The sequence below is a fragment of the Streptomyces sp. NPDC001137 genome, from assembly GCF_040298885.1.
GTDB lineage: Bacteria > Actinomycetota > Actinomycetes > Streptomycetales > Streptomycetaceae > Streptomyces.
In genome coordinates this window covers 1-115343 of sequence record NZ_JBEPBA010000018.1, presented here as the reverse complement: position 1 = coordinate 115343, position 115343 = coordinate 1, and the positions used below count along the sequence as shown (strand labels likewise).

Annotated in this window: 96 protein-coding genes, 2 pseudogenes and 1 riboswitch (1 of these 99 running past the window's edge); of the genes and pseudogenes, 40 read left to right on the top strand and 58 right to left on the bottom strand. The window is 71.8% G+C overall.

What is annotated here, in order from left to right; all coding sequences use genetic code 11:
- A protein-coding gene (locus ABT254_RS30765) for a TetR/AcrR family transcriptional regulator (protein WP_351477046.1) crosses the window boundary here: on the bottom strand, nt 1-482 show its 5' portion. 70 nt of this gene lie to the left of the window's left edge; 482 of the gene's 552 nt are visible here — the first part of the coding sequence; the start codon lies at nt 480-482; its stop codon lies off the left edge, out of view.
- A gap of 128 nt (nt 483-610) precedes the next feature.
- On the opposite strand from ABT254_RS30765, the gene ABT254_RS30760 reads away from it, so the two are divergent.
- Both ABT254_RS30760 and ABT254_RS30755 read left to right on the top strand, forming a co-directional pair.
- Nucleotides 611-1072, top strand: coding sequence for a nuclear transport factor 2 family protein (locus ABT254_RS30760; protein ID WP_351477043.1), 462 nt, complete (start codon nt 611-613; stop codon nt 1070-1072).
- A 26-nt stretch (nt 1073-1098) separates the two neighbouring features.
- A complete protein-coding gene (locus tag ABT254_RS30755) occupies nt 1099-1632 on the top strand; it encodes a flavoprotein (protein WP_351477040.1) in 534 nt (177 codons plus the stop codon).
- A gap of 4 nt (nt 1633-1636) precedes the next feature.
- On the opposite strand, the gene ABT254_RS30750 is transcribed toward ABT254_RS30755, so the two are convergent.
- Entirely contained in the window at nt 1637-2500 is an 864-nt protein-coding gene (locus ABT254_RS30750) for a hypothetical protein (RefSeq protein WP_351477038.1), read from the bottom strand.
- Nucleotides 2501-2711: 211 nt separating this feature from the next.
- Here ABT254_RS30750 and ABT254_RS30745 point away from each other — a divergent pair, with 211 nt between their 5' ends.
- Entirely contained in the window at nt 2712-3683 is a 972-nt protein-coding gene (locus tag ABT254_RS30745) for an aldo/keto reductase (protein WP_351477035.1), read from the top strand.
- A gap of 17 nt (nt 3684-3700) precedes the next feature.
- Here the strand turns inward: ABT254_RS30745 and ABT254_RS30740 are convergent, their stop codons facing one another.
- The gene (locus ABT254_RS30740) at nt 3701-4519 is read right to left on the bottom strand and encodes a phytanoyl-CoA dioxygenase family protein (RefSeq protein WP_351477033.1); all 819 of its coding nucleotides are present in this window, start codon (nt 4517-4519) and stop codon (nt 3701-3703) included.
- 64 nt (nt 4520-4583) lie between these two features.
- Between ABT254_RS30740 and ABT254_RS30735 the strand changes: the two genes are divergently transcribed.
- Nucleotides 4584-5501 (top strand): helix-turn-helix domain-containing protein, encoded by a 918-nt coding sequence (locus ABT254_RS30735; RefSeq protein ID WP_351477030.1) that lies wholly within the window; start codon nt 4584-4586, stop codon nt 5499-5501.
- Between the two features lie 371 nt (nt 5502-5872).
- The gene (locus tag ABT254_RS30730) at nt 5873-7717 is read left to right on the top strand and encodes a ricin-type beta-trefoil lectin domain protein (RefSeq protein ID WP_351477027.1); all 1845 of its coding nucleotides are present in this window, start codon (nt 5873-5875) and stop codon (nt 7715-7717) included.
- Nucleotides 7718-7726: 9 nt separating this feature from the next.
- Here ABT254_RS30730 and ABT254_RS30725 read toward each other — a convergent pair whose 3' ends face one another.
- The 3 genes from ABT254_RS30725 to ABT254_RS30715 form a co-directional block, all read right to left on the bottom strand.
- Nucleotides 7727-8980, bottom strand: coding sequence for an SLC13 family permease (locus ABT254_RS30725; RefSeq protein ID WP_351477292.1), 1254 nt, complete (start codon nt 8978-8980; stop codon nt 7727-7729).
- A gap of 227 nt (nt 8981-9207) precedes the next feature.
- Nucleotides 9208-9888 (bottom strand): DUF4232 domain-containing protein, encoded by a 681-nt coding sequence (locus ABT254_RS30720; protein WP_351477025.1) that lies wholly within the window; start codon nt 9886-9888, stop codon nt 9208-9210.
- Between the two features lie 126 nt (nt 9889-10014).
- Nucleotides 10015-11379 (bottom strand): serine/threonine-protein kinase, encoded by a 1365-nt coding sequence (locus tag ABT254_RS30715; RefSeq protein WP_351477022.1) that lies wholly within the window; start codon nt 11377-11379, stop codon nt 10015-10017.
- Between the two features lie 19 nt (nt 11380-11398).
- Between ABT254_RS30715 and ABT254_RS30710 the strand changes: the two genes are divergently transcribed.
- Nucleotides 11399-11968, top strand: a complete 570-nt coding sequence (locus ABT254_RS30710) for an RNA polymerase sigma factor (RefSeq protein WP_351477019.1) — start codon at nt 11399-11401, stop codon at nt 11966-11968.
- Nucleotides 11969-12063: 95 nt separating this feature from the next.
- Here ABT254_RS30710 and ABT254_RS30705 read toward each other — a convergent pair whose 3' ends face one another.
- Nucleotides 12064-14436 carry a SpoIIE family protein phosphatase gene (locus tag ABT254_RS30705; RefSeq protein ID WP_351477016.1) on the bottom strand — a complete coding sequence of 791 codons (2373 nt, stop codon included), beginning with the start codon at nt 14434-14436 and terminating at the stop codon, nt 12064-12066.
- Nucleotides 14437-14692: 256 nt separating this feature from the next.
- Here ABT254_RS30705 and ABT254_RS30700 point away from each other — a divergent pair, with 256 nt between their 5' ends.
- Nucleotides 14693-17788, top strand: coding sequence for a glycoside hydrolase family 2 TIM barrel-domain containing protein (locus ABT254_RS30700; protein ID WP_351477013.1), 3096 nt, complete (start codon nt 14693-14695; stop codon nt 17786-17788).
- A 155-nt stretch (nt 17789-17943) separates the two neighbouring features.
- Nucleotides 17944-20187: a glycoside hydrolase family 9 protein gene (locus tag ABT254_RS30695; RefSeq protein WP_351477010.1), complete on the top strand. Its 2244-nt coding sequence runs from the start codon at nt 17944-17946 to the stop codon at nt 20185-20187.
- Between the two features lie 6 nt (nt 20188-20193).
- Here the strand turns inward: ABT254_RS30695 and qcrB are convergent, their stop codons facing one another.
- Together qcrB and sigJ are read right to left on the bottom strand one after the other, a co-directional pair.
- Entirely contained in the window at nt 20194-21693 is a 1500-nt protein-coding gene (gene qcrB, locus ABT254_RS30690) for a cytochrome bc1 complex cytochrome b subunit (RefSeq protein WP_351477008.1), read from the bottom strand.
- The gene (sigJ, locus tag ABT254_RS30685; RefSeq protein WP_351477005.1) at nt 21690-22613 is read right to left on the bottom strand and encodes an RNA polymerase sigma factor SigJ; all 924 of its coding nucleotides are present in this window, start codon (nt 22611-22613) and stop codon (nt 21690-21692) included. Before sigJ ends, qcrB begins: the two co-directional genes overlap by 4 nt.
- 237 nt (nt 22614-22850) lie before the next feature.
- On the opposite strand from sigJ, the gene ABT254_RS30680 reads away from it, so the two are divergent.
- Entirely contained in the window at nt 22851-23480 is a 630-nt protein-coding gene (locus ABT254_RS30680; protein WP_351477002.1) for a hemerythrin domain-containing protein, read from the top strand.
- A 25-nt stretch (nt 23481-23505) separates the two neighbouring features.
- Here ABT254_RS30680 and ABT254_RS30675 read toward each other — a convergent pair whose 3' ends face one another.
- Both ABT254_RS30675 and ABT254_RS30670 read right to left on the bottom strand, forming a co-directional pair.
- Nucleotides 23506-24225, bottom strand: a complete 720-nt coding sequence (locus tag ABT254_RS30675) for a 2OG-Fe(II) oxygenase (RefSeq protein WP_351476999.1) — start codon at nt 24223-24225, stop codon at nt 23506-23508.
- A gap of 14 nt (nt 24226-24239) precedes the next feature.
- A complete protein-coding gene (locus ABT254_RS30670) occupies nt 24240-24731 on the bottom strand; it encodes a methylated-DNA--[protein]-cysteine S-methyltransferase (protein WP_351476995.1) in 492 nt (163 codons plus the stop codon).
- 146 nt (nt 24732-24877) lie between these two features.
- Between ABT254_RS30670 and ABT254_RS30665 the strand changes: the two genes are divergently transcribed.
- The 3 genes from ABT254_RS30665 (at nt 24878) to ABT254_RS30655 (ending at nt 27548) form a co-directional block, all read left to right on the top strand.
- Complete coding sequence (locus ABT254_RS30665; protein ID WP_030937710.1) at nt 24878-25123, top strand: hypothetical protein; 246 nt, start codon at nt 24878-24880, stop codon at nt 25121-25123.
- A 3-nt stretch (nt 25124-25126) separates the two neighbouring features.
- Nucleotides 25127-25504, top strand: coding sequence for a toxin Doc (locus tag ABT254_RS30660; RefSeq protein WP_351476992.1), 378 nt, complete (start codon nt 25127-25129; stop codon nt 25502-25504).
- A gap of 445 nt (nt 25505-25949) precedes the next feature.
- Entirely contained in the window at nt 25950-27548 is a 1599-nt protein-coding gene (locus ABT254_RS30655) for an RICIN domain-containing protein (protein ID WP_351476989.1), read from the top strand.
- A gap of 109 nt (nt 27549-27657) precedes the next feature.
- Here the strand turns inward: ABT254_RS30655 and ABT254_RS30650 are convergent, their stop codons facing one another.
- The 4 genes from ABT254_RS30650 to abmR all read right to left on the bottom strand — a co-directional run bounded on the left by ABT254_RS30650 (nt 27658) and on the right by abmR (nt 32270).
- The gene (locus ABT254_RS30650) at nt 27658-28635 is read right to left on the bottom strand and encodes a 2-hydroxyacid dehydrogenase (RefSeq protein ID WP_351476986.1); all 978 of its coding nucleotides are present in this window, start codon (nt 28633-28635) and stop codon (nt 27658-27660) included.
- Nucleotides 28632-29801, bottom strand: a complete 1170-nt coding sequence (locus tag ABT254_RS30645) for a lactate 2-monooxygenase (protein ID WP_351477289.1) — start codon at nt 29799-29801, stop codon at nt 28632-28634. The genes ABT254_RS30650 and ABT254_RS30645 overlap by 4 nt, the downstream gene beginning before the upstream one ends.
- A gap of 103 nt (nt 29802-29904) precedes the next feature.
- Nucleotides 29905-31500 (bottom strand): purine-cytosine permease family protein, encoded by a 1596-nt coding sequence (locus tag ABT254_RS30640; protein ID WP_351477286.1) that lies wholly within the window; start codon nt 31498-31500, stop codon nt 29905-29907.
- Between the two features lie 194 nt (nt 31501-31694).
- On the bottom strand, nt 31695-32270 hold the full coding sequence (gene abmR, locus ABT254_RS30635; RefSeq protein WP_351476983.1) for an ATP-binding transcription factor AbmR: 576 nt from the start codon (nt 32268-32270) through the stop codon (nt 31695-31697).
- Between the two features lie 324 nt (nt 32271-32594).
- Here abmR and ABT254_RS30630 point away from each other — a divergent pair, with 324 nt between their 5' ends.
- The gene (locus ABT254_RS30630) at nt 32595-33029 is read left to right on the top strand and encodes a protease inhibitor (protein WP_351476980.1); all 435 of its coding nucleotides are present in this window, start codon (nt 32595-32597) and stop codon (nt 33027-33029) included.
- Between the two features lie 139 nt (nt 33030-33168).
- Here the strand turns inward: ABT254_RS30630 and ABT254_RS30625 are convergent, their stop codons facing one another.
- From ABT254_RS30625 to ABT254_RS30610, 4 genes are all read right to left on the bottom strand, one after another.
- Complete coding sequence (locus ABT254_RS30625; RefSeq protein ID WP_351476977.1) at nt 33169-33546, bottom strand: STAS domain-containing protein; 378 nt, start codon at nt 33544-33546, stop codon at nt 33169-33171.
- A 163-nt stretch (nt 33547-33709) separates the two neighbouring features.
- The gene (locus tag ABT254_RS30620; RefSeq protein ID WP_351476974.1) at nt 33710-34717 is read right to left on the bottom strand and encodes a Ppx/GppA family phosphatase; all 1008 of its coding nucleotides are present in this window, start codon (nt 34715-34717) and stop codon (nt 33710-33712) included.
- A 39-nt stretch (nt 34718-34756) separates the two neighbouring features.
- Nucleotides 34757-35251 carry a methyltransferase family protein gene (locus tag ABT254_RS30615; RefSeq protein WP_351476971.1) on the bottom strand — a complete coding sequence of 165 codons (495 nt, stop codon included), beginning with the start codon at nt 35249-35251 and terminating at the stop codon, nt 34757-34759.
- Nucleotides 35252-35349: 98 nt separating this feature from the next.
- Nucleotides 35350-36852 carry an MFS transporter gene (locus tag ABT254_RS30610; protein ID WP_351476968.1) on the bottom strand — a complete coding sequence of 501 codons (1503 nt, stop codon included), beginning with the start codon at nt 36850-36852 and terminating at the stop codon, nt 35350-35352.
- Between the two features lie 149 nt (nt 36853-37001).
- On the opposite strand from ABT254_RS30610, the gene ABT254_RS30605 reads away from it, so the two are divergent.
- Complete coding sequence (locus ABT254_RS30605; RefSeq protein WP_351476965.1) at nt 37002-37529, top strand: SRPBCC family protein; 528 nt, start codon at nt 37002-37004, stop codon at nt 37527-37529.
- A gap of 4 nt (nt 37530-37533) precedes the next feature.
- Here ABT254_RS30605 and ABT254_RS30600 read toward each other — a convergent pair whose 3' ends face one another.
- The 5 genes from ABT254_RS30600 to ABT254_RS30580 form a co-directional block, all read right to left on the bottom strand.
- Nucleotides 37534-40356 carry an NHLP bacteriocin export ABC transporter permease/ATPase subunit gene (locus tag ABT254_RS30600; RefSeq protein WP_351476962.1) on the bottom strand — a complete coding sequence of 941 codons (2823 nt, stop codon included), beginning with the start codon at nt 40354-40356 and terminating at the stop codon, nt 37534-37536.
- A 1-nt stretch (nt 40357) separates the two neighbouring features.
- A complete protein-coding gene (locus ABT254_RS30595) occupies nt 40358-42580 on the bottom strand; it encodes an NHLP family bacteriocin export ABC transporter peptidase/permease/ATPase subunit (RefSeq protein WP_351476959.1) in 2223 nt (740 codons plus the stop codon).
- A complete protein-coding gene (locus tag ABT254_RS30590) occupies nt 42577-43383 on the bottom strand; it encodes an HlyD family efflux transporter periplasmic adaptor subunit (RefSeq protein WP_351476956.1) in 807 nt (268 codons plus the stop codon). The genes ABT254_RS30595 and ABT254_RS30590 overlap by 4 nt, the downstream gene beginning before the upstream one ends.
- A gap of 141 nt (nt 43384-43524) precedes the next feature.
- Nucleotides 43525-43740: a type A2 lantipeptide gene (locus tag ABT254_RS30585; RefSeq protein ID WP_351476953.1), complete on the bottom strand. Its 216-nt coding sequence runs from the start codon at nt 43738-43740 to the stop codon at nt 43525-43527.
- A 483-nt stretch (nt 43741-44223) separates the two neighbouring features.
- Nucleotides 44224-44637: a PaaI family thioesterase gene (locus ABT254_RS30580; RefSeq protein WP_351476951.1), complete on the bottom strand. Its 414-nt coding sequence runs from the start codon at nt 44635-44637 to the stop codon at nt 44224-44226.
- Nucleotides 44638-44827: 190 nt separating this feature from the next.
- Here ABT254_RS30580 and ABT254_RS30575 point away from each other — a divergent pair, with 190 nt between their 5' ends.
- Nucleotides 44828-46231, top strand: a complete 1404-nt coding sequence (locus ABT254_RS30575) for a S1 family peptidase (protein ID WP_351476949.1) — start codon at nt 44828-44830, stop codon at nt 46229-46231.
- Between the two features lie 156 nt (nt 46232-46387).
- On the opposite strand, the gene ABT254_RS30570 is transcribed toward ABT254_RS30575, so the two are convergent.
- Nucleotides 46388-48532, bottom strand: coding sequence for a SpoIIE family protein phosphatase (locus ABT254_RS30570; protein ID WP_351476947.1), 2145 nt, complete (start codon nt 48530-48532; stop codon nt 46388-46390).
- A 333-nt stretch (nt 48533-48865) separates the two neighbouring features.
- On the opposite strand from ABT254_RS30570, the pseudogene ABT254_RS30565 reads away from it, so the two are divergent.
- Nucleotides 48866-49390: pseudogene (locus ABT254_RS30565) on the top strand (LuxR C-terminal-related transcriptional regulator); the annotation flags it as partial.
- Here ABT254_RS30565 and ABT254_RS30560 read toward each other — a convergent pair.
- From ABT254_RS30560 to lanKC, 4 genes are all read right to left on the bottom strand, one after another.
- Nucleotides 49313-51463, bottom strand: a complete 2151-nt coding sequence (locus ABT254_RS30560) for an ATP-binding cassette domain-containing protein (RefSeq protein WP_351476944.1) — start codon at nt 51461-51463, stop codon at nt 49313-49315. The pseudogene ABT254_RS30565 and the gene ABT254_RS30560 overlap by 78 nt on opposite strands.
- 640 nt (nt 51464-52103) lie before the next feature.
- Nucleotides 52104-53807 (bottom strand): ABC transporter ATP-binding protein, encoded by a 1704-nt coding sequence (locus tag ABT254_RS30555; RefSeq protein WP_351476942.1) that lies wholly within the window; start codon nt 53805-53807, stop codon nt 52104-52106.
- A gap of 99 nt (nt 53808-53906) precedes the next feature.
- Nucleotides 53907-54023, bottom strand: a complete 117-nt coding sequence (locus ABT254_RS30550) for a SapB/AmfS family lanthipeptide (protein WP_030937754.1) — start codon at nt 54021-54023, stop codon at nt 53907-53909.
- A gap of 75 nt (nt 54024-54098) precedes the next feature.
- Nucleotides 54099-56666, bottom strand: a complete 2568-nt coding sequence (gene lanKC / locus ABT254_RS30545) for a class III lanthionine synthetase LanKC (RefSeq protein WP_351476938.1) — start codon at nt 56664-56666, stop codon at nt 54099-54101.
- A gap of 196 nt (nt 56667-56862) precedes the next feature.
- On the opposite strand from lanKC, the gene ABT254_RS30540 reads away from it, so the two are divergent.
- The gene (locus ABT254_RS30540; protein WP_351476935.1) at nt 56863-59307 is read left to right on the top strand and encodes a SpoIIE family protein phosphatase; all 2445 of its coding nucleotides are present in this window, start codon (nt 56863-56865) and stop codon (nt 59305-59307) included.
- Here ABT254_RS30540 and ABT254_RS30535 read toward each other — a convergent pair.
- On the bottom strand, nt 59297-59749 hold the full coding sequence (locus ABT254_RS30535; RefSeq protein WP_351477283.1) for a MarR family winged helix-turn-helix transcriptional regulator: 453 nt from the start codon (nt 59747-59749) through the stop codon (nt 59297-59299). The two genes, ABT254_RS30540 and ABT254_RS30535, sit on opposite strands and share 11 nt — an antisense overlap.
- A gap of 175 nt (nt 59750-59924) precedes the next feature.
- On the opposite strand from ABT254_RS30535, the gene ABT254_RS30530 reads away from it, so the two are divergent.
- The 5 genes from ABT254_RS30530 to ABT254_RS30510 all read left to right on the top strand — a co-directional run bounded on the left by ABT254_RS30530 (nt 59925) and on the right by ABT254_RS30510 (nt 63777).
- Nucleotides 59925-60893, top strand: coding sequence for an alpha/beta hydrolase (locus ABT254_RS30530; protein WP_351476932.1), 969 nt, complete (start codon nt 59925-59927; stop codon nt 60891-60893).
- Nucleotides 60894-61054: 161 nt separating this feature from the next.
- Nucleotides 61055-61207 carry a hypothetical protein gene (locus ABT254_RS30525; protein ID WP_450751819.1) on the top strand — a complete coding sequence of 51 codons (153 nt, stop codon included), beginning with the start codon at nt 61055-61057 and terminating at the stop codon, nt 61205-61207.
- Nucleotides 61208-61278: 71 nt separating this feature from the next.
- A complete protein-coding gene (locus ABT254_RS30520) occupies nt 61279-62346 on the top strand; it encodes a glucose-1-phosphate thymidylyltransferase (RefSeq protein ID WP_351476926.1) in 1068 nt (355 codons plus the stop codon).
- Nucleotides 62285-62977, top strand: a complete 693-nt coding sequence (locus ABT254_RS30515) for a sugar nucleotide-binding protein (protein ID WP_351476923.1) — start codon at nt 62285-62287, stop codon at nt 62975-62977. Before ABT254_RS30520 ends, ABT254_RS30515 begins: the two co-directional genes overlap by 62 nt.
- Entirely contained in the window at nt 62974-63777 is an 804-nt protein-coding gene (locus ABT254_RS30510; protein ID WP_351476920.1) for a class I SAM-dependent methyltransferase, read from the top strand. The genes ABT254_RS30515 and ABT254_RS30510 overlap by 4 nt, the downstream gene beginning before the upstream one ends.
- Here the strand turns inward: ABT254_RS30510 and rfbC are convergent.
- Together rfbC and ABT254_RS30500 are read right to left on the bottom strand one after the other, a co-directional pair.
- A complete protein-coding gene (gene rfbC, locus ABT254_RS30505; RefSeq protein WP_351476918.1) occupies nt 63767-64375 on the bottom strand; it encodes a dTDP-4-dehydrorhamnose 3,5-epimerase in 609 nt (202 codons plus the stop codon). The two genes, ABT254_RS30510 and rfbC, sit on opposite strands and share 11 nt — an antisense overlap.
- Before the next feature lie 4 nt (nt 64376-64379).
- Complete coding sequence (locus ABT254_RS30500; RefSeq protein WP_351476915.1) at nt 64380-66338, bottom strand: glycosyltransferase family 2 protein; 1959 nt, start codon at nt 66336-66338, stop codon at nt 64380-64382.
- 600 nt (nt 66339-66938) lie between these two features.
- Between ABT254_RS30500 and ABT254_RS30495 the strand changes: the two genes are divergently transcribed.
- The 3 genes from ABT254_RS30495 (at nt 66939) to ABT254_RS30485 (ending at nt 70088) form a co-directional block, all read left to right on the top strand.
- Complete coding sequence (locus tag ABT254_RS30495) at nt 66939-67439, top strand: metallophosphoesterase family protein (RefSeq protein WP_351476912.1); 501 nt, start codon at nt 66939-66941, stop codon at nt 67437-67439.
- Between the two features lie 99 nt (nt 67440-67538).
- The gene (locus ABT254_RS30490) at nt 67539-68966 is read left to right on the top strand and encodes an MFS transporter (protein WP_351476909.1); all 1428 of its coding nucleotides are present in this window, start codon (nt 67539-67541) and stop codon (nt 68964-68966) included.
- A gap of 198 nt (nt 68967-69164) precedes the next feature.
- A complete protein-coding gene (locus ABT254_RS30485) occupies nt 69165-70088 on the top strand; it encodes an aminoglycoside phosphotransferase family protein (RefSeq protein ID WP_351476906.1) in 924 nt (307 codons plus the stop codon).
- A gap of 11 nt (nt 70089-70099) precedes the next feature.
- On the opposite strand, the gene ABT254_RS30480 is transcribed toward ABT254_RS30485, so the two are convergent.
- From ABT254_RS30480 to ABT254_RS30450, 7 genes and pseudogenes are all read right to left on the bottom strand, one after another.
- Nucleotides 70100-70705, bottom strand: a complete 606-nt coding sequence (locus ABT254_RS30480; protein ID WP_351476904.1) for an SRPBCC family protein — start codon at nt 70703-70705, stop codon at nt 70100-70102.
- A gap of 18 nt (nt 70706-70723) precedes the next feature.
- Nucleotides 70724-71824, bottom strand: coding sequence for an XdhC family protein (locus ABT254_RS30475; protein ID WP_351476901.1), 1101 nt, complete (start codon nt 71822-71824; stop codon nt 70724-70726).
- Nucleotides 71817-73001 carry a vWA domain-containing protein gene (locus ABT254_RS30470; RefSeq protein ID WP_351476899.1) on the bottom strand — a complete coding sequence of 395 codons (1185 nt, stop codon included), beginning with the start codon at nt 72999-73001 and terminating at the stop codon, nt 71817-71819. Before ABT254_RS30470 ends, ABT254_RS30475 begins: the two co-directional genes overlap by 8 nt.
- Before the next feature lie 164 nt (nt 73002-73165).
- Nucleotides 73166-74092: an AAA family ATPase gene (locus ABT254_RS30465; RefSeq protein ID WP_450751851.1), complete on the bottom strand. Its 927-nt coding sequence runs from the start codon at nt 74090-74092 to the stop codon at nt 73166-73168.
- Between the two features lie 6 nt (nt 74093-74098).
- Nucleotides 74099-74953 (bottom strand): annotated as a pseudogene (locus ABT254_RS30460) (FAD binding domain-containing protein).
- Complete coding sequence (locus ABT254_RS30455; protein WP_351476896.1) at nt 74950-77322, bottom strand: xanthine dehydrogenase family protein molybdopterin-binding subunit; 2373 nt, start codon at nt 77320-77322, stop codon at nt 74950-74952. The pseudogene ABT254_RS30460 and the gene ABT254_RS30455 overlap by 4 nt, the downstream one beginning before the upstream one ends.
- Nucleotides 77319-77789, bottom strand: coding sequence for a (2Fe-2S)-binding protein (locus tag ABT254_RS30450; protein ID WP_351476893.1), 471 nt, complete (start codon nt 77787-77789; stop codon nt 77319-77321). The genes ABT254_RS30455 and ABT254_RS30450 overlap by 4 nt, the downstream gene beginning before the upstream one ends.
- Nucleotides 77790-78016: 227 nt before the next feature.
- Here ABT254_RS30450 and ABT254_RS30445 point away from each other — a divergent pair, with 227 nt between their 5' ends.
- Together ABT254_RS30445 and ABT254_RS30440 are read left to right on the top strand one after the other, a co-directional pair.
- Nucleotides 78017-79990, top strand: coding sequence for a GTP-binding protein (locus tag ABT254_RS30445; protein WP_351476891.1), 1974 nt, complete (start codon nt 78017-78019; stop codon nt 79988-79990).
- 93 nt (nt 79991-80083) lie between these two features.
- Nucleotides 80084-81940 carry a cellulase family glycosylhydrolase gene (locus ABT254_RS30440; protein WP_351476889.1) on the top strand — a complete coding sequence of 619 codons (1857 nt, stop codon included), beginning with the start codon at nt 80084-80086 and terminating at the stop codon, nt 81938-81940.
- A 72-nt stretch (nt 81941-82012) separates the two neighbouring features.
- On the opposite strand, the gene ABT254_RS30435 is transcribed toward ABT254_RS30440, so the two are convergent.
- Nucleotides 82013-83260, bottom strand: a complete 1248-nt coding sequence (locus tag ABT254_RS30435) for a YncE family protein (RefSeq protein WP_351476887.1) — start codon at nt 83258-83260, stop codon at nt 82013-82015.
- Between the two features lie 176 nt (nt 83261-83436).
- Between ABT254_RS30435 and ABT254_RS30430 the strand changes: the two genes are divergently transcribed.
- From ABT254_RS30430 to hypA, 9 genes are all read left to right on the top strand, one after another.
- Nucleotides 83437-84099 (top strand): TetR/AcrR family transcriptional regulator, encoded by a 663-nt coding sequence (locus ABT254_RS30430; protein WP_351476884.1) that lies wholly within the window; start codon nt 83437-83439, stop codon nt 84097-84099.
- 205 nt (nt 84100-84304) lie between these two features.
- On the top strand, nt 84305-85798 hold the full coding sequence (locus tag ABT254_RS30425) for a hypothetical protein (RefSeq protein ID WP_351476881.1): 1494 nt from the start codon (nt 84305-84307) through the stop codon (nt 85796-85798).
- A gap of 1 nt (nt 85799) precedes the next feature.
- Nucleotides 85800-86888, top strand: coding sequence for an NADH-quinone oxidoreductase subunit B family protein (locus ABT254_RS30420; protein ID WP_351476879.1), 1089 nt, complete (start codon nt 85800-85802; stop codon nt 86886-86888).
- A 68-nt stretch (nt 86889-86956) separates the two neighbouring features.
- Nucleotides 86957-88750, top strand: coding sequence for a nickel-dependent hydrogenase large subunit (locus tag ABT254_RS30415; RefSeq protein ID WP_351476876.1), 1794 nt, complete (start codon nt 86957-86959; stop codon nt 88748-88750).
- The gene (locus ABT254_RS30410) at nt 88743-89285 is read left to right on the top strand and encodes a NifU-related iron-sulfur-binding protein (protein WP_351476873.1); all 543 of its coding nucleotides are present in this window, start codon (nt 88743-88745) and stop codon (nt 89283-89285) included. The genes ABT254_RS30415 and ABT254_RS30410 overlap by 8 nt, the downstream gene beginning before the upstream one ends.
- Nucleotides 89282-89878, top strand: a complete 597-nt coding sequence (locus ABT254_RS30405) for a DUF5947 family protein (protein ID WP_351476870.1) — start codon at nt 89282-89284, stop codon at nt 89876-89878. Before ABT254_RS30410 ends, ABT254_RS30405 begins: the two co-directional genes overlap by 4 nt.
- A gap of 41 nt (nt 89879-89919) precedes the next feature.
- Nucleotides 89920-90126 (top strand): hypothetical protein, encoded by a 207-nt coding sequence (locus ABT254_RS30400; protein WP_344401374.1) that lies wholly within the window; start codon nt 89920-89922, stop codon nt 90124-90126.
- 19 nt (nt 90127-90145) lie between these two features.
- A complete protein-coding gene (locus tag ABT254_RS30395) occupies nt 90146-90331 on the top strand; it encodes a hypothetical protein (protein WP_351476867.1) in 186 nt (61 codons plus the stop codon).
- Nucleotides 90332-90338: 7 nt separating this feature from the next.
- Complete coding sequence (gene hypA / locus ABT254_RS30390; RefSeq protein ID WP_351476865.1) at nt 90339-90677, top strand: hydrogenase maturation nickel metallochaperone HypA; 339 nt, start codon at nt 90339-90341, stop codon at nt 90675-90677.
- A gap of 54 nt (nt 90678-90731) precedes the next feature.
- Here hypA and hypE read toward each other — a convergent pair whose 3' ends face one another.
- From hypE to ABT254_RS30345, 9 genes are all read right to left on the bottom strand, one after another.
- On the bottom strand, nt 90732-91799 hold the full coding sequence (gene hypE, locus ABT254_RS30385; RefSeq protein WP_351476862.1) for a hydrogenase expression/formation protein HypE: 1068 nt from the start codon (nt 91797-91799) through the stop codon (nt 90732-90734).
- Nucleotides 91792-92925 (bottom strand): hydrogenase formation protein HypD, encoded by a 1134-nt coding sequence (gene hypD, locus ABT254_RS30380; RefSeq protein WP_351476860.1) that lies wholly within the window; start codon nt 92923-92925, stop codon nt 91792-91794. The genes hypE and hypD overlap by 8 nt, the downstream gene beginning before the upstream one ends.
- On the bottom strand, nt 92922-93239 hold the full coding sequence (locus ABT254_RS30375) for a HypC/HybG/HupF family hydrogenase formation chaperone (RefSeq protein WP_351476857.1): 318 nt from the start codon (nt 93237-93239) through the stop codon (nt 92922-92924). Before ABT254_RS30375 ends, hypD begins: the two co-directional genes overlap by 4 nt.
- A gap of 3 nt (nt 93240-93242) precedes the next feature.
- Nucleotides 93243-95582 carry a carbamoyltransferase HypF gene (hypF, locus tag ABT254_RS30370; RefSeq protein ID WP_351476854.1) on the bottom strand — a complete coding sequence of 780 codons (2340 nt, stop codon included), beginning with the start codon at nt 95580-95582 and terminating at the stop codon, nt 93243-93245.
- The gene (gene hypB, locus ABT254_RS30365; protein ID WP_351476851.1) at nt 95579-96328 is read right to left on the bottom strand and encodes a hydrogenase nickel incorporation protein HypB; all 750 of its coding nucleotides are present in this window, start codon (nt 96326-96328) and stop codon (nt 95579-95581) included. The genes hypF and hypB overlap by 4 nt, the downstream gene beginning before the upstream one ends.
- Nucleotides 96329-96373: 45 nt before the next feature.
- Nucleotides 96374-96970: a hydrogenase maturation protease gene (locus tag ABT254_RS30360; RefSeq protein WP_351476848.1), complete on the bottom strand. Its 597-nt coding sequence runs from the start codon at nt 96968-96970 to the stop codon at nt 96374-96376.
- Nucleotides 96967-98685: a hydrogenase maturation protein gene (locus tag ABT254_RS30355; RefSeq protein ID WP_351476845.1), complete on the bottom strand. Its 1719-nt coding sequence runs from the start codon at nt 98683-98685 to the stop codon at nt 96967-96969. The genes ABT254_RS30360 and ABT254_RS30355 overlap by 4 nt, the downstream gene beginning before the upstream one ends.
- A 65-nt stretch (nt 98686-98750) precedes the next feature.
- The gene (locus ABT254_RS30350) at nt 98751-99119 is read right to left on the bottom strand and encodes a low affinity iron permease family protein (RefSeq protein WP_351476842.1); all 369 of its coding nucleotides are present in this window, start codon (nt 99117-99119) and stop codon (nt 98751-98753) included.
- Nucleotides 99120-99165: 46 nt separating this feature from the next.
- The gene (locus ABT254_RS30345; protein ID WP_351477278.1) at nt 99166-100395 is read right to left on the bottom strand and encodes a glycosyltransferase; all 1230 of its coding nucleotides are present in this window, start codon (nt 100393-100395) and stop codon (nt 99166-99168) included.
- 184 nt (nt 100396-100579) lie between these two features.
- On the opposite strand from ABT254_RS30345, the gene ABT254_RS30340 reads away from it, so the two are divergent.
- Nucleotides 100580-102547 carry an RICIN domain-containing protein gene (locus tag ABT254_RS30340; protein ID WP_351476839.1) on the top strand — a complete coding sequence of 656 codons (1968 nt, stop codon included), beginning with the start codon at nt 100580-100582 and terminating at the stop codon, nt 102545-102547.
- Nucleotides 102548-102554: 7 nt separating this feature from the next.
- Here the strand turns inward: ABT254_RS30340 and ABT254_RS30335 are convergent, their stop codons facing one another.
- Both ABT254_RS30335 and ctaD read right to left on the bottom strand, forming a co-directional pair.
- Complete coding sequence (locus tag ABT254_RS30335; protein ID WP_351476836.1) at nt 102555-102890, bottom strand: hypothetical protein; 336 nt, start codon at nt 102888-102890, stop codon at nt 102555-102557.
- Nucleotides 102887-104494 carry an aa3-type cytochrome oxidase subunit I gene (gene ctaD / locus ABT254_RS30330; protein ID WP_351476833.1) on the bottom strand — a complete coding sequence of 536 codons (1608 nt, stop codon included), beginning with the start codon at nt 104492-104494 and terminating at the stop codon, nt 102887-102889. The genes ABT254_RS30335 and ctaD overlap by 4 nt, the downstream gene beginning before the upstream one ends.
- Before the next feature lie 105 nt (nt 104495-104599).
- Here ctaD and ABT254_RS30325 point away from each other — a divergent pair, with 105 nt between their 5' ends.
- Together ABT254_RS30325 and ABT254_RS30320 are read left to right on the top strand one after the other, a co-directional pair.
- On the top strand, nt 104600-105160 hold the full coding sequence (locus tag ABT254_RS30325) for an RNA polymerase sigma factor (RefSeq protein WP_351476830.1): 561 nt from the start codon (nt 104600-104602) through the stop codon (nt 105158-105160).
- Nucleotides 105153-106127 (top strand): CU044_5270 family protein, encoded by a 975-nt coding sequence (locus ABT254_RS30320; RefSeq protein ID WP_351476827.1) that lies wholly within the window; start codon nt 105153-105155, stop codon nt 106125-106127. The genes ABT254_RS30325 and ABT254_RS30320 overlap by 8 nt, the downstream gene beginning before the upstream one ends.
- Here ABT254_RS30320 and ABT254_RS30315 read toward each other — a convergent pair whose 3' ends face one another.
- Both ABT254_RS30315 and ABT254_RS30310 read right to left on the bottom strand, forming a co-directional pair.
- Nucleotides 106128-106976, bottom strand: coding sequence for a bifunctional 5,10-methylenetetrahydrofolate dehydrogenase/5,10-methenyltetrahydrofolate cyclohydrolase (locus tag ABT254_RS30315; RefSeq protein WP_351476824.1), 849 nt, complete (start codon nt 106974-106976; stop codon nt 106128-106130).
- A 22-nt stretch (nt 106977-106998) separates the two neighbouring features.
- A riboswitch (ZMP/ZTP riboswitch) is annotated at nt 106999-107081 on the bottom strand.
- A 104-nt stretch (nt 107082-107185) separates the two neighbouring features.
- Nucleotides 107186-107551, bottom strand: a complete 366-nt coding sequence (locus ABT254_RS30310; protein ID WP_351476821.1) for a nuclear transport factor 2 family protein — start codon at nt 107549-107551, stop codon at nt 107186-107188.
- A 172-nt stretch (nt 107552-107723) separates the two neighbouring features.
- Between ABT254_RS30310 and ABT254_RS30305 the strand changes: the two genes are divergently transcribed.
- Entirely contained in the window at nt 107724-108017 is a 294-nt protein-coding gene (locus ABT254_RS30305; RefSeq protein ID WP_351476818.1) for a hypothetical protein, read from the top strand.
- 84 nt (nt 108018-108101) lie between these two features.
- Here the strand turns inward: ABT254_RS30305 and ABT254_RS30300 are convergent, their stop codons facing one another.
- The 5 genes from ABT254_RS30300 to ABT254_RS30280 are packed head-to-tail and all read right to left on the bottom strand — an operon-like array spanning nt 108102 to nt 115186.
- Nucleotides 108102-109349, bottom strand: a complete 1248-nt coding sequence (locus ABT254_RS30300; RefSeq protein ID WP_351476815.1) for a type III PLP-dependent enzyme — start codon at nt 109347-109349, stop codon at nt 108102-108104.
- Nucleotides 109346-111112, bottom strand: a complete 1767-nt coding sequence (locus ABT254_RS30295; protein ID WP_351476812.1) for an IucA/IucC family protein — start codon at nt 111110-111112, stop codon at nt 109346-109348. The genes ABT254_RS30300 and ABT254_RS30295 overlap by 4 nt, the downstream gene beginning before the upstream one ends.
- Complete coding sequence (locus tag ABT254_RS30290) at nt 111112-112314, bottom strand: MFS transporter (RefSeq protein WP_351476810.1); 1203 nt, start codon at nt 112312-112314, stop codon at nt 111112-111114. Before ABT254_RS30290 ends, ABT254_RS30295 begins: the two co-directional genes overlap by 1 nt.
- Nucleotides 112311-114014: an IucA/IucC family protein gene (locus ABT254_RS30285; RefSeq protein WP_351476807.1), complete on the bottom strand. Its 1704-nt coding sequence runs from the start codon at nt 114012-114014 to the stop codon at nt 112311-112313. Before ABT254_RS30285 ends, ABT254_RS30290 begins: the two co-directional genes overlap by 4 nt.
- A complete protein-coding gene (locus tag ABT254_RS30280; RefSeq protein WP_351476805.1) occupies nt 114011-115186 on the bottom strand; it encodes an ATP-grasp domain-containing protein in 1176 nt (391 codons plus the stop codon). The genes ABT254_RS30285 and ABT254_RS30280 overlap by 4 nt, the downstream gene beginning before the upstream one ends.
- Between the last annotated feature and the right edge of the window lie 157 nt (nt 115187-115343).

Below are 115343 nucleotides of genomic sequence, written 5' to 3'. Positions count from 1 at the left end.
CCGGCGGTGACCATGGCGCCCTCGGCCAGCAGGAACAGCTGCCCGGCCAGGGCGCCGGGCAGCCCCGCGTCCGCCACGAGCCCGGCGAGATACTCCCGGAACGCCCTCTTGTGCGCCCGCACCTGGGCCGCCACCCGGGCCGACGAGGCGCCCAGCTCACCGTAGGAATTGATCCACGCACACCCCCGGAAGCCGTCTTCGCCGAACCACAGCTCCAGCCAGTCGAAGACCGCCAGGATCCGCTCCTCGGGGCCCTCCCGCCGCTGGACGAACTCGGCGAGCCGGCCCCGCCAGCGCATGTCGCGCCGCTCCAGATACGCCTCCACCAGCTGCTCCTTCGCCGGGAACAGCTGGTAGAGCCGCTTGAGCGAGACGCCCGATGCGCCGCGGATGTCGTCCATGCCGACGGACTGGATGCCCCGTCCGTAGAACAGCTCCTCGGCGGCGTCCAGCGCCTGCTCCCGGGCGACTGCACTGTCCATGACGGCCATGCGGCGTACGACCTCCCCTTGACGTGCTCGCTTGACGCGAGAACGAGCGTTCTCCTACGGTAGCAGCCCGGCGGAGAACGCTCGTTCTCCGCTGCTGTCCGCCCGTCGAGGAGGAACTCATGGCCGCCGACCGCCCACCCCTGCCCCCCTTCACCCGCGAAACGGCCGCGCAGAAGGTCCAGGCCGCCGAGGACGCCTGGAACACCCGCGACCCGCACAAGGTGGCGCTCGCCTACTCGGAGGACTCGGTGTGGCGCAACCGCGACACCTTCGTCACCGGACGGGCCGAGATCGTCGAACTCCTGACCGCGAAGTGGGAGCGCGAGCTGGACTACGCGCTGCGCAAGGACCTGTGGGCCTTCGACGGCAACCGCATCGCGGTCCGCTTCCAGTACGAGTCCCGCGACGCCGACGGACAGTGGTGGCGCTCCTACGGCAACGAACTGTGGGAGTTCGACGAGCACGGCCTGATGGCCCGGCGTGAGGCCTCCATCAACGACGTGCCCATCGAGGAGAAGCAGCGCCGCATCCACGGCCCGCGACCCGAGGCCGAACGGGGACGGTCCTTCCCGCTCGCCTAGCGTGCCCGGTGAGTAGGGTTGCGCGGATGACCGAACAGGCCGAGAAGCCCTTCCTCTACGTCGTCGTGTGCGCCGCCGGGATCGCCGCGGACGTCAGCAAGCTGATCACCGCAGCCCAGGAGCGGGACTGGGAGGTCGGCGTGATCGCCACACCGGTCGCCATGAACGGCTTCTTCGACACCGCCGCCGTCGAGGCGCAGACCGGCCGCCCCATACGCTCCGCCTGGCGCACTCCCGGCGACCCGCGCCCCTTCCCGCCGCCGGACGCCGTCGTGGTCGCGCCCGCCACCTTCAACACCGTCAACAAGTGGGCGGCCGGGCTCGCCGACACCCTCGCGGTGGCCACGCTGTGCGAGGCCTACGGCCTGGGCGTCCCGGTCGCCGTACTCCCGTGCGTCGCCGACGCGCTGGCCGCCCACCCCGCCTACCGGGACAGCCTGGTACGGCTGCGCGGGATGGGCGTCCGGTTCGGCGAGCCGTACTCCGGCGAGCCGGAAGAGGACGGCTCGCGACCGGAGTTCGGCTGGGCGCGGGCGCTCGACCTGATCGAACGGCGGTGACGGGTCAGGCGCAGCGGACCGTCGGTCCCGCCAGCATGCCGCCGGTGTACAGCGCCTGGCCCTGCGGCATCCAGTAGCCCAGCTTGGAGACGACCGTCGAGCAGGCGGACCCGACCGAGGCGCGGACCACGACCGTGGCCGGATGTCCCGGCTGCAGGTCCGTCAGGGCGCAGTCGAGGGCGTACGCGTTCCTGGTGGTCGCGGGATAGCGGCCGGTCAGCGGGTTGACGCAACGGGCGTCCGACGTGGACAGCCGCACCCCCGAACTCTCCTCCCCGATCAGCCCGAACCGCGCGCTGCCGTCCCCCTGTTCGCTGTCGCGGAAGATCCGGTACGTCAGCGTGGTCGCCGCGCCGCGCTGCAGCGTGGCCCGGTCGACCTCGATGCGGTGCGTGGCCGGCGGCTTGGGCGCGGTCAGGCTCAATGTGGCGTGGACGGTGCCGTGCAGGTTCAGTCCGGCGGGCGACGACTTCACGCGGACGTCGGCCGTCACGTCGTACGTCCCCGGGCCGGGATACTCGCCGCCTCCGGGGAGTTTCCCCGAGGCGGCCGTCACGCCGCCCTTGCGCGCGGTCCAGGTGCCCGAGGTCAGACAGGCGCGGTCGTCGTCGTCCTCTCCCGGACCGCTGCAGGTCGCCGGGGCCGACACCGCCATCGTCGGGGTGCCGCTGCCCGCGCACAGACTGACCACGGCACGCTGCCCGTTCGCGCCCCGCAGGACCCCCGCGGGTGCGCACAGCGTCGCGGGTTCCGGCGGCGGACTCGGACTGCTCCACGCGGGCGGGACCAGCATGAGGGGCAGGGCGAGGGTCTGCGCCGCCGTTCCGATCAGGAGCTTCGGCTTCTTCTTCGTGGGGCGTGTCGGCATCGGGTTCCTCCCGCAGGGCCAGGACCGGCCGGGCGCCGGTCACCTGCGCCGAGGATGCGTGAGCGCGCCGACCGCGAGGCGGCTCCCACGCCGGTCGGTCACCTGCGGGCAGCAATGGCCGGTGCCCCGGCCTCCAGGGGCGCGCTGTGTGGACTGCGGCCGAAGTCGTACGCTCCCCTTCGTACCCCTCCCGAAGGCAGGAGCAGCAACGATGCAGTACGTGAAGCTCGGTTCGACGGGCCTGGACGTGTCGCGGGTCTGTCTCGGCTGTATGACCTACGGCCTGCCCGACCGCGGTGTGCACGAGTGGACGCTCGACGAGGAGGCCTCGCGTCCGCTGATCCGGCAGGCGCTGGAGGCCGGGATCAACTTCTTCGACACGGCGAACGTCTACTCCGACGGCACCAGCGAGGAGATCGTCGGCAAGGCGCTGCGCGACTTCGCCGACCGCGACGAGATCGTGCTGGCGACGAAGGTGCACGGCCGGATGCGGCCCGGGCCCAACGGCGGTGGACTCTCCCGCAAGGCGATCATGACGGAGATCGACCACAGCCTGAGCCGGCTCGGCACCGACTATGTCGACCTGTACCAGATCCACCGCTTCGACCCGCACACCCCGGTCGAGGAGACGATGGAGGCCCTGCACGACCTGGTGAAGGCGGGCAAGGTGCGCTACATCGGGGCGAGTTCGATGTTCGCCTGGCAGTTCTCCAAGATGCAGTACACCGCCGAGCGGCACGGCTGGACCAAGTTCGTGTCCATGCAGAACCACTACAACCTCCTCTACCGCGAGGAGGAGCGCGAGATGCTGCCGCTCTGCGCCGACCAGGGCGTCGGCGTCCTGCCCTGGAGCCCGCTCGCCCGCGGCCGCCTCACCCGCGACTGGGGCACGGTGACCGAGCGCAGCGCGGGCGACAACTTCGGCAGCCGTCTCTACCAGGAGGGCGACCGCACCGTCGTCGAGGCCGTCACCCGCATCGCGAACGACCGCGCCGTCCCGCGCGCCCAGGTCGCCCTGGCCTGGCTGCTGCACCGGGACACGGTGGCGGCCCCGATCGTCGGTGCCGCCAAGCCGCACCACATCGAGGACGCCGTGGCCGCCGTCGAACTCGAACTCAGCGACAAGGAGATCGAGGAGCTGGAGGCGCCTTACTCCCCGCATCCCATCGTCGGGCACAGCTGATATCCGCCAGCAGGCGGCTAATGGGGTCCGTGCGGTGCGAACTCCGTGCCGCACGGGCCCGCGCCCTCGCTCTCCGCCAGGACCACGCGCTCGCCGTCCATCGTGAGGGTGCGGTAGTAGTGGCCGATGCGCTCCGCGGAGCGCCCCACGTAGTGGCCGATGAACGACCGGCGGAACCGGTCGGTGGTCCCGTTGGGCTGCGAGCCGTGCACCAGGCTGCCGTTGAAGAACAGGACGTCCCCCGGGGCCATGTCGACCGGCACGGTCGCGAGGCCCGGCGGCGGGGGGACGTACTCCCGTGCGAACGACACCTCGGCGTCCGCCTCCTCCGGACAGAACAGATCCATGCGGTGCGTGCCCGGGACGACCTCCAGGCCGCCGTTGTCCCGGCCGATGACGTCACAGGCCACCCAGGCCGCCACACAGGTGCCCGGCTCCACCCGCAGATAGAAGTTGTCCTGGTGCAGCGCCTGCCCCCGCGCGCCCGGCGGCTTGAAGTAGAACATGCTCTGGGCGGCCAGGACCTCCTCGCCGAGCAGCGCCTCCAGCGCCCCGCGCAACCGGGCGTCGAGCAGGACCCGCAGCGCCGTCTCGCTGATCTCGTGCGGGTGCATCACCCTCGGGTAGGCCGCCAGCGGATCCGCGGAGGCGCGCGGCTCGAAGTGCCCGGGCACCGGCCCGGCCGCGTGCAGCGCCGCGAACTCCGCACACAGCCGGTCGATCTCGTCGGGTCCGAAGAGTCCGCGTACGACGGTGAACCCGTCCTCCTGGAACTGCCTCAGCCCGTCCTGGGTCAGGATGGAAGCGCCGGTGGCGCCCATATCCATGGCTGTCATACGTCCGCTCCTCCGGTCGGGTGTCCTCGGCTCATCACGCTAGGTCGCCGTGCGCGTCAGGAGGATGCCCGTGAACGCTGACGGATTGCCCGAGACTGCTGCGCCCGGCGACCCCGCCCCGCCGCCTGGCCTCGTCGTGGTCGGCCGCTACGACCAGCCGGAGGGCTACGGCGTCAACCGGCCGCGCGGCGCGGACAGCTGGCTGTTCACCTGGACCACCGGCGGACAGGGCCGGCTGCGCCAGGGCGGGGCCGAGGCACGGGCCGGCGCGGGCGACCTGGTGGTGCTCGCCCCGGGCGTCGGGCACGAGTACGCGGTCGAACCGGCCGCCCGCAACTGGCAGTTCTGGTGGGTGCACTGCCAGGCACGCACGTCCTGGGCGCCGTGGCTGCGGCCGTACGACGCCGGTGACGGACTGTTCGTCGTCACCCCGACCCCGGCCGCCCTGCACGGGCGGGTCGACGCGGCCTTCCGCCGGATGCTCGCCGACGCCCGCTGGACCGGCACCGAGTCACCGCCCGCCGCCGCGCCGGACGACCGGGTCGCCGTGGCGCACGGCACCGCGGCGCGGGAGCTCGCCCTGTCCTCCCTGGAGGAGATCGTCCTGCTCACCGCCGCCACCGCGCGCACCCCGGCCCCGCCGCCCGGGGTCGACGGCCGGGTGCGCCGCGCCGAGGCCCTGATCGCCGCCGACCCGGGCGCCCCGCACACCGTGCGCTCGCTCGCCGAAAGCGTGTCCCTGTCGCCCTCCCGGTTCGCCCACCTGTTCACCCGGCAACTGGGCCAGTCCCCGATGCGGGCCCTGCGCGAGGCCCGGCTGCGGCATGCCGCCCGGCTCCTGGAGCGCACCGACCTGTCCGTGGACCGGGTGGCCGCGGCCTCGGGGTTCGCCAGCCCGTTCCACTTCAACCGGGTCTTCCGCGCACGCTACGGAGTGCCGCCCGGCGCCTACCGGAGAGGCGGCTCAATGGTTAAGACGTGAACCGCAGCACTCCGTCCGGCCCGTGGGATGTGCGGTGGAACGCCTGTTCAATGGTTGCGGAGCGACCCCCGCGCCGACCAACTGAATCCCGTTTCCCATTGCCGCGCCGACAGGCTTGACCATTCGTCAAATCCTGTCGGCGGGCCCGGCGGGCACAAAACCGCTGGATCTCTTGTTAGGGCTGCCTGACCTGTGCAAAGGTGGGCCTGACGGCGCACGGACAATATATTTTCCGGCTGTGTGCACGAGGCCGCTCCCGTTCGACCTACGCTCCAAAAGGGCTTCCCCAGGTGGGCGTTGGAGCTGCCGAATCCTGTACTTATACCAGTTGGTATGGACTTTATGACGCATGCCCCGAGAGGAATGCAGCCGTGAAAGACGCGGGCCTGTCGAATTCCCCCACGCCCGACCGCCGGTTCTTCGTGACGGACGAACAGCTGAGCGCAGAACTGAAGAAGTGGACGGGGACGACTCCCGCGCTGCAGCCCGTTGGCGAACTTCTCGACCGGCACTGGGAAGCGGCGTTCGCCTATGCCCGGCTGTGCACCGACGGTGCCGCTTCGGCGGGAATGCTCACGACCGCCGCATTCACGAGGCTCTTCGGCGAAACCCTGCGGCAGAACGGGCCGACCTCCGCGTGGCGGCCCCAACTCCTCGTCACCGTCCGCCGGATCGCCGCGGAGTGGGACAACGACCACCGGCGCGAACACCTCCACCCGGAGCTGTCCTCCGAGGGCGGGGACCGCGTCGCGGCCCGCCTGCTGCCGCCGTCCGACCGCCGACTGCTGTCCGGGGCCTTCCAGCGGCTGCCCCAGTCGGCCCGATGCCTGCTGTGGCATGTGGAGGTCGAGGCGGAAGCGCTGGGGATACCCGCCGGCCTGTTGGGCATCGAGGAGCAGGACGCCGCCGTCGAACTGGAGCGCGCCCGTGAACGGCTGCGTGAGGAGTGCCTCCAGGTCCACCGCGAACTCGCCCCCGAGCAGGAGTGCCGCCGCTATCTGCGGATGCTGGACGTGACCTACCGGCGCGGCGGGGTCGAGATCGATCCCGACCTGAACACCCACCTGGCCGGCTGCAGGCACTGCAGCCACACCGCCGATCAGCTGGCGCAGTTCAACCAGGGACTCGGCCTCGCGCTGGCCGAGGCGGTGCTCGGCTGGGGTGCGCGGGCGTATGTGGAGTCCCGGCTGGCCTCGCCGACCGAGGAGTCCGGCGCCCTGCCCCCCGAGGTCCCGATCCCACCGATCCCCGGCGAGCCCTTCGCCTCCACCCACCCCGCGCCGGGCACCGGCCCCCGTCCCGGGGGCCGCTCCGCCGCCCGTCGCGCCGCGCACAAGGCCGCCCGGCACGCCGCCGCCCGCCGCCGCAATCTCGCCGCGGCCGTCGTGACGGTGAGCGGGCTGGTCGTCCTCCCGCTGGTCCTGTGGTCCGTGCTCGGCTCCGGCGACGGCACCACCACGGCCGACGGCGACCACCCCTCCGAGACCCCCGGCAGCGGCACGGGCACCCCGTCCGCGGCCCCCTCCTGGGTCGGCACCAGCACGGGCTCCCAGGGCACCATGCGCGGCAAACTGCACAACGCCGACTCCGGGCTGTGCGTCGCCGTCGTGGGCAAGAAGGCCGTCAAGGGAGCCGAGACCGAACTCGCCGACTGCTCCTCGCCGTCCGTCCAGCAGTGGACGTACGAGACCGACGGCCGGCTGCGCAGTGCCGCGGACCCCGACCTCTGCCTCGACTCCCGCCTCGGCTACTCGGTGCAGCTGGCCCCGTGCACGGGCGCCTCCGAGCCGGGTGCCAAGAACATCCGCTACGACTTCACCCTGCAGGGCACCCTGGTGCCGCGCTGGGACCAGGACCTCGCCCTGACCCCCGCGGCCACCGACGGTTCGGGCGCGCTGGTCGTCAAGACCCGCGACGACGGCACCGTCCAGCGCTGGGCGTTCGACACGTCCAAGACGGACCTGCAGATGCAGGTGGTCAACTGGGACGCCGACGACAGCCCCTCGCCCACCCCGAAGGCCACCCCCAAGGCCGCGAGGACACCGAGCCCCACCCCCACGCCGTCCGCGGCTCCCTCGACCGCGTGGCCGACGCCGACGAGCCCCTACCCCTCGAACCCGTACTGCTACTACAACCCGTCCTACTGCGGATGGGGCGGCTACGGCTCGGGCCCCGGCTACGGCGGTGGTGGATACGGCGGTGGCGGCCACCACTGACCGCCGGGCTCAGCCCGCCACCTGGAGCGACAGCCACAGCGCCGCCACGGCCGCGACGAGCGCGGTCGGGGTGGCGAGCAGGCCGAGCCGGGTGAACTCCCCGAGCTGCACCTCCTGACCGTGCCGCTGCACGATGCGCCGCCACAGCAGCGTCGCGAGCGATCCCGCGTACGTCAGGTTCGGGCCGATGTTCACGCCGAGCAGCACCGCCAGCACCGCGCCGGGCCCACCGGCGGCGGTCAGCGGCAGCAGGACCAGCACCGCGGGCAGATTGTTGATCAGGTTCGCCAGTACGGCGGCCAGCGCGGCGATGCCCAGCAGCGCGAGCAGCCCCGAGCCGCCGGGCAGCACATGGCCCAGCGCATCCGCGAGCCCGTTGTCGACGACGGCCCGCACCACGATGCCGAGGGCGAGGACGAAGGCCAGGAACGCCGGGGACGAGGCCCGCACCACCGACAGTGGGGTGGCCCTGCGCCGTACGAGCGCGCGGCCCGCCAGCACCAGCGCGCCGGCCGCGGCCACCCAGGCCGGGTCGATGCCGACCGCGGAGGCCACGACGAATCCGCCCAGTGTGCACCCCACCGTGATCAGCGCGAACAGTGGCAGCGCGGGCGTCTGCCCGGGCTCGGGGGAGTGGACGGACGCGGCCAGGTCCTCGTCGAAGAACCGCCGGAAGACCAGGTACTCGGCACCGATCGCGACCAGCCACGGCAGCGCCATCAGCGCCGCGAACCGGGTGAAGCTCAGCCCGCTCGTCTCGAACGCCAGCAGGTTGGTGAGGTTGGAGACGGGCAGCAGCAGCGAGGCGGTGTTCGAGAGGTGGGCGCACGCGTAGAGGTGCGGTCTGGCCCGCACCCCGGCCCGGGCGGCGGTGGCGAGCACCACCGGCGTCAGCAGCACCACCGTGGCGTCCAGGCTGAGCACGGCCGTGATCGCCGACGCCAGCACGAAGACCGCCGCGAGCAGCCGTCCGGGAGAGCCCGCCGCCCGCCGGGCCATCCACGCCCCGCACGCCTGGAACAGCCCCTCCACGTCACAGAAGTGGGCCAGCACCAGCACGGCCGCGAGGAAGCCGACCACGGGCCCGAGGCTGGCGGCCTCCTCCCGGGCGTGGTCCAGGGAGATCGCGCCGGTGGCGATGACGATCCCCGCGGCCGGGACCGCCAGCACGGCCTCCGGCAGGCCCTTCGGGCGCAGCACCGCCCAGGCGAGGACCGCGACGAGCAGGGCGGCGGAGAGTATTTCAGCGAGCGCGGTGTTCAGGGCAGGGTCCTTCAGGGCGGATCAGGGCGGGGAGCCTTCAATGAAAACAGGTCACGGTAAGAGCTCCGCCGGGGGCCCGCCCGTTCAGGGCCCGGTGCCAGCGCTGAGCACGGTCGGGAACACCGAGGACGCGTTGCCGGACGGGGGGCCTGACCGCCTGGGTCAGGCCGGCCCTGGCACCCTCGTCCGGCGCGAAAGGCACGGTTTCGGGATTGCCGTGGAGCGGGTCAGGGTCCGGTGCCCGGGCTGAGTACGGTCAGGAACACCGAGGACGCGTTGCCGGACACGGGGACCTGGCCGCCCTTCCAGGTGACCGTGAGGTGGTCCCGCTCGTCGGGGGGCGTTACCAGCAGCGAGGCGGGGGTGGCCGGGTTCGCGCCGCTGACCTCCGGGTTGGAGAACGTCAGCCCCGCCCAGGCGCTCTTGCCCGGCGCCAGCGTCACCGTCGTGGGAGTGCCCGAGGAGCGCTTCGGGTCCGGGCCCAGCTGCCGGCCCGAGGCGTCCACGAAGGCGGCGCCCGGATAGCCGCGAACCGTGCAGCTGCGGGAGGACGCGTTGGTCAGGACGACCGGGAAGTTCTCCTGCCCGGCACCGGGGTCGTTCGGCCCGACGGTCGCCCGCAGGTCCGACGTGTGGCACCGGCCTCCCGTGCTGCCGCCCGGCGTGGACTGCGCCGCCGACGCGGTCAGCGTGGCGCCGCCGGGAGCGGTGTTCTCCGCGGAGGCGGACGCGCTCGCCGAATCGGTGCTCTGGTGGCCGCCGGTGGCGGGCGCGGCCGTACCGGGCAGCGTCGTCGGAGCGCTCGCCGTGCCGTCGCCGCCGCTGCCGCAGGCCGTCAGCAGACCGAGCACCGCGACCGCACTCGCGAGCAGGGCCGCCCGGTGGACGGAGGGGGACTTCTTCGCCATGTGCCTCAACACTCCCGGAGATTCCTCGCACACGTCGTGGCGTGTACGTACGGCGCTGATGTGCCCCGTCATGCAGGTCCGATGCGTGCCGGGACGAAAAAGTTCGCGCGCCCCGAGTCTTTCGCGTCAGCTTCCGATGCGTACGGAGGCGAGGATGCGGTCGGTCGCATGCGCTCGGCCATTCTGGCGGATCTGCACGTACACCCGAGTCTGCTGCCTGCCGTCCGCCGGGGCGAGCGCGGCCTCCGTGACTGACCCGCCGCCCGGGCAGCCGTCCCAGGTGCGGACCCGGCCGTGCCACACGGCGCCGGCGTAGGCGCGGGCGCCGTCGTAGTGGCAGCCGGGGTGAGTGAGGGCGTTCACCGCGGCCGTGAGGTCGCCGTGCCCGCTCAGGCCCACCAGCACGCCGTTCACCTCGGCCGTCAGGTCCTGCCACGCGGTCAGGCGGTCCGCGACGGCGAACCCCGGCTCATGACCGGAGGGCAGGCCGAGCGCCCGCGGATCCCACCCGGAGTCGCGCACCTGCCGGTCCCAGCCGCGGGGAACCTCGGCGACGACTCGGCCGGTGGTGTCCGAGACCCGCACATCCGTGGTGGCCGGGGCCTGCCGGTCGACCAGCGCCAGCGTCACTCCGACGGCCGCGACCACGGCCACGGCACCCGTAAGGGTGAGGGCCGTGCGGTGTCTTCGGGGCCGGTGACCGGAGGAGGCCAGCCGTTCCAGCTCCTGCGCGAAGGCCTCGGCATCGGGCCAGCGGCGTCCGCGGTCCGGCGCCAGCGCCCGCATCAAGGCCCGCCGGACGTCAGGAGCCAGATCCGGGCGCAGCCGGTCCGGCCGTACGACTCTGCCCGGCTCACCGGGAACCACGCCGGTGACCAGGTGGTAGGCGACCGCGCCCAGGCTGTACACATCGGCCCGGGCGTCGATGCCCGCGCCGGCCTCGGCCTGCTCGGGCGGCCGGTATCCCGCCGAACCGGCGGCCTGCGTGAGCCCCGAAGCCTGCGCCAGGCTCTTGGCAAGACCCAGGTCGGCGAGCAGCACCCGCGACCCGCCGTCGGGGGAGGAGCACAGCAGTACGTTGCTCGGCTTGATGTCCCGGTGCACGATCCCCGCCGCATGCAGCGCCGCCGCACCACGGGCGGCCAGCGCCGTCAGCCGCAGCGCCTCCGGGACCGGCAACGGACCGCCGGCCAGCAGATCCGCGAGGGTGCCGCCGTCGGCGTACTCCATCACGAAGTACGGTCTCCCGTCCGGGAGTTCACCGATGTCGTGGACCTGCACCACCCGGTCCGAACCCGCCCGCCGCAGCATCCGCGCCTCGGCCAGGAACCGCTCCCGCACATCGAGCCGGTGCGACCAGTTGTCGGCGAGGACCTTGACCGCCACCGGCCCGTCGAGCTCGTCGTCATGGGCCAGCCAGACCGTGCCGAACGCGCCCGTACCCAGGCGCCGTTCGAGGCGGTAGCGCCCGATCCGCTCGACGGAATGCATACGACTATCATGCCTGGACGTGGATCGTTCCCGAGGAGAGCCCCAGGTCGCGCCCACCGAGGACCTGGCCCGCAGTGCCGCGGCGGGCGACCCGGAGGCGCTGGAGGGACTGCTCCGGGCGATCGGGCCCGAGGTCGTCCGGCGCTGCGGCCGGTTCCTGCCCTGCCGCGAGGACGCGGAGGAGGCCGCGCAGGACGTCCTGCTCCAGGTCGCCCGGAAGATCTCCACCTTCCAGGGCCGCAGCCGCTTCAGCACCTGGCTCTACACGGTCGTCGCCAACTGCTGCCGTCAGAAGTACCGCGAACTCAAGCGGCGCTCGGCCGAACAGCCGGCCCCGATCGACGCGGGCCAGGTCACCGATCCGCGCACGACCAGCGTCATCGCCGGCTCCCGCCTCGACCTGCTGGAGGCCCTGGACCGCCTGGAGCGCGAACACCCCCAACTCGTCGAGCCCCTGGTCTACCGAGACATCTGCCAGCTCGACTACGCAGCGGCAGCCGAGCGCGCAGGCATCCCCCTCGGCACCTTCAAGTCCCGCCTCCACGAGGCCCGCAAACAGATAAGACCCTGGCTGCTGGAAGCACCCTGATCGATAGCGCCCCAAAGGGGCGCGGGGAACTGCGCGACCAGCCATGACGCAGCCGCAGAGACAAGACGACCCGAACCTGCACAACCCGCGGAGCGTCACTCGTCGAGCAGCCCGATCTCCGCCCAGATCGTCTTCCCGTCGGCGGTGTGCCGGCTCCCCCACCGCTGCGTGAGCTGAGCGACCAGCAGCAGCCCCCGCCCGCCCTCGTCCCACGTCTTCGCACGCCGCAGGTGCGGAGCCGTGTGGCTGGTGTCCGAGACCTCGCAGATCAGCGTGGCCTCGTCGTGGATCAGCCGCAGCCGGATGGGGTGGGCGCCGTACCGGATCGCGTTCGTGACGAGCTCGCTCACCACCAGCTCGGCGGTGAACCCCGCCTCCTGCAGTCCCCAGGTGTCCAGCTGCTCGACGACCTGCTTGCGGATCGGCGCCACCAGGGCCGGGTCGGCGGGGATGTGCCAGGTCGCCACCTGCGAGGACGGCAGCCCGCGGGTGCGGGCCAGCAGCAGGGCCACGTCGTCCAGGGCGCCGCCCGAGGGCAGCAGGGAGTGCAGCACCCGGTCGCAGGTCTCGTCCAGCGAGTCGGAGTACGTCTCCAGCGCGTCGCACAGCATCCGGTGACTGGTGTCGACGTCCCGCTCGCGCGTCTCGATCAGGCCGTCCGTGTAGAACGACAGCACGCTGCCCTCGCGCAGCTCCAGCTCGGCCGATTCGAACGGCAGCCCGCCCAGGCCCAGCGGCGGCCCGGCCGGCAGGTCCACCTGCTGCGGAACGCCGCCCGGCGGGACCACGACCGGCGGCGGATGCCCCGCCCGGGCCAGGGTGCACCGGCGCGACACCGGGTCGTAGACCGCGTAAAGGCAGGTGGCGCCGACCTCGCCGGGGCTGCCGTCGTTGCCGGCCTCCGCGGACAGCCGCACGACCAGATCGTCCAGGTGGGTGAGCAGCTCGTCGGGGGCGAGGTCGATGTCGGCGAGGGTGCGCACGGCGGTGCGCAGTCGGCCCATGGTGGCCGAGGCCTGGATGCCGTGCCCGACGACATCCCCGACGACCATGGCGACCCGCATCCCCGACAGCGGGATCACGTCGAACCAGTCACCGCCCACACCCGCCCGAGCCGCGGGCAGATAGCGCGAGGCCGCATCCACCGCGGCGGTGCGCGGCAGTGAGCGGGGCAGCAGGCTGCGCTGAAGGGCGAGGGCCGTCTCCCGTTCGCGGGAGAAGCGGCGGGCGTTGTCGATGCAGACGGCGGCCCGTGTGGTGATCTCCTCGGCCAGCAGGACGTCGTCGGCGGAGAAGGGGTCCGGTCGCCGGAACCGGGTGAGGACCGCGACACCGAGGGTCTGACCGCGGGCCTGGATCGGCACGGACATCGTGGAGTGGATGCCGTACTCCTTGACCCGGTCGGCGCGTGTCTTGTGCCAGCTGAGCCACTGGTCGAGGGCGCCCGAGGAGACGGACGCGACGATCGTACGGCCCGCGATCAGCGAGTCGGCCTGCGGCGAGCCGGCCGGGTAGTGCTCCAGCTGCCCGGGCTGGAGGACGGCCTCGGGCGTGCCGGGATTGACCGAGAGGTGTGCGGCGCGGCGCAGCCCGACGGGGGCGGTCAGCCTGAGCGGTGGCTCGCCGCCGTGCTCCTGGAGGTCCAGCAGGTCGACGCTTACCAGGTCGGCCAGGGCGGGCACGAGAACGTCCGCGAGCTCCTGCGTCGTACGGGTGATGTCGAGTGTGGATCCGATGCGCACACTCGCCTCGTTGACCAGCTGCAGCCGCTCCCGGGCGAGGTAGTTGTCGGTGAAGTCGTGCGCGGCCAGGCACACGCCCCGCACCCGCCCCTGGGCGTCGGTGACCGGCGCCATCCGGGCCAGCCAGGCGTGCGCGCGGTCCTCGCCGCCGGTGCGCATGTACGTCTGGACGTCCAGCGGGCGCCCGGTGGTGAGCACGTGCACCATGTGCGCCTCGAGCTCCTCGCTCTGCGGTTTGCCGCCGATCTCGGCCAGGCGCAGCCCCCGCATGCGCTCCTCCGGCAGGCCGATCACGTCAACCATGGCGTCGTTGACCCTTCTCAGCCGCAGCCGCTCGTCGTACACGGCGACCGCGCAGGGCGACTGGGTGAGCGCCGCCTGGGCCAGCGGGTCGTCGGGGGAGTCGGGGGCGGCGCCGTCCAATGGGCTGAAGACGAGCCACCGGCCGGGCGTGTCGTCGCGCGAGGGACGATGGTGGGCGAGCAGCCAGACGGACACCTCGTGGCCGTCGCGGTGGCGCAGTGCGACGGTGCCGTCCCAGCGGGCCCCGGCGGGGGCGAGGACATCCCTGTCCGCCAGCAGGTTCCGGCCGGGACGGCCCACCACCTCGGTGACCGGCCAGCCCAGCAGCCGCTCGGCACCCGCGTTCCACTCGAGAAGCGTGCCGGATTCATCGATGACAGCCCGCGCCGTCGCGGCATCGTCGAACGGATACTCCGGGCTCATCGTCGCCACTCCATCGCGAACACTCACAGTGAACCGCCGGATCACTTGAGTTCCAGCCTAGTCCGTCGGCGATCCGCGCGGACGGGAACCCCCGGGGGCCGCGCGGCGGCCGGTCAAGGGGCAATTCCGGCCGTTGTGACCCCTGGGGCAGAAGGGCACTACCGCACCCTTGACGGCCCTGTGTGGCGCCGCGTCAGAATCTGTTTGTTCACGATCAGTTGTGAGTACTTCTGGGCCCTGATGAGGGGGAGCCGCCATGACAGTGACTCGGAGATCGGTTCTGCTCGCTTCCGCCGCCGCGCCGGCCGCCGGAGCGCTTCTTGCCACCCCGGTGGCCCGGGCCGCCGAGGCCGCCGCGGGCGGATCCGGCCGCCGTACCCTCGCCCTGCGCGACGGCTGGCGTTTCGCGCTGGTCAACCCGGACGGGATCACCGATCCGAGCGGTGCCTACGCACGGGCCGCCGACCCCGGTTACGACGACTCGGGCTGGCGCCAGGTGGCGGTGCCGCACGACTGGAGCATCGAGCAGACCCCGACCACCGAGCACGGCACCACCAGCGGCACCGGCTTCTTCCCCGGCGGCCTCGGCTGGTACCGCCTCGCCTTCACCCTGCCGGCCGCCTTCGCGGGCAAGCGGATCTCGGTGGAGTTCGACGGCGTCTACATGGACTCCTACGTCTACTGCAACGGCACCCAGGCCGGCCGGCACCCCTACGGCTACACCGGCTTCGCCTTCGACCTGACCGGCCTGCTGCACACCGACGGCACCACCGAGAACGTGATCGCCGTCAAGGTGCAGAACCAGCTCCCCAGCAGCCGCTGGTACTCGGGCAGCGGTATCTACCGCGAGGCCCGCCTGGTCGTCACCGAGCCGGTGCACGTCGAGCGCTGGGGCACCCGCGTGACCACGCCGGACGTCACCGCGGAGCGGGCCCTCGTACGCGTACGGACCTCGGTGGTGAACGAGTCCGGCGCCGCGAGCCAGGTCGAGATCCGCTCGACGGTCAAGGACCCCGAGGGCCGTACGGCGGCTCGCGCCGCCACCACGGTCCCGGTGACCGACAAGGCGGCCGAGACCCACGAACTCACCGTTCCCCGGCCCAAGTTGTGGGGCATCGAGGCCCCGCACCGCTACACCCTGGAGACCGAACTGCGCGTCGGGGGCCGGACCGTCGACACCTACCGCACCCCCTTCGGCATCCGCACCTACCGATTCGACCCCGACGAGGGCTTCTCCCTCAACGGCACCCACACCAAGATCAAGGGCGTCGACCTGCACCACGACCAGGGTGCCCTCGGAGCCGCGATCAGCATCGACGCCGTGCGCCGGCAGATGACCATCATGAAGTCGATGGGCGTCAACGCCTTCCGCACCTCGCACAACCCGCCCTCGCCGCAGATGATCAAGGTCTGCGAGGAACTGGGCATCGTGATGATGGTCGAGGCCTTCGACTGCTGGCGGACCGGCAAGACGAAGTACGACTACGGCCGCTTCTTCGACGAGTGGTGCGAGAAGGACGCCACCGAGATGGTCCTCGCGGCCCGCAACTCGCCCGCCGTGGTGCTGTGGTCCATAGGCAACGAGATACCCGACTCCACCTCCACCGCCGGACTCGCCATGGCGGACCGGATCATCGGTGCCATCAAGGCGGCGGACGACACCCGGCCGGTCGTCATCGGCTCGAACAAATACCACGGTGTGCCCGCCACCGGCTCCGCGGCCGACCTCATGCTCGCCAAGCTGGACGGCCTCGGCCTCAACTACAACACCGCCAAGTCGGTGGACGCCCTGCACGCCAAGTACCCCAAGCTGTTCCTCTTCGAGTCGGAGTCCTCCTCGGAGACCTCGACCCGCGGCTCCTACCAGGAGCCCGAGCACCTCAACACCGGCGAGAACCACACACCCGGCAGACGCGAGGTCTCCTCCTACGACAACAACCTCGCCTCCTGGACCATGAGCGGCGAGTACGGCCACAAGAAGGACCGGGACCGCAAGTGGTTCGCCGGGCAGTTCCTGTGGTCCGGGATCGACTACATCGGCGAGCCGACGCCGTACGACGTGTTCCCGGTCAAGGCGTCCTTCTTCGGCGCGGTCGACACGGCCGGCTTCCCCAAGGACATGTACTACCTGTTCCAGAGCCAGTGGACCAGCGAGCCCATGGTCCATCTGCTGCCCATGAGCTGGAACCACGAGCCGGGCGACACGGTCGAGGTGTGGGCCTACTCCAACGTCGACACCGTGGAGCTGTACCTCAACGGAAGGTCCCTCGGCACCCGCACCTTCGACACGAAGAGGACCACGGACGGCCGTACGTATCTGGAGACCACGGAGGCCACCGGCGACGACAAGACCTTCACCACCGGCCCCTACCCCGGCAGTTACACCAGCCCGAACGGCAGCGCCGGCAAGCTGCACCTGACCTGGAAAGTTCCGTTCCAGCCGGGCGAGTTGAAGGCGGTGGCCCGCAGGGGCGGGAAGGTGGTCGCCACCGACGTGCTGCGCACGGCGGGCGAACCGCATGCCGTGCGGCTCACGGTGGACCGCAAGTCCCTTGCCGCGGACGGGCGTTCGCTGGCGTTCGTGACCGCGGACGTCGTCGACGCCCGCGGGGTCGTGGTCCCCGACGCCGAGCATCTGATCACCTTCGACGCGACGGGCGGATCCCTCGCCGGGCTCGACAACGGCCGGGAGGAGAGCGCCGAGCGCTACCAGGCCACCACCCGTACCGCCTTCCACGGCAAGGCCCTTGCCATCGTGCGCGCCGGTACCAAGGCCGGCACCCTGAAGGTGACCGCGCGGGCGGAGGGACTGCGGGCGGGAACGGCGACCGCGCGCACCACGCCCGCCCGGTCGGCCGCGACCACCCCGGCGGCCGCCTTCGGCCCTGAGCACCCGGCGCCCCCGAACTACCCGTATGCGGACGCCAGTTACTCCGGCCGCCCCGACACGCTCCCCGCCGCGATGCTCGACGGCGACGCGGCCACCGGCTGGTCCAACGCCTTCACCAAGTCGGCGACGGCCCTGCTGCCCGCCTTCAACGGCGCGCGGGAAGCGGACTGGGTCTCGGTGGACTACGGGCGGACCCGGACCTTCGACCGGGTGGAGGTCTCCTTCACCGTTGACGCGAGGCACAGCCTGCCCGCGTCGGTGGAGGCGGCCGTGTGGGACGGGCGCCGGTATGTGCCCGTCACCGGGGCGGCGGTCGACTGGGCCACCACCTCGGACGCGCCCACCGTCCTCAGCTTCGACGCGCTGCGTGGCTCCCGCCTGCGGCTCTCGCTGACCAGCGCGCACCCGGGCGAAGTCCTCGGGGCCGTGCGGATCAGCAAGTTGGAGGCACCGGGCGGCTGAGCGGCCATGGCGGTCCGGGCGGGAAACCAGTCCTGTCCGGACCGTTGACGGAGTGTCATGGCGCGAACAAGCATGAGCTGCGTCCGCATCTGGGAGCGCTCCCACCCCGTTGGGTCGGCGAGCGTCACCCGTACCTCCGCCAGAGGAGCCCAGACGTGAAACGACGCAGAACCGTTCTGCTGACCCTGACGGCCCTGTTGGGGACGGCGCTGACCGGGGTGCCGGCCCCTCCGGCCGCCGCCGACGAGGTCGAGCAGCTCAAGAACGGCACCTTCGACACCACCACCGACCCCTGGTGGGCCACCACCAATGTCACCGCCGGCCTGTCCGGCGGACAGCTGTGCGCGGATGTGCCGGGCGGCACCGCCAACCGCTGGGACGCCGCCGTCGGCCAGAGCGACGTCACCCTGAAGAAGGGAGAGTCGTACAAGTTCAGCTTCAAAGCGACCGGTTCGCCCGAAGGGCACGTGGTGCGGGCGGTCGTGGGGCTCCAAGTGGCGCCGTATGACACCTACTTCGAGGTCAGCCCGCAGCTGAGCGTGTCCGGCAACACCTACTCGTACACCTTCACCTCACCCGTCGACACCACCCAGGGCCAGGTCGCCTTCCAGGCCGGCGGCAGCACGGACGCCTGGCGATTCTGCATGGACGACATATCGCTGCTCGGTGGCGTCCCGCCCGAGGTGTACCAGCCGGACACCGGGCCGCGGGTCCGCGTCAACCAGGTCGCCTATCTGCCCTCCGGCCCCAAGAACGCCACCCTGGTCACCGACGCCACCACGAGACTGCCCTGGCAGCTGAAGGATGCCGACGGCGCGACGGTCGACCACGGATGGACCGTGCCCCGCGGGGTCGACGTCTCCTCCGGGCAGAACGTCCACTCGATCGACTTCGGTGACTACCGCAGACAGGGCAAGGGCTTCACGCTGGTCGCCGACGGGGAGACCAGCCGCCCGTTCGACATCGGCACCGGCGCCTACGAGCAACTGCGCCTGGACTCGGTGAAGTACTACTACACGCAGCGCAGCGGCATCGCGATCCGCGACGACCTGCGTCCCGGCTACGGCCGGGCCGCCGGGCACCTCGACGTTGCGCCGAACCAGGGCGACGGCCACGTTCCCTGCCAGCCGGGCGTGTGCGACTACACCCTCGACGTCACCGGCGGCTGGTACGACGCCGGGGACCACGGCAAGTACGTCGTCAACGGCGGCATCGCCACCTGGGAGCTGCTGAGCACGTACGAACGCGAACTGCTGGCCCGCACGGGGGAGTCGGAGAAGCTGCGGGACGGCACCCTCGCCATCCCGGAGAGCGCGAACAAGGTGCCCGACATCCTCGACGAGGCCCGCTGGGAGCTGGAGTTCCTGCTGAAGATGCAGGTGCCCGACGGGCAGCCGCTGGCCGGCATGGCCCATCACAAGATCCACGACGCGCAGTGGACCGGCCTGCCCCTGCTGCCCAGTGACGATCCGCAGAAGCGCGAACTGCACCCGCCGTCCACCCAGGCGACCCTCAACCTGGCGGCGACGGCCGCCCAGGCGGCCCGCCTCTACCGCCCCTACGACCGCGCCTTCGCGGCGAAGGCCCTCACGGCGGCCCGCAAGGCCTGGACGGCGGCCCTCGCCCACCCGGCCATGTACGCCTCCGCCAGTGACGCCACCGGAGGCGGCGCCTACGACGACACCAACGCGAGCGACGAGTTCTACTGGGCGGCCGCGGAGCTGTATCTCACCACCGGCGAGAAACAGTTCGCGGACCATGTGCGCAACTCCCCGGTGAACACCGCCGACATCTTCGGCCCGCTCGGCTTCGACTGGGGAAGGACCGCGGGGGCGGGCCGCCTCGACCTCGCGACCGTGCCCAGCAAACTGCCCGGCCGGGACAGGATCCGCCAGTCCGTCGTCAAGGGCGCCGAGCGCTACCTGGCCACCCTGAAGTCACAGCCGTACGGCATGCCGTACGCGCCCGACGACAACGTCTACGACTGGGGCTCCAGCCACCAGATCCTCAACAACGCGGTCGTCCTGGCGACGGCGTACGACATCTCCGGTGCCGCCAAGTACCGGGACGGCGCGGTCCAGAGCATGGACTACATCCTCGGCCGCAACGCCCTGAACATGTCGTACGTCACCGGCTACGGCGAGGTCAACTCCCACAACCAGCACAGCCGTTGGTACGCCCACGAGCTCGACCCGAAGCTGCCGAACCCGCCGCACGGAACGCTGGCGGGCGGGCCGAACTCGTCCATCCAGGATCCCTACGCACAGAGCAAACTCCAGGGCTGTGTCGGTCAGTTCTGCTACATCGACGACATCCAGTCCTGGTCGACCAACGAGACGGCCATCAACTGGAACGCGGCCCTGGCCCGGATGGCGTCCTTCGTGGCGGACCAGGGCTGACACCCGTCAGGGCTGCGGCTCGCGCTCCACGAGCTCGGGTCGTGGCTCGTGTTCCACGAGTTCCCCCTGCCGCCGGTGGGCGGTGAGGGTGTGCAGCTCGGCCTGATCGAGCGGCTGGTGCACCTCGACGTACTCGCCGTGCGGCAGCCGCTTGATCAGACCCGTCTCCCGGCCGTGCAGCACCAGCTCCGCATCCCGCAGTTGCAGACCGAGGCAGATGCGGCGGGTGACGACGAAGACGACCGTGGGCAGGACGAACACCGCCACGCGGACCATCCAGGTGACCGTGTTGATCGACAGGTGCAGACGGGTGGCCACGATGTCGTTGCCGCCGCCCGCCAGCAGGATCAGATAGAGGCTGATCCAGGCCGCGCCGATCGCGGTGCGGACCGGGCGGTTGCGCGGGCGGTCCAGGAGGTGGTGCTCGCGTTTGTCGCCGGTCGCCCGCGCCTCCAGGAACGGGTAGATCCCGATGAAGACGAGGAGCAACGGGAAGACCACGACCGGGATCAGCACGCCGAGGACGAGCGTGTGACCCCACAGGGTGATCTCCCAGCCCGGCATCACCCGCACCAGGCCCTCCGCGAAGCCCAGATACCAGTCGGGCTGCGCGCCCGTGGAGACCTGGTCGGGGCGGAAGGGGCCGTACACCCAGACCGGGTTGATCGTCGCCACCGCCGCGACCACCGTCAGCGCGCCGAAGACCAGGAAGAAGAAGCCGCCCGCCTTCGCCAGGTACACCGGCATGAACGGCGTTCCGACGACGTTGCGTTCGGTGCGTCCCGGGCCCGCGAACTGCGTGTGCTTGTGGTACACGACCAGGATGAGGTGCGCCACGACCAGCGCCGCCATGATGCCGGGGATCAGCAGGATGTGCAGCGAGTAGAAGCGGGCCACGATTTCGTGGCCGGGGAACTCGCCGCCGAACAGGAACATCGACAGATACGTCCCGACGACCGGCACCGACAGCAGGGCGCCGTTGACGAAGCGCAGGCCCGTGCCCGACAGCAGGTCGTCCGGCAGCGAGTAGCCGAACAGGCCCTCGAACAGGCCGAGGAACAGCAGCAGCCAGCCGAACAGCCAGTTGACCTCGCGGGGCTTGCGGAACGAACCGGTGAAGAAGTGCCGCATCATGTGCGTCAGCATCCCGGCGACGAAGACCAGCGCCGCCCAGTGGTGCAGCTGCCGGATCAGCAGCCCGCCGCGCACGTCGAAGCTGATGTGCAGCGTGGAGGCGTACGCCTCGGACATCCGCACGCCGTTGAGCGGGACATAGCTGCCGTGGTACGTCACCTCGTTCATCGAAGGATGGAAGAAGAGGGTGAGGTACACGCCGGTCAGGACCAGCACGACGAAGCTGTACAGGCAGATCTCGCCGAGCAGGAACGACCAGTGGTCGGGGAACACCTTGCGCAGGTACTTCCTGCCCAGTGAGTGGATGCCGAGGCGTCCGTCGAGCCAGTCGGCGACCCGCTCGCCCCGGCCCGCTGTCTGCGTGGCGGTCACTCGTCCTCCTCGTCGTCGTCCTTGTGCACGTGCGTGAGCTTGTCGGGGTTGCTGACGATGTAGACGCCGTTCACCCGGTCGCCCTCGGGCGTGAGGTCCATGACCATCACGGCGTACGGCGAGTCGCCCTCGAACAGCACCGCGGCCTCGTCGCCGTTGACCCGGCGGTAGCGCAGGTCGAGCTGCTGGGGGCCGCGCCGCGCCGCGTACGAGGTGATGAGGCGGACCGCCTTGTCCCGGCCGTGCACCGGGCGCAGCCCCGCCTGCCTGCGCTTGCCGCCGCCGTCCGTCCACACCGTGACGTCCGGCGCCAGGATCTCCATCAGCTCGCCGATGTCCCCGCCGAGCGCGGCCCGCACGAACCGCTGGGTCGCCTCCTGCCTGACGCGCGGATGCGCCCGGTAGCGCGGCCGGCGGGCCAGCACATGCTCCCGCGCGCGATGCGCCAGCTGCCGTACGGCCGCCGGGCTGCGGTCGATGATGTCCGCGATCTCGGTGTGGGCGTAGCCGAAGACCTCGCCCAGGACGAACACCGCGCGTTCCAGCGGGGTCAGCGCCTCCAGGACCACCAGCATCGCCAGGGACACGGACTCGCCCCGCAGCACCGGGTCGTCGGCGCTCGCCTCGTCGGCGACCAGTGGTTCGGGCAGCCACGGGCCGACATACGTCTCGCGGCGGCGGGCGATCACGGCCTGCCGCCGCAAGGCCTGGTTGACGGCGATCCGGACCAGGTAGGCGCGCGGGTTGGTGATCCCGCCGACACCCCGGCCCGACCACGCCAGCCAGGTTTCCTGCAGCACGTCCTCGGTGTCGGCGACGCTGCCCAGCATGTTGTAGACGAGGCTGAACAAGAGCTCCCGATGGTGCATGAAGACATCGGTCGCCTCGTCGGCGACCGGACTTCCGGTGTCGTGCGTCATGTGTGGGCCTCCCCGCTGCCGCGCTCACTACTTCGAGGGCCGGGAGGGGTCCGAATGTGACATGAAGCGGGCGCAATGTGACCTACGTCTCAGCACATTCGCCTCGTGTCACACCCGCCCGCTGTCCCGCCCTCTTGAACGCGAGTCCGACACGAGACCCCTCGGCGACCTGCGCGGTCCGTCCGCCGACCCGCACGCCCTGCCGATCCACGAGACCGAACCGGAGGAAGCGGCCCGATGAGCATCGACTTCACCGCCATGTACGCCTCCCACGACGCCTTCCGACGCGACCTGGAACGCCTCGCGCAGGCCGTCGCCGAGGGCCGTGCGCACGCCCCCGGCGTGCGCGCCGGCTGGGAGAACTTCACGCACCAGCTGCACATCCACCACACCGCCGAGGACAGCGACCTGTGGCCGCGCGTGCGGGAGCGCCTCGCGGGGCGCCCGCGGGAACTCGCCCTGCTGGACGACATGGAGGCGGAACACTCCCGTATCGACCCGCTGCTCGATGCCGTCGACACCGCTCTGGACGATCAGGCGCCCGAACTGCCGGATCTCGTACGGGCGTTGACGGCGACCCTCGACGACCATTTCAAGCACGAGGAGGACAGCGCCCTGCCGCTGATGCAGGACGTCCTGACGGCCGCGGACTGGGCCGCCTTCACCGGCCGGATCCGCCGGACCCAGGGCCTGCGCGGCGCCTCGGTGTTCGTACCGTGGATCGTCGACGGCGCCCCGCCGACGGACCGCGACCGCTTCCTCGGCGCGGTGCCGCCACCGGTACGGGTGCTCAACCGCCTTTTCTGGCAGGGGAGTTACCGCCGCAAGGGGCTGTGGGCCGAGGGCTCAGGCGCCGGCACCCGGTAGGGGCGCGGGGCTGCATCCATCTGCGCTACGCATCGTGGAAGACGATGCCCAGCGCGTGCCGGCGCCCGGAGCGCACAGTGCTCACACCGTGCCGCATCGCTCCGGCCGACCAGCCGCGCTTGGTGCGCACCGGCCGGTCCCGGGTGGTGAAGACCAGCCCGTGGCCCTGCCGGAGTGCGGTCGCGGTGCCCCGGGACTGGGCCCGTGGCCGCTGTTCGACCATCAGGAACTCGCCGCCGGTGTAGTCGCTGCCGTACTCGTCGAGGCCGACGACCACTTGGAGCGGGAAGAGCATGTCGCCGAACACATCACGGTGCAGGGCGTTCCAGTCACCCTCGGTGTAGCGCAGCAGGATCTGCGCCGAGCGGTCCTGTCCGGCCGTGTGACACGCCTCCAGCCACTCGTCGAGGGAGTCCGGCCACGGTGCGGGGCGGCCCAGCCGGGCCGCCCAGTCCCGCGCGATCGGCAGCAGCCGCGGGTACAGGGCGGCACGCAGGGCGGCCACCGGGGCCGGCAGGTCGTGGGTGAAGTAGCGGTACTCGCCGGAACCGAAGCGGTGCCGTGCCATGTCGACCGTGGTCCGGAACCGCTCCGGCTTCTCGTACAGCGCGGCCAGGTCACGGCACTCGGCGGGCGTCAGCAGCGGCCCCGTCGGCGCGCTGCCGTGGACGTCCAACTCGGCCGCGAGAGCTGCCCATTCGGTCTCGGCGACCCGCCTGCGGGCCTGAGCCTCGGTCAGCGTCACGACATCTCCTCCCCTCACCCCAGCATCGGCTGCAGCGCACCCTCATGGGTGAGCAGCCGCACCTTGCGCTCGACGCCGCCCGCGTACCCGCGCATCGAACCGTCGACGCCGATCACGCGGTGGCAGGGGCGGATGATCAGCAGCGGATTGGCGCCGATCGCGGCACCCACGGCGCGGATCTCGGCACGCGGCACGCCGAGCCGGGTGGCGAGTTCCCCGTAGGTCGTCGTGGTCCCGTACGGGATCTCGTCGAGCGCCCGCCACACCCGCTGCTGGAACTCGGTGCCCTCGGGGGCGAGGCTCAGCTCGAAGCGGGGGAGCCGGCCCGTGAAGTACGCGGAGAGCTGCCGGGCGGCCTCACCGAATGCCTCGTCGTCGCGCCGCCAGTCGGCACGGACCGCGGGTGCGCCGCGCTGCCCGGGCAGGGACAGCGAGGTGAGGGCCGTGCCCTCGCCCACCAGCAGCAGTTCGCCCACCGGACTGTCGATCTTCGTGTACGTCGTCATGGCTCCAGTCTGCTGCGCCGCGCCGCCCGCGACCGGCGGGAAACGGACATGGTCCTCAGCCGTCCCCGACGCCTCTAGGTACCGTAGAAAAGGTGCTGTGACCAGCGACTATTTACGCGTGAGTACCCCAGCGGTACCGTGAAGGCATGCCAGCCCTGAATGTCGAGTTCAGCGACCGCGAACTAGAGGACCTGCGGCAGATCGCCAAGGAGCGCGGTACGTCGATGAAGGCCCTTGTGCGCGAGGCGGCCGCGGCGGACATAGCCCGGCACCGCGCGCTGCAGGAGGGCGCGGAGGCGTTCCGCCGCTTCTTCGCCTCCCACGCCGACGAGTTCGCCGCCGCCTTCCCCGACGACGAACCCGCCCACGCCGGTGAGGGGCGGGTCGCCTGACCGATGGCACCCGTCATCCACATCGACGTGCCCTGGCTGCTCCAGCGACACGAAGAGGTCCTGCCGGACCAGCCCACCATCAATGACTTCTCGGCGCTGGTCGCCGCCGTCGCCCGCCACCGCGTGGACCCGCCGCGCCTCGGCGTGGACTCCGACCCGGCCTGGCGGGCCGCCGCCCTGCTGCACACCCTCGCCCTGCTCAAGCCGCTGCCCTCGGCCAACGCCCGCTTCGCCTGCGCGACAGCGGTGGCGTACATGTTCGTCAGCGACGTCGGCATCGACCCGCCCTACGGCGCCCTCGTCGACCTCGCCCGCGATCTGATCTCCGGCAAGGCCGACATCTACGGCGCGGCCGACCGGCTGCGCTCCTGGCAGATCTGAGAGCCGCCGGCCGAGGTCTGGACGACCCGCCCCCGGGGCCGCCGACCGAGGGCGGGAGGAACAAGGCCGGCGGCCCGTGCGGCGCAGGAGAGCCGCCATCCTGCGCAGGGCCTCCGAGAAGGGCCGCTACCCAGTGCACTACGGGGTGGTGCGCGCCGGGAGCGTGCGCGGTGCTCCGGCGCGTGCGCCTGTTTCACACGGGGCGCTTGGAATGACGAAAGCTCATGCCGGTGAGGTGAGTTGTCGCCGTTTCTGACCGACCTTCAGAGGGTCGGATGTTGCCCAAGTGCCTTGTTGGCCATGAGTGTGTTGTGCAAGGGTGAACTACCCGTGCGGGGGGTGTAATGGCCGGGTGTCGATCGGCCAATCGGAAAACCGGGCCGGACGGACATACCTGAATTCACGCCCTCCTGTGTGCCCATGCGTGTGGGAAGGAATCCGCTCAGTGCCCACCCCCCACCCACCTCGTCCCCCTTATCCGCCACCCGGCAGGGCTCCCGGAGAATCCGACGAGAACCTCGCCGCCCGGCTCAGGGGCCGCCCCGACGGCGAGGTCGCCCAATCCGTCGCGCTGCTGATGGCGCGGCACTGGCAGCCCGCCCGCGACTATGCGGCCATCTGCCTGGCCTCCCCGGCCGACCTCGCCTCCATGGTGACGGCGTCCGCCTTCCACCAGGTTCTGGACCGGCTGACACTGGGCGAGCCCGCGCTCGCCCTGCGCCCCCGGATTCTGCTGGCCGTACGCGATACGGCCCGCCTGTGGTCCGCCGATGACCGGATATCCAGTGTTCTGCCGGAGCTGCAGAAACCCTCCAGCGGCCGCGGTATACGTACGGCGAAGTCCATGACCCCCGAAAACCGCAGGCTCGCCGAGCGGTCATTCCAGGCCCTTCCCGGACTCTCCCGGTGCTTGCTCTGGCACACCGAGGTCGAAGCGGAGTCCATAACCGTTCCCGCCGCTCTGCTCGGCATGGATACCGACACCGCGTCGGTGGCACTCGAACAAGCGCGTGAAAAATTCCGGGAGGGTTGTGTACATGCCCATCGGGAACTCGCGCCGAGCAAGGATTGCCGGTTCTACAACCGTCTCCTCGATGTTCCGATTCGCCGGGGCGGGGCTCTGCTGCCGGATGTCCAGCAGCATCTGGCGCAGTGCCGTTACTGCCGTTTCGCCGCCGAACAACTGAGTCATTTCGAGGGCGGGTTGGGGGTGCTCCTGGCCGATGCGGTGCTGGGCTGGGGCGCCCGGCGCTATCTCGAGTCCCGTCCCGGCCGTGCGCGACAGGAAACCCGCACGAGCGGCTCCGCGCGGCACGGCGGCGGACGCCCGCGCATCCTGCCCCGCATCCCGCTGCCCGGACGCCGGCAGCCGGGCGCGCCGCGGAACTCGCGGGCGCTGCTGACGGGCGTGGGTGTCGTCTCCGCCGGGCTGATCGCCATTCTGTTCGCGGCCGGCCTGTGGTCGCACGACGACGGCGTCGACCCGGCCGCCTCCACCAGCGCGGGCGGCGGCACCGCGCCGGGCGTCGGCTCCCGGTCCTCGCCCGGCTCGGCCCAACTCCCCACGGTCCCGGGGCAGTCGAGACTGCGTAACGCGGGCGCCGACCTCTGCCTCGACATCACGGGCAAGGTGAAGGCAGGCGCCGGGACCGGCCTCGCCGCGTGCTCGGACGCCGGCACCCAGCAGTGGTCGTTCGACAAGGACGGTCTGCTGCGCAGCGCGGCCGACCCCGCCCTGTGCCTGGACTCGCACGTGGACGCCGGCGTGGCCGTCCTCGGCAAGTGCGCCGCCGAGAAGGACAAGCGGGGCGCGGACGTGCGCTACGACCTCACCGTGCAGGGCGAGTTGCTGCCCCGCTGGGACGAGCGGCTCGCCCTCGCCGCTACGGCTGAGGAGCCGGGCGCGGACATCGTCGCCAAGGCCCGCGACGGCTCCCCGGCACAACGCTGGCTGGCCGATCCGACGGCGACGGTGAGCCCGGGGGCGTTGTCGATCACGGGACCGGGGGTGCCTGCGGCTCGGCCGGCGGAGTTGAGCGCCTGATGGCTCGGGGGGCAGGAGATCTGGCGGCTCGGATGCGTCGTGGTTTGTCGCGCCCCTGCGGCGGAGCCGCATGTCGATACAGTCCCGCGCCCCTCAAGGGGCGTGTCGCCTAGCTCACGACGTCCCGCGGCTGTCCTCCCGCCAGGAAGTCGGCGACGTTCTGCACGGCGGCCAGGGCGATGCGGATCAGGGTTTCGCGGGTCACCCCGCCGACGTGCGGTGAGAGCACCACGTTCGGCGACTTGAGCAGGCGCAGGGCCGGGGTGGGCGGTTCGGGGTCGAAGACGTCGATGCCCGCCCCGGCCAGGGCGCCCTTCTCCAGCGCGTCCGCGAGGGCGTCCTGGTCGATCAGGGCGCCCCGCGCCGTGTTGATCACGAACGCCGTCGGCTTGAGGAGCGCGAGCCGCCCGGCGTCGAGCAGATGCCGGGTCTCCTCGGTGAGCGGCGCGTGCAGGGAGACGTAGTCCGCCGTGCGCAGCAGTTCGTCGAGCGGGACATGGCGGGCCCCGCCGAGCCGGGCCTCCGTCTCCTCGGGCAGCCTGCGACGGCCGGCGTAGACGATGTTCATGTCGAACGCGACCGCGCGGCGGGCGACTTCCTGCCCGATGCCGCCGAGTCCGACGATGCCGAGCGTCTTGCCGCACAGTTCGGTGAGGGAGCGCTGCAGTCGGGGCAGTGCCCAGTCCGCCTCGACGAGTGCCGTGTGTGCGGGGATCAGCTGCTTGGCCAGCGCCAGCATGAGGGCGAAGGTCTGCTCGGCCACGTTCTGCGACTCGGCGCCGCTGGAGCCGATGTTGCACACGAGTACGTCCCGGGCGCGGGCGGCGTCCACGTCGACGTAGTCGAAGCCATGGCTCGCGCACTGCACCAGCTTCAAGTCCGGTGCGGCGGCGAGGTGTTCGGCGGTCACGGGGGAGAGCGCCGTGATGATCACGTGCGCGGCGCGGAGGGCGGCCGGGTCCTCGTCGGTCGCCTCGACGACGGTGACGTGCGCCTCGCCGGGAAAGAGCGTGGCGAGTCCGGCGCCGGCGGCGCGGCCCCCGACGTGCGGTGCGACGACGGCGAGAATGTTCTTCGGGGCTGTCATACGGAGTCCTCGATGAGGTCGGCGGAGCCGATCGTGGCGGGCGTGGCGTGTCCGGACAGGGCGAGCGTGAGGTCGAACTCGGCGAGCAGACAGCGGATCACATGCTCGACGCCCGGCTGACCGTCGAGACCGAGCCCGTACACGTACGGCCGCCCCAGGAGCACCGCCCGCGCGCCGAGCGCGAGTGCCTTGAAGACGTCGTCTCCGGTGCGCACTCCGCTGTCGAACAGGACCGTCAGCCGGTCGCCGACCGCCTCGGCCACCCGGGGCAGCGCATCGGCGGCAGCGACGGAGCCGGCCACCTGGCGGCCGCCGTGGTTGGAGACGACCACGCCGTCCATCCCGGCGTCGGCGGCCAGTCGGGCGTCGTCCGGGTGCAGGATGCCCTTGAGGACGATCGGGCCGTCCCAGTTCTCCCGCAGGAACGCCAGGTCCGGCCAGGTCTTGCCGGGGTCCGCGAACATGCTGACGAAGTGCAGCACGGCCGCGTTCGGATCCTCGTGCACCGGCTTGGCGAGACCCGCCTGGAAGGCCGGGTCGGAGAAGTAGTTCGCGGTGCCGACGCCGTGCAGGAAGGGCAGATAGGCCTGGTCGAGGTCGCGGGGCCGCCAGGCCAGCAGCGGTGTGTCGAGGGTGACGAGCAGCGCGGTGAACCCGGACGCCTTGGCCCGGTTGAGGAAACTCCGCGTCACCTCACGGTCCTTGGCCCAGTACAGCTGGAACCAGCGCTCCGCGTCGCCCATCGCCTCCGCGACCTGCTCCATCGGCGTGCTGGACGCCGAGGACAGGGTGTACGGCACACCCTGCGCGGCGGCGGCCCGGGCGGCCGCGCACTCGGCGTCCGGGTGCATGATCGACAGCACGCCGACCGGTGCCAGGGCCAGCGGGGCGGGCAGCGCGCGGCCCAGCACCTCGACGGACAGATCCCGCTCGTGCACGTCCCGCAGCATCCGCGGCACGATCCGGCGCCGCTGGAGGGCCGCCCGGTTCGCGCGCGCCGTGCTGCCGTCGCCCGCGCTGCCGGCGACATAGCCGACGGGCCCGGGGCCGAGCCGCTGCTCGGTCAGCTCCTCCAGCCGGGTCAGATCGGTGGGCAGTCTCGGTACGGCGCCCGACATCCCGCCCAGATAGATCTCGTACTGGAAGTCCGCCCAGTGCTTGGCCATGGATACGTCCCGCCCCTCGTCGCTGAGAACGCGTTGCATCCCGACGATACTGGCGAGTAAGTGCAGGTCCGTCCACCGGGGTGGACCTGGGGTACGAACTGAGTCACGCCCGCAGCGTGGCGGAAGGGCCCGACGAGACCCCCTCCTCGACCCCCGCTCCCGGCCCGGTGACCGGCGGCACCGCGACCTCGACGGTGCGGGCCAGCCGTGCCCCCTCGGGGCCGTATACGGCGCGCGGCTCGGGGAAGATCCGCAGCAGCGACAGATACAGCACGGCGGCCACCACCAGCGACAGCGGCAGGCTGATGTCGATGCCGTTCGCGAGGTCGCCCAGCGGGCCCACGAACTGGCCCGGGATGTTCGTGAACAGCACGCCGATCAGCGCGGGCACCCACCACGCGGTCATGCCCCGCCAGTTCCAGCCGTGCGCGAACCAGTAACGGCCGCCGCGCTGACGGCGGTTGAAGACCTGGAGGGCCTCCGGGTCGTACCAGCCGCGCCGGGTGAAGAAGCCCAGCATCATGACGACCATCCACGGAGTGGTGCACGTGATGATCATCGTGGCGAAGGTGGAGATGGACTGGACGAGGTCGAGCCCGAACCGGCCGATGAAGATGAACGCGATCGACAGCACGCCGACCAGCACCGTCGCCTGCACCCGCGACAGCCGCGGGAACACGGAGGAGAAGTCGAGCCCGGTGCCGTAGAGCGAGGTCGTCCCCGTGGACATGCCGCCGATCAGGGCGAGCAGACACACCGGCAGGAAGTACCAGGCCGGCGAGATGGCGAGCAGCCCACCCACGAAGTCGGGGGCGGCCGGGTCGACATACTTCGGGGCCCTGGCGGCGATGATGCTCGCGGTCGCCAGACCGAAGACGAACGGCAGCAGGGTCGCGAGCTGCGAGAGGAACGCGGCACCGACCACCCGGCGGCGCGGGGTGCTCGCCGGGATGTAGCGCGACCAGTCGCCGAGAAACGCCCCGAACGACACCGGGTTGGACAGCACGATCAGCGCCGCGCCGATGAACGACGGCCAGAACAGGGACTTGGTCGCCGCGTCCGCCGAGGCGGTGAAGACACCCGCGTACGACGGGTCGAAGTCACCGGCGAAGGCGATCGCGCCGAGCAGGAACAGCACGGTCGCCGAGGCCACCGCGACCTTGTTCACGAACAGCATGAACCGGAAGCCGTACACGCACACCGCGAGGACCAGGCCGGCGAACAGCGCGTACGCGACGACGTACGAGAGGTTGCTGCGCTCCAGGCCGAAGAGCCGGTGCGCACCGCCGACCAGGGCGTCCCCGGAGCTCCACACCGAGATCGAGAAGAACGCGATCGCGGTCAGCAGGGACAGGAACGAGCCGACCACGCGGCCGTGCACGCCCAGGTGCGCGGAGGACGAGACGGCGTTGTTGGTGCCGTTGACCGGGCCGAACACCGCCATCGGGCACAGGATCAGCGCGCCCGCGAGGACGCCGAGAAGGGTGGCCGCGAGACCCTGCCAGAAGGAGAGGCCGAAAAGGATCGGGAAGGCGCCCAGGACGCAGGTGGAGAAGGTGTTGGCGCCGCCGAAGGCGAGCCGGAACAGGTCCAGCGGGGTCGCGGTGCGGTCCGCGTCGGGGATGCGCTCGACGCCATGGGCCTCGACCTCGGTGAGGGACGGCGGCGTGCTGGGGGAGTCGGACGACTGCGAGGACAAGGTGGCTCCAGCGGGGGCGGGACGGTGGAGCGCGTTGTGGCGCGGCGGGGCGGACGGCCGGTCGGCGCCGCTGGGGTGTGCGGCGGGCATGGCGGCCGTGCTCTCGACGGTGTGCCGACCGTAGGGCGGGACGCAAGCCCTTTACCAGCGGACGGTTCATCCATCTTTCGCGTGGTGAGTGTACGAAACCTCCATCAGTCGTCGTCGGTCGGTGTGTCCGTCGATTGGTCCGTGGTGGCGTCCTGCGGTTCCGTGTCCGGGCCCTGTGCCCGCACCCGCTGCACGTGTTCGAGGGACTCTCGCAGCTCGGCGAGCCAGTCGTCGGTGTGCCGCTGGACCAGGCGCACACACCAGGCGAGGGCGTCACTGCGGCTGCGGGCGACTCCGCCGGCGATCAGGGTGTCGAGGACCTGGCGCTCCGGCTGGCGCAGCCGGGTCATCACGGGCGCGGCGATGTGGGTGAACAGGGCGCGCTCGCCGCCGCACTCCACGCCCCAGGAGACCTTCCGGCGGAAGCGGTGCTCGGCCTCGCGGGCCACCTCCATGCGTGCCTCCCGGGTGCGCTCCCGGAACTCCTGGATCCTGCCCTGGACGGCGGCCTCCCGTTCGGCCTCCGAGGCGCCCTCGGCGAGCCGGGGCGCGGGGATGCGGCCGATCACGGTGATCTCCTCGCGGTCGACCGTGAGCTCGGCGAGCCCTTCGAAGAGGTCCTCGGGCAGACGGCCCGCGAACCAGCCGCGCAGCTTCTCTCGTTGCTCTGTCGTAATCATGTAATGACCATTACTCGACGTCGTCATGAACGCAAGGGGGCGCCGGGGAGTCCGCCGACAGCTCAACCGGAATGTTTCAGGCCTATTAACGAAGCGTGGGAAATCAGCCACTTGGCTGCTTCGGGCGATCAAGAACCGCTCAGTTTCGGGGTTCAGGAGATCGGATTCCGTGACTTCGCGCCACTGATTCAACACGCAAGGTTACTGAAACGCGTGGGGTCGAGGTGTGTTTCCGCGGCGGACTCGGCAGACTCGCGCTCGCCGGTCCGACACCAACCCGGAACGGGCCGGCCCACCCTCGAATCCTGCGGAAGGATGCACACAATGCGGAACACCGCGCGCTGGGCAGCCACCCTCGCCCTCACGGCCACCGCCGTCTGCGGACCCCTGACCGGGGCCGCGACCGCCACTCCGGCCGCCGCTCCCGCCTCGCTCTACGCCCCCTCGGCCCTGGTGCTCACCATGGGCCACGGCGACAGCGCGGCCGTCGCGACCCCGATGCGCGCCGTCACCCTGAGCTGCGCCCCCACGCCCTCCGGCACCCACCCCGCCCCGGCGCTCGCCTGCGCCGAACTGCGCGGTGCCGCGGGTGACTTCGACGCCCTGACGGCGCGAGGCGACGCGATGTGCACCAAGCAGTACGACCCGGTCGTCGTCACGGTCGACGGCGTCTGGCAGGGCAAGCGGGTCTCCTACGAACGGACCTTCGGCAACGAGTGCGTGAAGAACTCCTACGGGACCAGCGTCTTCGCGTTCTGAGAGACCGGGATCGCGGAGTCCTCGCGCACACCTGAAGAGGCCCGCCAGTGGGGAGTGCGAGTCCCTTGTCGCGGGGTACCCGTCGATCTCGCACCAGGGGTCGGCCGGGCGGAGTGGGGCCGCCCGCCGACTCCTGGCATCAGTTCCGCCCCTCCCCGGGGATCGCGGGGAGGGGCGGAAAACGTCCCAGCAGTCCCGCACCGCTCAGCAGCCGGTGGATGCCGGGTGCGTCGGAGACGATGCGCAGCCGGCCGCCGCGCTCCCGGGCCCGCGACTCGGCCCGGCACAGCACCCGCAGGCCCGAGCAGTCGAAGAACTCGACCTCCCGCAGGTCGACCAGTACATCCGGGACCGGTCGCGCGGTCGCCGCGTCCAGGTGTTCCCGGAGGTACTCCGCGGTCGCCAGATCGATCTCACCCGCGACCATGACCACGGTGAACCGGCTGCCCGCCCGGGTGCGGGCATGGGGGTTCGGCGCGGGCGGTTCGGAAGTGCGGTCGTCGGCATGCGGTGTCATGTCCGCTCCACCTGGGCAAAAGGCGCATTCGGTCTCGGTAGTTACCCCGACCGGCGGGGGAGCATCCCCGACACGCCGAGCGCAAGATCAGCCTCACTCGATCTGGTGAATTGCGGTGGGTGTGCTTGACATTTTGCGCACGCAACGACTGAAGGGTCTTGGTTCAGGGGGTCGGGGCCGCGATGCGCAGGGGCACCGGATCGGGGGACGGGGACGCCTCGTCGAGACTGTTGATCTTCGCCCACCAGGACGTGCCGTCCTCTATCTGCCGCAGCAGGACGCCTTCACGGATCGCCCAGGGGCAGATCGTGACCACTCTGAGTCCGGTCAGCTTCATCGAGGTGTGCGCGATCACCGCGCCGGCCAGGCTCTGCCCGGCGCGCGGTGCGGAGATGCCGGGGAGCTGGGCGCGTTCGGCGGCCGGCAGCGCGGCCAGCCGGCCGACGGCGAGACGTAGGTCCGAGCGCTTCAACTGCCGTTCCACGAACGGGCCGTGGCGCCCGGGCGGCGCCCCGCACAGCCGCCCCAGCTGCTGGAAGGTGCGCGAGGTGGCCACCGCCGTGCGCGGGCCCTCCCACCGGATGCGCGCGGCGACGTCCCGCAGCTGGTGCCGGACCTTCCGGCGCAGCGCCCTCAGCTGCTCCTGCGGCGGCGGATCCTGCCCCTGGAGGAACTCATGGGTCAGCCGTCCCGCGCCCAGCGGCAGCGAGGCCACGAAGTCGGGCAAACGGCCGCGCCCGAAGGCCACTTCGAGCGAACCGCCGCCGATGTCCAGCAACGCCAGGGGCCCCGACCGCCAGCCCATCCAGCGCCGCGCCCCGAGGAAGGTCAGCTCGGCCTCGACCTCGCCGGGCAGCGTGCACAACCCGACCCCGGTCCGGGACCGGACGGTGCGCAGCACCTCCCGGCGGTTGGGGGCGGCACGCACCACGGCGGTTGCGAAGGCAAGCGGTGCGGTGGCGCCCCACCGGGCCGCGGTCCGGCTCGCGTCGGCGACCGCTCCGGCGATCCGGTCGATGTCCTCCTCGGGAATGCCGCTCCCGGGCCTCACGTGTTCGGACAGCCTCAGGCGCCACTTGGCGGTGTGGACCGGCAGCGGCACCCCGCCCTCGGCGTCCGCCACGACCAGTCTGACCGTGTTCGATCCCACATCCACCACGCTGATTCGCATGAGCCGGTGGGTACCCAATTACGGTCGGCTCAACGCCCGTCACTCACCGCGCCAGGGTGTCGTCCGAGGCAACCAGCCCGGCACCGCGCGCCGGTAGCGGGTGTATTCGGCGCCGAACCGGCGGGTCAGCGCGGGCTGCTCGTACCACGTCGCGAACGCCCACATCGCCCCTCCCGCGCAAGCCCCGTAACCGAACAGCACCGGCCGGGCGAACAGCAGGCCCTGACCGCCGATCGCCCCGACCACCGCGACGTACATCGGATTGCGCACGTACCGGTACAGGCCGCCCACCACCAGGTGCCCGGGCGGCGCGACCGGTGCCGGCGTGCCCAACCCCTCGACCACGAAGCGGACGTAGGCCGACAGCAGGACGAGCGCCCCCGCGGCCAGCGGGAGCAGTCCGAGCACGCGCACAGGCGGCCACCAGGCACCCGCCCGCCAGCCGGTCAGCCACCACGGCAGCAGGACGACCACGGTGCCGGGCGCGAGGAAGAGGAAGAGCGTGGACCCGAGTGCCGCCGCCGTTTTGCGCATACGGCCACCATGGCAGCGAGGAGGGGCCACCGTCTCCCTGCGGACGGCGGCCCCTCGGACCCGTGCGGCTCGAGCCGGTGCGGCCCGGAGCGGATCGATCACATGTGGACGACCGGTGCGGCGTTCGCGTCCTGCTCCGGCACCCCGCGGCGGAAGAGCACGAAGGCGATCACGGCGCCGGCGGCGAACAGGCCCGCCGACCACCAGAACGCGGTGGTGTAGCTCTCGATCGTCGCCTGGGCCTGCACCAGCTTGCTGGTCGCGTCCTTGCCCGCCAGGTAGTCGGTCGCGGCGCTCGCGGCAAGGGTGTTCAGCAGGGCCGTACCGATCGAACCGCCCACCTGCTGCATGGCGTTGACCGTGGCCGAGGCGACACCCGCGTCCTCGGCGGCCACCCCGCCGGTGGCCAGCTGCATGGCCGCCGGCATCACCAGGCCGAGGCCCGCGCCGGTCACGATCAGCTGCGGCAGCACCGCGCTGACGTAGCTGGAGCCGACGCCGATCCCGGTCAGCCAGGCCATGCCGACCGCGGCGATCGCGAAGCCCAGCGGGACGACGACCTTCGGCCCGATCCGCGGCACCAGGACCGTGGTGCCCAGCTGCGCCGCCACCATCAGCGCACCGACCATCGGCAGGAACGCCACACCGGTCTTCGTCGGGCTGAAGCCCAGGTTCAGCTGCAGGTAGTACGTGAGGAAGAGGAAGACGCCGAACATGCCGCCGCCGGAGATCAGCACCGCGAGGAACGACGCGGCCCGGTTGCGGTCCAGCAGGATGCGCAGCGGCAGCAGCGGGTGTGCGGCCTTGGTCTGCCACCAGGCGAAGGCCGCCAGCAGCACACCGCCCGCGATCAGGAAGCCCCAGGTCAGCCCCGAACCCCAGTCGTGCGTCTCGGCGTTGGAGAAGCCGTAGACCAGGGAGAACAGGCCGGCGGCGACCAGCAGCGTGCCCGGCACGTCCAGCTTGGAGTTCTCCGCGTCCCGGTGGTTGGTCAGCAGCAGCCAGCCGCCGACGAAGGCGACGACGGCGATCGCGACGTTCACATACAGCGTCCAGCGCCAGTCGAACGCGTCGGTCAGGACACCGCCGAGCAGCAGGCCCACCGCGCCACCGGCACCGGCGATGGCGCCGTAGACGCTGAACGCCCTGGCGCGCTCCCGGGCGTCCGTGAAGGTCGTGTTGAGGAGGGAGAGCGCGGCCGGCGCGAGCAGTGCGCCGAAGGCTCCCTGGAGGGCGCGCGCGGTGACCAGCATGCCGAAGCCGTTCGCGGCACCGCCGAGCGCGGAGACGGCGGCGAAGCCGACGACACCTATGAGGAAGGCGGTCTTGCGGCCGAAGAGATCGGCGATACGGCCGCCGAGCAGCAGCAGGGAGGCGAACGACAGGGCGTACGCGGTGACGATCCACTGCCGGTTGCCGTCGGAGAAGCCGAGGTCGGCCTGGGCCGAGGGCAGGGCGATGTTCACGATGGTGGCGTCCAGCACCACCATCAGCTGCGCGACCGCGACGACCGCGAGGATCCACCATCGCTTCGACGAAGCGGCGGGCTCGGCCTCGACTGCCTTTCTTGGGGCGTTGTCCGTGAGGGTCTTCTGAGACATGGGGAACCACTCCAGGGAAGTCGTTCGGAGGTCTAGAACGAAACTGTTTCGTACACCGGGAGCCTAGACCACTCCTAGCGAAACGGCAACGTTTCGCTAGGAGTGGTCTCCGTCTCACGAGGAACCCCGCCCAGAAGGACTGATCCACCATGGCCGCTGAACTCACCGGCACCTATCTGACCCTGGACGACGGCCGCCCGGCCGTCCGCTTCAGCCGTACCTACGACCATCCCGTCGAGCGCGTCTGGCAGTTCGTGACCGACGCCGGGGAACTCGCCGACTGGTTCCCCTCGCGCGCCGAGATCGACCCGCGACCCGGCGGCACGATCAATTTCAGCGGCGATCCGAACATGCCCGAGTCCACGGGCCGGGTGCTCGCCCTCGACGAGCCGCGCCGCCTGTGGTTCGAGTGGGGCGGCGACGAACTGCGCTTCGACCTGGAGGCGCTGGACGACAAACGCACCCGCTTCACCCTCACCAACGTTCTGCGGTCCGCCGACACGGCCGCCCGCAACGGCGCCGGCTGGGAGGTGTGCCTGGCCGCCCTCGACGCGAAGGCACGAGGGGAGCGGTTCGAGGGGCCGCACTCCGGGGCGGGCGCCCCGTGGAAGGACTTCTACGAGGGGTACATCGAGGCCGGCGTGCCCTCCGGGGCGCCTGTGCCCGGCCTCGACTGACCCCTCACGCCATCTGCCGCCGCACCAGCTCGTGCAGCCGCCCGCCCGTGTCCGCGAGCAGCTGGGCGGGCGGTCCCTGCTGGGCGACCTTGCCGTCCTCCATCACGATCACACGGTCCGCGTCCAGGACCGTCGACAGTCGGTGCGCGATGACGACGCGGGTGGCGTTGAGCGCCTTGGTCGACTCGATCACCGTGCGCTGCGTCTCGTTGTCGAGGGCGCTGGTGGCCTCGTCGAAGAAGAGGATCCGCGGCCGGCGGATCAACGCCTGCGCGATCATCAGGCGCTGGCGTTGGCCGCCGGAGACGGCGCCGCTGCCCTGGACGATCGTGTGCAGTCCCATCGGCATCCGCTTGATGTCCTCGGCGAGCCCCGCCATCTCGGCCGCCGCCATCGCCTCCTCCGGCGTGTAGGGCTCGGTGCCGCAGATGACGTCCAGGATGGAACCGGTGAACGGCTGCGCGTGCTGCAGCACCACACCGCACTGCCGGCGCACCGCCGACTGGTCGAGCGCACCCAGGTCCTGGCCGTCGTACAGGACACTGCCGGAGACCGGCTTGTCGAAGCCGATCAGCAGCCTGAGCAGGGTCGACTTGCCGCAGCCGCTGGGGCCGACGATCGCCACGAACTCGCCGGGGCGTATCTCGAACGACACGTCGTCCAGGACCAGCGGACCGTCGTCCGAGTAACGGAAGGACAGCCGCCGGGCCTCGATCGCGCCGGACAGCGGGCCCGGCCGGGTGCTCGCCGTGCGCACCTCGGGCGTCGCCTCCAGCACCGGCTTGATCTCCTCGAACAGCGGCAGCGCGGCCACGGTCGAGACGAACGCGCTGGTCAGCTGGGTGACGGAGGTCAGCACCATCGTCACCGAGGTGTTGAAGGTCAAGAACGCGGCCGCCGACATCACCCCGCGTGCCGGGCCTGCCAGCAGCATGAACATCAGCAGGGTGCACAGCGGCAGATAGACCGCGCCCATCACGGTGGTGAGGTTCTTGATGCGGCCGACCTTCTGCTGCAGTTCACGGCTGTGCGCGAACTCCGAGGCCCAGGCCGCGTAGGCGTAGTTCTCGGCTGCCGCCACCCGCAGCTTCGGCAGACCGCGCAGGGTCTGGAAGGCCTGGTTGTTCAGCTTGTTGCTGAGCACCACCAGCTTGCGCTGCCAGCGCACCTGCCACAGGCCGAGGCCGAGGAACACGGCCGCGATGACGACGAGCATGCCGATCGCCGCCAGCGCCATCGATGGGCTGTACCAGAACAGCAGCCCCAGGTTCATCGCGCCGACGGTCACCGACTGGGCGATGACGGGCCCGAGCCCGGCCATCATGCGGCGGATGGAGCTGATGCCCATGGCCGCGCTGGCCAGCTCGCCGGTCGAGCGCTCGGTGAAGAACTTCGTCGGGAGCCTGAGCAGCCGGTCCCACACGGCCGGCTGGAGCGTGGCCTCGATGCGGCCCTCGAGGCGCAGGATGGTGAGGTTCTCCAGCAGCATGAAGGCCGCCGCGACGATGCTGGTGAGCATCACGGCCAGACAGACCTGCGCGATCAGTCCCGTCTGCGCCTTCGGGACGAACTCGCCCAGCACCTTGCCGGTCGCGACGGGCACCAGCGCGCCGATCGCCACCGTCACCAGACCGCTCAGCAGCAGGTTGGTCAGGTCGCCGCCGGTGCCGCGCATGCTGAACCGCAGCAGCCGCAGGGGGCTCAGCGTCCGTTCGGGCAGCGGGCGGTAGAACATCACCGCGCGGGGCTCGAACTCCTCCGCGTTGTCCTTCTCGATCGGCGTCTCACGCCCGGTAGACGGATGTACGGCCACGTAGCCGCCGCGCCGCCACAGCAGCGCGACCGGCGCCCCCGACAGGGCCCGGTGGCCCACCAGCGGGCCGATGTTGTCCCGCCACCAGCGGCCGTCCAGGCGCACGGCCCGGGTGCGCACGCGGGAGGCGATCGCGACCAGCTCCACCGGATCCAGGCGCTCGCTCTCGGTGCCGCTCTGCGCGGGTTCGGCAAGCGTGATCCCGGCCGCCTCCGCCACCAGCTTGCAGGCCGCGTACGAGGCGTCCGCGTCGGCGGCCGTGGTGCGCTTGCCGGACGACTTGCCGATGGAGGCCAGCAGGGTGCGGTCGGCCTGGGCGCGGACCGCCTCGCCCGCCTTGATGCCGGCCGCCGTACGCGTCTCGTGGGTGCGCTCCAGCTGCTCGATCCAGCGGTCCAGCGTGGTGAGCAGGCGGTACTGCTGGTCGACCATGCTCTGCCAGACCGCGGGGTCCATCAGCAGGTCGGCGGCGGCCTCGGCGCCGTAGAGCGAGCCGTACTGGACGCTGCCGGGCGGCACCTGCATCCAGAACACGTCGTCGTCGTTCACCTCGGCGGCCGAGCCCTCGGTCGCCATCGGGGCCTGGAAGAGGACGGACAGGCTGCGGCCGACGCCGAGGGCGAGGGCGTACTCGAGGGGGCTGGTCGTCGGCGGGACGTACTGGGCGTTGCCGTACTCGTCGTAGGACCAGGTCTGGGTGTCGGCCGTCTGGTACAGCTCGCGCAGGCCGATGCGGTGCACCACGCAGTCGCGCAAGGGGCGGGCGACCAGGGTGTGCTGGGGGCCGGGGACCGGGCCCAGGATCAGCGAGCCCGCCTCCAGCCGGCCGAGGTGGTGCCAGTGGCCCTGCTGCACGGCGTCCACCGCGAACAGGTCGAGGCTGCCGGCCGCGACCAGCCACAGCACCTGCGGACCCTCCAGGTCGAGCCGGGTCAGGCCCGAGCAGTCCACGTAGCTGCCCATGGAGCCGAGGGCGCCGAGAACCAGGTCGCCTTGGTGGTGTGCGGTCGTCATCTCATCGCTCCCTGACCAGCGCCGCGTACGCGCCGCCGCGCGTCACCAGGTCCTCGTGCCGACCGCGTTCCACGATCGTGCCGTGCTGCAGTACGACGATCTCGTCGCTGTCGCGCACCGTGCTGAGCCGGTGCGCGATCACCACGCAGGCGCAGCCGCGCCTGCGCAGGTTGTCCATCACGACCTGCTCGGTCTCCGCGTCCAGGGCGCTGGTGACCTCGTCGAGGACCAGGATGCTGGGGCGGCGCACCAGCGCCCGGGCGATCTCCAGGCGCTGACGCTGGCCGCCGGAGAAGTTGCGGCCGTCCTGCTCGACCTTGCTGTGGATGCCGCCGGGCCGTCGCGTCACGACGTCGTAGAGCGCCGCGTCGCGCAGCGCGTCGACGACCGCGTCGTCCGGGATCGACGGGTCCCACAGCGCCACGTTGTCGCGGACCGTGCCCTCGAAGAGGAAGACCTCCTGGTCGACGAAGGAGACCGAGGCGGCGAGCGCGCCGCGCGGGATGTCGTCCAGGCGCTGACCGTCGATGCGGATCACGCCCTCCCAGGGGGTGTACAGGCCCGAGATCAGCCGGGAGACCGTCGATTTGCCGCTTCCCGAGCCGCCGACCAGCGCCACCTGCTGACCGGGGCCGACGGTCAGGTCGAAGCCGGTGAGCAGGGGCTTGTCGAGCGGGTTGTAGCCGAAGCTGATGTTCTGCAGCTCTACGTGGCCGTGCAGGCGGCGCGTGGAGTCGCCGGCGCCGGGGCGGCCGTAGAGCGGGTCGGCCTGGAAGTTCTCGACGTCCTTCAGGCGGGCCACGTCGGCGGCGAAGTCCTGGATGCGGCCCGCGACGCCGTTCAGGCGGGTGATCGGCGCGGTGAAGCGGGTGACCAGGGCCTGGAAGGCGACCAGCAGACCGACCGAGATACCGCCCTCGACCGCCCGCATGCCGCCGATCCACAGGATCAGCGCGCTGTTCAGGGAGGCCAGCGTCGGCGCGACCACCCCGAGCCAGGCGCTCGGCACACCGAGGCGCTGCTGCTCCTCCAGGGTGGTGGCGTGCTGACCGGCCCACTTGCGGAAGTAGCCGTCCTCACCGCCGGTCGCCTTCATCGTCTCGATCAGTTGCAGCCCGGTGTAGGCGGTGTTGGTGAGCCGGGCGCTGTCGGCCCGCAGCTTCGCCGTCCGGGTGGCCCGCAGCCGGATCACGACCCGCATGGCGACGATGTTCAGCAGGGCCACACCGATGCCGAGGAACGTCAGCTGCGGGTCGTACGTGTAGAGCAGGACGGCGTAGAGCACCACGACCACCGCGTCCACGCCCGCCGCCGCGAGGTCGCGGGCCAGGGTCTCGGCCACCTGGTCGTTGGACTGCAGCCGCTGCACCAGGTCGGCCGGGCTGCGCTGCGCGAAGAAGGTCACCGGCAGCCGCAGCAGATGCCTGAGGAAGCGGGCGCTGGAGAGGGTGGAGGAGATGATACGGCCGCGCAGCAGATTCGCCTGCTGCAGCCACGTCAGCACCACCGTGAGCAGCACGGACGCGCCCATCGACGCGAACAGCACACCCAGCAGCGAGGTCTTGCCGCCGATCAGGAACTCGTCGATGTACGTCCGGCTGAGCGCGGGCACCGCCGCGCCGACCGCGACCAGCAGCAGGCTCGCCAGCACCGCGGCGGGCATGGTGCCCGCGGTGCCGCGCAGCCGGGCGGGCATCGCGCCCAGGATGCCGGGCTTGCGGCCGCCCTTGCTGAAGCCCTCGCCGGGCTCCATCACCAGCACGACGCCGGTGAAGCTGCCGTCGAAGTCCTCCATCGGCACGAAACGGCGGCCCTTGCCGGGGTCGTTGATGTAGACGCCGCGACGGCCGAAGCGGCGCCCCATGCCGTCGTAGACGACGTAGTGGTTGAACTCCCAGAACAGGACGGCCGGCGTTTTCACCTCGGCGAGGGCGGCCGTGTCCATCTGCATGCCCTTGGCCGTCAGGCCGTAGCTGCGGGCCGCCTTGAGCAGGTTGCTGGCGCGCGAGCCGTCACGGGAGACACCGCAGGCGATGCGCAGTTCTTCGAGCGGGACGTGCTTGCCGTAGTGGCCGAGCACCATCGCGAGGGAGGCGGCGCCGCACTCCACGGCCTCCATCTGGAGGACGGTCGGCGTACGGACGGTCTTCGCCTTCCCCTTGGGGACCGGGCGCTTGGGCGGAGCGGCACGGCGCCTGCTCCGCGTTTCCTGTGCGGTGCTCACGGCAGCAGCCAATCGACGGGACGCTGATCGGCCAGCCGGATCGAGGCCGAGGCCAGGGTCATGGAGGTGAGGGCGAAGGGCGGGCCGTCCGCGGACGACCACTTGTAGCCGCTCTTGGTGCTCGACGACTTGTCGAGCCTCACCAGTACGGCGACCGGGCGGCCCTTCTTGGTGAACTGCTCGCCCAGCTGGCTGTCCCCGAGGAACGCGGAGATCTGCTGGGCGGACTGCGCCGAGCGGTCCACCGACTTCACATGACCGCGCAGCACGCCGTACGTCTGGGTCGGCACCGACGAGACCGTCAGGTCCACGGCGGCGTCCACGGGGATGGAGGCCGCGTTCTCGGCGGGCACGTACACCGTGGCGTACAGCGGATCGGCGGCGTGCGCGACCTTCTCCACGGCGGCGACGTTCGCGCCGGTCTGGATGATCTGCCCGATGGTCGCGGCGAGCCCGGTGATCCGGCCCGCGGCGACGGTGCGCACGACGCTGTCGCCCTGGGCCGTACGCACCTTCAGGACCGGGGAGCCGGCCGGCAGCCGCTCGCCCTGCTTGGCGAGCACCGCCGTGACCTGGCCCGCGACCGGGCTCTGCAGGATGTAGCTGCCCTCACCATGCGTGAGGATGGCGGGCGCGCCGACCGTGGACGTGACCGTGCCGGTCACCGCCCACACGGAGGCGGCCGCCATCGCGACCACCGTCACCGACAGGACGAGCCAGCCCTGAGGGCGGGCGAAACGCACCGGAAGATCGAGCTCCTCCGGCGACTGGAGCTTGGCGAGGGCCTGCTGGCGGAACTGCACGGAATTTCCCTCACCTGAAAACGAGAGAGGACCGGCTCGCGGGAGCCGGCTGGTTCAAGAGCCCGTGTGAGGCTTTTACGGCAACCGAAGGCCCCGGAGCCGCAATACGACTCCGGGACTCGACGATCACAAAAGGCGCGATCAGAGACCGGCGACCAGGCTGGTGACCGGAGCGGTGTTCAGGCCGGTCACACCCTCGACGGTGCCGACGACCGTGTCGACCGTGCCGGAAACGGGAGCAATGCCGTCCAGCGCACCGGTGACGGAGTTGACAGCGTTGATCGACAGGCCGCCGGAAACAGCGTCGAGCTCGGCGTCCGAGATCTCAACGGTCTCAACACGGGGGGTGGAGTTCATGATGGAACTTCCCTTCGTATGGATATTTCACAAGGGGGGAGCGGCACCCCTCTGGGGGACAGAGCGACGGCCGCGACCGCAGGCGCCGGGCTTCCGTTTCCGGTGACCCTTCGCGGCCCCTGCGGTGCGATGGATCAAAGCACGCAGCGGGCACGCGCTTCCAATCAACCAATGGCCTCACCAGGCAACTTGAGCCGCAGGGGCACCCATCCGTGCAGGCTTGCGCACCGCTCGATGGCGAGTTCTTCACATGCGTCACGGCATCGGTTCGCCCGGGGCCTTGCCGACCCCACGACGAATCCGACACTCCCGTCCCAATGGCGTGGCGGACGCCGTCGGTGTGTGCAGATCCCCTGCACCCGGTGACTCGGTTGGGAATTGGATGTGCAGATTCCCTGAAGCTGTGATTCAGACCAATGTTCTGAACAGACCGTCGTCGATTGACTGCGGACCGTGTCAGTCAGGAACCGGCCCGAGAAATGCTCAGCCGAGAAGGGCGTAGACCGTGCTCGCGCGCGCCGCGAGTTCACCCGATGCCTCGGCGGTCATCGTGATGTCCGCGAATGCCATACGGCGTCCCAATTTGGTGAGCACCGCTTCGATCAGGACATCCGAACCCGTCACCGCGCGCTGGAACGACGTCGACTGCTGGACCGTCGTCATCGGTCCGAAGGCCCCGCGGGCAGCCGACACGGCGATCACGGTGGCCGTGTCGGCGGCCGCCATCAGCGCCTGCCCCGACAGCCCGCCCCCCTCCCGGGCCAGCCGCTCCGACCAGGGAAGTCGTAGCGTCGCCCGGTCGTCGGCCAGGGACTCGACCGTCAGGCCAAGGTCGAGGACCCAAGGGGCGAAGTTGGCGGAGAGGATCTTGTCGGCTTCGGCGGTGGTCATCGTCATATGGGTGATTGTTCCCCGTGTCGGTTCGTCAGACGCGAGTCATGGCCGATTCGCCATTGCGCAAACCGAGTTGGCAAACGGAATTGAACGCATCGTGCGACCCGTGCGTACCAACAGCCATCCAGGCGCCCGAACAGAACAGCTGCCGTACGGCGGCACAGACTCCGGTCCCCCCAGGAGGTCGAGAAGTTTGAGTCACAAGCGAATTCCGAAGCGCAAGGCCGCGATCGCGGCGGGCAGCGTCGCGGCGCTCGGCGCAGCCGCCATCCTGCTGCCGCACGCCAACGCCTCGCAGGACGGGTCGTCGACGGATGCCGCCCCCAGGGTCCTGAAGGCGACCGACGCATCGAATCTCGCCTCGCAGCTCCAGAACCTGCTCGGTGACGCCTTCGCCGGTTCCTACTACGACTCCGGCACACAGCAGCTCGTCGTCAACGTCATATCCGGCGAGAAGAACAACGTGGTCGTCCAGGCGGAGAAGGCGGGCGCGAAGGTCCGCGAGGTGAAGAACAGTCTCGCCGCGCTGAAGGCGGGCGCACAGACCCTGAAGGCCAAGGCGACCATTCCGGGCACTGCCTGGGCGATCGACCCGAAGACCAACAAGCTGGCGGTCACGGCGGACTCCACGGTCACCGGCGCCAAGTGGGACAGACTGACGTCGACGGTCAAGAGCCTCGGCGCCGACATGGCCACCGTGAAGAAGTCCCTCGGCGCCTTCAAGACGAAGGTGTCGGGCGGCGACGCCATCTTCGCCCAGGCGGAGGGCGGCACCGTGCGCTGCTCGCTCGGCTTCAACGTCAAGGCCAGCGACGGCTCTCCGGCCTTCCTGACCGCCGGTCACTGCGGTGTGGCCGCCAAGCAGTGGTCCGACTCCGAGACCGGGCAGCCCATCGCCACCGTCGACCAGGCCACCTTCCCCGGCGACGGCGACTTCTCGCTGGTGAAGTACGACGACCCCAACACCCAGGCGCCGAGCGAGGTCAACACCGGCGACGGGCAGACCGTGCAGATCACCCAGGCCGCGGAGGCCACCGTCGGCGAGCAGGTCTTCCGGATGGGCAGCACCACCGGCCTGCACGACGGCCAGGTCACCGGTCTCGACGCCACGGTCAACTTCCAGAGCGAGACGGACCCGAACGGCGTCGACACCGTCACCGGTCTCATCCAGACCAACGTGTGCGCCGAGGCCGGCGACAGCGGGGGCTCGCTGTTCACGCAGGACGGCAGCGCGGTCGGCATGACCTCCGGCGGCAGTGGCGACTGCACCAACGGCGGCGAGACGTTCTTCCAGCCGGTGACCACGGCCCTGCAGGCCACGGGCGCGACGCTGGGCGACGGCGGCGCGGGTGCGGGCGCGGGTGACCAGGCGGGCACCGCCGACCCGTCCGCCTCGGCCGGCGACCAGGCGGGCGGCGGCGACGCGGTCGGCGGCGACCAGGCGGGAACCGCCGATCCGTCCGCGACGGCCAGTGACGGAGCAGGGGTCGGCGACGAGTCCGGGAACGGCGTCGGCGACCAGTCCGGTGCCGGCGTCGGGGACCAGAGCGGCACCGGCGCGGACGACGGTTCGTCGTCGCTCACCGGGTCCCAGTGATCGGGTGCCGCTCACTGATCGAGCGCATTCACCCGGCGCGGACCCGCTGATGGAGACCCACTGATCGGCCTCCAGTGCGGTTCCGGTCGACGTGGACGGTCCGGCCCTCCGGCGGGAGGGCCGGACCGCGTCGTGTCCGCGCCCGTTCAGACTTTTTCAACGAGCCCGCAGCAGCAACAGCGCCACGTCGTCGAGCCGTTCGCGCGCTGCCGTGCTGTGCCGCACGAGATGGTCGGCGAGCTCGTCCAGGGGCAACTCGCCCGCCTCGGTGAGGCGTTCACCGAGGCCGGCGAGCGCGTCCTCGATGTCGACACCGGGCGATTCGATCAACCCATCGGTATAGAGGGCGAGTACGGAGCCGGGAGCGAGGTCGACCTCCGTCGTCGGATAGCCGGCGGAGCCGTCTATGCCGAGCAGCGGGCCACCGGCGAGGTCGAGCACCCGCACCCGCCCGTCGGGGCGGCGCAGCAGCGGCGGAGGATGACCCGCACGTGCCATCACGGCCCGCCCGCGCGAGGGATCGAGCCGTAGATACAGACAGCTGGCGAACAGATCCGCGCCGAGGTCGATCAGCAGCCGGTTGGTGCTGCCCATGACCTCCTCGGGCGCCTGGCCGACGGTCGTGTAGGCGCGCACGGCGGTGCGGATCTGGCCCATCAACCCGGCCGCCGTCACGTTGTGGCCCTGTACGTCCCCGATCACGGCCGCCGCCCCGCCCCGCGTCGGCACCAGGTCGTAGAAGTCACCGCCGATCTCCATGCCGTGTGTGGCGGGCAGATAGCGGGAGGCCGAGTCGATGCCGGCCAGCGGCGGCAGCGAGTGCGGCAGCAGGGCCGCCTGCAGACCGTGCGCCAGCTGGTGCTTGGCGTCGTAGAGCAGGGCCCGCTCCAGGGCCTGCGCGATCAGGCCGCCCAGGCTCGTCAGCACCGCCCGCTCGTCCGCGGGGAACGGATGCGGTTCGGCGTAGGCGAGCACACAGGTGCCCACCGGGCGCCCCGAGGCGATCAACGGCAGATAGGCCCAGGCCGCGAAGCCGTCCGGGGTGGCGTGCCGCGAGGGATACAGGCGCTCCAGCTCCTCCCGGGAGTCGAAGAACGCCGGCACCCCGGTGTTCAGTGCGTGCGTGCCCGGCGTGGGCTCGGCCAGCGGCAGCCCGTCGAACCGCTCCACCAGGTGCGGGTCGGGATATCCGCGGTGCCCCAGCACATGCAGCCGCCCCGCCCGGGAACCGAGGACCACCAGCGCCTGGCTGCCCACGGCCGGCGCGATCTCATCCGCGACCAGCTGCACCACGTCCTGCACCCCCACCGCCTCGGTCAGCGCGCCGGCGAGCGTCAGTACCTGGGAGATGGTGACCAGCCGGGAGGGGGTGTCACCGGGCTGGGGCCCCGCCCGGTTCATCTCCGCCACCGCCCGCGCCCGGGTGACACGGACGCTGAGCCCGGTCGTACTGGGATACATCCGGAAGGACAACCAGTCCCCGGGCGGGCGCAGCGCCACGAACGAGGTGGTCTGCTGGCTCATCAGCGCGGCCCGGTAGCGGTCCTCGTACACGGGGTCGTTCAGCCACGGCACCGATGCCCACAGCTGCGTGCCCAGCAGTCTGCTCACCGGGAGCCCGATCAGCTCGGCCGCCGCCGCGTTGGCGAAGGTGACCCGGCCGTGCAGATCCAGCGAGCACAGCCCGTACGGCAGCCGCGCCACCATGCGCGCCGCCTCCACCGTGCCGAGGGTGCCGGCCAGGCCGCCCACCGGCGCGCCACCGAGCAGATCGGGCTCGGGCAGCAGCTGCCGGCTCTCCTCCAGGGCCCGCTCCAGCCGCTTCGCGAGCCGGTCGCAGGCCGCGGTCAGATGCTCCCGCTCCCGGTCGGACAGGTCGGGCGGGTGTGAGCCGGGCCAGGTCACGAAGACCGCGCCGTACGCCGTGGAGCCGGTGGCCACCGGAACCGCGGCCAGTGCGAAGGGATAGGGCAGCACCACGGCGATGCGCGGATAGCGGGCGGCCATCTCCTCCTCGCCGCCCACCCACACCAGCCGCCGCTCCCGCACCGCGTCCGCGACCGGGATCGGCGCGCTCAGCCCCACCCGCTCCCAGGGCGCGGCGAAGGCCCGGGGCAGGCCCGCCACCACGGCCATCTCCAGCACGGGTTCGGCGGGCGACAGCAGATACACCGCGCCGGAGTGGGCGTTGACCTCGTCCATCATCGACGCGAGCGCCAGGGACAGCAGCGGTCGGCCCACCCGCGTCCTCGTGGTCGCCGGCGCCTGTGCGGACGTCTGCCCGTCGGACACGCCGACCACCTCCTCGCACGGCCGGGCGACGGGTCCCAGGGATCAATCTGCCCCCTGGCGGCCGGTCGCGCACGGCGAGCGGTGGCCGGGACGCCGCCGCCCGGCTCGAGTACGGGCACACGACGGCCCGCGGCTCGGTGAAGAAAGCCCGCGTACCCCCTCGCCGCCGGTGCATGCCCCCTCGGTTGATGCGCGGCACGGCGTGCGGGCGCTGCGCGTGCGCCCCCGCGCACCCTGTTGGCCGGTTCTTCGCGCCCATGATTGGTCGCGGGCGCCAACAATGGGCACGCGTTCAACACCAATGCGACCGCAGACGGAATGACGGAATGCTGAGGGGCGGCAGTGATCCGGGTACTTCTGGTACATGACGAGTGTCTGGTGCGATCGGTGCTGGCGGACTGGCTGCGCCGGGAACCCGACCTCCGAGTGGAGGACACACCGTGGCGCAGCGCACCCGGCCGGGTGAGATCCCTGCGGCCCGACGTCTGCGCGGCGGACCTGGAGTGCGCGGACGCGTACGGCATCCCGCCGCTCGGCGAGTTACGCCCGCGGGGCCCGGACGGAGCCCCGCCGAGACTTCTCGTGCTTGCCGGTGCGAACAGGCCTGGCCTGCTGAAACGGGCGATCGAGGCGGGGGCGCTCGGCTACGTCGACAAGGAGGCCTCGCCGGAACACCTCGTGCACGGGATCCGGCGGGTCGCCCAGGGGGAACGTTTCATCAGCGACTCGTTGGGCTTCGGGTTCCTCAAGGCCGCCGAGATGCCGCTGACCCGGCGGGAGCTGAGCGTGTTATCCCTGGCCGCCGAGGGTGCGTCCGTCGCGGAGATCGCCGGGAGCCTCCACCTGTCCCACGGGACGGTGCGCAACTACATGGCGGCCATCACCCGCAAGACCGGGGCCCGCAACCGCATCGACGCGATCCGTATCTCGCAGGGGGAGGGCTGGCTGTGACGGCACCGGCGCCCAGCTGCCGACGAGCTCCCGGTACAGCGGCGAGGTCTCCAGCAGTTCGTGGTGGGTTCCGCACGCGGTGCCCCGCCCGTCCATGACCAGCACGCGATCCGCCCGCCGCGCCGAGCTGATGCGGTGGGCGACCACGACGAGGGTGCCGCCCGGCCGCCGCGCGAAGGCACGCTCGGCGCGCTCCTCCGCCTGCGGGTCCAGATGACAGGTCGCCTCGTCGAGCAGGGCGAGCGGGGCGTCCGACAGATAGGCCCGGGCCAGCGCGATCAACTGCCGTTCGCCCGCCGAGAGCGCCGCGGGGTCGATGCGGGCACCGGGCCCGCCGAGCGTCTCGAGCAGCGGACCGAGCCCGACGGCGTCGGCCGCCGCGAGCAGTTCGGCCTCGGACAAGGGGCCCTCCCGGAAGTGGCCCAGGTTGTCGGCGAGGGTCCCGGTGAAGACGTAGGCCTCCTGCGGGATGAGCACCCGCCGCCGAGCGGCAGCCGCCGAGGGCACCGGCTCCCCACCCACCCGGATCGTCCCGCGACGCGGCTCCAGCAGCCCCGCGACCAGAGCGGTGAGCGTGGACTTCCCGATCCCGCTGGGTCCGACGACGGCCAGGTGGGAGCCGGGAGGAAGGGCGAGGTCGAGGTTTTCGACGACGGGGACGGCGGTGGGGCCGTAGGCGAAGGTGACGGAGGTGAGGGAGAGCGCGGGGGGCGCCGGGCAGCCCGGTGCGGTCGGTGCCGGGTGACGGTGGTCCTCGGACCTGGCCTGGGTGGTGGCTGTGCGGGTGGAAGCCGACCGCTGCGGGAGAGTGGCTGCATGCCCGTCTCGCCCGGTGCCGGAGGCCGCCGTCGTGCGGGGGTGGTCGTCGGGCGTGGCTGTGTCGTCGGGGGCCGGCGCACGGTGCGGGGGCGGATCTTCGCCGTGTGGGTCGAGCGCGTGCGGGTGCTTGCGGGATTGGTCGCCGGGAGCAGCTGAAGGACCGAGCTGGTCGGTGGGTGTCGGCCGGGGCAGGGGCGGTGCGGGGTGGCCGTCGGGGGTCTGTGTTGCGCTCCGTTGCGGGGGCGGTTCGTGGGTGTCGGCCCTGTGGGGCGGTGCCAGCCGCCGTAGGACCACCGTCAGGCGGGAACCGCTCGCACCCAGGCCGTGGACGAGGCTGCGCAGGGCCGGGAGGAGGGACTGGGTGATGAAGGCGAGGGCGCCGACCAGGGCACCCGTGGTGACACCCCGGGACAGGAGCCAGGGGGCGGCGGCGAGCAGCAGCACGATCGGGAGCTGGCCGCCGACGGTGAGCGACGCGATGCGCAGGACGCCCCAGCGGGCGAGGGAGCGGGCGGCCCGCAGCTCGGCGTCGACGAGTTCACCCGTGTCGGCGGCGATCCGCTCCTCGGCACCGGTGGCCGTGATGTCCCGAAGCCCCGGGCAGACGGCACCCAGGCGGTCGGCCAGCGCCTCGTCGGCGACCAGGAACACCTCCTGCCGGCGGGCCAACGGCCGCAGCGACGCCGCGAACAGGGCCACTCCGGCGACCAGCGGCGGCCCCACGACCAGCAGGAGCAGCGGGGCGAGCGAGAACAGCCCGACGAACGCCCCCACCGCGGTGAACACGAACGAGCGGGACACCATCACGAGCCCCGCGAAGGTGTCCCGCGCGATCTCCACCTGCTGGGTCAGCCCCGACAGCGCCCCGCCGTCGGCCTCCCGCACCCCGCGCCCGACCACCCCCTCGACGAGCCGGTCCCGCAGGGGTTCGACCAGGGCGGCGACGGCCGTGTAGACCCGCCCGGTCCCGTACGCCCCCACGACGACACCGAGCCCGGCCACCCCGAGCCAGGCCAGCCCGACCGAGGCGTGCCCGGCCAGGAACCCCGCGTCGAGGGCCCGCGCCGGGGCGTACCCGGTGACGAAGGTCTGCCCTGTCTCGAGCACGGACCACCCGCCGAGCCGCACCACGACCCGCCACCGGTCCCGCAGGAAACGAAGCCCCCGCACAAGGAGCCCCCCGCCTACGACCGCGCCACGCCTCCCACTGCCCGGGCCGTTCACGCGGGCGCTCCGTCTCGGACGACCCCACGGAAGCCGACACCCTGCCAACACCCGAGCCCCGCCCCCGTCGCTGGACCTGCGCCCTGCGGCAGACGGGGAGCGCCCGACCCGGCCCCCTCCTGCCAGGGACGTGCCTCCTCACCAAGGCCGGCCGGGGAGTTGGGGTTCCGTGGGGGTTCCTCTACTCGCGCCGTGCTCTGCCGATTGGTCCGGTGGCTGTTCCAGCCGGCGCCTTCCTGCCAGGGCCACGCCTCCTCACCGAGTCCTTCCGAGCAGTTCGCGGTCCGGGGGGCTCCCTCCACTCGCGCCGTGCTCTGCCGATTGGTCCGGGGACCGTTCCATCCGACCCGCTCCGGCCAGGGACGTGCCTGCTCACCGAGGCCGGCCGGGGAGTTGGCGTTCTGCGGAGGCCCCTCCACTTGCGCCGTGCTCTGCCGAATGGTCCGGGGATCGTTCCAGCCGGTGTCCTCCTGCCAGGGACGTGCCTCCTCACCAAGGCCGGCCGGGGAGTTGGGGTTCCGTGCGGGGCCCTCCGCTCGCCCCTCGCCCCGTCGGAGCGCCCGAGCACGCCTGTGGTCCCCGCCGTTCATGTCGGCCCCCCGTCCCCGAACACCGCCCGATACCCGGCCAGCTGCCACAGCTCCTCATGTGTCCCCACCGCCCGGACCCGGCCCCCGTCCAGCCACGCCACGGCATCCGAACGGGCCGCCGTGGCCGCACGGTGGGCGATGAGGAGTCGGGTGCCGGCCGTGCCCCGGGTCAGGGACTCGGCGATCTGTGCCTCCGTCACGGTGTCGAGGCTGGAGAGGGCGTCGTCGAGGATGAGCAGGCGGCCGTCGTGGGCGAAGGCCCGGGCCAGGCCCAGGCGTTGGGACTCGCCGCCGGAACGGGGTGCGTCGGCGCACGCGGTGGCGTAGCCCTTCGGCAGACGGCGCACGAAGTCCTCGGCGTGTGCCAGGCGGGTCGCCTCGCGGATGCGTGCGGGGGAGGGGGGCCGCAGGCCGAGCGTCAGCGCGTCCTCGATGGTGGTGCCCAGGAGGGCGGGGCGTTCGAAGGCGTAACCGACCGATCCACGAAGGTCTTTGTGGGTCAGCTCGCGCAGGGGCACGCCGTCGAGCAGGATCTCTCCCGCGTCCGGCTCCGCCAGCCGGCCGGCGAGTGCGGCGAGCAGCGACTTGCCCGTGCCGGAGCGGCCGACCAGGGCGAGTGTCGTGCCGCCGGGGACGACGAGGTCGACGCCGTCGAGAACGGTGCGATCGCCACGCCGCGCTGTCACACCGCGCAGTTCCAAGTGGCCGGGGCCGGGCGGCAGTTCGCGTTCGCCGTAGGCCATGGTCGGCTCCGCCAATACCTCGTCCAGGCGGCCGGCCGCCGCCCTGGCCCGGGCCAGACTCGCGAACTGGCCGACCAGCACGCCGACCCCGGTCGCGAGGACCGCGTACCGGGAGGCCGCGAGCACCTCGCCGACCGACAGCCGGTGCCGGGTGAGGAGCAGCCCGGCCACGGCGACGACGCCCAGCTGCAGCAATGGCGCCACGGCACTCGCCTGCGCCGCGGCCCGCCCCTGCACCCGCCACATGCGGTGGCCCGCGCGGGACAGTTCGGGCAGGGGCCGCAGGATCCGCGCCGTCTCCTTGTCCGCCGTACCCGCCGCCTCGATGGTGCGATGGCCGGCCACCGCCTCCGCCAGCGCGCCCGCGATCCGGCCCTGCACCTGCTGGTAGTCCGCCACGCAGCGGGTGGTGTCACGGGCGAAGGCGCGCAGCAGGAGCGTCAGGAGTGGTCCTCCGGCCAGGAACACGGCCGCCAGCCACGGGTCGATCAGGCCGAGCGCCACCACGCCGCCGACGGGGCCGGCCAGCGCGGCGAGGAGTGCGGCGCGGGCGGCCGGAGCCGTCCCCGCCTGGGCCGCGTTGCCGACGAGACGGGCAACCAGGTCGCCGGACCCGAAGCGGGCGGCGGCGCGCGGGCCGACGGCCAGCACATGCCCCGTCAGCCGTCGCCGCAGCCACGCCGTGGTCCGGGCGTCGACGGTGCCGCTCAGCACGGTCTCACCGGCGTCGAGCAGGGCCAGCAGCAACACGATCCCCGCGCAGCACAGCACCCAGCGGGTCGCCGGGGAGTGGGCGAGGAGGAGGTCGAGGGTGCGGCCGAGCGCGGCCGGCAGCAGCAGTCCGGCACCGGTGGACGCCGTACTCATCAGGCAGAGGGCGACGCAGCGCGCGCCGCTGTGCCGGGTGGCGGTGTTCAGCAACGCGGCGGGAGGTGCGGCGTCGGCACGAGTCGTCATACGGCTGCGGCCTCGCATCCGGGGTCGGGGGAGCGCAGGACCCCGGGCGGCCCCTCCCTCGCGGGAGCCGACCGCCCGGAGCCGTGGATCACGGAGGCGTCAGAGACAGAGCAGAACGCTCGCCGCGCTGATGCAGGAGAGCAGGCTCGCCGTGCTGGCGCCGCCACCGCCGGTGTGCTCGTCGGATTCCATCGTCTGCAGGTCGAGCAGTGCCATTTCGTGTCCTTCCATCTGTGTGTCCACCCGTGGGGACGGGGTTGGGTCACGACTCCGTCAGGTTGCGGAGCCGCGTCATAGGGGCCGCCGCAGCGGCGGGAGGAACGGCAGGTGGGCGCTGTCACCGGTGGCCGCCGCGAGCGCGAGCAGACACCCTGCCGTTCCGGTGGCGAGGTCCATGGAGAGCCGCATCATCTGGTGCCCGGGGAAGGCCAGTTGGCCCTCGTACGCCATCGCGTACCAGCCGAGCGAGGCGATCTGCTCGGCCAGGTGACGGTCCGTCGCGCCCGGCTGAGTGGTGCGGCCGAGGTGCAGGATCATCCCGGCGCGGCCCTGGAAGAGGCCGGGTTGTGCGTAGAAGCGGGAGGTGGCGGCGGTGAGGATGCCGGAGCGCGCCTTGTCGAACTCGGCGTCGGTGGCGTGCGCCAGATAGTCGTCCAGGACCATGCCGAGGCCCGCGCTCCCGTCACCGAGATAGGGCAGCGTCCGCCAGCCCTCGTCGACCTCCAGGCCGCCGCCGCTCTTCTGGACGACGCAGCAGTCCAGGTCCCGGCGCAGTGCCACTGCGGCCGCTTCCAGCAGCCCGGCGTCGCCGGTCCACTCGTACTGCCGCAGCAGGAACAGCGCCGGTCCGCTCGCACCCCGCAGCAGCCCGGCCCGCCGCCTCGGCTTGTCGGGCAGCGGCTCGGCAAGGCGTCGTACGACGATGTCCGCGGCCTCGGCGGCCCGCTCGCGCAGCTCCGACTCGCCCGTCGTGCTTGCCAGTCGGCCGAGGACCAGGCCGAGGCCCGCCAGGCCGCCGTGCAGGGTGGAGGAGAGGTTCTGCCACTTCTCGGCGAGGATGCCCTCGACCAGGTCAAGGGCTCGCTGCCGGTGGCCGAGCCGGTCCAGGACGTGCGCGACGCCTGCGAGTCCGTCGTACAGGCCGAGCGGTGTGCCGGGCGGTGGCGGGGCCGTACGCTCCAGGAGCCAGCGTTCGCCCTCCTCGTACCGTTCGGCGCCGGTCTCGGCCAGCGCGTACAGCACTCCGGCCGCGCCGTGGGCGAGCCCGAGTCCGCCGCCGTCGGAGAACTGGGCGATGTCGCCCGGGAAGAGCCGGTCGTCGCGCTCCGGGGTGGCCGAGGCGAGGATCGCCTTGACCATCGAGTCACGGCTGTGCGGCCAGTCGCCGGGCCGCACCAGCGCCGGGGCGCCCACACCGGCGCCGCGCGTGATCTCCGCGACCGCCTCGTCCAGGAACTCCCGCGGCACGTCCGGGAACTGCTCCGCGATCACCTCGGCCAGGTGCGCCGCCTTGCCCCGGTCGACGACGAACAGGGTGGTCACGGGCAGGAACAGCGCGAGCCGTAAGCAGGCCAGCGCATAGCGGTCGACGTCGGTGCCCGTGCGGTCGGGCGGGGCGAAGAAACCGGGGTGCGCGACGACCTGACGGCCGTTCTCCTCGACCGGCGCCGCCGCCTCGAAGTCGAGCAGGAACACCGACTCCTCGTCCGGCGCGACCATGATGTTGAAGACGTGCAGGTCGTTGAAGACGATCCCGCGGGCGTGCACCGCCTCCACCGCACGCTGCACCGCCCCGTGGATGCGCACCGCCCACGCCGTGTAGCGGGCGACGGCCTCCGGGTCCGGGTCCGGGGTGAGCAGCGGATGCCGTTCGGCGAAGAAGGAGTTGAGGGGGCGCCCCTCCAGGAAGTCCATGACCAGGAACCGGTGGTCGCCCAGCGTGAACCAGTCCCGCACCTCGGGCACCACCCCGGTGCCCGCCACCTGCTCCAGGGCCTGCTTCTCGCGCTCCAGCCGGGCGATCGCGTCCGCGCCGTCGGAGGCGAGGCCCGCGTGCGGCCTGCCCTCCTTGAGGACCACCTTGCGCCCGTCACGGGTGTCGGTGCCGGCGTACACCCCGCCGCCGTTGGAGAAGTGCAGCGCCTTCTCGATGCGATACGGCAACTCGCCCACCGTCGTGGTGTTGCGGGCCGCCAGATGCGGCTCCAGGAACGCCGGCAGCGTCACCCACTCGGGCACCTGGAAGGACGGCGCCCGCCGGTCCGGCACCAGCGTGCCCGCGCCGTCCCGCACGGCCGGCACGAGCGAGCCCCGCTCGTCGACGACGAAGGTGCGCGCGAAAGCGCCGTAGCGGACGTAGAGCGGCCCGTCGTGCCAGCGCAGATCGGTGAGGATGTACGGCCCCTCGAAACCCTCCAGCAGCCGGCCGAGTTCGCGCAGCACCTGGTGGAGCTGCTCCTCGTCGGCCGGGTAGACGGTGACGAACTTGCCGCTGGTGTCGCGGGCCGCGTACTTGGTGTTGCGCAGGTGCAGCAGATGCGGTCCCGGCACGAACTTGAACGGGATCCGGCGCGGCACGCAGTAGTCCCACACGATCGCCGCGACCCGCTCCGCGTTCGCCCGGGTGGCCGAGGCGTGGATCTTCCAGCCCTGAGCCGGGCCCGGCACCGCGCTGCCGTCCGCGCCGAGCGGCGTCAGCGTCAGCCAGTCGCCGATCCGCGCCGCGTCCCAGCCCTCCGGCACCTCACGCCGCGCGGTCTCGAACAGCGGTGCCGGCTGCTGTCCGGCACCGGCGAGCCGGTCCGGCGTCTCGTAGAAGTGTCTGTCGGCGAGTGCGTACACCTCGTACCGCTTGTCCATGGATTCCCCTCCGTGGCCCGGCACCGACACTTCCAGCCGTCCGAGGGCCCGGGACAGTCACGCCTGTCACGAGATCACCGTGCGATACGCATGCGTTAAGACATGTTCGGCGCGTTTCGAGTGGACACGCCCGACGACCTCTACGGAATGCTCACAGGGGCTGCGCAGGCGTCCCATACGCGCTGTAATTGCGGACGTGGTCAGTGAGGGCGCCGAGGCACGCAGAACGAGAACTCTGCGCGCCGAAGGTGCCCTGAAAGCGCTCACGTCCGGTCCGGCACCCGAGCGGGTGCGCCGGGTCCTGGAGCAGGCGCTGGTCTTCGCCGGGGCGGCGTTCGCCGGTGTGTACACGCCGGAGGAGGACGGCGACCTGCTGTGCCTGGTGGAGTCGGCGGGCGTTCCGAGGACGCTGTTCGGGCTGCGCGACAGCTACCCGCGCTCCGGCAGCTCCCCGGTGGCCGACGGCCACCGCTCCGGGAGCCCGGTGTGGCTGGGGCCCGAGGAACTCGCGGGGGACGCAGAGGCGCGGCGGACGCCGCCGCGGGACTTCCACCTGGCCGTGCTGCCCGCGCGCGGGGACGGGGACGGCGGTTGTCTGCTGGCCGTCAGCGAGCGGCCGGACGGCTTCGACACCGAGGACCGCAAGTGCCTGGAGCTGATCGCCGACGCCGTCGGCTGTCCCGCCCCGGCCCGCGCCGCCGAGGGCGCGGAGCTGCCCGCCAACGCGTTCAGCCTCGCCATGGACAGCGGCCGGGTCGAGGTCGGCGACGACATCCTGGGGCTGTTCGCGGTCACCCGCGCCGAGTTCGACGGCAGGGTCGAGACCCTGCTGGGCCTGACGGTGCCGGAGGACCTGCCCTCGCTGATGTCCGTGGTAGAGGCCGACCACATGTCCCTCGGCGACCGCGAGCTGGAGTTCCGGGTCCTGCAGCCCTCCGGCCCGCCCAAGTGGCTGCGGCTGCGCGGGCGTCTGCTGCCCGGCGGCGAGGGCCGGCCCGCGATGCTCGTCGGCACGGTCGCCGACGCCTCGAAGCTGCGCTCCGAGGTCACCGACGTGGCCCGTGTCCAGCGCCTCGCCGCCATGCTCGCGACCGCCGGCACCGTCCGCGACGTCAGTCAGGCCGTTGTCTCCGCCCTGCGCAAGCCGCTGCAGGCCGACCGGATCGCGCTCGCCGAGCTGGAGGGGGACCGGCTCGTCGTCACGGTCCTCGACCCGCCCGATCCGGAGTCCTGGCCCGAGCTGTGGCGCCTGGAGTGGCGCACCGAGTGGCCCGACGCGCCCGTGCGCGCCATGCCCACCCTGGCTGCCGCTCTGCGCGAGGGCCGCGCCCGCATCTGGCCCGCCGGCACCCCGCTGGAACCCGCTCTCGCCGACGTCGGCCCCGGCGGACTCGCCGTGCTGCCGCTGCCCGCGGGCAACCGCATGGCCGGCGCCTGTCTGATCGGCTGGGACACCCCGCACGACTTCGGCCCCGACGAGCGCGCCCTGCTCACCGCCTCCGCGGGTCTCGCGGGCCAGGCTCTGATGCGGGCCCACGCCTTCGACGCCGAACACGAACTCGTCGGCATGCTCCAGCGCCAGCTGCTGCCGCGCCGCCTGCCCAAGCTGCCCGGCGCGGTCGCCGTCGCCCGGTACCTGCCCACCACGGCGGGCCTGGAGGTCGGCGGCGACTGGTACGACGTGATCCCGCTGCCCGACAACCACGTCGCCCTGGTCATCGGCGACGTCCAGGGCCACAACGCGAGTGCTGCCACCCTCATGGGCCAGATGCGCACCGCGCTGCGTGCCTATGCCGTGGAGGGCCACCCGCCGGACGTGGTCGTCTCCCACGCCAACCGGCTCCTGACGGACATGGAGACCGATCTCTTCGCCACCTGCTGCTATGTCGACGTGGACATGGAGGAGGGCTCCGCCTGGTATGTGCGCGCGGGCCATCTGCCGCCGGTGCTGCGCCACCCGGACGGCAGCACCGAGGTGCCCGAGTCCGACGGCGGGCCGCCGCTCGGCGTGGTCGCCCAGGCCGACTTCCCGATGAGTGTGCTGCGGCTGCAGCCCGGCACGGTCCTCGCGCTCACCACGGACGGCCTCGTCGAGTCCGCGGAGGCCGACATCGACGACGGCATGGAGCGGCTGGCCCGGGAACTGTCCGGCTCCGACCCCGGCCATCTCGGCCAGGTCGCCGACGCCCTCCTCGGCAACGCCCGGCGCAGCGACGACGTCGCCCTGCTCCTGCTGCGCTACGACGGCATGGCGCTGCGTCCGCTGCGCGAGAGCTGGACGGTCTGGCGCGTCCCCGAGGCCGTCGGCCACACGCGCCGTTTCACCCGCCGCACCCTCCGCGCCTGGGGCGTCACCCGCGACGACATGGACGCCGTACTCCTGGTCGTCTCCGAACTCGTCACCAACGCCCTGGTGCACACCGACGGGCAGGTCCGCCTCGACCTCACCCTGATCGACAACCGGCTGCGCGTCTCCGTCGCCGACGCCTCGCCGCGCACCCCGGTGAAGCCGACGAGCATCGGCTGGGAGGCCACCGGCGGTCGCGGCATCCTCCTCGTGGAGGCCATGTCGGAGGCGTGGGGGACGGTGCCGGCCAGCGGCGGCAAACAGGTGTGGGCCGAGCTCGCGCTCAGTTCGTGACGTTGGCGGTGATCAGGCGGAGCAGCTGTTTGGCCAGGGCGTCCTGCTCGGGCGTCAGGCCCATGGCGTCGCCGATGGCGAGGGGCACCCGGGCCGCCCTTTCCCGCAGTTGAGCGCCGGCCTCGGTGAGGCGCAGTGCGACGGACCGCTCGTCCTCGACGCGGCGTTCGCGGCGCAGCAGCCCGTTCGCCTCCAGTCGCTTCAGCAGCGGGGACAGGGTGCTGGACTCCAGCTGGAGTGCGGATCCCAGGTCACGTACGGAGATCGAGTCCTGCTCCCAGAGCACGAGCATGACCAGGTACTGCGGGTAGGTCAGGCCGAGTTCGTCCAGCAGGGGGCGGTAGCGCGCGGTGACGGCGCGGGAGGCGGCGTACAGGGCGAAGCAGAGCTGGTCGTCGAGGAGGAGTGAGCCCTCGCCCGGTTCCGCTGCGGCCGGCCGCACGGTGGGGCTTCCGGTTGCTGTCCTGTGCACGGCGATCACCAGCCTGTCGTTCGGGTCCGTTCGATTGTATCGGGCTCCAATAAGTCGCGCCCACATTAGTTGTGCACGACTTAATCGCGCGCTACTCTCCATGGTGTTGCCGCACTCCGCGGCACACCCTTCCGAGGAGGCCGTCATGACCGGCGCCACCGCACCCCGCCCCGTCCTCGAACCCGCCGCCCAGGCCTTCGCCGAGGCCACCGCCAACCCGCCCTACCTGTTCGACCTCGGCCCGGCCGAAGGCCGCAAGGCCGTGGACGAGGTGCAGTCCGGCGACATCGCGAAGCCCGCCGTCGACGAGGAATGGATCGTCGTGCCCGGCGGCCCCACCGGCCAGGTCCGCACCCGCATCGTCCGCCCCGGCGGAGCCACCGGCCCGCTCCCGGTGATCGTCTACATCCACGGCGCGGGCTGGGTGTTCGGCAACGCCCACACCCACGACCGGCTGGTGCGCGAACTCGCCGTCGGCACCGGCGCCGCGGTCGTCTTCCCCGAGTACGACCTCTCGCCCGAGGCCCGCTACCCGGTCGCCGTCGAGCAGAACTACGCGGTGGCGAAGTGGGTCGTCGAGCAGGGCGCCGCCAAGGGCCTGGACGGCACCCGCGTCGCGGTGGCCGGCGACTCCGTCGGCGGCAACATGACCGCCGCCCTCACCCTGATGGCCAAGCAGCGCGGTGACGTTCCGCTGGCGGCGCAGGTGCTGTTCTACCCGGTGACCGACGCGAGCTTCGACACGCCGTCCTACCACCGGTTCGCCGAGGGGTACTTCCTGCGCCGGGACGCCATGCAGTGGTTCTGGGACCAGTACACGACGGACGAGGCGGAGCGCGCCCAGATCACCGCGTCCCCGCTGCGGGCCTCCACCGAGCAGCTCACCGGTCTGCCGCCCGCCCTCGTCATCACCGGGGAGGCCGACGTCCTGCGCGACGAGGGCGAGGCGTATGCGAACAAGCTGCGCGAGGCGGGCGTCCCGGTCACCGCGGTGCGGTACCAGGGCATCATCCACGACTTCGTGATGCTCGCCGCCCTGCGCGAGACCCAGGCCGCGGAGGCCGCCATCAGCCAGGCGATCAGCACCCTCCGCGGGGCGCTGGGCACCGCCTGAGCGTCGAGCCGGGCATCGAAGTGGGGGCTGCGCCCGGCAGGTTCCGGTGCCCGCAGGCCCGGGCACGGCGTTTGACCGGACCGCCGTAGGGGACCCGGTCGGCGGGCACTGAAGCAGAAGGAAGATGAATCGCCGTGACACCGCACACCACTGACAAGCTTGTGATCCGTCGACCGGAGACCGGTTGGGCGCGGGCCCGGCGGCTGCGGGGCAAGGGTGTCGTACGCACCTGCGTTCCGGCGGTTCTCGAGCAGGGCGACACCCGAACGGACCAGCCCGGCCCGGAGGGCACCATCGTGCGGGGCGAGGACTGACCGGCCCCTCGACCCGGACGAGCTGATCGGCCGCGATCCCTGGTGAAGGGATCGCGACTATGGTGAGGCAGATGAAGGCTCTCGTGCTGTCCGGCGGCGCCGGTACCCGACTGAGGCCGATCACCCACACATCGGCCAAGCAGCTCGTCCCCGTGGCCAACAAGCCCGTCCTCTTCTACGGGCTGGAATCCATTGCCGCCGCCGGCATCACCGAGGTCGGCGTCATCGTCGGAGACACCGCGGAAGAAATCCAGGAAGCGGTCGGCGACGGATCCAAGTTCGGTCTGGAGATCACCTACATCCCCCAGGAGCGGCCCCTCGGGCTGGCTCACGCGGTACTGATCGCACGGGACTGGCTCGGCGACGACGACTTCGTGATGTACCTGGGCGACAACTTCATCGTCGGGGGCATCAGTGGCCTCGTCGACGCGTTCCGCACCCACCGCCCCGACGCCCAGATCCTGCTCACCCAGGTGGCCGACCCCCGCGCCTTCGGCGTCGCCGAACTCGACTCCTCCGGCCAGGTCGTGGGCCTGGAGGAGAAACCGGAGAACCCCAAGAGCGACCTCGCCCTGGTGGGCGTCTATCTGTTCACGCCCCTGATCCACGAGGCGGTCCGCGCCATCCGGCCGTCCTGGCGCGGCGAACTGGAGATCACCCACGCCATCCAGCACCTGATCGACAGCCGCGCCGACGTGCGCTGCACCGTCATCAAGGGCTACTGGAAGGACACCGGGAACGTCGTCGACATGCTGGAGGTCAACCGTACGGTCCTGGAGGCGCTCGACCGCCGGATCGACGGCGAGGTGGACGAGGGCTCCGAGACGATCGGGCGCGTGGTCGTGGAGGAGGGTGCGCGCGTCGTGAACTCGCGCATCGTCGGCCCGGTCGTGATCGGCGCCGGTAGCGTGGTCGAGGACTCCTACGTCGGGCCCTTCACCTCCGTCGCCGAGAACTGCCGGATCACCGAAAGCGAGGTGGAGTTCTCCATCGTGCTGCGTGACTCCTCGATCCTCGGAGTGGGCCGGATCGAGAACTCACTCATCGGCCGGCACGTGGAGGTGACACCGGCCCCCAGTGTGCCGAGCGCCCACCGCCTGGTCCTCGGAGACCACAGCAAGGTGCAGATCCGTACATGAACCCTCGCAGGGATCACCCAACGACCCGCCGCCGAGGGGGCGTCGGGCCACCCCCGCTCTCCACCGGCCGCGTCCTGGCGGGCGACGCTCGTACCCCGTATCCCGAGGATCATGCAACCGGCCCGAGCAGCGCCTACGGCCGCACAGGCCCGTCGGCGGGCGGGCCGTGGCCGAGGAGCCTCCCACATCGAGCGCAATCGAGCGAACCGCTTGGCTCCACGGCGTCCACGGGCGTAGTTTCGTCCGCACGATGATCGACCTGGAGTCCCGCCACGACACCCTCGACGTCGTCGACGACCAGCGCGGGCAGCCCACGTGGAGCGCGGACGTCGCCGCACGTCCCGTCGACCTCGGCCCGCCCACGGGCCGGGGCGCGAGCGGTGTCCGCCATGCCGCCGGCTGCGGCGAGGCCTCCTGGTACGAGCCGGCCCGAAAGGTCTTCGCCGCTCTCGGCGCGGGCCCCGAACGGGTGCGGCCGGCGGGCAGCGGGGCCTTCCCGCGGCCCGAGCCCCACCCCGACTGCGGTGCCCTCTCCCACGGTCGTCGGCAGGAGCCGGGTCCGCCGCCGCGCGGCCGGCGATCCGCCCTGCCCGAAGCATTCGCCCTGATCCGCAAGGAGTCCCCTTCGTGAAACGCCATGAATTCCTGCGGGGTCTGCACAAGGCCACCGCGAACCGCAATTACCTGGAGATCGGAGTCAACGACGGCCGCAGTCTCACGCTGTCCCGCGTCCCCAGCATCGCGGTCGACCCCGCGTTCAAGGTGGTCACGGAGATCCGCTGCGACGTCCACCTGGTGAAGGCCACCAGCGACGACTTCTTCGCCCGGGAGAACCCCCTCGGCCACCTCAAGGGCGGCCGCCACCCCGTGCGCAACCTGCGCCGGGGCCGCAGCCCGCTCGGCTACTGGCGTCGCACCACGCTCGACCTGGCGTTCATCGACGGCATGCACCTGTTCGAGTACGCGCTGCGGGACTTCATCAACATCGAGAAGCACTCGGACTGGTCGAGCGTGATCGTCTTCGACGACATGCTGCCGCGCAGCATCGACGAGGCCGCCCGCGACCGGCACACCAACGCCTGGACCGGCGACGTCTACAAGATCATCGAGATCCTGAACCGTTACCGGCCCGACCTTGTGACCGTCCTCGTCGACACCCAGCCCACCGGCCAGCTGATCGTCTTCGGCGCCGACCACAAGAACACCGTGCTGAAGGACAAGTACGACGAGATCATCGCCGAGTTCCAGGTGCCCGACCCGCAGAAGGTGCCCGAGGCGGTCCTGGAGCGGGTGAAGGCGGTCACGCCGGAGACGCTGCTGGAGGCCGACTTCTGGCGCCCCCTGGTCCGCGCGCGCAACCGCGGCCTCAGCCGCGCCCGCGGCTGGCAGCCGCTGCGCTCGGCCCTGGAGAGCCTGGCGGTCAGCCGCTGAACGGGCGGCCGCGCAACTCCTCGTAACGGGAGGTGCAGGCGTCGTACGACGGCAGGAGCCCGCTTCGCCGGGCCTCTGCCAGCGACGGCGCCTGCGCGTCCTTCGGGGACAGCACCGGGGGGATGCCCTCGGGCCAGGCGATGCCCAGATCCGGGTCCAGGGGGTGCACGCCGTGCTCACGACCCGGCGCGTACCCCGTCGAGCACAGGTAGACCACGGTGGCGTCGTCGGTCAGCGCCATGAAGGCGTGCCCGAGGCCCTCCGCGAGGAACAGGGCGTGCCGGGTGTCCTCGTCGAGGCGCACCGCCTCCCACTCGGCGAAGGTGGGCGAGCCGACGCGCAGGTCCACCACCACGTCCAGGATCGCGCCGCGCACGCAGGTGACGTACTTGGCCTGCCCGGGCGGCACATCCGCGAAGTGCACCCCGCGCAGCACACCAAAGCGGGAGACCGAGCAGTTGGCCTGCGCGAGCGAGAGGTCGTAGCCGGTGGCCTCGCGGAACTCCTCGCCGCGGTACCACTCGTGGAAGCTGCCCCGTTCATCGGGGAAGATCTTCGGCTCCAGCGCCCACGCGCCCGCTATGCCCAGTGATCGCACGCTTTCACGCCTTTCCTGCCTTGGCTGCCCGGGATGCCGCGCGCCGTCTGAGGACCGCGACGAGCGCCCGCCGCGCCCTGCGGGCCAGCCGCCGTACGGCCGAAGGCCTGGGCGTCCGCACCACCTTGATCGAGTTCGCGTCCGCGCGCAGGGCGAGCGGCAGCGGGAGGAAGCGCGGCTCGGCGGCGTCGGGGGCCGCGCACAGGGCGGTCCGCCAGGTTGCGCCGCTGAGGTCGGCGACGGTCGGGGCGGCCTCCAGCACGGCCCCGTCCGCAGCCGGGGACAACGTGCCGGGTACGTCCACCGATCGGTCGGGTGAGGTCAGCCGCAGCAGCACGGGCGTCTCGGCCGGGACGTGCAGCGGCAGGGGCGCGCGCAGCCGGCCCCCCGAGACGCTCACGGCGTCCGGGGCGAGCCGGCCGAGGCCGAGGCGCTGGTTGGCCCGGTCGACGTCCAGGGACAGGTTGCCGTGCTGGTCGGTCCAGTACGGCAGGACCACCCGCCCGGCCGCGACGGCGGCGGACGTGGCGGCACGGGCCTTGTGCGGGCCCGGGCCCACGCGTGCCGTCTTGCTCCAGCCGCCCAGCCTGACGCGGGCGTAGGTGTCCCACAGCCCGGCGCGCAGCGGCGATCCGTCCATGGCGACGGCCGGATCGACGGTGGCGGTCGCCCGCAGCACCAGCCGCACCTGCCCGCTGTCCTCGACCGGGACGATCTCCCGGGTGACCTCGATCGGCTGGAAGTACTGGGCGGCGCTGGAGCGTTCGCGCACCAGGAGGTCCGCGGCGGCCTGTCCGAACCGGGCGACGGTGTCGGCGCCCACCCAGGCGATCGCCTCGTCCAGGTCCTTGGGCGGGCCGTCCAGCGGGGTGCGGACCCCGCCTCCGGGGAACGTCAGCGGCGTACCGCCCGCCGTGAGCTCGGCGGCGAAGTCGAGGCGCAGCCTGCCGTCCTGCCACTCGACGGTCCCGGGCTTGGCGGAGAGGCCGAGGCCGGTCTCCCACTCGGCGAAGGCCACCACGTCGTCGTACCGGTCGGCGGCGACGAGCGCGGCCACGACCTGTTGCGTCGGCTGCAGTCCGGCGGCGACACCGGGGCCGAAGCGCTCGACGACGACCTGGTGGATCTCCGCGAACTGCTTGCGCCGGTAGTCGTCCGGCTTGACGAGGAACCGCTTGCCGCGCAGCCGCTCCACCATCTCCACCCGCAGCCAGCGGCGGTGCAGGCTGTCACGCACCTCGCCCGGCTCGGTGTACCGGTCGACGATGTCCAGCGCTTCCCGCAGGTTCTTGAAGTACCCGACGGGGTCGAACTGTTGGAAGCCCGCGTTGGAGGAGTCGTCGCGCCGGATGTGGTAGTAGCAGACGTAGTCGCCGATGACCGACACATTGGCCGCGCGCAGATACGCCTCCGTCACGAAGACATGGTCCTCCAGGCGCCGTCTGCCCTCGGGGAAGCGCAGGCCGATCTCGTCCAGGAAGGCCCGGCGGAACATCTTGTGCGGGGTGAGGCTGTCGATGAGCGGGGCATCCCGCACACTGGCCCGCGGTCGGTTGCGGCGGAACAGCTCCACCGGCACCCCGCGGCCCTGGCCGGCCATCTTGCCGACGACGACGTCGGCGCCGTTGGCCACGCCGTAGTCGTACATCCGCTCCAGGGCCTCGTCGCCCAGGCGGTCGTCGTTGTCGACGAACATGACGTACTCGCCCTGGGAGGCGGCGATGCCGACGTTGCGGGGCTTGCCCGACCAGCCGGAGTTCTCCTGGTGGATGACCCGGACCCGCGGCTCCTCGGCGGCAAGCGCGTCCAGCCGGGCCGGGGTCTGGTCGGTGGAACCGTCGTCGACGAAGATCACTTCGTACTCGTCGGGTGGCAGCGACTGCTTCAGCAACGAGGTGATGCAGTCCTCGATGTAGGGCCCCGGGTTGTAGACGGGGACGATGACACTGACCTTGACCGGCATCGGGCTTCCGAGCCCCCTCGGGTCGCTCGCCGAAAGTGTGAGTACGGGTGGCCAGATGCTATCTCCGCCGGGCGCTCGGTCCCACTCCGGGCCCGCCTCGAGATCATTTCCGCGAGCCGGATCAGCCGTGCGTCCCGGCCGGCGGCTCCAGGATCTCGGCCGTGGTGCACGTCGCGCCCAGCCGCGGGAGATCCGCTCGACGCTGCCCCGGTGAGCCACGGGGTCCAGGTGGCTCATGGCATCGGTGGCGAGTGGGAGGCGGTAGCGGTGCTCGTGCGCCGCGCGGGCGGACGCCACGCCGATGCCGGTGGCGCTTGGTGACGGTGATGTCGCCGGTGCGACCGGCCAGTTCGGTAACGAGACCCGGACCAGCACCACGGGCAGACCGCGGGCACAGAAGGGGCCGGCGAGTTCGACCGTACGGGTGACGGTGTGCGGCTGTACTGGCGCGGTGACGACACCGGCCTACGGCGGCCACGGCCGGCGGCCACCCCCGACCGAGCCGCAGTCCGGTCAGAAGCATCGGTGAGGCAAACCTGGGGCGACGCACCGGGCGGACCGCTCACGCCGTGGCACCGGTGCCCTCTCTAGGCTGACCGCGTGCGCCTGCTGCTGACGACCGACACCCACCTCCCCAAACGCGCCAAGGAGCTGCCCGAGCCGCTCCTGGCCGAACTCCCGCGCGCCGACGTCGTGTTCCACGCCGGGGACTGGGTCGACACCGCCACCCTCGACCTGCTGGAGGCTCGCTGCCGCAGAGTCGTCGGCGTGTACGGCAACAACGACGGACCGGCGCTGCGCGCCCGGCTGCCCGAAGTGGCGTACGCCGAGCTCGACGGAGTGCGTTTCGCAGTCGTGCACGAGACGGGCCCCGCACAGGGCCGGGAGGCGCGCTGTGCCGCCCGGTTCCCCGACTGCGACGTGCTGGTCTTCGGGCACAGCCACATCCCCTGGGACACGACCGCCCCCGGCGGCCTGCGCCTGCTCAACCCCGGCTCCCCGACCGACCGGCGCCGCCAGCCCCACTGCACGTACATGACCGCCACGGTGGCCGACGGCCTCCTCACGGATGTACGGGTGCACCGCCTGCCTCCGAGGTAGCACCGGTTTCGGGCCGGCAGGGCGGGGCACCCGGCGGCGGCCGTACGCGCCCGTCCGGCATCCGGCGGCGTTGTCAGACCCTCCTGTTACCAAGGAACCATGACTGGATCACCGGCAACGCTTCTGCGGCGCGCGGTGAGCCCCGCACGGCACGAGGGCTCGCCGCGCACCGTCCTGTTCGTCATGTGCGCCGGGTACTTCCTGGTGCTGCTCGACGTCACCATCGTCAACGTCGCGCTGCCCCGCATCGGTTCGAGCCTCGGCACCGACATCGGCGGGCTTCAGTGGGTGGTGGACGGGTACGCGCTGGCGCTGGCCGCCCTCATGCTGACCAGCGGGACGGCCGGGGACCTGTATGGACACCGGCGCGTGGTGCTCACCGGACTCGTCGTCTTCGGCGCCGGCTCGCTCGCCTGCGGACTCGCCCCCGGTGTCCCCGTCCTGGTCGCCGCCCGAGTGGTCCAGGGCGTCGGCGCGGCGCTGCTGCTGCCCGGCACGCTGGCCATCATCAGCCGCGCCTTCCCCGACGACGCGGCACGCGCCCGTGCGATCGGCGTCTGGGCCGGCACAGGGAGCCTGGCGCTGCCCGCGGGCCCCTTGCTGGGCGGCGCCCTCACCGAAACCCTCGGCTGGCGGGCGATCTTCCTGCTGAACGTGCCGATCGTGCTGGTCGCCCTCGTGTGGTCCGCCGCGATCGTGCGGGAGAGCAGGGAGGAGCAGGCCCGGCGCCTGGACGTGCCCGGACTGCTGCTCGGCAGCCTCCTGCTCCTGGCGACCACCTACGCCTTCATCGAGGGCGGCCGCGCCGGGGCCGGCGCCCCGCAGGTGCTCGTGGCCGCGGCGCTCGCCGTCCTCGCCGTGCCGGCGCTGGCCGTCGTCGAACTGCGCCGCGGGGACGAGGCGATGCTGCCCGTTCCGCTGCTGCGGCGACCCGCCTTCGACGCGGCGAACGTGGTGGCCGGGATCATGAACATGGGCACGCTCGGCACGCTGTTCGTGCTGATGCTCTTCCTGCAGTCGATCCAGGACCGCTCCGCGCTGCTCGCGGGCGCGGCCGTCATACCCCTGTTCGCCCCGCTCGCCGTCATCGCGCCCTTCGGCGGTCGCATCACCAGCCGGATCGGGTCGCGACTTCCGGCCGCCGCGGGTCTGCTCGTCGCCACGGCCGGGCTCGCCCTCCTCGTCCTGGCCGAGCCGCACTCCACGTATCTCGTCCTGCTGCCCGCGTTTTTGCTGTGGGGCATCGGCATGGGCTTCCTGACCCCGGCGGTCGTCGCCGCGGCCATCGCGGCCGTCCCGGCCGAACGGTCGGGGCTGGCCTCCGCGATGAACAACACCGCACGTCAGACCGGCGGTGCGATAGGTATCGCGGTGGCGGGCGCGATCGCCGGACAGCCCGGCGACGAGACACGTTTTGTACGGGGCTTCCACGCCGTCGCCCTCGGAGCCGCGGGCCTCTACGCGGCCGCCGCGGTGCTCGCCCTGATCGCGTTGCCGGGCGCCCTGCTTCCGGGCGGCGAGAGGTGACGTGAGCAGGCACAAAGTCCGGGCCGCTCCATGCAGCTGCGAGCGGCCCGGGCGCTGCGAGTGTGCGCTGTCACGGACCTCCTTCCCGCAGAGGTGCTGTGTCGCGGGGGCGTGCATGCCCCATCGGGCGCCGCCTACCCCTCGGACGGCGTCCCACACCCCGAAATTCGATGGACGTCCGGCCCCCGCCCCGCTGAGATGGACGGCGTGCTGATCGACGCAACTCTGGTACGCCGTCTGCTCGTTGCCCAGTTCCCTCAATGGGCCGATCTGCCGGTCACCCCGGTGCCGCAGTCCGGCATGGACAACGCCACCTTCCGGCTCGGCGACGAGCTGTCGGTACGTCTGCCGCGCTACGCGCACTGGGTCGGCCAGGTGGAGCGCGAGCACCGCTGGCTGCCCCGTCTCGCCCCGTACCTCCCGCTGGCCGTTTCCGAGCCCCTCGCGATGGGGGAACCCGGCGAGGGCTACCCCTATCCGTGGTCCGTGTACCGGTGGCTGGACGGTGAGACGGCGGCCACCGACGCCCTGACCGACCCGGTCGGCACCGCCCTCGACCTCGCCGAATTCATCACCGCCCTGCAGGCCACCGACCCCACCGGCGGACCCGGCCCCGAGCAGAGCAACGCCTTCCGCGGTGTGCCGCTGGGCGACGAGCGCGACTCCGTGGCCGCGGAGGCCCGTGTGCGGCCCAAGCTGGAGGCGCTGAAGAAGGCGGGCCTCGTCGATGTCGACGCGGTGACGGAGGTGTGGGAGGCGGCGCTCGCCGCGCCCGCCTGGGAGAAGCCGCCGGTGTGGATCCACGGCGACCTCGACGCGGCCAACCTCCTGACGCGGAACGGCCGGCTGAGCGCCGTCATCGACTTCGGCACGCTGGCCGTGGCCGACCCCGCCGTGGACCTGGTGCCCGCCTGGAAGTTCCTGCCCGAGCGGGCACGGGACGTCTTCCGTGAGGCGGTCGGCGCCGACGACGCGACCTGGGCCCGGGGCCGCGGCTGGGCCCTCGCCGGATCGCTCCCGGTACCCGACGACCCCTTCTTCCGCGACCACCCGGCCCGGATCACGGCAGCGCTGAAGCACCTGGAGGCGATCCTCGCGGACTACCGGCGCGACGCGGGCTGAGTGAAGGGGGATCAGCCCCGCCGCCACCGCCGTACCCGCGTGAACACGACCGCCACGACGACGGCCGCCGCGACCGCCACCGCTGCCCGTTTGGCCACCGGCACCCCGGCCGTGCGGAACAGGTCGAGGGGTTCGGTCTCCTCCGGCCGCTCCGCCACCGCCTCGGCAGGCTCGGGCTCCACGATCCGCTCCGCGAGGCACTGGGCGAACTGCCCGACGAGCCGGTCGCCCACCTCAGCCATCACCCCGCGCCCGAACTGCGCCGGACGCCCGGTCACCGTCAGATCCGTCCGCACCGACACCGCCGTACCACCGTCGCGCTCGCTCAGGATGCCGGTCACCGTGGCGCGTGCGGTGCCCTGGCCGCGGGTCTCCCGGCCGCCCGCGATCAGCACCATGCGGTGCGCCGTCTCGTCCTGCTCCTCGAACACGGCCGTTCCCTTGTACGTCACGGTGATCGGGCCCACCTTGACCTTCACCGAGCCGGTGACGGTCTTTCCGTCGTACTCCTCGACGGTCGCCCCCGGCATGCACGGGGCGACCCGCTCGATGTCGAGGAGCGTCTGCCAGGCCTCGTCGACCGGGACCGGCACGGTGAACTCGTGGTGCAGCTCCATGACTTCCTCCAACGGGCGTCACGTCGACGGATGGATGGCCCCCGCGGTGGCCGCCAGCGGGGCGCCGCTGCCGCCCCAGCGCAGTGCGACGATCTCGGCGGCGACGGACACGGCGACCTCCTCGGGCGTACGGGCGCCGAGGTCGAGGCCGACGGGGGAGCGCAGCCGGGACAGTTCCCTCTCGGTGAGCCCGGCGTCGAGCAGGCGTTTCATGCGGTCGTCGTGGGTTCGGCGACTGCCCATCGCCCCGATGTAGGCGGCGGGCCGGCGCAGTGCCTCCTCCAGCAGCGGCACGTCGAACTTGGGGTCGTGGGTGAGGACACAGATCACCGTGCGTTCGTCGGTGTCGGTGCCCCGCAGATAGCGGTGCGGCCAGTCGACGACCACCTCGACGGCGTCCGGGAAGCGTTTGGGGGTGGCGAACACCGGGCGGGCGTCGCACACGGTGACCCGGTAGCCGAGGAAGCTGCCGATGCGGGCGACCGCGGCCGCGTAGTCGATGGCGCCGAAGACCAGCATGCGGGGCGGCGGAGCGAAGGAGTGCAGGAAGACGGTGACCGCGTCCTCGCGGCGCTCGCCGTGCGGGCCGTAGTGACGCAACCCGGTGGCACCCAGGGCGAGTTCGCCGCGCGCGTCGGCGGTGACGGCCACGTCCAGACCGGCCGTGCCCAGCGTCCCGGACACCCCGTCCGGCCAGACGGCGAGGGTGGCCCCGATACGGGCGGGCCCCTCCGTCACCGTCGCCAGGGTCACCGGTCGGCCCTCGGCCACGGACTCCGCGACCGCGGCGAACCCCGGATCGGTCTCGCGCGTGACGGGCCGGACCAGCAGCGTGATCTCGCCGCCGCAGGTGAGCCCGACCGCGAACGCGTCCTCGTCGCTGTAGCCGAAGGTCTCCAGGCGCGCCTCACCGCTCTCCACCACCTCCTGGGCGAGCTCGAACACCGCGCCCTCCACGCAGCCCCCGGACACGCTGCCCACGACCTCGTCGCCGGGCCCCACGGCCATGGCCGCCCCGGGATCACGCGGTGCGCTGCGGCTCACGGCGACCACGGTCGCAAGGCCGAACGGGACCCGGCCCGCGTACCACTCGCTCAGCGTCGGAAGAATCTCACGCACGATCCGCTCCTTCCACGGGCGCCGGGCCGGTCCCGCGCACCGCCGCCGCCAGTTGCTCCAGCGCGGCCAGGCTGTGCCCCTCGAGGAAAGCGTCCACGCTCGGCAGCGCCGCCGCCATCCCGGCGGCAAGCGGCGCGTAGCCGGGGCGGCCCTTGCGCGGATTGGCCCAGATCACGCGGTGTGCCAGCCGGTGCAGACGGCGCATCTGGGCGCCGAGCAGCTCCGGATCGCCACGTTCCCAGCCGTCGGACAGCACCACCACGACCGCCCCGCGCGCCATGCCCCGCTGCCCCCAGCGGTCCAGGAACTCGCGCAGCAGCTCCCCGAGCCGGGTTCCGCCGTGCCAGTCCGGCAGGGCGGACGCGAGCGCGGCCATCGCCAGATCCGGGTCGCGGTGCGACAGTTCGCGGGTGACCCGGGTCAGCCGGGTGCCGATGGTGAACACCTCCGTACGGCTCCCACGGACGGCCGCATGCGCGAGCCGCAGCAGCGCGTCGGCGTACGGCGCCATCGAACCGCTGACGTCCACGAGCAGAACCACCCGCCGCGGCCGGTCCGCCCGGGTGTGCCGCCGCAGCCGGGCCGGTTCCCCGCCGCGCCGCAGCAGTTCGCGCACCGTCCGGTGCGGATCCACCGCCCCTCGCCGTGCCGGCCGCCGCCGCGCGGTGCGCCGCATCTCGCCGCGCAGCGCGAACGCGGCCAGCAACCGGCGCAGTTGCTCACGCTCGGCGGAGTCCAGTCCGGCGACGTCACGGTGGCGCAGGAGCTCCGAGGAGCTGGCGAGCGCCGCGGCGGGCGGCGCCGGGTGCTGCTCCTCGTCGCGGGTGACCGCACGGGGCAGCGGACCCTCCCGTGCGACCAGCCGCAGCCGGGCTGTGGGAGGAGCGGCCGCTGTCCGCCCGGCGGGCGCGGCGCCGCCGAAGCAGGCGGCGAACACGCGCTCGTAGCGCTCCAGGTCGTCCCGCCCGCCGCACAGGGTCAGCCGTCCCGCCCAGTACACGTCCGCCCGCATCCCGGCCCGCAGCTCGTCCACCGCGCGCAGAAAGGCGTGCACCCGCTCGGCGCTCGCATCGACCCCGGCCGCGCGCAGGGCACGGGCGAAGCCGAGCAGGGCGGCGTCGGCACGGGCGCCCGCGGCGGGCCCGGCGAGTGGATCAACCGGGCCGCCGCGCGACACGCCCCCGTGGGCACTTCCGCCGTCCCGCCCCAGGGCCTCGGCGCCCCGGCCCCGCATTTCCGCGGCGCGGGCGCGCCCACCTGCACGCTGGTCCCGTGGCCGGTGTCCGTCGGTCGGTTCCTGCCCTCCGCTCTCCGCCCACCCCACCCCGCCGCCCACTGCGCTCACACCCCCCGAGCAGCGAGGACCGCCGCCAGATCGAGCCCGCGCGCCCGTTCCACGTCCTCGCGGTACTTCAGCACGGAGCCCAGGGTCGCCACGGCCAGGTCCGGGTCCGCCTCGCTCGCGCCCAGCGCGTCCAGGGCCCGGGCCCAGTCGATCGTCTCGGCGACCCCCGGCGGCTTCAGCAGGTCCTGCGACCGCAGCGCCTGCGCAAGCGCGGTCACCTGCTCCGCCAGCCGAGCCGAGACGGCAGGCAACCGCCGCCGTACGATGGCCAGTTCACGGGCGAAGCCCGGATGGTCGAACCAGTGGTACAAGCAGCGGCGCTTCAGTGCGTCGTGCACCTCGCGGGTGCGGTTGGAGGTCAGGACGACCACGGGCGGCGTCTCGGCGCGCAGGGTGCCCAGCTCCGGGATCGTGACCGAGAACTCCGACAGCAGCTCCAGCAGGAAGGCCTCGAACTCGTCGTCGGCGCGGTCGATCTCGTCCACCAGCAGCACCGACGGCTGCGTCTCCAGCGCCTTGAGCAGCGGCCGGGCGACCAGGAAGCGGCGGTCGTACAGCTCGTCCTCCAGACGGTCGGCGTCCCTGAGACCGGCCGCCTCGGCGGCCCGCAGGTGCAGCAGCTGACGTGGGAAGTCCCAGTCGTACAGTGCCTGCGAGGCATCGATGCCCTCGTGGCACTGCAACCGGATCAGCGGGGCGTCCAGCGCCTCGGCCAGGGCGGACGCGAGCGCCGTCTTGCCGACGCCCGCGTCGCCCTCGCAGAAGATCGGCCGGTGCAGCCGCAGGGCCAGGAAGCAGGCGGTCGCCAGCCCGTCGTCGACGAGGTATCCCGTCTCCTCCAGGCGGGCGCGCACCTGCTGCGGGCCGTCGATGTCCCCGGCCGGGCCGAGCCGGTCCGCGATCGGGTCCTGCTGGTGCGTGATCGGTCCTCACCCCATTCCGGCTGCGGCCAGCACCGCCCGCCTGGTGAGCACCCGTGCCAGGTGCTCGCGGTACTCGGGCGAGGCCGAGATGTCCCGCGAGGGCCGGGTCCCGTCGGCTGCGGCCCCCGCGGCCCGGGCGACGGCCTCCGCGGTCCCGGCACCGGACAGGGCGTCCTAGGCCGCCGAGGCGCGCAGCGGCGTCGAGCCCATGTTGGTCAGACCGATCCGCGCCTCGGCGATGTGCCCGTCGTCGCGCCGCACCAGCGCGGCCACGCCGACCGTCGCCCAGGACTGCGCCACCTGGTGGAACTTCTCGTAGTGGAAGCCCCAGCCGTCCACCTTGGGCACCCGCACCTCCACCAGGAGCTCGTCGGGTTCGAGCGCCGACTGCAGATAGTCGACGAAGAATTCACCCGCGGGCAGTGTGCGCCGCCCCCGCGGTCCCTGCGCCACGAGTTGGGCGTCGAGGGCCAGCACCACCGCGGGCAGATCGCCGGCCGGGTCGGCGTGCGCGAGGGAGCCGCCGAGGGTGCCCCGGTGGCGTACGGCGGGATCCGCGACGGTCGCCGTGGCGGAGGCCAGCAGGCCGGCGTGCCGGCGGACCAGCGGATCGTGGATGACGTCGTGGTGCGTGGTCATCGCGCCGATGACGAGCGTGTCGCCGTCCTCGCGCACCCCGCGCAGTTCGGGGATGCGGCCGACGTCCACGACCAGCTCAGGGAAGGCCAGCCGCAGCCTCAGCAGCGGCAGCAGGCTCTGCCCGCCGGCCAGCACCTTCGCCTCCTCGCCGGCCTCGGCGAGCGTGCGTACCGCCTCGTCGACGCTTGCCGGCCGGGCGTAGTCGAATGCCGGAGGAATCATGACCGGGCCTCCTTCCCGGACTGAACCGCGCGCCAGACCCGCTCAGGTGTGCAGGGCATACGGATGTCCGTCACGCCCAGGGGGCGCAGCGCGTCCACGATCGCGTTGACGACGGCGGGCGTGGACGCGATCGTGCCCGCCTCGCCGACTCCCTTCACTCCCAAGGGGTTCGAGGTGGCCGGTGTCTCCGTCCGCTCGGTCACGAAGTCGGGCAGGTCGGGGGCCGACGGCACGAGGTAGTCGGCCATGGTGCCGGAGACCAGGTTGCCCTCGTCGTCGTAGACGGCCTCCTCGTACAGTGCCTGCGCGATGCCCTGCGCGATTCCGCCGTGCACCTGCCCCTCGACGATCAGCGGGTTGACGACCCTGCCGACGTCGTCGACGCAGACGTAGGAGCGGATGCGCGTACGCCCGGTCTCGGTGTCGACCTCGACCGCACACAGGTGGGTGCCGTGCGGATAGGAGAAGTTGTCCGGGTCGAGCAGGTGCTCGGCGTTGATGCTGGGCTCCATGCCGTCGGGCAGGTCGTGCGAGGAGAAGGTCTCGAAGGCGACCTCCTGGATGGTTTTACGGGCGTCCGGGGAGCCCTTCACGGAGAACACGCCGTTCGTGAACTCCAGGTCGTTCTCGGCGGCTTCGAGCAGGTGGGCGGCCACTTTCCGGGCCTTGGTCACCACCTTCTTCGCGGCGTGATGCACGGCCGTCCCGCCCAGGACCAGCGAGCGTGAGCCGTAGGTGTCCATCCCCTGCGGCACCAGCCTCGTGTCGCCGTGCACGACCTCGACGTCCTCGAACGGCACGCCCAGCACATCGGCGGCGATCTGGCTCCAGCAGGTCGCATGGCCCTGCCCGTGCGGGCTCGTGCCGGTGACCACCTCGACCTTGCCGGTGGGCAGCATGCGGATGCTCGCCGCCTCCCAGCCGCCCGCCGCGTACCTGAGGTCGCGCAGCACCCGGCTGGGCGCGAGCCCGCACATCTCGGTGTACGTCGACACGCCGATGCCGAGCCGGACGGAGTCGCCCCGGTGGTTGCGGTCGGCCTGCTCGGCGCGCAGCTTGTCGTAGTCGAACAGCGCGAGCGCCTTCTCGGTCGCGGCCTCGTAGTTGCCGCTGTCGTACGTCAGACCCGCGATGGACGTGTACGGGAACTCCTCGTGCCGGATCCAGTTCCGGCGCCGCAACTCCATGGGATCCAGGCCGAGTTCGGCCGCCAGGTCGTCCATGATCCGCTCGATGGCGAACGTCGCCTCGGGGCGTCCGGCGCCACGGTAGGCGTCGGTCGGCGTCCTGGTCGTGAACACGCCGGTGCAGGTGAAGTCGTAGGAGTCCATCTTGTAGATGCCCGGGTACATGAACGCACCGAGGAGCGGCGTCCCCGGAGTGATGATCATGAGGTAGGCGCCCATGTCCGCCAATAGGTCGACCTTCAGGCCGAGCAGCCTGCCCTCCCGGGTCGCGGCGATCTCGACGTCCTGGATCTGGCCGCGGCCGTGGTGGGTGGCGAGGTAGTTCTCGGAGCGGGACTCGGTCCACTTGACGGGCCGGCCGGTCTTCCGCGCCACCGCGAGCGCGACGGCCTCCTCGCCGTACACCTGGAGTTTGGAGCCGAAACCGCCGCCGACGTCGGGGGCGACCACTCGCAGTTTGTGCTCGGGGATGCCGGTGACCAGCGCCATCATGACGCGGACGATGTGCGGGATCTGCGTCGAGGAGTAGAGGGTGTACTCGCCGGACGCGGCGAGCGGGGTGACGACGACCGCGCGTGGCTCCATCGCGTTGGGGATGAGCCGCTGCTGGTGGTAGCGGCGCTTCAGGGTCACATCGGCGCGCTGTCGTACGGAGCCGAAGTCCTCGCCCGTCTTCAGCGGCCAGACGTAGCAGCGGTTGGTGCCCTTGTCGGAGTGGACCAGCGGGGAGTCCTCGGCGAGCGCCGCCTCCAGGTCGAGGACCGGGGGCAGCGGTTCGTAGTCGACCTCGATCGCCTCCAGGGCGTCGGCGGCCGCGTACCGGTCACGGGCCACCACGACCGCCACCGGGTCGCCCGCGTACCGCACCTCGTCGACCGCGACCGCCGGGTGGTCGGGCAGCACGATGTCCTCGGTCACCGGCCAGGCACAGGGCAGCGACCCCAGTCCTTCGGCGAGGTCGCCGCCGGTGAACGCGGCGATGACACCGGGGCGTTCGAGTGCCGGTGAGACGTCGACGCGCTCGATGCGGGCGTGTGCCATCGGGCTGCGCAGGATGGCCAGGTGGAGCAGTCCGCCCACGCTGATGTTGTCGGTCCAGTTGGTCTGCCCGGTGATCAGGCGGGCGTCCTCCTTACGGGGCCGGGCGCGCCCGACCTCGCTCTGAACGGCCTGGTCGGTCATGCCGGGACCTCCTGTCCGGAGGCGGCCTGCACGGCCCGCACGATGTTCTGGTAGCCGGTGCAGCGGCAGAGGTTGCCCTCGAGGGCGTGCCGGATCTCGTCCGGGGTGGGGTGCGGGTGCTCGCGCAGCAGATCGCGTGCCGCCATCAGCATCCCCGGGGTGCAGTAGCCGCACTGCAGCGCGTGCTTCTCGTGGAAGGCGCGCTGAAGGGCGGTCGGCTCACCGTCCCGGGCCAGCCCCTCGACCGTCGTCACCTCACCTCCGTCCGCCTGGACGGCGAGCACGGAGCAGCTCTTGACGCTGACGCCGCCCAGCTCCACCGTGCAGGCCCCGCAGTTCGAGGTGTCGCAGCCGACGGGGGTCCCGGTCAGACCGAGGCGGTCGCGCAGGTAGTGGACCAGGAGGAGACGGGGTTCCACGTCGTCCTCGTACGTCGTGCCGTCCACCTTCACCGAGATGTGGGTCATGTGCCCTCCCAGGATCACGGGACGTGATGTGCGTCACTCTAGGACCGCTTCTCGGAGGGGGCGAGAGTGGCGGAGTCATTGGTTGAGCGTTAATCCGTTGCCGCGGTGACGCCGGTACTGGTGCACTTCTTGTGTTGGGTCACGGCACAGTCAAGGAGAAGCAATGCGAGCACCGTTCATGTCCGCCCAGGAAGGAATGACCCACTCTCCGAAGGACATGACGCTTCGTGCACTTGCTCAACCTTGGCATCCTCGCGCACGTCGACGCAGGTAAGACCAGCCTGACCGAGCGGCTGCTGCACTCGGTCGGAGTGATCGACCAGCCCGGCCGTGTCGACGACGGGAACACCCGCACCGACACCCTCGCGCTGGAGCGGCAGCGCGGCATCACCATCAAGTCCGCCGTCGTCTCGTTCGCGATCGACGACGTGACGGTCAACCTCATCGACACCCCCGGACACCCGGACTTCATCGCCGAGGTGGAGCGGGTGCTCGGAGTGCTCGACGGCGCGGTTCTCGTCGTCTCGGCCGTCGAGGGCGTCCAGGCGCAGACCCGCGTCCTGATGCGGACGCTGCAGCGGCTGCGCATCCCGACCCTTCTGTTCGTCAACAAGATCGACCGCCGCGGGGCGCGGTACGAGGGGGTGCTGCGCGAGATCTGCGAGCGGCTCACGCCGGCGGCCGTGCCGATGGGGGCGGTCGGCGAACTCGGCACGCGCGATGCCCGGTTCGTACCGGGGCTCGCCGCGACGGCGCTCGATGTGCTGGCGGACCATGACGACGAGCTGCTCACCGCCTATGTGGAGGGCAGCGACATGTCACATGCCACCCTCCGCGCCGCCCTCACCGCCCAGACCCGCGAGGCCCTCGTCCATCCCGTCCTCTTCGGCTCCGCCATCACCGGCGCAGGAGTGAGCGAACTGGTCGCCGGCATCAAGGACCTCCTGCCTCCGGCCGACGGCAATCCCGAAGGGCCGGTCTGCGGCACCGTCTTCAAGGTCGAGCGGGGCCCGGCGGGGGAGAAGGTGGCGTACGCCCGCATGTTCTCCGGCACCCTGCGCACCCGCGACCGGATCCCCTTCGGCGAGGCCCGCACGGAGGGAAGGGTCACCGCGATCAGCGTCTTCGACCACGGCACCGACGTGCGGGCGGACGCCGTCCCCGCCGGACGCATCGCCAGGCTGTGGGGCCTGACCGACATCAGGATCGGCGACGCTCTCGGTGAACCCCGCAAGGCCTACGAGCACCACTTCGCCCCGCCCACACTGGAGACGGTGGTCGTCCCGGGCCCGGGCGTGGACACCCGCAAGCTCCATCTCGCGCTCACCCGGCTCGCCGAACAGGACCCGCTGATCGACCTGCGCCACGACCAGGTGCGCCAGGAGACCTCCGTGTCCCTCTACGGCGAGGTGCAGAAGGAGGTCGTCCAGGCCACGCTCGCCGAGGAGTTCGGGCTCGACGTCACCTTCCGGGAGACCACGGTCATCTGTATCGAGCGGCCGTGCGGGCGGGGAGCGGCGGTGGAGTTCAACAAGAAGGACCCGAACCCCTTCCTGGCCACCGTCGGCCTGCGCGTCGACCCCGCGCCGGCCGGCTCGGGCGTGCGGTTCCGCCTGGAGGTGGAGCTCGGCGCCATGCCGTACGCCTTCTTCAAGGCCGTAGAGGACACCGTCCGCGAGACCCTCGGACAGGGCCTGTACGGCTGGCAGGTCACCGACTGCACGGTCACCATGACCCACTCCGGCTACTCGCCCCGGCAGAGCCACGCCCACCAGGGCTTCGACAAGAGCATGTCCAGCACCGGCCACGACTTCCGCGGTCTGACCCCGCTGGTCCTCATCGAGGCGCTGCGCCGGGCGGGCACCCGGGTGTACGAGCCGATGCACCGCTTCCGCCTCGAAGCCCCGGCCGACACCCTCGGTGCCCTGCTGCCGGTGCTGGCCGCCCTGCGCGCCGTCCCGCAGACGACCGGGACGCGGGGCGCCGCCTGTGTCCTGGAAGGCGCGATTCCGGCCGGCCGGGTGCACGAACTGGAACAGCGGCTGCCCGGACTCACGCGCGGTGAAGGGGAGTGGGAGAGCTCCTTCGACCACTACGCACCGATCACTTACGGAACGGTTCCGAAGCGTCCGCGCACCGACCACAACCCCCTCAACCGCAGGGAGTACCTGTTGAACGTGACACGTCGCGTGGCGGGTTGAGGTGGCTGAGAAGCAGCGCCCCTGAAAATCCTGAAACTTACTCAAGAGTCAGAAGTATTGACGGTGTCCGGAAATCACCGGACTGTAGTGGACATGCCGAATATCCGGACACGTCTGCTCGTTGTGCTGGTTGTCCTCTTCGGATCCCTGACGGTGGCGGGCACGCCGTCCGCCACCGCCGCCACCCTTCCCGACTCCCTCTGGTTCGACGAATCGCCCCTGACCGTGCAGAACGGCAGATTCGTCGACGGCAACGGCCGCGAGGTCGTGCTGCGCGGCTACAACGTCTCCGGCGAGACCAAGCTGGAGGAGAACAGCGGCCTGCCCTTCGCCTCGGTCGCCGACGCGAAGAAGTCCGCGGCCGCGCTGCGTGTCCTCGGCGGCGGCAACTCGGTCCGCTTCCTGCTGTCCTGGGCGCACGCCGAACCCACCCGAGGCACGGTCGACACCGCCTACCTGGCCGCCGTCACCGCGCAGATGCAGGCCTTCCTCGACGCCGGCATCCGCGTCTACCCCGACTTCCACCAGGACCTCTACTCCCGCTACCTCTTCAACTCCGGAAGCTGGTACACCGGCGACGGGGCCCCCAAGTGGGCCGTGGCGCTGGGTGGTTACCCGCAGGAGTCGTGCGGGATCTGCCTCTTCTGGGGCCAGAACATCACCCAGAACCAGGCCGTGACGAAGGCGCAGTACGACTTCTGGCACAACAACCACGGCCTGCAGGACGCCTTCCTCGCCACCGCCGAGAAGACCATGGCCTACGTCGCTCAGCACCTGAGCGAGGCCGAGTTCGCGGGCGTCGTCGGCTTCGACCCGTACAACGAGCCCTTCGCGGGCAGCTACGACTCCGGGCAGAGCAGCCGCGGTTGGGAGCAGAACCTGCTGTGGCCCTTCTACCAGAGGTTCCGAGCCCGGATGGACGCGGCCGGCTGGCAGGCCAAACCCGCCTTCGTCGAACCCAACCTCTTCTGGAACGCCAACATCGACTCACAGAAGCAGGAGGGCGGGCTGCTGGACGCCGGCACGCTCGGCCCGCGCTATGTCTTCAACACCCACTTCTACGACCAGAAGGCCATCTCCGGCATCTTCATGTGGGGCAACGCGTCCGACGGGCAGTACGCGAAGGACTTCGGCACCGTCCGCGACCGGGCGTCCGCCGCGGGGACGGCCGCCGTGGTCAGCGAGTTCGGCCATCCGCTGTCCGGATCGGTGGCGGGCAAGGCCCCCACGGTCGACAAGGCGATGTACCAGGCCCTCGACTCCCGGATGCCGGGCTCGAGTTGGTGGTCCGACCCGGCCTCCTCCGGCCCGGTCCTCTCCGGCAACCAGTGGCAGTGGGACATCTACAACGGCCGCCACCACGAGCTGATGAACGACAACCCCGACAAGGTCAAGACGTCCGGTGACGCCTGGAACGACGAAGACCTCTCCGCCGCGAAGTCGGACGACTCGGGCGCGGTGACACTCCGCCAGGACGCCCGGCTCCTCGACCGCGTCTTCCCGAGCGCCACGGCCGGTACGACGCTCGCCTTCACCTACGAGGACCGCTCACGCGACGGCTCCACGACCCTGACCTGGAACCCGGTGCCGAGTTCACTGCCGAGCGTGTCGCAGCTGGTCGGCTCCGGCCAGTACGGGCTGCTGGTGTGGAAGTCGGGCAGCGGCACGGCACCCACCGAACTGCACCTGCCCGCCTCGTTCCCGACCGCGACGACCACCGTCGTCTCCGACCTCGGCACGGTCCACGGCCCGCCGGCGTACACGACCTCGACACCGGTCGCGGCGGCTCCCGAACCGGGCGGCACGGGCAGCCGGCGCCTGCTGCTCACCGACACGGACTCCGGCGTCCTGCACTACGCGCTGGTCACCAACGGCGCCACGTCACCGCCGGCGAGCCTGCTCAGCGCGGCCAGGGCCGAGCTGGCGGCCTGGGCGGCGGCGCACTTCTGAGCCGAGGACTGGGGCGGGCCGACAGGCCGACGGCGCCGGACCGCATCGTCCGGCGCCGTCGGTGAGGGGGAATCAGCTCGCGGACGGACCCGTCCAGCCGGCCTGCACATGGCCGAGCCGTACCCGCTGCGGATGGTCCCCGACCGGCACGGAGGTGACCTTCTGACCGGTCGCGAAGTCGATCGCCGTGACCTGGTCGGCGCCGCTCTCGGAGATGATGCAGTCCTTACCGTCGCCGCTGACCGTGGCCCAGTACGGGGTGGACGCCGTGACGAGCGGTCCCTCCTGGAGGGTGGCCCGGTCGACGACGGTGGCGTAGTTGTCCATCGTCCCGGCGACGCACAGCTTGCCGCCGTCGGGGCTCATCGAGATGCCGTGGTGGCGCGAGTCCAGCAGCCAGGTGGTGCGGTCGGTGCTGGTCGCCGGGTTCGCCGGCAGTGTCTTCACCCGGGTGATCTTGTCGGTGGCGATGTCGTACTCCAGGAAGCCGTTGAAGAACGACACCTGGAAGTACATCTTCGACCAGTCGGGGGTGAAGGCGGCGGGCCGCACCGCGTCGGAGAAGTCCTTCAGACCGATCGCGTCCAGTCGGTCGCGCAGGTCGATGGTCCTGACGGTCTTGTACGTGGCGGCGTCGACGACGGTGATGTGGCGGTCGCCCTTCGTCCAGTCCGCCGAGGGGTCGTCGAGGGAGCTGGTGACCTCGCCGATCGCCATGTTCCAGATGTACTTGCCGCCGTTGGTGAAGACGTTCTCGTGCGGCTTGTCCCCGGTGGCGAACTCGCCCAGTTCCTTGCCGGTGTTGATGTCCAGCACCTGCACCTTGTTGGCAGTGGACGCGGAGACCGCGACCTTGGTGCCGTCGGGGGAGACGGCCATGTGGTCGGCGCGGTAACCGGCCACCGGGAAACGCCAGTTGATCCTGTCGGTGGCCAGGTCGATGGAGACGACGTCGGCGAAGCTGGGCCGGGAGACCACCACGGACGTGCCGTCGGGAGTGGAGTACATGTCGTCGACGTACTGGTCGTGACCCTGGCCGACCTGGTTGCGGATGGCCGTGTAGTAGATCCACTTGATGGGGTTGGCGTTGATCTCCGCGATGCGCTGCGCCTTGTCGGGAACGACATTGATCTCCCCGACCTCGGCGAAGTCGCCGGACGACTTCAGGACGGTGGCGGTGCCGTCCCAGTTGTTGCCCACGAACAGCACCTCGCGCAGGGCCGCGGACGAGTCCGCGGTGGCGGCGGTCGCGGGTGCGGCGACGGTCAGGACGAGGGCGGCGGCTACGGAGCAGATGTGCCTGGATCTGAGGGCAGGCATGAGTGCTCTCTCCTCTGCGGACGGGGTGTGATGAGGGCATGCCAAAGGAAATGAAGGCCGAATCTGAAAACAGGCGCGTTCAGATCCTTACTTACTGGAAAGTAAGGAAGAGGTGCCCTTCTCCACAAGACTGCGTACACGACAAAATTGGCGAGGCGGGCGACCAGGGAGGTTCAGTGGCGGGAAGGCTCAAGGCGCCGACCGGACGGTACGGCGGCAAGACCGCCGCGGAACGGCAGGCCGAGCGGCGCAGCAGATTCCTGGACGCCGCGCTCGAACTCTTCGGCGGCGACCCCGGCTACCGCACCACCACGGTCGCGGCCCTGAGCGAGGCCGCGGGCCTTTCCACCCGCCAGTTCTACGAGGAGTTCCGCACCCTCGAGGACGTGCTGGCCGCGCTGCACCTCCAGGTCAACGACTGGGCAGAGGAGGCTGTCCTGGCCGCGTTCGCCGAGGCACAGGGTCTCCCGCTCGCCGAGCGCGTCACCGCCATCTTCCGGGCCTACGCCAGGAACGTCACCGGCGATCCACGCCGGATCAGGATCACCTTCGTCGAGATCATCGGCGTCAGCGCCCGCCTGGAGGAACAGCGCCTGGCCCGCCGCTCCCGCTGGGTGGACCTCATCTGCGCCGAGGCCGATGCGGCCGCCGCCCACAAAGAGGCCGCCCCCCGCGACTACCGCATCGCCGCGACCGCCTTCATCGGCAGCGTCAACGGACTGCTGCACGACTGGAGCGCCGGCTGGGTGAACGCCACGCTCGACGAAGTGGTGGACGAACTGGTCCGGCAGCTGCTGGCGATTCTGCGTCCGCCGGGATGGGCGACGCCGACCGACTGAACGGAGCGGCGCCCCCGCCGGGCCCGTGACGACTGCTGCCGCCGACCGGCCGACGACACTCCCATGTCCTCCGCCGCCGACCGCCCGACCACTCCGAGTGATCCCTCGAACGGCCCAGTGATGCTGCGCCGGAGGAGGCGAGGGCGCGTGGGCGATGTGACCGTGGTGGAAGGCATGGGCGTGCACACGGTCACGAGGAGGCGCGATGTCGGAGGGTTCGGTCGAGGGCGGCATGGCGCCCGCCGCCACGAGGGACGCCCCGGGCCTGCCGGCCGACCGGTCCCTGGACGGTTTCGCGCAGTTGAGCGCCGTCGCCGACGCCGTTCTGTACGAGGGCTACCTCCTCTATCCCTACCGTCGCTCGTCCACCAAGAACCGCGTCCGCTGGCAGTTCGGGGTGCTCTTCCCGCGCCCCTGGGTGGAGCGGGACGGCCCGGTCGTCCCGGGCGTGTCCGGCTCCGCCGACTCCTGGTACCAGCAGACCGAGTGCCTGCTGAGGATCCGACAGCCCGGCGCGACCCTGCGGGTGAGGCTTCGATTCCTCCAGCTGCAGCACAAGCAGGTGGAGGAGACCGGCTCGGACGGCTGCCGCCGGGAGGTCGAGTCGCTGCGCACCGACGACGGCACGGTGCATCTGACCTTCGACGAGGCGGTGCCGTGCGAAGTGGACATCGCGGTCCCGCTGGACGACCTCCTCCACGAGGAACGCACGGTCCGGGCAGGGGCCGCGGCCGGCCGGGACATCGAGGCGCTGCCCTCGGGGGCCGGGCGGGTGGTGCGTCGCCGCGAGGAGGTACGGGCCCATGTCACCCTCGGCGCCGAGCGGTTGGGGCACGACCTGTGCCGTCTGCGGGTACGCACCACCAACACGGAAGCCGGACCGGACCCGCGGGCCACGCGCGAGGAAGCCCTGCGGGGCGCGCTCATCGCCGCCCACACCCTTGTCGGCGGTGACGGCGTCGAGTTCGTCTCGCTGATCGATCCGCCCGAGGACCTGCGGGCCCACGCGGACACGTGCCGGAACGAATTCACCTTCCCCGTCCTCGGCGGCGACCCCCCTGTTTCCCCCGCCGGCGCCACGGGCCACGTCCTGCTCTCCTCGCCGATCATCCTCCCCGACCATCCGCAGGTGGCCCCGGAGAGCCCGGGGGATCTGCACGACGCCGCGGAGATCGACGAGATCCTCACGCTGCGCACGATGCTGCTGACGGACGAGGAAAAGCGCGAGGCGCGCGCCACCGACCCACGGGCCGCCGCGATCCTCGACCGGGTCGACACCATGCCCCCGGAGGTCTTCGCACGGCTGCACGGCGCCGTCCGCTCCCTGACCCCGGCCAATCCGTCGCCCCCGCCCACCGAACGCCCCGCCTGGTGGCAGGAGGGCGCCGACGACGGGCTCTCCCCCTCCACCGACACCGTGCTCGTCGACGGAGTGCCCCTCGGCGGCGGCAGCCGCGTACGGCTTCGCCCACGGAGCCGGGGCGCCGACGCCCAGGACATGTTCCTGGCCGGACGGACCGCCGAGGTCGCCGCCGTCTTCCACGACGTGGACGGCAGCGTGCACCTCGCCGTCACCCTCGACGACGACCCCGCGGCCGAACTGCACAGCTGGTACGGCCGTTTCCACTACTTCCGGCCCGACGAACTCGAACCACTCCAGCCCACCGACTCCGACACCCCCCGCACCGGAGGCCGTTGACATGACGACACACAGCAGCACCACCGAGGTCAGCGCCGAACCCGGCCGCGGCGAGGAACGGCAGGGCTTCGACGAGATCCACATCCTCTGGATCTCCGAGGGCATGAGCTGCGACGGCGACACCGTCTCCCTGACGGCCGCCGACCAGCCCTCCATCGAGGACCTGGTCCTCGGCCTGATCCCGGGCCTGCCGAAGGTGAACCTGGTCAACAAGGTGCTCTCCCCGAGCCTGGGCGGCGAGGACTTCCTGGCTCCCTACCGGGCGGCGGTACGCGGCGAGCTGGCCCCGTTCATCCTCGTCATCGAGGGCTCGATCCCCAACCAGAACATCATCGAGGGCGAGGGCTACTGGACGTCCTTCGGCAACGACCCGGAGACCGGCCAACCGCAGACCCTCAACTGGTGGATCGACCAACTCGCCCCCAAGGCCTGGGCGGTGGTGGCCGCAGGCACCTGCGCCACCTTCGGCGGCATCCACGCGATGGCCGGCAACCCGACCGGATGCATGGGCCTCGCGGACTACCTGGGCTGGGACTTCAGGACCCAGGGCGGCCTGCCCGTGGTGAACGTCCCCGGCTGTCCGATCCAGCCCGAGAACTTCATGGAGACCCTGATCTGGGTGCTCTACCACGCTGCGGGAACCGCGCCGCCGCCCCCGCTGGACCACATGCTGCGCCCGCAGTGGCTGTTCGGCAAGACGGTCCACGAGGGCTGCGACCGCGGCTCGTACTACGAGCAGGGCAACTTCGGCAAGGACTACAACTCGCCCAAGTGCCTGGTGAAGACGGGCTGTTGGGGTCCGGTCGTCAACTGCAACGTGCCCAAGCGCGGCTGGATGGCGGGCATCGGCGGCTGCCCGAACGTCGGCGGCATCTGCATCGGCTGCACGATGCCCGGCTTCCCCGACGCGTTCATGCCGTTCATGGACGAGCCGCCCGGCGGAACGCTCTCCTCGATGATCGTCAAGCCGTACGGGGCCGTCATCCGCCGGCTGCGCGGCTTCACGAACGAGCTGGTCAACCACGAACCCAGGTGGCGCCACAACAAGCAGAAGCTGACCAGCGGCTACGACCCGCACTGGCGTCCCTGACCCCGCCCGCCACACACCCCACCACGGACCGACCTACGCAACAGCGACAGCGAGGGGCAGTAACAGCGATGACCACAACCGAGGCCCGGCCCACGGGACGCAAGCCGCCGCAGCTCGTGGACATGTCCTGGGACCCGATCACCCGCATCATCGGCAACCTGGGCATCTACACGAAGATCGACTTCGCCAACCGGGAGGTCGTGGAGTGCCACAGCACGTCGTCGCTCTTCCGCGGCTACTCGGTGTTCATGAAGGGCAAGGACCCCAGGGACGCGGGTTTCATCACCTCCCGCATCTGCGGCATCTGCGGCGACAACCACACCACCTGCTCCGACTACGCCCAGCAGATGGCCTACGGGGTCAAACCGCCGCGGCTCGCCGAGCACATCGTCAACCTCGGCGAAGCCGCGGAGTACATGTTCGACCACACGATCTTCCAGGACAACCTGGTGTTCGTGGACTTCTGCGAAGCCATGGTCAAGGCCACCAACCCCGGTGTGCTGGCCCGCGCCGAACGCACCGACGCCTCCCGCGGGGACATCCACGGCTACCGGACCATCGCCGACATCATGAAGGCCTTCAACCCCTTCGAGGGAGAGGTCTACAAGGAGGCCCTGAAGGTCAGCCGGGTCACCCGCGAGATGTTCTGCCTGATGGAAGGGCGGCACGTCCACCCGTCCACCCTGTACCCCGGCGGCGTGGGCACGCTGCCCCAGCCGACCGTCTTCACCGACTACCTCAGCCGGCTCATGCGGGTCATCGACTTCGTCAAGAAGGCCGTCGCCATGAACGACGACGTCTTCGACTTCTTCTACGAGGCGCTGCCCGGCTACGAGCAGGTCGGCAACCGCCGCATCCTGCTGGGCTGCTGGGGCGCGTGGCAGAACCCCGACGTCGTCGACTACCGCTACGAGAACATGAACACCTGGGGCAAGGCGATGTACGTCACCCCCGGCATCGTCGTCGACGGCGAACTGGTCACCAACAACCTCGTCGACATCAACCTCGGCCTGCGGATCATGCTCGGCAGCTCGTACTACGAGGACTGGGTGGGCGAGCAGCCCTTCGTCACCCACGACCCGCTCGGCAACCCCGTCGACATGCGCCACCCGTGGAACCAGACCACCGTGCCGGTCCCGCAGAAGCGCGACTTCGACGACAAGTACAGCTGGGTGATGAGCCCGCGCTGGTACGACGCGCGCAGCGGCGACCATCTCGCCCTGGACACCGGCGGCGGCCCGCTCGCCCGCCTCTGGTCCACCGCGCTGAGCGGGCTGGTCGACACCCCGTACATCAAGTCCACCGGCCACAGCGTGCGCATCTCGCTGCCCAAGGGCGAGTCGCTGCCGGAGACCACCCTGGAGTGGCGCATCCCGAAGTGGAGCAACACCATCGAACGGGACCGCGCCCGGCCCTACTTCGTCGCCTACGCGGCGGCCATGGCCCTGCAGTTCCTGGACGAGGCGATGGGGCTGGTCCGCGACGGCGACACCAAGGTCTTCGAGAACTTCGAGGTGCCGGACGAGGCCATCGGCTGCGGCTTCCACGAAGCGGTGCGCGGAGTCCTCTCCCACCACCTGGTGATCAAGGACAAGAAGATCGCCAACTACCACCCCTACCCGCCCACTCCGTGGAACGCCAGCCCACGCGACAAGTTCGGCACCCCCGGCCCCTACGAGGACGCCGTCCAGGGGCAGCCGATCTTCGAGGAGAACGGTCCGGACGACTTCAAGGGCGTCGACATCATGCGCACCGTCCGCAGCTTCGACCCCTGTCTGCCGTGCGGTGTGCACATGTACGTCGGCAAGGGCAAGACCCTGACCACCCTGCATTCGCCGACCTACGGCGCGAACCATGGCTGAGCCCGAGCGGCTCGCCGACCCGGCCGTCGAGGCCCGGCTGGCCCGGCTCGACCAGCTGCTGGAAGAACTCGAATCCGCACCCGGACCCGCCGCCCGCCCCGCGGTCGAGACGGTACGGCTGCTGACCGAGGTCTACGGTGAGGCGCTCGCCCGGGTCATGGACCACGCGGACCCGCAGCTGGCCGAACGTCTCGCCGACGACGAGCTCCTGGGTCACCTCATGGTGCTGCACGCGATCCACCCCGAGCCCGTCGAGCGCCGGGCGGCCCGCGCGGTCGAGCTACTGCGGCCCGCCGTACAGGAACGCGGCGGTGACGTGGAGTGGGCCGGCGTGGACGGTGCGGTGGGCCGCGTACGGCTGACGGCGGGCGGCGGCTGCGGCTCCGGCTGCGGCGGCGGGACGGGCGACGTCACCGCCGCCGTCCGCGAGGCGGTGCTCGCCGTAGCCCCCGAACTGACGGAGGTGGAGCCGGTGCAGACCACCGCTCCCGCCTTCGTACCGCTGACCACGCTCACCCACCGAGGCACACCGTGACCACCGACGGCGCGCTGGCCCGCCTCATCCGCTCCTCCGCCGAGGTCACCCCGGCGGCCGAGACAGAGCGGTGCGACCTGTGCGCCGCGCCGGTGCCCGAGGAACACCGACACCTGTACGACACCGCGGCCGAGGAGGTGCGCTGCACCTGCGGGCCCTGTTCGGTGCTGTTCGCCGACGACGGCGCGGGCGACGGGCGCTACCGCCTCGTTCCCCGCAGGCGGATCCGGCTCCCCCGGGTGGACACTGAGATTCTGGGCGTGCCCGTCGGCCTGGTCTTCTTCGTGCCCCGGGCCGACGGCACGGTCACCGCCGAGGGCCCGAGCCCGGCCGGGGCCATGCGGTGGGAGGTCGACGCCGCGGCCTGGCAGCGGCTGGTCACGGCCTGTCCCCAGCTCGCGTCCGTGGAACCCGACGTGGAGGCACTGCTCGTGAACACCGTCCACGGCCTCGACCACCACTGGATCGTGCCGGTCGACGACTGCTACCGGATGATCGCCGTCGTACGCCGGGAATGGCGCGGACTGTCCGGCGGCGGCCGCGTCTGGCCCGCCGTCGAGCGGTTCTTCGACGACCTCACCGAGCGGCCGTGACCACGACTCCGCGGCGCGGAGGCGAGAAAGGAGAACACCCCATGGGCAACATCAGAGTCGGCCGACCCCAGGCCAAGCCCGACTCCACCGGGCATGTGCCCGGCATGCATCAGGGCAACACGGGGCCCTACGGCCACCAGACCGGACACCACGAGGACGGCACCGCCGACGCGCGCCGCTCCACCGGGATCCATTGGAAGCGGCACGACGCCCTCCTCGACGTCATGCCGAACATCCCGCCGGGATGAGGAACGACAGGGAGCCGTAATGAAGGTCCAACGAGCAGACGGCGCGCAGGGCGCAACGTCGGGACGGCAGCTGCTGATGGCGGAGGCCGTTCTGGCCGGTGCCGTCGCCCTGGCGCTGTTCGTCCATGAGTTGCCGAGCATCAGGCGCGAGTGGCGGATCTACCGGATGGCCGGCGGCTTCCGCGCGGGCCGCCGCTATCCGTGAGCAGGCCGTGCACGAGTTGTCGATCGCGACCGCGATCATCGAGCGGGCCGACGAGCTCGCCCGGGCGGACGGGACGGACGCCGTCTCGGCCGTCACCGTGCGGGTCGGCGAGCTGGCCGGGGTCGTACCCGACGCACTGAGTTTCGCCTTCGAGGTGGCTCGCGACGGCACCGTCCTCGCCGCGGCCCGGCTCGTGGTGGAGCCGGTCCCCGCACAGGCCTACTGCGGTGCGTGTGCCGAGGAGTTCGCGGTGGGCATGCCCCCGTTCTTCTGGTGCCCGCACTGCGACCGGCCCTCCACCGACCTGCGCAGCGGCCGGGAACTGGAGATCACCGGGATCGAGTGACACGGACGAGGCCCCGCCGGAGCTCAGGCTGCGGCGGGGCCTCGTACGTCGGGCTCAGCAGATCCGCGGAAGCTGTTCGCCGAGCGGCAGGTCCACCACCCGGGTGCCGCCGAGACCGGTCGAGACCACGACCATGCCGGGGTGCTCGGCGACGCACTCGCCGATCAGTGTGGCCCCGGCGCCCTGCGGGTGGGCGCGCATCGCCGCCAGGACCTCCTCCGCCGCAGCCGGGGGCACGAAGGCGACGAGCCGGCCCTCGTTGGCGACGTAGAGCGGGTCGAGACCCAGGAAGCCGCAGGCGTTGGCGACCGCGTCCGGCACCGGGATGGCCCGCTCCTGGAGGCGGACACCGGTCCCGGAGGCGCGGGCGATCTCGTTGAGCGAGGCGGCCAGACCGCCACGCGTGGGATCGCGCAGGACGTGGAGGTCGGGCGTGACCTTCAGCATGGCCGCCACCAGGTCCGCGAGCGGCGCGGTGTCGCTGGCGAGCTCGACACCGAACTCCAGCCCCTCACGCACGCTCATGATCGCCACCCCGTGGAGGCCGATCGGACCGCTGACGATGACGGCGTCACCGGGCCGCGCACGCTGGGGACGGATGTCCACCCCGTCGGGGACGAGCCCCACCCCCGCGGTGGTGACGTACACGCCGTCGCCGTGCCCGGACTCCACCACCTTGGTGTCACCCGTGGCCACGACGACCCCCGCCGCCTCGGCCGCCGCGCCCATGGCCCGCGCGATCCGCTCGACCACGGTCAGTTCCACGCCCTCTTCCAGCACGAAGGCGGCGGACAGGTAGGCGGGCCTGGCTCCGCTCATCGCGAGGTCGTTGACGGTGCCGTTGACCGCGAGGTCGCCCAGGCAGCCACCGGGAAAGAACAGCGGCCTGACCACATAGGAGTCGGTGGAGAACGCCAGCCGAGCGCCGCCCAGTTCGAGGACGGCGGAGTCGGCGAGCGCGGCGAGGGTGGCATTGCCGTAGGCGGGGGCGAAGACCTGCTCCATCAGCTCCGCGGACAGGGCACCGCCCCCGCCGTGCCCCATGACCACCACGGGCTGGTCGCGAAGCGGTGCGGGACAGGTCCAGGCCGCGGGGTCGACGGTTTCGAAGAGTTCAGGCAACGGGGTTCATCTCCTCCCGCGCGGCCTTCGGCGTCGCGGAGTTCATCCGGCGGTAGAGGTAGTAGGCCGCGCAGGCGCCCTCGCTGGAGACCATGGTGGCGCCGAGCGGGGTGCGCGGGGTGCAGGTGGTGCCGAACGCGGCGCACTCGGTCGGCTTGATCAGCCCCTGCAACACCTCCCCGGCGCGGCACTCGGCGGGCTCCTCGGTGCGGATCCCGGTGACGTCGAAGCGGTGCTCGGCGTCGAACGCGCGAAACGCCTCGGTCAGCCGCCAGCCGCTGAGGGGGATGGGTCCGATGCCGCGCCAGTTGCGGTCGGTGACCTCGAAGACCTCCTCGATCATGCGTACGGCGGCCGGGTTGCCGTCCTCGCGCACGGCACGCGGGTAGGCGTTCTCCACCCGGTGCTCACCGCGCTCCAGCTGGCGCACCGCCCGGCGGATGCCCTCGAGGATGTCCAGCGGCTCGAAACCGGTCACCACGAGCGGCACCCGGAACCTTTCGGCCAGCTCGGGGTACTCGGCCGTGCCCATCACGCTGCACACGTGCCCCGCGGCCAGGAAGCCCTGCACCCGGCAGGCGGGGGCCGTCATGATCGCCTCGATCGCCGGGGGAACCCGCACATGCGACACCAGGAGGCTGAAGTTGGTCAGCCCGAGGCGGCGCGCCTGGTGGACGGCCATCGCGTTGGCGGGGGCCGTGGTCTCGAAGCCGATGGCGAAGAAGACCACCTCCCGGTCCGGGTGGCGGCGGGCCAGCTCCAGGGCGTCGAGCGGTGAGTACACCACGCGCACGTCGCCGCCCTCGCCCTTGACCCGGAACAGGTCCCGGTCCGTGCCCGGAACCCGGAGCATGTCGCCGAAGGAGCAGAAGATCACCCCGGGACGCGCGGCGATCTCCAGCGCCTTGTCGATGACCTCCAGCGGGGTGACACAGACGGGGCAGCCGGGGCCGTGGATCAACTCGACCTGCTCCGGCAGCAGTTGGTCGATGCCGTGGCGGATGATGGAGTGGGTCTGCCCGCCGCACACCTCCATCAGCGCCCACGGCCGGGTGGCCGTGGCGCGGATCTCGTCCAGCAGCCGCCGGGCCAGATCGGGGTCGTTGAACTCGTCGATGTACTTCACCGGGCCTCGCTCTCTCGTGGGTCCTCGCTCACGGCGGCGACTCCCGCGTCCCGCGAGGCCTGCTCCCAGGCGTCGCCGAACTCCTCCTCCAGCAGCCCCAGTTCCTCGAAGAGCCGCAGGGAGGCCAGGGCCGACTCCTCGTCCAGGCGCTGGAGCGCGAAGCCGACGTGCACGATGACGTACTCACCCACCCGCACGTCGGACACGTACTCCAGACACGCCTGTTTCTGCACGCCGCCGAAGTCGATCAGCCCGGTGAGCGGGTCGGCACTGTCGTCGATGGCCACGACCTTGCCGGGCACTGCCAAACACATGGGTCACTCCTCTTGTCGTTCGTGCGCCGCGACCACGAGTTGTCCAAGGGCCAAACCGCCGTCGTTCGGGGGGACTTCACCGTGCCGCAGCACTGCGAAGCCGTCCTCGGCCAGCAGCCGCGTGCACTCCTCCTCCAGCAGCGCGTTGGCGAAGACCCCGCCGCTGAGGGCGACCGTGGCCAGGCCGGTGTCCCGGCGGGCCCGCCGGGAGATCTCCAGGACCGCCCGGGCGACACCGCGGTGGAAGCGCGCGGCGAGCACGGGAACCGGCGTGCCGCGCCGCAGGTCGGTGACGAGTGCGCGGAGCACCGGCGCCGGGTCGCAGGTGCCGGAGGCGATACCGAACTCGTACGCGGAGGTGTCCGCGTCCCGGGCCGAGGCGGCCGCGGCCTCCAGCTCCAGGGCGGCCTGGGCCTCGTACCCCGCGCGATGGCACACCCCCAGCAGGGAGGACACCGCGTCGAAGAGCCGGCCCATGCTGGAGGTCGCCACGCAGGCCACACCGCGCGTCAACTGCCGTTCCAGGACGGCCAGTTCCATGGCCGAGCACGCGGCGACGCAAGGCAGGTCCGCGTCCCAGGGCACGCCCGCGGCCCACAGCCGGGCCAGGGCCAGACGGCACGGGTTGGCGACCCCGGCGTCGCCGCCGGGCAGCGGGGCGGGGGAGAGGTGGGCGAAGCGCCGGTGGCCCGCGTAGTCCGCGAGCAGGAACTCGCCGCCCCAGACGGTGCCGTCGTCGCCGTAGCCCGTGCCGTCGAAGGCGACGCCGATCACGGGGGTGGTGCCGTCGAGGCCGTGCTCGGCCATCGCCGAGGCGATGTGCGCGTGGTGGTGCTGGACGAGTACGGGTGTGCGCCGGGGCAGTTCGGCCGCACGGCGCCGGGCCCAGCGGGCCGAGTGGTAGCCGGGGTGCCGGTCCGCTGCGACGAGTTCGGGGGTGACGCCGCTCAGCCGCCGGATGTGCCCCTCCGCGCGCTCGGCGGCCTCCAGCGTGGTGAGGTCCCCCATGTCGCCGATGTGCGGGCCGAGCCAGGCCTGGTCGCCCTCGCCGACGCAGAGCGCGTTCTTCAGGTCGCCACCCACCGCGAGCGCGGGCCGCACGGCGACCGGCAGCCGCAGTGGGCGGGGCACATACCCCCGGGACCGGCGCAGCACCTGCTCGCTGCCGTCGGCGCGCACCCGCAGCAGGGAGTCGTCGCACGGTGAGGCGATGGTCCGGTCGTGGCCGAGCCAGGCGTCGGCCAGCCCGTCCAGCCGGGTCAGCGCCTCCCCGTCGTCCGTGACGATGGGTTCCCCCGAGCGGTTGCCGCTGGTCATGACCAGCACGCGAGGGCCGGGTGGATCGCCGGGCAGACCCAGCAGCAGGGTGTGCAGGGGGGTGTACGGCAGCATCACACCGAGCTGCGGGCTGCCGGGGCACACACCGGGAGCGAGGCGCAGGTGCGCGGCCGGTGTCCGCGGGCGCAGCAGGACGATGGGGCGGCGGGGGCTGGTGAGCGCCGCGCGCTCGGCCGGGGAGACCTGGGCGATCCGCTGCACGGTGTCAAGATCCGCGCACATCACCGCGAACGGCTTGCCGCCGCGCTCCTTGCGGGTGCGCAGTGTGCCGACGGCTCGTGCGTCGGTGGCGTCGCAGGCCAGGTGATAGCCGCCGAGGCCCTTGACGGCAAGGATGCGGCCGGCTGCCAGCAGGGACCGCGCCGCCGTCAGGGCGTCGCCGTCCCGTGCGGGACGGAGCCCGCTGCCCGCCGCCGGTTGCAGCCGCAGCCGGGGGCCGCAGTCCGGGCAGGCGACGGGCTGGGCGTGAAAGCGCCGGTCGGCGGGGTCGCCGTACTCCCGGGCGCATGCGGGGCACATCGGGAAGCGGGCCATCGTGGTGACCGCCCGGTCGTACGGCATCCCTTTGGCGATGGTGAAACGGGGGCCGCAGTGGGTGCAGGTGACGAACGGGTGCCGGTGGCGGCGGTCGGCCGGATCGGCGAGCTCCCGCAGACAGTCCTCGCAGGTCGCCGTGTCGGGCGGGAGCAGCGTGCGGCCCGTGGACCGTTCGGTGGCACGGATGGTGAAGGCGTCGTCCGCGCCCGTGGCGGGCAGGTCCTCGACGCCGACGGCGGTGACGACGGCCAGCGGTGGGGTCTCCGTGGCCAGCAGGCCGCAGAAACGGTCGACACCGTCGGGCGGGCCCTCCACTTCGATGAGTACGCCGCTCGCCGTGTTGCTCACGAACCCGGCCAGCGCGAGATCGGTGGCCAGGCGGTGCACGAAGGGGCGGAAACCCACGCCCTGCACCGTGCCGCGCACCACGACACGGCGGCGCACCGCCTGCGCGGCCGGAGCGGTCACGAGACGCGGCCGGCCGCGAGGCCCGGGGCCTGGTGCGTGTGCTGGTGGCCGTGGGGGTGCGGCGCGAGGGGAGGCCGGTGCACCGGGGCTCCGTCCCGCGCGGCGAGCACCCGGTCCAGCACGGTGGCGACACCGGCGCCGTCACGGGCGCAGGACCGGATGACCTCCACCCCGGGGTTGACCCGCTGCACATGGGTGACGAAGGCGGCCTCGTCGAAACCGGCGGGCTCGGCCAGATCGGTCTTGGTGAGCACGACCAGATGGGCGGAGCCGAAGGCCGTGGGGTACTTCAGCGGCTTGTCCTCGCCCTCCGTGACCGCCATGAGGACGATCCGCAGGCTCTCGCCGAGGTCGTAGGCCGCCGGGCAGACGAGGTTGCCGACGTTCTCCACGAACAGCACCGCGGTGTCCTCGGGCAGCCAGCCGTGCACATGGCCGCCGAGCTGCCGGGCCTCCAGATGGCACAGCCCGTCGGTCAGCAGCTGTTTGACCGGCGCGCCCGAACGGGCGAGCCGGTGGGCGTCGTTCTCGGTGGCCAGGTCGGCGGTGAGCGCGGCCACCGGGATGCGCCGCTCGACCGCCAGGGCCAGCACCTGCCCGAGCAGTTCCGTCTTGCCGCTGCCCGGGCTGGACAGCAGGTTGACGACGGCCACCCCCCGCCGGGTCAGTTCGTCGCGCAGGCCCGCGGCCAGGCCGTCGTTCTTCGCCAGGACGGCCTGGGTGACGTCGTCCATGGACTCGCACATGGGCGCTGCTCCTCGCGGTCGGTCGGGGGAGTGGGTGTCGGTGCGTCACCGATCCTCGACGGCGCCGGCCACCGGGAGCGGGACCTCGGCCGCGGACAGGTCCGTGGATTCGTCCGGGCGGCTCAACGAAGGCGTGGCCGCGGGGTCGGCGAGCAGTTCCGGGACCAGGGTGTGCAGGGCTGCGACGGCCCGGCCGACCGCATCGCGGACCGGTGCGCTGATCCCCGGTGCGATGTCCTCGTCGCCGTGCGGCCGTACCTCGGGCTCGCAGGCGAGGACGAGGACCCGCGGCAGCGGCTCGTCGCCCAGGTGGGTGGCCAGGGCCAGCACCTTGGCCGGATCCATGCCATGGGCCTCGGGCGGGGCGGAGCCCGTGGTGCCGTCGGGCAGTTCCGGCTCGATCAGCGACAGGGTGCCCGGCCGGTGCCCCCGCGCGGCCGCGTCGACCAGGACGACCGTGTCGTAGCCGTCCAGCAGCTCGTACGCGAGATCCAGGCCCCGGATGCCGAAGTCCCGTACACGGACCTCAGGAGGCAGCGGGCGGCGGTCCAGGGCTTGGATCACCTCAGGGCCGAAGGCGTCGTCCGCGAGGAAGATGTTGCCGACGCCCGCCACCAGCAGGCGGGTGGCGGACCGCGTCACCGGACACCCTCGTCGACCGGGTCGCCGGCCGGGGCCAGCGGCCGGACCTCGCCGTTCGGCAGCTTGCGGACGAAGGCGGACCGCAGGGCGTGGTAGGGGGCCTGCGGATCGAAGAAGATGGCACGCATACGGGCGAGTTCGTCCCGGCGGTACTCCGCGAGCGGCTGCCGTGCCTCGTCCGCCTGACGTGCCGCGGCCTTCGCGGCGATCCGCTGCGCGAGGTCCGGGTCACCGGCGAGTTCGGCCGCCAACCGCTCGATCTCGGCGGTGAACCCATGCGGCGGGGCCTGCACCAGACGGTCCACCAGGCCGATCCGTGCGGCGCTCGCGGCGCTCACCGGCAGTGCCTCGGTCGTCAGCCGCTGGGCCGTCTCGGTCCCGACGCGGCGCGGCAGCGTGTACGTCCAGAACTCAGAGCCGTACAGGCCCATCCGCCGGTAGTGGGGGTTGAGGACGGTGCCCGTGCGGCACCACACCTGGTCGGCGGCCAGGGCGAGCATCACGCCGCCGGCCGCGGCGTTGCCGCCGAGCGCCGCCACCACCATCCGGTCGGTGGTGCGCAGCACCGCCTCGACCAGGTCGTCCATGGCGTTGAGGTTGGACCAGGACTCGCCCGCGGGGTCGGCGGCCGCCTCGATGACGTTGAGGTGGATGCCGTTGGAGAAGAAGTCACGGGCCGCGCCCAGCACCAGCAGCGAGGTGGGGCGGGTGAGTGCGTACCGGTAGGCGGCCAGCAGCCTGCGGCAGTGGCCCGTGCTCATGGCCCCGCCGGGGAAGGAGAAGCTCAGGAATCCGACGTCGCCGTGCTGCCGGTAGCGGATGTCGCTCCAGGTGATCCGGCCGGAGGGCAACTCGAGCGGTGCCGCGACCTCTGGCAGCGAGGGGCCCGGGAACGACGCGAGCACGGAGGCCGCCGGGCGGCGGAACGGCGCGGGGTCGCCGGAGGCCTTGTGGGGCCGCAGCTCCGGAATCCACACCGCCCCGTCCCGCGTGGCCCGGCAGATCGCCCCGGCGCGCGTCGCGAGCAGTTCCCGGGGGCTCCCGTGCAGCCGGTCCTCGGGATGCCCCCCGTGCAGGAACACCTCCTGGCCGCAGAGTTCGTCCAGGACGCCCGGCTGGGAGTCGGCTCCGCGGAGCTTGCGCAGGACGGTCTCCGTCGTGTCGTTCTCCCAGTCGATCCTTCGCTGCTCCCTGCGGAAGAAGTCGCGCCACACCACTCGGATCGCGGGATCGCTCTGCGGCTGCGGCTTGAACGATGCGTCGGCGTACCGCCGCACCGCCTGCCGGACGGCGGCCGAGGCGGCGTCGGAGGCCTCGCCCCGGTACAGGTTGCTCTTGCCGACCGGCGGCACCGGGAAGGGCTCGGCCGCCCATACGGCGCCCGCGTCCATGGCTGCCTCGGCCTGGAGCACCGTCACCCCCCACTGCGAGGCACCCTCGGCGATCGCCCAGTCCAGGGCGGACGGGCCGCGGTCGCCGGGCGGCCCCGGGTGCACGATGAGGCAGGTGTGCTCCTGCCAGATGTCCTCCGGCAGCGCCGTCTTCAGCATCGGGGCGATGATCAGTTCCGGGCGGGTTTCGTGAACGGCGGTCCGGATCGCCTCGGCGCCGTGCGCGGCGAGCACGACGTCCACCCGGTGCCCTTCGTCGGACAGTTCCGCGTACACACGCTGGGACAGGCTGTTGAACGCGCTGGCGACGAGCAAGATGTCCATGACGCGGATGATCGTCGGTATGGGGGAGGGCGAGAAGGACCACGGCGGCGTTTCGTGGTGCGGCGTCAGGTCTCTTCCTCCATCCGGATTGCATTCCTGAGGTCCTCGAACGCTTCGCTGTGGTTGCCGCGGTGCTCTTCGAGCAGGGCGGCGGCGATCGCGTCCAGCTTGCGCTGGACCGCGTGCTCGGCACGCATCTCGGCGTTCTTCAGCAGCGCCAGAAGCAGCAAAGTCACCGCGGTCATGGACCCGCTCGCCAGCAGGAGCAGCTCGATTCTCAGGTGCGCCAGGTGGGAGGCGACGAAGAAGGCGATGAGGGTCAGACAGACCAGGAAGAAGAGGGGGGAGCTGGTGAAATTGGAGGCGTACTCGGCGAATTGATCGAAACGGCTGCGCTGCGGGCCCCCGCGCTGGACGGGACTCTTGAAGGTCATGAGCGAGGCTTACCCCGCCGTCCGCGCGGACGGCGCTCCTGGCCTCCTAGCCACCCCACCGGTCCACCGCCGCCAGCACCGGAGCCACCCCGTCCTCGCTGCGGATGCGTGCCCCGAGTGTCTTTGCGCGCCGTGCGAACGCCGGGTCCCTGGTGGCCCGCATCAGTGCCGTGGCCAGCGCGTCGGCGGTGAGCCGGCGCAGGGGCAGCGTGCGTGGGGCGACACCCAGGGCGACCAGGCGGGCGGACCAGAAGCCCTCGTCGAACTGGATCGGTACCGGCACGGCAGGCACCCCGGCGCGCAGACCCGCCGCCGTCGTGCCCGCGCCCGCGTGGTGGACCACGGCGGCCATGCGGGGGAAGAGCGCGGAGTGCGGAACCTCGTCGACGCTCAGCATGTCGTCCCCGGAGGCGTCGAGGCCGGCCCAGCCGCGCTGGATCACCCCACGCAGCCCGGCCCGGCGCAGGGCGCGCACGACACAGGTGCTGAGCCGCTCGGGGTCGGGCACGGTCGCGCTGCCCAGGCCCACGTACACGGGGGCCGGCCCCGCGTCCAGGAAGTCCCGCAGAACAGAAGGGAGTTGGGGCTCCGCGTCGTAGGGCCACCAGTATCCGGTCACCGACAGGTCCGGCCGCCAGTCGTCCGGACGCGGCACCACCAGGGGGCTGAATCCGTGCAGCACCGGCCGCCCCTGCCGCTCCCGCGCCCGCCATGCCACGGTGGCACTCACCCGGGGCAGCCCCAGCCGCTCCCGCACCGCGGGCAGCGCCCCGGCGAAGACCTGCTCCACGGCCAGGCTCACCCCGTGCCCGGCGATCCGGTTGCCCACCGCCCCCAGTGAGCTGGCCCCCAGCATCGGCGGCCCGAACTCCCGTGTCGGAGCGAGAGGTTGAAGGGGCACGTCCAGGTAGGGCAGGGACAGGCCCTCCGCGATGGTGTGCCCCAGCGGCCCCACCGAACCGGACAGCAGCAGCATGTCGCTCGACCGGGCGGCCGCCACCAGATCGTCCGTCATCCGCCCGACCAGCGCCCGCGCCATCGCGACCACCCGCACCAGCTTGCCCACACCGGTCGCACTGCGATGCAGCCCGCGCCCCCGCGAGGACTCCAGTTCCGCCCGCGGGTCCACGGGCAGTGGATGGAAGCGGACCTGCGATCCGGCCACCAGCGGTTCGAAACGGGCATGCGTCACCAGAGTGACCTCGTGCCCGGCACGGGAGAGCCCGTGTCCGAGTCCGGTGTACGGGGCGACGTCTCCCCGGGATCCCGCCGTCATGATCGCAACGCGCACGACGGCCAGTATGGCGCCGCCGTACCCCCTTCAGCGAGAACGCCCCGTCGATAAAGGCCACTTCACGCCTGTCACTTCCGTTGACTCGACGCTTCCGTGGCTCTACTTTCGGCGCGCAACGCGTTCGTATCACCGATCCTCGTTCGACATGTCGAATGAATGGAGCCGCATGTTTCCCCCTCCGCGCTCGACCCGCAGAGGACTCGCAGCCCGCTGCAGAGCCGCCGCCGTACGTCTCCTCGCCCTCGCCGTCACCGCGGCCGCCGCACTCCTGTTCGCGGCACCCGGCCCCGCCCAGGCGGCGACGACCCGTCAGATATCGGTGCCCACCGCCCCCATGGGCTGGGCCTCCTGGAACAGCTTCGCCGCCAAGATCGACTACAACGTCATCAAGCAGCAGGTAGACGCCTTCGTCGCCGCGGGGCTGCCGGCGGCCGGCTACAAGTACATCAACATCGACGAGGGCTGGTGGCAGGGCACCCGCGACAGCGCCGGCAACATCACCGTCGACACCGGTGAGTGGCCCGGCGGGATGAGCGCCATCGCCGACTACATCCACAGCAAGGGCCTCAAGGCCGGCATCTACACCGACGCCGGCAAGAACGGCTGCGGCTACTACTACCCGACCGGCCGCCCCGCCGCCCCGAACACCGGCAGCGAGGGCCACTACGACCAGGACATGCTCCAGTTCTCCAAGTGGGGCTTCGACTTCGTCAAGGTCGACTGGTGCGGCGGAGACGTCGAGGGACTCGACGCGGCGACGGCGTACCAGTCGATCAGCGACGCGGTCGCCAGGGCGACGGCCACCACCGGCCGTCCGCTCACCCTCTCGATCTGCAACTGGGGCAAGCAGAACCCGTGGAACTGGGCGCCGGGCCAGGCCCCCATGTGGCGCACCAGCACGGACATCATCTACTACGGCAACTCGCCGTCGATGACGAACCTGCTGTCCAACTTCGACCAGACCCTGCACCCCACGGCCCAGCACACCGGCTACTACAACGACCCGGACATGCTGATGGTCGGCATGGACGGCTTCACCGCCGCCCAGAACCGCACCCACATGAACCTGTGGGCCATCTCCGGCGCGCCGCTCCTCGCCGGCAACAACCTCGCCACCATGACGTCGGAGACCGCAGGCATCCTCAAGAACCCCGAGGTCATCGGCGTCGACCAGGACCCGCGCGGCCTCCAGGGCGTGAAGGTCGCCGAGGACACCACCGGCCTGCAGGTCTACGGCAAGGTCCTCGCCGGCACCGGCAACCGCGCCGTCGTCCTCCTCAACCGCACCTCCTCCGCCCAGAACATCACCGTCCGCTGGTCCGACCTCGGTCTGACGAACGCGCCCGCGACCGTGCGGGACCTGTGGGCCCGCGCCGATGTCGGTGCGTACGGCACCGGTTACACCACGAGTGTTCCGGCGGGCGGCTCGGTGATGCTGACGGTCACCGGCGGGACGGAGGCGGCCGGCAGCACGTACACCGGTACCGCCGGCTTTTCTGGCGTGGCCGCCGGGAGCACCGGCATCAAGGTCGTCGACGTGTCGTACACCAACAACACCTCCGCTGCCCGCACCGGCACCCTGAAGGTCAACGGCCAGGTCGCCACCACCGTCTCGTTCCCGCCGACGGGCGCCGGCCCGGGCACCATCTCGGTCGAGGTCGGGCTGTCCAAGGGCGCCGCCAACTCGCTCACCTTCTCCGGCGCCCCGACCCTCGACTCGATCACCGTCAGACCCCTGCCGGGGGCAAACGGCTCCCAGGTCGTCGGCAAGCAGTCCGGACGCTGCCTGGACCTCTACAACAACACGATCACCAACGGCACCCAGGGCGAGCTGTGGGACTGCAACGGCGGCCAGAACCAGGCCTGGACGTACACCGCCCGCAAGGAACTCGTGGTGTACGGCAACAAGTGCCTCGACGCCTACAACCAGGGCACCACCAACGGCACCAAGGTCGTCATCTGGGACTGCAACGGCCAGAACAACCAGAAGTGGAACGTCAACAGCGACGGCACCATCACCAACGTCAACGCCGGCCTCTGCCTCGACGCCTACAACAACGGCACGGCCAACGGCACCTCCACGGTGCTGTGGTCCTGCGGAACGGGCGACAACCAGAAGTGGACGCTGTCGTAGCCCCGGACTAGGCGAGCGGCAGCAGCAGGACGACGACTGCCGCGACCGCGGTGCACGCCAGCAGCCAGCCGGCCAGCAGGCGGCGCCGCAGGTCGCGGTAGGCGTCCTCGTACTCCTCCCGCAGCTCCTGGGCGCGCACCGCGGTGTGCTGCCACGAAGTGCGGGCGACCGCGAGGTACTCCGCCTCGAACCGGCGCTCCACCTCCTCCCGCTGAGCCTGTGTCAGCCAGCCGAGGGGGGCACTGAAACGTGCGGCGGCCGTACGGCCCTCCTCGCGGGCGGCGGCGATCAGCAGGTGTCCCTCGATCTCGTTGAGGAGCACCTGCGCGTCGTCACTGCTCATGGTGCGGTCAACTCCCTCACCGGTGCCGGATCCTGAAGGTGGTGCAGGTCGAACGCCGGGGATTCGCTGCGGATGCGGGGGAGAGAGGTGAAGTTGTGCCGCGGGGGCGGGCAGGACGTCGCCCACTCCAGGGAGCGGCCGTAGCCCCATGGGTCGTCGACCTCGACCTTCTCGCCGTATTGCGCGGTCTTCCACACGTTGTAGAAGAACGGCAGGAACGACATTCCGAGGAGGAACGAGAAGATCGTCGACACCGTGTTGAGCGTCGTCAGGCCCTCCACCGCCAGATAGTCCGGAATCCGCCGCTGCATTCCGTTCACCCCCAGCCAGTGCTGGACCAGGAAAGTGCCGTGGAAACCGACGAACAGTGTCCAGAAGGTGATCTTCCCCAGGCGCTCGTCGAGCATCTTGCCGGTGAACTTGGGCCACCAGAAATGGAATCCGGAGAACATCGCGAAGACGACGGTGCCGAAGATGACGTAATGGAAATGGGCGACGACGAAGTAGGTGTCGGAGGTCGGGAAGTCCAGCGGTGGCGAGGCGAGCATCACGCCGGTCAGGCCGCCGAAGACGAACGTGACCAGGAAGCCGGTCGCCCAGAGCATCGGGGTCTCGAAGGACAGGGACCCCTTCCACATCGTTCCGATCCAGTTGAAGAACTTCACGCCGGTCGGTACGGCGATGAGGAACGTCATGAAGGAGAAGAACGGAAGCAGCACACCGCCGGTGACGTACATGTGGTGGGCCCACACGGTCACGGACAGACCCGCGATGGCGATCGTCGCGCCGATCAGGCCCATGTAGCCGAACATCGGCTTGCGCGAGAACACCGGGATCACTTCGCTGATGATGCCGAAGAACGGCAGCGCGATGATGTACACCTCCGGGTGGCCGAAGAACCAGAAGAGGTGTTGCCACAGCAGGGCGCCGCCATTGGCCGCGTCGAAGATCTGCGCACCGAACTTGCGGTCCGCCTCCAACGCGAACAGAGCCGCGGCCAGCACCGGGAAGGCCAGAAGCACGAGAACACCGGTCAGCAGCACGTTCCATGTGAAGATCGGCATGCGGAACATGGTCATGCCCGGCGCGCGCATGCAGATGATGGTGGTGATGAAGTTGACCGCACCGAGGATGGTGCCGAAGCCGGAGAAGGCCAGACCCATGATCCACAGGTCGGCGCCGACGCCCGGCGAGCGGACCGCGTCCGACAGCGGGGAGTAGGCGAACCAGCCGAAGTCGGCCGCACCCTGCGGGGTGAGGAAGCCGCCCACCGCGATCGTCGAGCCGAAGAGATAGAGCCAGTACGCGAGCATGTTCAGCCGCGGGAACGCCACATCCGGGGCTCCGATCTGCAGCGGCATGATCCAGTTGGCGAAGCCGGCGAACAGCGGCGTCGCGAACATCAGCAGCATGATCGTGCCGTGCATCGTGAACGCCTGGTTGAACTGCTCGTTCGACATGATCTGCAAGCCCGGACGGGCCAGCTCGGCGCGCATCAGCAGCGCCATCACGCCGCCGATCAGGAAGAACGCGAACGACGTGACCAGGTACAGCGTCCCGATCGTCTTGTGATCAGTGGTCGTCAGCCACTTGAGGTGCCTCATGCCCCGCCTGTGTCCGGTCCGGGCACGCCGGTCACACTCGGGTGACGCGACGAGAATCACGGAAACGGGTGTGACGATCCGGATGGTGCCGGACACGAACGGGACATGAGCAACGACGAGATCTTCGCCGCTGCCTATCGCGAGCACTACTGGGCGGTCAGCCGCTATGTCGCGCGGCGACTGGACGGGCGGACCAGCGAGGTGGAGGAAGTGGTGGCGGAGGTGTTCACGGTCGCCTGGCGACGCCGGGCCGACCTGCCGGGATCCCCGCTGCCCTGGCTGTACGGCGTGGCCCGCAACTGCCTGGCCAACGCGGTACGCGGCTACGGGCGGCGGCGCCGGCTGGTCGACCGGCTGGGCAACGACGAGACCGCGCACGGCCGTCAGATCGTGGACAGCCCCGACGCGGAGACACCGGGCGCCTGGGTGCACGAGGCGCTGGCCCGGCTGTCCGAGGCCGATCAGGAGGTGCTGCGCCTGACGGCATGGGAGGAACTGGGCATCGACGAGGTGGCCGTCGCGCTCGGCTGCGGCACAAGGGCCGCAGCGATGCGGCTGCACCGCGCCCGGCGCCGGCTGAGAGCCGAGATAGACCGCATGGGTCCTCTGCGCCCCACCGCGCCCTCCGCCGACGCGACCCCCTCGAAGGAACACGGCCATGGCTGACGAACTCGAACTCCTGCGCCGCGCCAATCCGGTGCCGGTCGACGGTCCCCACTACGGCGACGGTCCCCTCGACCACCACGCCGAGCGCCGGCTCAACCGGCTGCTGCACGAACGCCCCAGGGGCCGCCGCCGCACCCGGCTCCTCTGGAGCCTCTCCGCCACCGTGGTCGTCGCCGCGACCGCGCTGACGCTGCTGCTCAGCGGCCCCGGCACCGCGCCTGCCGTCGCCGCACCCCGCCCGCTGGTCATCCAGGCCGACTCCACGCCCGTACCCCTGGAAGAACTGGCCGACCGCGCACAGCGGCAGGCCAAGGCGGAGGATGCGCCGAAGCTGCGCAAGGGCACGCATGTGCAGTCCTGGAGCCTCGGCATGAGCGACGACAAGCCCCCCATCACGCTCCCCGAGGAGCGCGTCGTGCGCTGGAAGGCCGACGCCAGCCACACCGAGCTCGTGGTGGCGACCGACCCCCGCCACCCCGGCCGACCGGTCCTCCGTGACGACGGCGGCGAGCCGCACCTGGTCGAGGACGGCCGCGTCGTCAGCCGCCAGACCTATCCGCCGAGTTGGAGCGACGCACCGCCCGAGTCGCCCCCGCCGAACGACACGGCGCGGTTGCGGGCCTATCTCCAGGAGGCCGCCTACACCCACACCAGGCTGACGACCCCCGAACTCCTCGACGCAGTCGCGGTGTTGCTCGACCACTGGACCCTCGGCGCCCGTGAGTCCGCGACGCTGGCCCGGCTCCTCGCGGGCACCGAGGGGCTGCGACCGGTCGGCCAGGTCACCGACCGGCTCGGGCGGCGCGGCCAGGCGTACGAGTACGAGGGCGCCGGCTACCGCCGGATGCTGATCATGCAGCCGTCCACCGGCGCGGTCCTCGGCCTGGAGACCGTCTTCACCAGGGCGGAGCCGCAGTACGGCGTCAAGGCCGGCGACGTCATGGACTACAGCGCCTGGATGCGCTGATCACACCCCGAGCTGCCGGGCGGCGGCAGCCACGGTCTGCTCCAGCAGCGTGGCGATCGTCATCGGACCGACACCGCCCGGCACCGGAGTGATCAGACCGGCCCGCTCCACGGCCGAGTCGAAGTCGACGTCGCCGATGTTGCCCGGGTTGTAGCCGGCGTCGATCACGACCGCGCCGGGCTTGATGTCCTCGCCCCGGATCAGCCGCGGTCGGCCCACGGCCGCGACCACGATGTCCGCCTCCCGCACGACCGAGGACAGGTCCCGGGTGCGGGAGTGGCAGTACGTCACCGTCGCGTCACGGGCGAGCAGCAGCATGCCGGCCGGCTTGCCGAGGATGGCGCTGCGGCCCACGACCACGGCCCGCTTCCCCGACGGGTCGACGCCGTACTCGTCGAGCAGCCGCATGATGCCGCCCGGGGTGCACGACACGAAGCCCGGCAGGCCGAAGCTCATCGTCGCGAACGAGGCGAAGGTGACGCCGTCGACGTCCTTCTCGGGCGCGATCGCCTCGAACGCGGCCCGCTCGTCGATGTGCTCACCCATCGGGTGCTGCAGCAGAATGCCGTGCACAGCAGGGTCGCTCGACAGGGAGCGCAGGGCGCCCACGAGTTCGGCGGTGGTCGTGGCGGCGGGAAGCTCCACATGGCGCGAGTCGATACCGGCCTTGCGGCAGCGGTTGCGCTTCATCCGGACGTAGGTGACGGAGGCGGGGTCCTCGCCGACCAGAACCGTCGCCAGACAGGGCGCCGTTCCCGTCCGCTCGGTGAGGTCGGCCGCCCGCTTGGCCGTGTCCTCGACGATGCGCCGGGCAAGGGAGGTGCCGTCGACGAGCCGGGCCTGGGACATGATCCACTCCTGGGCTGGTGTGACCTGTCGCCCAGGCGCACGGCATCGACTCCGCGGGGCCGCTCCCCGGTGGTGCTCCACCTCAGCGCCAGTCACGGCCCGCTCCCAGACTAGCCGAGCCGCCACCGCGGTCAGCAGCCGCTGTCACCGAGGTGCCGAGAAGGTCCAGGTCGACCGCGAGGAGACCTGGACCCGCGCGGTTCTGCCTCCTACTCGTCCCATGCCTGGATCAGGACCTCTTCGGCGATCTTGCCGTCGCGCAGCGTGATCATCGACTCGGCCAGGACACGCGTGCCGTCCGCGTACTGGCAGGACTGGCTGTAGGCGGCGTGGTCGCCCTGAACGATGCACTGGTCCACGTGGTGCGTCATGTCGCGGCTGTAGATGTCCTCGAACATCGCGCCGATCTCCTGGCGACCGCGCAGAACCTTGGGCTGGCTGGGCTGGGTGTTGCGGTCCACGATGCGTATCTGCGCGTCGTCCGCGTAGAGCGACAGAAGATCCGCCGCCGTGTGTCCTTCGACCCCCTTGCGCAGGGTGTCCGCGCTGAAGCCGGGAGTTGCCGTGGTGCCCATGATGACCTCCTTCGAGGGCCGCGACCCGAGGAGCTGCGGGCCGCGAAGGACCTCTCCTTTGAGGCTCCTCCGCCGCGGCAGCCTCGGCAAGCGCAGCCGGAGCACTGCCCCTGATGGGTGAGCGGCGGGGCGCGGCCGTGACCGCCGAAGGCCCGGTGGCGTTGTGGGAAGCATGATCTCAACACGACGTATCGTCGCCGCCGTTGGTCTCGCCGCAGGAATCACCGCCCTTGCCGCACCGCTTGCCTGCGCGTCCGACGCGACCATCCAGAACAAGGACGCCAGCGAGCTCAACCCGATCGCCACGCTCGACTCGCTCGCCCAGAGCGGCATCCCGGCGGAGCGCAGGGCCGAGGTGCCGCGCCCCTCCGAGCAGCTTCGGCACCTCAACCGCCTCAACAACCTCGAGCAGCTGGACCGGGTCGCCCGCATGGGAGCCGCCAGCGGGTTCCCGGGGGCCCTGTAACCCGCCGACGCCGCATCGAACGTCCCCCCACAGCGAAAGGGCCGCCCGTCTCCGGGCGGCCCTTTCGCTGTGCCGGTGACCTGATCACGACCCTGCTGTTGAAGGGTGAAGGAAGTGGAAACCGGGCCGGGGGTGCATCAGGAAGTCGTGGTGCGAGATGTTCCACGCGTAGGCACCCGCCAGCGAGAACACCACCCGGTCGCCGGCCCTGAGCCCCGGCGCGGGGACCCGGCGGGCCAGGACGTCCTTCGGTGTGCACAGCTGCCCGGCCAGCGTGACCTTCCCCCAGCCTTCGGCCGGGGGGACCTCCCTCTCCCTTCGGTCGCCTTCGGCGGCCGACCGCGGCCACGGGTGCGGCCAGGCGTCCACCTTCAGCACGGAACACGGCTGGTCGTGCCCCTTGGTCGCCGGGGTCCGCAGATGGTGGGTGCCGCCGCGGACCACCGCGAACTCCTCGCCGTGGCTGCGCTTCACGTCCAGCACCTCGGTGGCGTACCAGCCGCAGTACGCCGTCAGCGCCCGCCCCGGCTCGATGCGCAGGGTCAGCCCGGGGTGCGCCTCGGTCAGACGGGCGAGCCCGCTGCCGTACACGGACCAGTCGAAGCGGCGCTGCGGATCGTTGTAGTCGACGGTCATGCCGCCGCCCACGTTGACCTCGGCGAGCGGAACACCGAGGCCGGTCGCCCAGGACACCACGGACTCGGCCACCGCCAGCTGCTCCGCCGCTTCCAGGCCACTGGCCAAGTGCGCGTGAACGCCCCGTAGTTCGAGGTGCGGATACGTCCCGTCGGCGAGCGCCCGGACGACGGCGGCGGCCTGTGCCGGGTCCAGGCCGAACGGCGTCGGACGACCCCCCATCGCCAGTGAGCTGCCCGCCAGCGCCCCTTCCGCGACCGGAAGATTGACGCGGACCAGCACCGCCACCCGTCGCCCCGGCGCACACGTCCGCGCCAGCTCGGCCAGCATGCGCAGCTCGTACTCGCTCTCCACATGGAAACGCTCGACGCCGAGCTCCAGCGCGTGCCGCACCTCGTCCGGCGTCTTGCCGGGACCGCCGAAGGCGAGCGGGCGGTCCGGCACCGCCCCCGCGACATGGGCGAGTTCACCGCCCGAGGAGACCTCGTAGCCGTCGACGTACGGGCCGAGCGCGCCGAGGATCTCCGGCTCCGGGTTCGCCTTGGCGGCGTAGTACATCTCGACCCGCGCGGGCAGCGCGGCCCGGACGGCGGCGGCATGGGCACGCAGCGCCGCCAAGTCGTAGACGTACGCGGGCAGTTCGGCGGCGGGCAGGGACAGGACGCGCTCCTCGACCGCGGGTGTCGGGTCCGTCATCGGGTGCTCCCGGTCGTGTCGCGCAGGATGTCCTCGGCGAGCGGGGACGGCAGCCGGACGTAGCCGGCCTCCCGGTCCGCCTTGCGCTCCCAGCGGGTCAGCAGGTTGGCCTTGGCGGGCAGCGGCACCCCGGCGAGCAGGGCGGCGAGCCTCGGCGGGCAGCCGTGGCGGTCGGCGTACGCCTGGAGCGTGCCGCGCACCCGGGCCCACAGGGCCGCCTCGGCCTGCGGGTGCAGATCGGCGAGGGCGGCGAGCAGCTCGGCGATGTGGTTGACGAGCAGGCAATACACCACCCGGTCCCAGCCGCGCTGCGCGTCGTACGTCATCGGGCCGGCGACGTCGGGCGGCAGGGCGGCCAGCGTCTCGGCATGGTGTTCGGGGACCAGCTTGGTGCCCTCCAGGTCACGGAAGAGGACCTGGGCGGGCATGCCGTCGGCGCCGACGCACACCAGGACGTTCTGCAGATGGGGTTCCAGGACCAGGCCGTGGTCGAAGTACGCGGCCAGCACGGGCGGGACGAGCAGATCGAGATACGTCGACCACCAGGCGAGGGTCGTGCGTACGTCCGCTCCGTCGAGGAGGCGGGAGACGTGGGCGGCGCCGGTCGGGTACTCGTCGGCGACGGCCGCCGCGAGCAGGGGGACCGTGCCCGGGGCGAGGCGGCGCGGCAGGCCTTCGCGGACGATGACGCCGAAGCCCTCGAACAGCTCGCGGTCGGGGGTTCCGTCGGGGCCGGGGAGGGCCAGTGTGCGATAGGCCGGCTCGCGCAGCACGGCGCTGCCGGGGAAGCGGTCGGCCAGGTCGGCGAGTGCCGGGGCAAGCAGTCGGGTCAGGGCGACGGCGCCGGACAGCTCGTAACTGCTGTTCTTGCGCAGGCAGTTGGTGATGCGGACGTTCAGGCTGAACTTGAGGAAGGTCTCCCCGTCGTACAGGGTGCGCACCGAGGCGGTGGCGGCGAACGGCTGCCCGCCCGGGCCCAGGTCGAGGACGTCGCCGCGGTCGAGGGCGGCGCGCAGGGCCGGCTGGGCCCGGAGCGTCTCGTACTGCCAGGGGTGGGCGGGCAGCAGCCGGTAGCCCTCGGGTAGGTCCGTGCGCAGCCCGTCCAGGGGGGCGGTCGCCGACGGGTTTGCGGACTCCTCGGCGATCAGGTGGGCACGGACGGCGAGGTGCCGCAGCGGGAAGGAGGCGCCGGCCTCGGGGGCGTACGCGGACCAGGCATGCGGGTCGCCGGTGCGGGCCTTGGGCGTGGGGTGGAAGCGGTGCCCGAACAGCAGCGACTGTTCGGAGGCCACGTAGGCGGAGAGCCGGTCGTCCGCGAGGCGGGCGGGGCGCGTCGCGGCGAGCGCGGTGGTGATGGCGTGGTGGCTGGAGGCGATCTGCTCCAGGAACTCCTCGTTGCGCACACCGGTGCGCAGCGACAGCTCGTCGTGCGTGTACTCGGCCAGGCGCCGCCAGTCCACCTCCGACCAGCCGTTCTCGCCCTGTTCGCTCACGGGGCCGGTGAAGCGGTGCGCGCCCAGCAGCGAGGTGCGGCGCAGCGCCACCCGCAGCAGCACTCCGCGACGGGGCAGCCGCAGCAGCAGCCGGCCGTCGGCGACGACCGACTGGTGCTCGGGGCCCGACACCTCGCGCAACAGGCAGTTGAGGAGCGTGTGGGCCACGGCGTCGTCGGCGGAGGGGAGCCCGGCGGGCGCGGCGGTACTCCCGGAGAGCGAGATCGCGGGCCCCCCGGACGGGGCCTGGGGACGGGTCAGCGAGGGCATCAGCGGCTCCTGCGGGTGCGGGGGGTGAGCGGGGGGAGGGCAGTGGCCAGTACGGTGACGGCGGCGGCCGCGCTGCCGATGAGCACGGGTGCGGCCGGGCCGAAGCGGGCGCTGCCCGCCGCCGCGGCCACTCCGGCGGCGACCGCCCCGGCCTTGGAGAAGAACTCCAGCGAGCCGAACATCCCGCCCGGCGCACGGCCCTTGGCGCAGTCGGCGGCCAGCACCGACAGGCACACCAGGCCGAGCGTGAGACCCGCGCCCAGCAGCAGCCGTACGGCGATCAGCGTGGGCAGGGAGCCGGCGATCCCGTGTCCGGCGAGCCCGAGCGCGATACAGGCGAAGCCGAGCGCGATCCCGGTGCGGGGGCGGCTGTGGAAGGCGGAGTGCACGGCCAGCGCCGAGACCAGATAGCACAGGTGGGGGAGGGCGAACAGCACGCCGGACAGGGTCGGCGAGGTGCCCGGGAGGCGGTCGTCGACGAGGGCGATCAGATAGGGGAAGGAGATGACGGTGGAGAAGACGAAGGCGAACTCCAAGGCGTACAGGGCCTTGAGCGAGATCGCCGGCTGCTCGTGCACGGCAGGCTTCTCGGGGGCGTCCTCCAACTCATGTGCGGCAGGCTCCGGTTCGGGCAGTGCCGCCAGCAACAGCGCCGCCGCCAGGGGCAGTACCGCGAGCAGGGCGTACTGGCGGTGCGGAGACAGCCGGCCCGACAGCGAGCCGACCACGATCGGGGCCACGACCAGCGCCGCCCGCGCGCTGCCCTGCATCAAGGTGAGCGCCTTGGACAGGGCCGGCCCCTCCAGGGCGGCGCCCAGGTAGCCGTTGGAGGCGGCGAACGTGCCGCCCAGGATGCCCTGCAGCACCAGCGCCACGGTGAACGTGGCCAGGGAGTCCGCCCAGCCCGCGAGCGGGAAGGCCACGGCCAGCCCCAACTGGGCGCGCAGCAGCAGTCTTTTACGGCCGTAGCGGTCGGCGAGCCGTCCCCACAGCGGGGCGCCCAGCGCACCGAACACGGTCGGCACGACGTACAGCACCCCCGCCCAGCGGGCATGGCGGTCACCCAGCTCCGGGAGGATCTCGGTGAGATACGGCGGCAGGCCGAGCGCCGCGAAGGACGCGACGAAGTAGCAGCCCGCGACCGCGTGCACATGCCCGCGGGTGAACGCCGTACCCGGCATCCGCAGCGTGTCGGCGCTCATGCGGAACCACCGTCGGGCAGCAGGTAGTTGGGGCCGCTCGTGTAGTGCTTGTTGACGTCCGCGGCGCCCGAGCGCTCCTTGCTGAGCAGCGTGCCGGCCGTGACCATGGCCTTGACCGGCAAGCGCGGCGCCTCGAGGACGTGCGCCCGCAGGACCGCGCCCGCGTCACCGCCGAGCCGGTCGACGGCCTCCGCGAGCCGGGCGCGGACGATCCTCAGCAGTGCGTCCCGCTGCCCGGCGAGCCCGAACGCGTAGGCGCCCGCGCACAGATGGACCGTGATGGTGGCGAACACGTCGGCGACCGGCCCGTCCCCGGCGGTGAAGGTCCGCGGGTCGTCGAAACCCCACGGCCCGGGCAGCACGGCCGCAAGTCGCGAGGTGTTGACGCGGGGCCCGTCGTTGTCCTTGAACAGCAACCGCGGACCGCCCGGCCCGAGCACCAGCGAGACGTTCTGCTGGTGCGACTCCAGCGCGATGCCGTAGCCGAACAGGGTGGTCTGCCAGTCGAACAGCAGCGAGAGGCAGGCGTCCAGCAGGGCCAGGGGATCGCCGCCGTAGAAGCGGTCGGCCAGGTGGTCGAGGACCGGTCGCCCGCCGGGCGCCTCGGCGAGGAGCGCGGCCAGCGGAACCACGACGGAGTCCTCGGGGGCGGCCGGCAAGCGGCGGCACAGAACCGCGAGGAGTTCGTGGCCTGCGTGCGCGTACGTGGTCTCGTCGGCGTGCAGGATCGTGTCCCGGAAACGGGGTTCGCGCGCGGTCACCGCCTCCACCAGGCGCTGCCCCGCCGCGCCGTCGACGAGCGTGCCGGGCTTGATGGAGCGCTTGTTGCGCAGGCCCAAAGTGGCCGTGACCAGGGGGAGTTTGAGGTGCAGGGTGGGATCCGCGGCCACCGCGACCGTACGCATCGAGAGCGTCGGCACGACTTCGAGGTGGGCCTGTTCGGCAAGCAGCGCACGGCCGGTGAGGCCGGTGGCACGCAGCGCCTCGTCGAGCGGCGCGCCCACGGTCAACGGGTGGACGGGCAGCGCCACATGGGTCTGTTCCACCTCGGGCAGACCGAGCCGCGCCGGCGAGGGCCACAGTTCGGGAAGCGGGCCGGTCAGGGTCACCGTCTCACGCGGCACGGCGAGCCAGCGCAGGGCGAAACGGGGATGGAACTCCGGTGCGTAGGCCCGCAGTTGCTCCTCGGACAGGCCGGAGCGGCCGCGCGCGGTCGGGTAGACGGGATGGTCGAGGCGGGCCGCCAGGGTGTCGTAGGCCAGACCCGTCCACCGGGCCGGATCGTCCCCGTACCGGTCGGTGAGCCGCCGGTCGACCTCGTCCCGGGTCCGTGCGTGCAGCCGCATCGTGTCCAGCGTCTGACGGCACTCCTCGGCGAACGCGTCGAAACCGTCGCGGTCCACGGGCTCGGCGAGCTCACGCAGCGCGTCGAGCACCCCTTCGCAGGAGGTCAGCTCGGAGCCGTCCGACTCGTACGCGAGCAGGGGCAGCCGGGCGCGGTGCTCGCACTGGTAGCCGTCCTCGGTGACGGGCAGCAGCAGGGCGTCCTCGCTGGTGGGCAGCCGCAGCCAGGCGCCGTCGGGCCGGTGCACGAGCGTGCTGCGGCTGCGCAGCCCGACCACGTCCTCCCGCAGCAGGGCGCTGAGCACACGGGTGAGCAGCTCCGCCTCGCAGGTGTCCGTCACGGTCGGCGCGGTCACGGCTGGATCTCCCAGCGCTGCGCGGCCAGGAAGTCGGCCGACACCCGGTCCACCGTGGCCTGGTGGGTGCCGACGGTCCGCAGGACCCCGAGGTAGTCGCGGTTGGTGCGGTACAGCTCGTGCCGCTCGCCCACCGGTCGCAGCGGACGATACGTCAGATGGGTTCCGTCGACGGTCAGTTCCTGGCGGGCGGGGGCCTCGGTCAGTGTTCCGGCGCGGTCGGCGCACGGGTAGTCCAGGCGCGCGGCCCCGTCGCGGCGGGCTCCGAGGTCGGCGGGCAGACGCTCGCCCAGATGGGCGCGGAGGATCAGTTCGAAGAGCGGTATCTCCAGCAGCCGGGCCAGCAGCAGATCGCACTGGTCGCCGATGGCACGGTAGTTGACCTCGATGATCCTGGCCCGGCCCGCGTGCACCACGAACTCGGTGTGGCAGGCTCCGAAACCGACGCCCAGCGCGTCCAGCTGGGCGAGCACCTGCGCGACGACCGCCTCGGGGTGGGCGGGGACGAAGGTGAGGCGCTCCTCGATGAAGTACGGCGGGGGCGACAGCTCGGTGTGGAAGCTGCCCAGCACATGGCGGACATGGGCGTCGCCGAGCGTCTCCAGGGTGTACAGCTCGCCGGGGAGGTACTCCTCGACGAGCAGGACGGCACCCGGGCGGCGCTGAAGGATGTCCTTGGCGTGCGTGGTCAGCTGCTCGGCGTCGTCGACCAGGACGACGTCCTCGCTGGCCACGCCCTCGCGGGGCTTGAGGACGCAGGGGTACGGCGCGTCGTCGGGCGCGACCGGCTCGGTGAGCTCGGCCGACCAGACCGTGTCGAGGCCGGCGGCGGCGAGCCGGCGCCGCATCTCCGCCTTGTCCTTGGTGGCGAGCGCGGCCCGCCAGTCCTTGGCGGGCAGGCCGAAGTAGGCGGCGGCGAGGGCGGCCTGGGCCTGGAGGTGGTCGCTGTTGGTGAAGACGGCGTCGGGGCGGTGGTGCGTCGAGATCCGGGTGATGACGGCTCGGTGGTCGCGGACGTCGCACTCCAGGACCTCGGTGTCCGGGTGGGCGCGGCGGTGGGCCTCGGGCTGGTCGGTGAGGACGGTGACGTCCAGGCCCAGCCGGGCGGCGGCGGGCAGGAAGCCCTCGGAGACGGAGTCGGTCGGGTTGAGGGCAAGCAGATACAGGCGCATGGCTGATGAACAACTTCCGCTGGCGGGTGGGGGGTCGGGGGGGGGGCGCGGGGGGCCCCCCCCCCCCCGCCGGCTATAATTGGAAGGGTGGGCCAACCCCCGGGCGGTGGCCCCCCCCCGCACGCAGATCGAAGCCGCCCGGCCGCCCCAGCCCCGC

Coding starts and splice junctions, on each gene's coding strand:
- ABT254_RS30760 (WP_351477043.1), top strand. CDS start 611: ATGGCCGCCGACCGCCCACCCCTGCCCCCCTTCACCCGCGAAACGGCC.
- ABT254_RS30755 (WP_351477040.1), top strand. CDS start 1,099: ATGACCGAACAGGCCGAGAAGCCCTTCCTCTACGTCGTCGTGTGCGCC.
- ABT254_RS30750 (WP_351477038.1), bottom strand. CDS start 2,500: ATGCCGACACGCCCCACGAAGAAGAAGCCGAAGCTCCTGATCGGAACG.
- ABT254_RS30745 (WP_351477035.1), top strand. CDS start 2,712: ATGCAGTACGTGAAGCTCGGTTCGACGGGCCTGGACGTGTCGCGGGTC.
- ABT254_RS30740 (WP_351477033.1), bottom strand. CDS start 4,519: ATGACAGCCATGGATATGGGCGCCACCGGCGCTTCCATCCTGACCCAG.
- ABT254_RS30735 (WP_351477030.1), top strand. CDS start 4,584: ATGCCCGTGAACGCTGACGGATTGCCCGAGACTGCTGCGCCCGGCGAC.
- ABT254_RS30720 (WP_351477025.1), bottom strand. CDS start 9,888: ATGGCGAAGAAGTCCCCCTCCGTCCACCGGGCGGCCCTGCTCGCGAGT.
- ABT254_RS30715 (WP_351477022.1), bottom strand. CDS start 11,379: ATGCATTCCGTCGAGCGGATCGGGCGCTACCGCCTCGAACGGCGCCTG.
- ABT254_RS30705 (WP_351477016.1), bottom strand. CDS start 14,436: ATGAGCCCGGAGTATCCGTTCGACGATGCCGCGACGGCGCGGGCTGTC.
- ABT254_RS30700 (WP_351477013.1), top strand. CDS start 14,693: ATGACAGTGACTCGGAGATCGGTTCTGCTCGCTTCCGCCGCCGCGCCG.
- sigJ (WP_351477005.1), bottom strand. CDS start 22,613: ATGACGCACGACACCGGAAGTCCGGTCGCCGACGAGGCGACCGATGTC.
- ABT254_RS30680 (WP_351477002.1), top strand. CDS start 22,851: ATGAGCATCGACTTCACCGCCATGTACGCCTCCCACGACGCCTTCCGA.
- ABT254_RS30670 (WP_351476995.1), bottom strand. CDS start 24,731: ATGACGACGTACACGAAGATCGACAGTCCGGTGGGCGAACTGCTGCTG.
- ABT254_RS30665 (WP_030937710.1), top strand. CDS start 24,878: ATGCCAGCCCTGAATGTCGAGTTCAGCGACCGCGAACTAGAGGACCTG.
- ABT254_RS30660 (WP_351476992.1), top strand. CDS start 25,127: ATGGCACCCGTCATCCACATCGACGTGCCCTGGCTGCTCCAGCGACAC.
- ABT254_RS30650 (WP_351476986.1), bottom strand. CDS start 28,635: ATGACAGCCCCGAAGAACATTCTCGCCGTCGTCGCACCGCACGTCGGG.
- ABT254_RS30645 (WP_351477289.1), bottom strand. CDS start 29,801: ATGGCCAAGCACTGGGCGGACTTCCAGTACGAGATCTATCTGGGCGGG.
- abmR (WP_351476983.1), bottom strand. CDS start 32,270: ATGATTACGACAGAGCAACGAGAGAAGCTGCGCGGCTGGTTCGCGGGC.
- ABT254_RS30630 (WP_351476980.1), top strand. CDS start 32,595: ATGCGGAACACCGCGCGCTGGGCAGCCACCCTCGCCCTCACGGCCACC.
- ABT254_RS30625 (WP_351476977.1), bottom strand. CDS start 33,546: ATGACACCGCATGCCGACGACCGCACTTCCGAACCGCCCGCGCCGAAC.
- ABT254_RS30620 (WP_351476974.1), bottom strand. CDS start 34,717: ATGCGAATCAGCGTGGTGGATGTGGGATCGAACACGGTCAGACTGGTC.
- ABT254_RS30615 (WP_351476971.1), bottom strand. CDS start 35,251: ATGCGCAAAACGGCGGCGGCACTCGGGTCCACGCTCTTCCTCTTCCTC.
- ABT254_RS30610 (WP_351476968.1), bottom strand. CDS start 36,852: ATGTCTCAGAAGACCCTCACGGACAACGCCCCAAGAAAGGCAGTCGAG.
- ABT254_RS30605 (WP_351476965.1), top strand. CDS start 37,002: ATGGCCGCTGAACTCACCGGCACCTATCTGACCCTGGACGACGGCCGC.
- ABT254_RS30600 (WP_351476962.1), bottom strand. CDS start 40,356: ATGACGACCGCACACCACCAAGGCGACCTGGTTCTCGGCGCCCTCGGC.
- ABT254_RS30585 (WP_351476953.1), bottom strand. CDS start 43,740: ATGAACTCCACCCCCCGTGTTGAGACCGTTGAGATCTCGGACGCCGAG.
- ABT254_RS30580 (WP_351476951.1), bottom strand. CDS start 44,637: ATGACGATGACCACCGCCGAAGCCGACAAGATCCTCTCCGCCAACTTC.
- ABT254_RS30555 (WP_351476942.1), bottom strand. CDS start 53,807: ATGACGACTCGTGCCGACGCCGCACCTCCCGCCGCGTTGCTGAACACC.
- ABT254_RS30550 (WP_030937754.1), bottom strand. CDS start 54,023: ATGGCACTGCTCGACCTGCAGACGATGGAATCCGACGAGCACACCGGC.
- lanKC (WP_351476938.1), bottom strand. CDS start 56,666: ATGGACAAGCGGTACGAGGTGTACGCACTCGCCGACAGACACTTCTAC.
- ABT254_RS30530 (WP_351476932.1), top strand. CDS start 59,925: ATGACCGGCGCCACCGCACCCCGCCCCGTCCTCGAACCCGCCGCCCAG.
- ABT254_RS30520 (WP_351476926.1), top strand. CDS start 61,279: ATGAAGGCTCTCGTGCTGTCCGGCGGCGCCGGTACCCGACTGAGGCCG.
- ABT254_RS30500 (WP_351476915.1), bottom strand. CDS start 66,338: ATGCCGGTCAAGGTCAGTGTCATCGTCCCCGTCTACAACCCGGGGCCC.
- ABT254_RS30490 (WP_351476909.1), top strand. CDS start 67,539: ATGACTGGATCACCGGCAACGCTTCTGCGGCGCGCGGTGAGCCCCGCA.
- ABT254_RS30485 (WP_351476906.1), top strand. CDS start 69,165: ATGGACGGCGTGCTGATCGACGCAACTCTGGTACGCCGTCTGCTCGTT.
- ABT254_RS30480 (WP_351476904.1), bottom strand. CDS start 70,705: ATGGAGCTGCACCACGAGTTCACCGTGCCGGTCCCGGTCGACGAGGCC.
- ABT254_RS30455 (WP_351476896.1), bottom strand. CDS start 77,322: ATGACCGACCAGGCCGTTCAGAGCGAGGTCGGGCGCGCCCGGCCCCGT.
- ABT254_RS30450 (WP_351476893.1), bottom strand. CDS start 77,789: ATGACCCACATCTCGGTGAAGGTGGACGGCACGACGTACGAGGACGAC.
- ABT254_RS30440 (WP_351476889.1), top strand. CDS start 80,084: ATGCCGAATATCCGGACACGTCTGCTCGTTGTGCTGGTTGTCCTCTTC.
- ABT254_RS30435 (WP_351476887.1), bottom strand. CDS start 83,260: ATGCCTGCCCTCAGATCCAGGCACATCTGCTCCGTAGCCGCCGCCCTC.
- ABT254_RS30425 (WP_351476881.1), top strand. CDS start 84,305: ATGTCGGAGGGTTCGGTCGAGGGCGGCATGGCGCCCGCCGCCACGAGG.
- ABT254_RS30420 (WP_351476879.1), top strand. CDS start 85,800: ATGACGACACACAGCAGCACCACCGAGGTCAGCGCCGAACCCGGCCGC.
- ABT254_RS30415 (WP_351476876.1), top strand. CDS start 86,957: ATGACCACAACCGAGGCCCGGCCCACGGGACGCAAGCCGCCGCAGCTC.
- ABT254_RS30410 (WP_351476873.1), top strand. CDS start 88,743: ATGGCTGAGCCCGAGCGGCTCGCCGACCCGGCCGTCGAGGCCCGGCTG.
- ABT254_RS30400 (WP_344401374.1), top strand. CDS start 89,920: ATGGGCAACATCAGAGTCGGCCGACCCCAGGCCAAGCCCGACTCCACC.
- ABT254_RS30395 (WP_351476867.1), top strand. CDS start 90,146: ATGAAGGTCCAACGAGCAGACGGCGCGCAGGGCGCAACGTCGGGACGG.
- ABT254_RS30375 (WP_351476857.1), bottom strand. CDS start 93,239: ATGTGTTTGGCAGTGCCCGGCAAGGTCGTGGCCATCGACGACAGTGCC.
- hypB (WP_351476851.1), bottom strand. CDS start 96,328: ATGTGCGAGTCCATGGACGACGTCACCCAGGCCGTCCTGGCGAAGAAC.
- ABT254_RS30355 (WP_351476845.1), bottom strand. CDS start 98,685: ATGGACATCTTGCTCGTCGCCAGCGCGTTCAACAGCCTGTCCCAGCGT.
- ABT254_RS30350 (WP_351476842.1), bottom strand. CDS start 99,119: ATGACCTTCAAGAGTCCCGTCCAGCGCGGGGGCCCGCAGCGCAGCCGT.
- ABT254_RS30345 (WP_351477278.1), bottom strand. CDS start 100,395: ATGACGGCGGGATCCCGGGGAGACGTCGCCCCGTACACCGGACTCGGA.
- ABT254_RS30340 (WP_351476839.1), top strand. CDS start 100,580: ATGTTTCCCCCTCCGCGCTCGACCCGCAGAGGACTCGCAGCCCGCTGC.
- ABT254_RS30335 (WP_351476836.1), bottom strand. CDS start 102,890: ATGAGCAGTGACGACGCGCAGGTGCTCCTCAACGAGATCGAGGGACAC.
- ctaD (WP_351476833.1), bottom strand. CDS start 104,494: ATGAGGCACCTCAAGTGGCTGACGACCACTGATCACAAGACGATCGGG.
- ABT254_RS30325 (WP_351476830.1), top strand. CDS start 104,600: ATGAGCAACGACGAGATCTTCGCCGCTGCCTATCGCGAGCACTACTGG.
- ABT254_RS30320 (WP_351476827.1), top strand. CDS start 105,153: ATGGCTGACGAACTCGAACTCCTGCGCCGCGCCAATCCGGTGCCGGTC.
- ABT254_RS30315 (WP_351476824.1), bottom strand. CDS start 106,976: ATGTCCCAGGCCCGGCTCGTCGACGGCACCTCCCTTGCCCGGCGCATC.
- ABT254_RS30310 (WP_351476821.1), bottom strand. CDS start 107,551: ATGGGCACCACGGCAACTCCCGGCTTCAGCGCGGACACCCTGCGCAAG.
- ABT254_RS30305 (WP_351476818.1), top strand. CDS start 107,724: ATGATCTCAACACGACGTATCGTCGCCGCCGTTGGTCTCGCCGCAGGA.
- ABT254_RS30300 (WP_351476815.1), bottom strand. CDS start 109,349: ATGACGGACCCGACACCCGCGGTCGAGGAGCGCGTCCTGTCCCTGCCC.
- ABT254_RS30295 (WP_351476812.1), bottom strand. CDS start 111,112: ATGCCCTCGCTGACCCGTCCCCAGGCCCCGTCCGGGGGGCCCGCGATC.
- ABT254_RS30290 (WP_351476810.1), bottom strand. CDS start 112,314: ATGAGCGCCGACACGCTGCGGATGCCGGGTACGGCGTTCACCCGCGGG.
- ABT254_RS30280 (WP_351476805.1), bottom strand. CDS start 115,186: ATGCGCCTGTATCTGCTTGCCCTCAACCCGACCGACTCCGTCTCCGAG.